Source organism: Roseiconus lacunae, from assembly GCF_008312935.1.
Classification (GTDB): Bacteria; Planctomycetota; Planctomycetia; order Pirellulales; family Pirellulaceae; genus Stieleria; species Stieleria lacunae.
The window spans coordinates 230,685-346,027 of record NZ_VSZO01000053.1 but is presented as its reverse complement, the minus strand read 5'-3'; the positions used below and the strand labels follow the sequence as shown (position 1 = coordinate 346,027).

The window sequence follows — 115,343 nt, the reverse complement described above, 5'->3', positions numbered from 1 at the left end:
AGCTATTTCTAAACGACCACGCCCGGCGAACGCTTGACGAGCTTTGGTGCCAAGCGAAACCGGGCGACCGAGCGTTTTGTGTCTTCGCAGCCGATCAGCTACTGGGGTCGCGAAATCAAAATGTGTTTTACGGTGACCTGCCTGCCAAACTATCGGGACAGGACCTGAATCAACGCGTGCGATCGACCAAAGCAGCGATCGAGTCTGTTCAGACCCTGCGTCCGGAACCGTCGGAAGACCTTCGTGACGGAACGTTGCTCAAGTTCGTCGCCGACCGCGAGATCGCGTTTTTCATGACGGTGCCAGACTCACTGCCACCGGGCATCGTCACCCTCGCATCGCCCGAGTCAGGTCAGACGACCACCAAAGCACTCGCCGATTCGAAACAGCAACGACTATCGATCGGGCTACGCTTTCCGAAGCAGCTCCCTGATGACGCAAGCGCATTTAACGTCGATCTCTTTTTTCGAGGACTCCGTCGTGGCGGACAGATCAAGGTCAACGATCTGGTCGGTGGCCGACGTTTGGTTTATGAGCGAGCCGACTATGGCCCCCCGATCGCGAGGGTGACGAGAACTTTAAAAGAGCCGGAACGGTTGTTGTTGGTCGTTGATTGCTCGGGTTCGATGCGAACCTCGACGGCCGGAAGTGGATTGTCGCGTCTTGATGTCGCCCGTAATGCTTTGATTCAGTTCCTCAATGGCCTCGATCCGCAGGTTGAGGTTGGCCTCATAGTTTTCGGTAGCCGCTTCGGGTTTGTAGAGAAACAAGGGCAGATCTTTCCGGTCATCGACAACGGTGAGCAACAACTTGCCGTCGAAGAACTACGCGACGGACGCCGTACTCCGGTCGGTTTGATCCGCGCTAACGAAGGCGTTCGCTACAATCCGAATTTCGATGTCCGCTTGGTCCGTCAAACGAGCCCAGTTGATACAGACCATTTGGATGCCTTGAAAAACGAAATCAACGATCTTGGTGCGATCGGTGTCACGCCGACCTACCTGGCGATCCAAAAAGCCTATGAAACGCTTGGGACAAAGCCGGGTCACATCATCGTGCTCACCGATGGAAAACCAAAAGTGGTTTCCACGCCTGATTTGGTGGTCAACGACGGAAGCAACCTTGCGATCAACCTCGCCAATAGTCGTCGCGACGATATCCAACTGACGATCGTCAAGTACCTTGACCAAGACACCGAACTGCGTCGTCAATTCCCGCATGCCAAAGTACTTGATGCGGCAGACGGACAATCGTTGCTTCGATACCTGCAGGACATCAGCATCAAACCGGTCGTCACTTGGCAGCGCCGTCGACAGCCGGCAAGCCGCGAAGCAGCATTCGGAGACCTGATCTCGATCGCAACATGGCCTCCCGATGGAGCAGACGCCGTGGCAAACCAACCCGTTTTGCCCGCCGAACGATACTCGATTCGTGCGGTCGTGCCTGATTCGGGGGCTCCAATCGATGAATCGTCGGAGGTTCGTGTCGAAGGCGGCGAACGATTTGAGTTGCAACTGGACGAAACGAGGCTCGTTCACCGGCCGTTCGAATATCAAGGTTCCTTGATTCGAGATCGCTTACAGACGGAAAAGGCGGACGCGGCGCGATTCATTGTTCATTCCGGTCCGATGGGAAAACGATTCAATCGGCAATTGGCTTTGCAGATTGCGATCGAGAGCGCGACGAATAACCGTTCGGACGGAAAGTTTACGCCGCGTCCGTCAGACGTCTGGATCGAGGTCCGCGGGATCGATCGTCAGCGTCGTCAACAAGGACGTCAACAAGTCTCGTTCTTTGGACTTCCTGAATTCAAAGCCGGACAACCGATTCCGATCCTATTGTGCAAGATTGATAATTTCCCACAACAGTTTGACCAGGTCGATGTGAAGGCCTGGATGCGATTCGCTGACAGGCCTCTCGAGGGCGCACCGCTAAGCGTCTCAGAAGCGAAAGCGATAACGATCGAATCGATCCCTGGGGTGAGCTTTCGAACCGAAAAAACGATCAAGGACGACGGAAACTTATCGGTCGTCGTGACCGAGGCTTACCGTGATGAGCGAACTCTGGCGACCGTCCGTGTGCTCCCCTCGCCGCTACCCGAAAAGTCGGCAACGGTGATCTATGACGATTTGCGTGTCGTCGTCCGCGAATTCGAATACTCCGACGTGGCGACCAATGTGAAGCTTTCGGTCACTGACAGTGAAGAAATCAAAACGGGGAGTACGCTGTACGCCGAAGGAAACGTCTCGATCGATATCGATAGCCGATGAATCAGATTGCCGCGACTTGAGATCCCACTGCGATCTACGGCAACGTCGTGGAGGACGAACTTGGCGGGGCAATGATCTCCGTAACAACACTGTCCGACGAAGCCGGAATCCAGCGCAAATCGACCAGCAAGTCTTCACCATCAACTGAGGTGATCAGTGCCGGGGAAGCATCCAACAATTCCGCCGCCCACGTTTCCGACGACTTGTTAACGTGTCGCAAACGGAGTTGACGTGAAGGGAGCGACCATCGCTTCCCGTCCACAAGCACTGCCGGGGCATTGCCGATTTGACAAGTCGCGATCTCTTCACTTGCGGTCAAGCGTGTGGCCATCCGCTCGGACCGACTGCGTAGGTTCTCTTCACCGGTTTCCATCAAGACTTGTAGCGGGCCTGACGGATTGGTCATTGACGCGAGCGTCATCGCTGCGATCGAACGATGGGCAGCCGCGAAGTTCCATAGTACACTTGATTCGATCGATTCAAGGAGCGACGTCTTGCCCGCGATCAATCCCGCCGACGGTCCACCGGTCAGTGTTCCGCCAGCGGTGATCACGACATCAAACCCAGATTTCAATAGTGACTTAACGCTAGGCACGTTGTCAAACTGGGAATCGATCGTCGCGGTCGGCAACACCGCGATTCGGATGGGGGATGAGCCAGGGAACTCGATCGGTTCGAGCGGCTGCTTGCCATCGTCTGCCATGACGATGATGGAGTGATCGTTGCACCGAAAGTCCTCTGGCACGACCGAGTCGACGCCACCGCATTGCTTGACGTCATGTCCATCAAAAAGATCGGGCAGTGGAATTCCCGACGGCAATCGGACCGCGTGTGCGCGATGGATGATGATTTCGCGCGGTGATTGGTCACTTCGGTCAATTAACGAAGCAATCGAACGGACGGCCGCATCGAGGTTGGTCGCAACGAGTAGTCGATGATGGTGAAGATCGAGTTGCCTGGTCAGCGAATCGGCGATTTGCCGATCGGCGTTTTCGTTCAGGCAATCGCCCCGCAACAAATCAGCCCCGAGTTGCAAAACTCGGTCACTGACAGGAACGCCACTACCGTAGCGATGCAGTAACGTTCCCGACGCGTTGTAACAAACGGAGGCAATGTCATGTTCACGCTCCGACCAACGTAGGATCGTCGCGCGGCCCTGATCAAAAGCGTCTCGAGCCGTATCGGACGCTGTTTTCACAATCGCATCGATGCTTTTCGATGCATTGTCGAAGCTCCGGGACGCGTTATCGGGGAGGTCGCGAAGTAATTCAGTCGCCTGTTGGCGAACCTTCTTGATCGTCTCGGGATCGCTGGCCTTGCGGGCAACGTCGGCAACGCCATTTCGAATCGCTTGAGCGGCCCAAGGTGGTAAACGCATCGAGTGTTATTCTGTGTAGAGCTGGTAAATAAGAAAACGACGGCGCCTCGAATCAAGCGAGTGCCTTGTCAAACGTCGGATCGAGCACTATCTGCTTCGCAGATTTAACTTAGGTTTTGTCAACAATTCAAATCAGGATTCGCCGCATGGCGTTAGCCACGGTTTCGGTGCATTAACCGGGACGAACGCCCGTCGGCTGATGAGCCGAAACCGAAAATTTAAGATGGTCGAAGCACGAAACAAGATTTCGAAGTGGGTTCAACCACCTTGTCATGTTAGTCCCGACTGGCAAAGGAGGCAGAAGTATCTGCGAAAGCGGTGAAGCGTTCGGTTGGGTTGTCCCAGCGGTTTGCTCAGAACCGATCTTGCTCCGACTCTGCCCACACGATCGCATGAGCGCCTTCGAAATTGACGTGGATGACCATTGGCGTGCAACAGACGGGGCAATCCTCGACATAGTTTTGCGAGCCGCCTTCGATCGGATCGAGCGGAATCACAATTTCTTCGCCGCAGTTCTCGCAAATATAACTGCCTTCGCCATCAAAGGTCTCTGGGAGGGGCGATTCATCCATGGGGCACCATTGTTGATTCACAGGGAATGAAAATTTGTCCCGCAATACCATGCCGATAAGGCGAAACCACAACGTCAAACCAGTGTTGTACGAAGTAGACGGTTGAACATCCGGGCCGGTTTCGACACTCCGGAATTGTATCATGCCGTCACCTTTTCAGCTCGCTTGTCTTTGGTGAAATTCAGTTGCCGGTAGGAATCAAATTATGAAACGAAGCAGCAAAAAGTTCTGGCGCGTGACGATGTGCGGTATGGCGGGTTTGGCGATCAGCCTGAGTACTGCGTCGGAACCGGCCCGTGGACAGGATGCACAGGACGAATCTCGCTTGGAAAAGACACCTCGTGACGAAAGTCGGCCCCGTCGGCCTCGCGGTCCCCGGGATGGTGATCCCAGAGAAGGTGGGTTAAGAGAGGGTCGGCCTGGGTTTGGTGGCCCCGGTGGACCGATGCGAGGCCAACAGATGCTGCTGCGGTTGCCAATCGTTGCGGCGCTTGATGCCGATCGCGACGGCGAAATCTCCGAATCAGAAATCAGCAATGCGGCCACGGCTCTGAAAACACTCGACCGCAACAAGGACGGGAAAATTGACTTCGCGGAACTGCGTCCGGCGGACATGGGCCCCCCGACCGACGAAAGGATGCGTGGCAGAGGTCCCGAAGGCAGAGGTCCCGAAGGCAGAGGTCCCGAAGGCAGAGGTCCCGAAGGCAGAGGTCCCGAAGGCAGAGGTCCCGAAGGCAGAGGCCCGCGGGATGGCGATGAGGCTCGTGGAAGAGGACCGGGAATGTTCCGCGGTGGAGACTTTGGTCGAGGCGGTGACCCTACCCAAATCGTCGACCGCATGATGCGGCAAGACAAAAACGACGACGGTTTGCTTTCCGAGGATGAATTGCCACAGTGGATGTCACGGATTGTCGAGCGAGCTGACCAGAATGACGACGGCAAATTGTCTCGCGATGAGTTGCTAAAGGCGATGCAAAGTCGTCGGGCAATGGACCGCCGCCGCGGTCCAAGTTCTGGTGAGGACACCCCCGGGGGCGAGCGTCCGCGTCGCCCACCGGCTGAATAAGCCTCACCCACTTTGCGGTGACTCACGCATGAGGGGCCAATCCGCTGTTCTCTAGTTTTCCTGTTCCCTGGTTCTTCGTCGAGATCGACTGGGTTGGGTTCGGCTCTTCAGCCGATCGGGCGGAGAAGCCCCGTGGGCGTATTTTTTTCTGACGGCTTGCCGGATCGGACTAGCTGCTCGATAGTGTTGGACGAATCAAACGTTCCGTTGGCATCGAAGAATCACTTTCCCGATGTCGCGACGAGCATGAATTTTTCCGCCACTCAACACCTGAGCAAAGTCCATGAGCGTTTTAGTCGCCCAGCAAGCCCCTGACTTCAAAGCACAAGCGGTTATGCCCGATGGGCAATTCAAAGAAGTTTCATTGAGCGATTACAAAGGCAAGTACGTCTTGCTTTTCTTCTGGCCATTGGATTTCACTTTCGTATGCCCCACCGAAATCATCGCCTTTTCAGAGCGTGAAGCTGATTTCGCCAAATTGGGCGTTCAAATTCTCGGCGTTTCGATCGACAGTCATTTCACGCACTTGGCATGGACGAACACCAGCCGCAACGAAGGCGGAATTGGCAAGACGGCTTACCCGTTGGTCTCTGACCTCAGCAAGCAAATTTCGCGTGACTACGACGTCTTGCTTGATGGTGGTGTCGCACTTCGTGGCTTGTTCTTGATCGACAAAGAAGGCGTTGTCCGCCACCAAGTCGTCAATGACCTGCCGCTCGGACGCAGCGTCGATGAAGCACTCCGGATGGTGAAGGCTCTGCAATACTTCGAAGAGAACGGCGAAGTCTGCCCGGCGAACTGGCAGGAAGGTTCGCGAACCATCAAGCCAAATGTCGACGACAGCAAAGAATTCTTCGGCGCCGAGTACGCTGGCTAAGCATGCGACCGGACAGGCTTCCTGTCGTGCTTCGTGAAATAATGCACGGCATGAATTGACTTGGGCGAGCCGCTTTAATTTTGGTTTGGTAAAGTCCCGCTCGCGATGCGATTCGATTCCAATCGGATGGCATCGCGATCGTTTTTTTCTGCGGTCGCTGATTGACGTGATCACGATACCGCAACAACGCAGTCGACCGAGACTTCGCGTTGACTTGGTCAGGCAAATCGCCTTTTTAGTGAGATTGTGACGGATGTGGTTAACCGCCCCGAACCGAATCGGCATTGCAAGTTGGCAGATTGAAGACTCGGTCTGGCGATACAACATCTCTGGCGACGCGGTCGGTCCTTCGGTTTTTATCTCCGGATCAACGGTTTCGTTGTGTCACCCCAACGCCCAGGCGCTGCCTGCACTTGACGAACAATTCGTTCGGACGAATGAGCTGCATTGGTCGTTCTCGCAGGCCGAGGGCAACGAATTCGGTTACCGGTTGGTGGTACGCCCCGTCGAGATTCCCGGATGGATTGCGACTGCCAAACGAGTTGCTTTTGAATGGATTGTTTCCGTTCAAACTTCGCTACTCGATTCGCATCCTACGATCGACTTAGTCCTCCCGCCGTCCGGTGGCAAATCAGCCAAAGTGATGGAGTTCTCTGATTTGGGGGCGATGGCATTTTTGACCGAAATAGACGATCTTCGCGTTGCTGTCATCCTGGGGGGAAGAGACGCCCCGTTCACCGAAGTAATCCCCCACGACGCGGGCACGCGTCTACGATTATTCGGGCAATTTCTCGAGAAAGGTGTGATCCGCCGGGCCAGACCCTGGGTCTTGATTGAACGTGCACCGACTAGCGATGGTCAACCGCTTGACGAGCAGACTCTGCGGAACGCAGCTGAGGCACTGACGGCTAGCCCGCTGCCACTGAATTAGTGGCCTACCGCAGTGCCCCCTCCTGTCGCCGAACAGGACAGTACCGCCAGGGAGCCGCTGCGTCTCCTTAGCTAATTGCGGAAAGTGTGTGCTCCCCGAGTGCCACCCACGAGCGTCGGGGCAACAGCGACAGCCAATCGTGATCGCTAGAGCAGAGCTTCTGAGAAGGCGTTTCGGGTCACCGGAGTGAACCAGATCGCCGTTTTGTGTGGTATCCGCTTATGAGGATTTTGCCGTTTTCGCTTTTCGAACAGCATTCTGATCGCGAAACCGGCGCCGAGTCGTCAGGAATCGCTGTTTCCACCTTTGCAGTTTGCGTAAACTAGAGGCATGTCGCAAACAATGCGGGTTTCGCTTTCCTAGTGCTTCGTCACAACAAAAATTTCGGGTGCAATCGATCAGCCGACGGGCGTTCGTGCCGGATGTTGTCGGGGTGGCCATGGCTAACGCCGTTCGGCTTTCCCACGATTCGAAGAAATCGAACAGCCCGCCGCTCATTCACTCATCACCGCTTTGCAAGCGAACGGCTCGAAATCGGGTTCGCAATCGTTCGACTCGCAAAGCATTCGACATCCCGATTGCGAATGGTTCGCCAAGACACCTGTATCGAGAACAACGCCGGTGCAATCCGGCAGCGCTGGGCGATGCTGGTGTGCGCGATGGCTTGTGTTCTCGTCGGCGGTTCGGTGTTCGCTCAACCACCGGGAACCTACCCACCTCCCGAAGTTGTGCTGCCCTCGCCAACGGCGGCAAACGTAGAGCCTGGCAAGATTCCGATTAAAGGGATGATGGTCTTTGATGTCTCCAGGCAATTGGTTTATGTCGGGCCGTTGACTTATGAAAAGTGGTGGCAACTGGAGCAAGAATCAGAGAACCAATCCCGGCGTTTTGTCTTCGAGAGCGTTCAAATCAGCGGGCGAGTTGACGGCAACCGAGCTGAACTTTCGATCGAAGTCCGGGTCGCGGTCGATGCGACCGGAGAAGAGTTGGTTGAAATTCCCATGGCGATGGAAAATTTTCATCGCTTGGCACCGGCAGAGTTTTACCAAGGCCGCGAAAACGGGAACAAACTTGCCTTGGACATCGACGGTCAAACCGGGGCCCAGCAGTTACTTGCCGCGGTCAAATCAGACACGGTCGTCGCCTTTCGCATGCAGATGGCGGCAAGAGTCGAGAACAATGGCCTGAAGTCTCTCCAATTCCGGCTTCCTCCGGCCCCCACTCAAATCAACCTTTTGACTGACGCCAACGAGGTTGTCGGACAGATCCCCGATCGCGATGACGAAGTGATCGAAACGAGCGTTGATGAATCGGGAAAGACGCGTTTCAACGTCGTCAGCAGTGGAGGCAACTTCACCCTGCAATGGGGAAAGCAAGACGGGCCGGTGGTGACGCCACAATTGGAATCCAATAGCGACGTGTCGGTCACCTGGAACACGCCCCAGGAGCCCTTCATCCAGAACATCGAAATGACCATTCGTGACCCTCGAGGTCCGATCTCGAATTTCCAGCTTCGATTGCCCAAGAATGCGACGATGCTTGAAAATCCGCGTTTGATTGGTGGCGGACAGTTTGGCCAACTCGAAACAGCTCAAACCAATCCTGATGATCCGTCGCTCTACTCGGTCATCCTACCTAAAGCGGAACGTCAAAAGAGTATTGCGTTGTCGTTCCGCGTCGAGTTGGAAAGCGAATCTCCGACGGCCGCCGATCCGTTGCGTTTTCAAGTTCCCGTGGTAGTCGGCGCGGTTCGCAGTCGAGGTATGATTCGCTTAATCGCGGGCCCCGAATACCGTCTCCGCTGGCGCGAGCTTGCATCAGTAAGCAAAATTGCCGGTGGCGACGCGGACGATTCCTCCAACGGTGAAAATGTCCATCAATTCCAATTTATCCGCAGCGAATTCAACCTTCCCCTTTGGCTTGATGCGACCCGCCGGGAAATCCGTGTCACCAACTCGACCAACATCGAACTGCGTGACAATTACGCAAACCTTACACTCGACATACGCTCGGCAGGAAACAGCAGTCCGAACCGACTCTTGACCGTGGACATGGCCGGGTGGCAAATCCTATCCGTTGAAAACGCTCGCACCGGCGCTCGCATCGCACGCTATGACAGAGATGAGTTCGTCGAAATTGAAAATGCCTACACAGGCATGGAAGAATCCATCCCCATCCTGATCAAAGCCAGGCGTGTTTTCGAACCAACCGACGACGAAAAAGAACAAGTCCACAAACAAATCGACCTCACGATCCCTCGCATTGTCGACCCTGGCGATGGGCAAGAACCAGTGATCGTCACGGAATCAACACTCGAACTCAGTAGTCGAGGGCGTCGTGCTTTGGTAGTCGACTTGGGACGCTCGGAAAACCTACAGCGACAGCCAACTGACGATTCCGAACAAGACGACTCGATACGCCGATTTGCGATCGTTCCGGCCGATGCCGAGTCGCGTCTTATCGGTGACTTGGTCGAACAACCGCCTCGCCTCGTCTTCGAGTCGTTCGATGCCAAGGTTCAGTTAGAAGTCGACGAGATCGATACGGTCGTTCGTTGGAAGATCCAATCCCAAACGGACTTGGAAGGTCGATTACGTATCGCGGTTCCCAAACTGGTCACCGCCGCCACCGGATTAACTCCCACTGACACGGTAACAGCGGCTTCCGGAACGAAGCCTTCTGATCAACGTTTCGGCCGCTCCGTTCCCTGGACGGTGCTAGTGCAAGGCCGACCGGCAAGCCTCGTACCGGTTGTTGATGGCGCCGCAGGCCTAGGCAACGTCGCTGCCGTTGGGATTACAACAGCGGCAAACGCGTCTCCGGACGCCCCAGCAAACTCAAACACAGCAGACACGCCCGTTTCAAACTCGGCAGTGGGTGAGGTTGACTACTTTGACGTCGTCTCCGACGCGCTCACCGACGGGACCATGGAACTTCGGTTCCAAAGGGCGTGGGCGGTTACGCAGTCACAGCAGGATCAATCGGCCAACGCGACCTTCGCTATGCCGTACCCTCTCGTGCAAGACATCACCCTACGTGGCGATGTCAATGTTGAGTTGATTGGCAACCAGCAACACGTCCTCGAACCTGTCGATGACTTAATAGACGATTCGGTGTTGCGTTATCGCAGTCTGCCAAAATCACCGATCAGACTGAAACTTTCACCACAAGCACGAATCGCGAACGAATTGCTTGTCGGTAAGGTCTTCATCCGAACAATAGTCAACGAAGTCACACAACATGATCAGATCATCGCGGTTGTTGACGGGGCGGGCGAGTTTGTCATTGAACTGGTCGGCCCCTTAGAGCCAGACGCAAAAGTACTGATCGACGGAAAGCCGGCGGCGTTTCGCTTGATCGACCAAACCATCCAACTGCGACTCCCCAAAGAGACGAAGTCACCGCACGTCATCGATGTCCGTTTGTGGCAAGATCGCACGGCGTCAGGCTTGATCGAAAAGGTCTCTCCCTTGGTCACCTTTGGCCCCGGATTGCAAGAGGTGTATTGGCAGCTGACCACACCGCCGAACAGCCATCTGTTGGGGAGTAAAGCTTCGGTGGGTCGGCTGATGCGTTGGACATTTGATCGATGGCTCGTTCGTCAACCATTGTTGGCCGAAACTGCGTTGGTCAATCGAATGGTGCAAGCAGACGCCGAGTTCGTTGAATTGACGCCGATGCCCAACAGTGGAAATCGATATTTGTTTTCGTCGATGGACGACCGGGCCTTTAGCGCATACACGGGAACGCGCACCTTGATCTGGCTGGTGGTGGCGAGTCTGGTCGTCATGTGTACGGCGATGTTGACTTACTTTCCCGTCACCCGCCATCCGGTCACGTTAATGATGGGCATTGTGTTGCTGGTCGGACTGTTGTTTATCGCCCCTGACGCGACGGTGCTTTTGGGGCAGGTTTCGATGTTGGCATTGATCGTCGTTGCGGTCATGTTGGCGATCCGCAGTCTGGTCGTTCCGACGCCTTCACGAGTCCTCAGTAGCAGTCAAATTTCTCGTGCGTCGGCGTCACGCTTCGAACCGTCGACGCGGAACGGCCGACAAGCCGAGTTTCGCTCGCCAAGCAGTATCGCGGTGACCCATTCAATCGGTCCCGAAGACGTCACGTCGGCGCCCGATGAGGTTTCGTCGTGATCGGGCGTACTACACTGACGCTACGTTTTGCTTGTCTGATTAGCGGGCTAACGATAACGTTGTTCGGGCCGCCGCAAACAGTCTTTTCACAAGAAAATACGGGGACTGAGAACACCGCGTCTGAAAACACCGCGCAGGAAGCGTCCGAACAAGTTTCCGAGACTGCTGCCCCGGCGGACAATCAAGACACTGCCGCCGACAACTTCGCATCCGATGATTCCCAAAACGGTCGCCCGCCCACGGCTTCGACGGTCGACGGCGAAGAGGTATCAGGTGGCGATGAACGACAATCCCAACCCATTGCCGAAGGCGAGCTGAGTTCGGCTGATTCGGGCGATGATTCGATTGGTGTCGTTCTGCCGGTCGATCGATTTGACGGGCGGCTACTTCGTCCGATCGGTGTCTATCAATCGCAACTGGTCGGCCTTGTTCCCAAGGATTTCATTCCTGTCGCACTCGACGAACTTCGCACCTTGTTGACGAAGGCAAACGAGCAATCGAGTAGGAACACCGAAGCAAGGTTACTGAATGCGTTTTACGATGTTCGACTAGATGACCAAATGCTGGTCAGCGACCACAGTGTGCTAGCGTTTGAACATGCTGTCGATGAAGGCGTGCGTCACGAGCTAGGACGCGTCAATCTGGCGATCGCACCTCGGCGCACCGTAGTGCGAGTGGGGGCGAACGTCACGGCAGGGTCGCAGTCCCGCTTTGAGGCAGATGCAGATGGTCAATTGATCGCCGTGGTTCCCAAACCGGAACAAAAGGCTAGCGATGGTGACGCCGCCTCCGGCGACGAGGCTGCTCAACCCGCCGATCTCGAACGCGACGATTCCAATGCTGAAGCGAAGGTCGATGTGAATGAGCCGGTTGCGGTTCGTCGTTCAGAGATCCAGTTCAGCTGGACCCTGCGCGGTGAGTCCGTCGGCGCAATGCGCAAGTACGATTTGCGGCTACCTCGTGCGGCACAGACACGACTCGTGATCTCGGTTGACCAAGACGTGATGCTTGAATCGCGTCACGGCGTACTGGTTGAGCGACCGGGACCGCCGCCAGACGCGGACGTCCAAAGTCGAGCCGGTGACATCCGATGGTACGTGTTAGAAGCCGGTGGCTTAAACCGTGTCGAAATCTACGCAAGGAAGCGAGCAACGGAATCGAACAGTAACGCGTTGATCGTTCGCCGCGAAACGAAACAGTACGACGTTGATCTATCGGGACTTAAATGGACTCACCATCTCTCGCTCGAAATGCCGGTTCGTCGAGAACAAATGAGATTGCGATGCCCCGTTGGGAAAGTCGCTGACGTGCAACTGAATTTCCTCGAAGCGAATTATCAAGTGATCCATCGGACGGATGGTCAGGCGGTGATTTCGGTTCAGATTCCGGGAAAATTTCCGGCAGACGAAACACCCCCAGCTCCCGAAGGTTCGGTCATCCCTACTCCGGTCGAATCGGCTTCGGAGTTGATGACGCTAACGGTCACGGGGCATGCCGATTGGGATCTTGGAAATGGGTTGTGCTACTTGCCGTCGGTATTGCCGATGGATCAAAGTGTGTACTGGAGCCCAACAACGACGACCGCACGCATCACGATTAACGGCCCAATCGAAGTTGCCAAATGGGATCTTCCGCCAGGGTGGCAACAATCGGTTCAGCAAGTACCGGACCAGCAGCAAACCATTTTGACAGGCGAAGGCCCCTCGACAAGCAAACCAACACTCACCCAAGAAAATTCAAACGCCGAAGCCTGGTCGACCATCGGTTTGATTCAACGCGACGATCGTGTGGTCAATCATATTTGGACAAGGATGCGTGTCAGCGAAGAACCGGTTCATTCGATCCGCGCGACAACCCGGTTGAGTTTTCGACAATCTGCGTTCGATTTGTCACCGATTATGATCGATGCCAACCAGGACTGGATCATCGATGAGGTGCGTGTCGTTCAAACGAAACGACGAGTGAACGTCGCTCCGAAAGCACGCGTGATTTCCATATGGCCATCGACGACGGAATCCAAACTCGATGAATTCGAAATCGAGATCGTCTCGCGGCGCAACCTTTTGGGGAATCGTGAAATACTTCGTGTACCGCCGTCTTGGATCATTCGGCCTCGCGATAGCTTTGTCCATCATTTGATCGCCGTGCAAGCGCCGGGCCGACGTCGATGGAACGGAGATTCGGTGCTTTTACCGGATCGTGTTGATCTAAAAAGTCTTGACGCTCAGGCCGTTTCTTTCTTGCAGCCGATGTCGGAAACCATCTTGTTGCAATCGGACTCAGGCCAGATCCCCGCGTTGGAGCTGGAACAGGTCGATGTGTCGATCGGCGTCTCGCTTAAACACATTATCCGAGATCAAAACGGCGGCATCGCCGAAACAATCGTGATTCGCTCGGCGACTTCGCAGCCGATTCGCGAGTTGGGTGTCCTCACCGGCGTGCTTCACGAAGAACCGTTTGATTGGTCGCTGCGACGAACCGACCATTCCGCCACCGTCAGCTTGCCTCCGTCTGACATCTCCGAACCTGGTGATGATCCTCTTGGCACCTACGTGATCCGATTGGAAGGTCGAGAGTTCAGTGATTATGAATTGGTGGGACGCCGCGTACTGAAATCGACCAATGATCGCATCTCGATTCAACTGCCGAGCGTGCGTGATGACAGCAGCCAAAACGCGGAACTGTTCCTATCGGAACCTTGGGAGATCGATGCCGTTCCCGAAGGCGTGGCACTCGTCCCAGGAGACGAGACGTTGCCGCAAACGACCCCGGACGAATCGTCTAGCCATCTTTCGCAACGTTTGCGCTACGATCCCGCGATGCGGCCGGAGATTAATCTGCAGAAAGTCCCTACTGAATCAAGAACTTGTTTGGTTTGGAAGCAGAACGTTGAGGTCATCGCCAGCAGTCGCAACGAAGACATCGTGCAAATGTCTGCCGAGATATCGACCCGTAAATTGATTCACATCAGTCACGATGAAGACTTGGAGTTGATCTCGATCCAGCAAAACGGAATTCGACCGAAGATCAGTCAGTCGGTCGACGGGATCTGGTTCACACCGGAAAACGCAACCGATAGGATCTCGCTTTCGATGCGTCGTCGCCACCAATCCTCCGGCTGGCTACGGCCATGTATCGCCCCCCAAGTCAACGTCGAGGGCCATCGATTAGAACAACAACTGATCTATACCACCGATCCGACGACGGTGCTGCTTTACACCAATCGGTCACAGAGAACGAATCGTGGCAACGAAGCGTCCTCGACCACCAAGACGACACCCCAGTTGACCACCGACATGTCGGTAACGCTTTGGCTAATGCCTCGGCACATCGCGTTGGCACTGGGATGGCTGGCATCACTGGTGATGGTTCAGATATCGTGGATGATCGCTAAGTACGTTCCGAAAGGGATCAACGTACTGTTTATCGCCTTAGTCTTGACGGCAAGTTCGGCGGTGATCTTTTGGCAATGGCAACTTCCGATCTTGATTTGGCTCGCCGTACCAATCGCACTCGGTGGATTGATTCATGTTCTGAATGATCGACGATTCGTCCCCCCAGGAAACGATGATCCAACGCTAAGTGATGTCCTCTTACGCGACAAACGTGAATCGAAAGACTCCGTCGACTTTTCGATGACACTCTCGTGGTGGATCTTTTTCGGTGGCTTGGCGTTCGGACTCGCGGCCAATTCGGCTCGCGCTCAATCGAATGTGATGCCACCTAGCGAAGCCGAATCGAAACGTCCGATCGAATTACTGTTGCCGCTAGACTTGGACCATCGCCCCACCGGTGACAAAGTTTATTTATCGCGTTCGGACTACGACCAACTACGCAATCGAGTGAATGCGGATGTCGCGGTCGAGGCAAAATTCCAGTCGGCGAGTTACCGCATCATCTTGGAACCGTCACGTGAAAATGGTCGTGACCTGGATGCCGAGATCCAAGCGGACTATCAAATCACGACGCCGCGGGAATCAGCCAAACTTCGCCTGCCAATCCGTTCAGACGTCATCCGCAGGATCGAACTGATCAATGGCGACGAATCACAGATCGCACGTTTTTCGGTCGATGGCAAGACAGGTGTGATTGTGGATACGCCGCGTTCGAATCGATTCGAATTGCGAGTGACGTTTGTGCCGTCTCTGGTCACTTCTCGCAACGGAGTTTCGGAGGACCTTGCGACGCCAACTCCCCCTTCGACGTCGGCAGATTCAATTGACGAACTCACCGATACGGCGGGCGTGACGCATCAACTTCGCCTGGCGATTCCGATCGTCCACATGGCCAATTTAATCGTCGAAGCGCCACGAGAAGTCTTGGTGGAGTCGCTTGGCACGCCATTCGGACGCACGTTATCACGTCCGGAACTGGGGCGTTATGAAGCCGACCTAGGCCCGGTCGGTGAAATTGCGATCAAATACCAGCGTGACCGCAGGGTCGAAGTGGGACGGATACAGTCACTACGACGCACCTATCGAATTGCCGCCGGCGTTCAATCGACCATCGTTGAATGCGAGATCGACTCGGTGACTCCGATCGAAGCGGGCCAGTCATTGTCACTCACCATCCTCGGGCCGCCGCCCACTAACTTAGATCCGACAGCCTGGAAACTAAGTGAACGGGCGCGTGCGGAAGGTCCCCTGGAAGAAGCGTCATCGGCCAGCAGCGTCGGCGTTTATCAATTCATCAAACAAACCGAAACGCCAGGACCGATCCGTTTGTTTTGGCAGCTTCAGTCGTTGCTAAACGATCCCACTTCAACCGAAGATCGAAAACTGCTGCCGGTCCCAGATGTGGTCGCGACCAATTCTAGCCAGCCGATGCAAACGATGTTCGGGATCGAGTCCGCCCCTGCGGTCCGCCTGACGGAAACAACTTCGTCATCGATTGCTGTAAATTCTGACGACTTCCTTAATCGTTGGGTTGGCTACTCCGGTCCCTTGGCCCGAGCATTCATGGTCGAAAACGATTTCCCTTCGTTTGCCCTTTGGAAGGACAAGGACGCCGACGCATCGCTGTTGATGCAACATCATCTGCATGTCGATTCGTCGACGTTGACACTGACGCTCAACGCGATCGTCATCGATCCGCGTCCGGTCACCAATCGTGTCTTGATCGCGATCCCAAAAGGCTTCGAACTACTTCGCCAGAGCATCAACGGCGAAGCCTCGGCATCATCCCTACGGACGAAATTACCTGACGGACGGACGGGGGTCTCGCTTGGTGATCGGCGCGTCGATGGCCAAATGGAGATCGAACTGGTCTGTCAATCGACCTTGGCACGTAACGGAAAGGTCGTCATTCCAAACTTCGAAGCGGTCGGAGCGATCGGTCCGACAATCAACTACCGAGTGACTCGCACGAATACCGTCAGCGTCGAATTGACCGAGCAAGCCGAATCAAACCCAATTGCAAAACCGGCGGTGGGCCGACAAGAACTGTTAGCGGGGCAAATCCCGGTGATGGCAATCCCAACCTCTGTCATGCCACCGAAGTCGGACAAGGACAAACCTGATCAAGGGCGATTCGGAAGCCTTCGAGTCCGCCGACTTCGGCGTGGCACAGCTGTCGATTGCAATCAGACTTCGCTGATGCGATACGTCGACGGGCAGTGGGTCTGCAACACACTACTGGAACTGACGTCCAACCGTATTCCAGATTACGTTGACGTGGAAATACCCGGCGCGTGGGCCAAATCGGTGATCGTCGAAAATGCTGACGTCTGGGCCATGCGCAGCTCCAACGATCTCGTCGTAAGCGTTGTTCGAATTCACTTTGATCAGGAGCCAAGCGATTCTGAATCTCAGCCGAGCAGCGTTCTGCTTTCGTGCACACTCGACAATCGCGATCAAGGACGCGTGACGGTCCCTGAAATTCGAGTGTTGGGAAATATTGTTGGCCGCCGAACGGTCTTGTTACCCAAGCGTTTGACCACCGAAAAAATCGACTGGCGGCGACGTGGGGCAAGAGAAGCGGAATTGCCCCATGATTGGCCCGAGCGTTTTGACGGGATCATTGACGACCCTGCCTTGTATTCTGCCTACACGATCGTCACGAAGAATTGGTCGATTCGATTAGAACCGCTTTCGCAAACCGCGGTCGATCCGGTTGCTCTAAGTTGCGACGCACGAGTGTTTCTGACCGGCGAACGAGCGACTGTGTTTCAACGTTTCGATGTCCTCCCCGAACAGGGAAACGAAGTCGTGCTTGAACTACCGCCAAACGCCCAGTGCATCGGAGTGTGGGCGGCGGGTCGTGAAATCAGCCAGCCTAAGCAGTCGTCCCACGAATACAGCGACGACCGGTCGAGCGACGAATCAAATAACCACCGCAGACGTTTGTCGGTGCCTTTGGCATACAGTCGGCTCCCACAGTCGATCGAAATCTTTCTTGAAATCGAGTCGCCCGATAAAGTTCTCGATGATTACCTTTGTAAACCGGTCAATATTCCATCCGGGATTCAATGGCTAAGTCTTTTCAGGGCCCCTTCGATAGAGTCCGACCGCTTGCTGACTCTTGACGAAGCCCCACCAGCGTCTTCCCCTGCCGGATACGACGAAATGGCATTGTCGCTGGCACAGAGCGTGGTGTTGGCAATCGAACGTTCTCGCGACCTATTGGCCGAACGCAGTGACGCGGAAATCTCCCGATGGCTATTGCCCTGGGTCGGGCGTTACGACGCGATCGCATCACTTGCCGGTCATCAATTCGAACCTCGCCCGGTCGCATCCGGTGAACGTATCGATGAAGCACCTGTCGACGAATTACCGGGTAGCGAATCGAACACTTCGGATGAACCGATCACGCAGGCTCAGAAAGATCTTGTCGATCCTCGCTGGGAGGTCATGGACGAGCGTTTGCTGTCGTTTGCCGGTCGCTTTTTAACCGCCGAGACAGAACTTCCGAAACCGTTGCTCTCACCACTTCGGTTCTATGACTATGAACTCTTGCAAACGAAACAACTTGACTCACTCAATGACGTGCCTCTGCTAAAGCAACGATTCGCGAAACACGAAGGGTTGCAGCGTACTTTGTTTAATATAATCACGATGGTTACGTTTGCGTTGGCAATCATTTTGCTCTGGCCGTTTCGTGGACGGTACCGACACTGGATCACTCACCCGGCACTTTGGCTGTTGTGCATCGGTCTGCTGTCATTGTTTTTCATCCCAACGCCTGTCGCCTTGGCGGTTATTATTACGGCGATCACAGTTCCCGCGATCAAGGCCCATCAATCGCGACCTCGACGTTCATCAACGGTCAATGGTCGTGATCAATCGCGAGCAACTTAGTCGATCAACGCGATCCCGATTGGTCTCCTGTATGCCGAAGCGTTCGACCAAACAGTCATTCAACAAGTGACTACACTTTGAGCCGGCGCCTCCAAGTTTCTTGCGAATGACGAATCGTGGGGATTGGCCTGTCAGGGGGCACTCGCCGTGGCGACGGCAAGACGCCCTTAGCTGCCACCATTGAACTGGCACTCCCATGGGTCATCAGTTTGCTCTCTGCGGTGTGCGGCGAGAAAGGTGTAACCTTAGGTTGCCGGGTTACCGCAAACGAACGTGCAACAACTTGCAGCAGTCGATGCCCGATCGCTGATCCCCCCTCCTAAGTCGCTTGGTATCGATGGTATAACTGAACAAACCATTCAGTTGTTCCTACGGCAAACTGATCTTCAACGACGGTTGCCACCCTCTTGCCGGCCAGACTCTCGGCATTGCGTCCACCTGATCGCCGATAAATATCGCCCATGCTATCCATGTTAACCCGCCGGCTCGCGAGCACGACGACGTCTCGTCCGTGGGTGACGATGATGGCATGGTTTCTTATCACGGCTCTGTTTGTCGTCTTCGCACCGCGATGGAAAGATATCGCCTATGACGGCGACTTTGAATATCTGCCCGATCGCATGAATACCGTCGCGGCGGCAAAGGTCCTCGACGAAGCCTTTCCTGGGGAGCGGGCGCGAAGTGAGATCGTCCTGGTAATCGGACGTGAAAAAAACGCTGAAGCGTCGACGATGCCGTTAAGTGATTTGGACTTGATGGTCGGCGATGACTTGCTGCGCCGCCTCCACCATCGATTGGCGGAAGTCAGCTGGCAACGAGCGATTCGGTTGGGGTATGAGTCGGGGCCCATCGATGATGCGCCGGAAGCAGCGCAGGAATGGCTTAATCGTGCCAAGGAGGAACTTGATCGATCGATCGCGATTGACTCACGGTTTTATGAAGCGTTTTCACAGTTCGTGCCCGAGACCGAGCCGACGTTAACGCAACCTCGAATGGCGATCAGCTACTTTGACCGTGCTCTCTTGCTGCGGGCACTCGACACCGATCTGGACCAGGCCGATGGTGACCTGGAGGACGCGACACTGTTGATGCAAGAGATCGCCAGCGCCGCGATCCCGATCGAGCAGCGTGACCTTACGGCCTGGGACGGCATGCTGGACCTACTATCTTGGGATGACGCGATCTTGGGAAGTTTGCTCAGCCAACCGGCGGCGAAACTGGCGGTCGTGCGGATGAGCAGTGAGTTGGCCGCGACCGGGAACATAGCGACGCTCGAATCCCTGGACGCACTTCTTTCTCAAGTCCGCGAATACAGCTTGCGTCGTGTCAACGAGTCACAACCGGACGTCCAACCACTTCGGTTGGAATACACCGGCTCGGCCGCGATCGGCGGAGAAACACTGATCGCATCTCGAGACGCGATTCGCTATACCGAATCGATCACGGTGTTGATGATCTTGCTGATTCTGATCATCGTCTATCGTGCCCCATTGTTGGTCGCCGTCCCCATGGTTTCGATCGGAGTCGCGGTGGCAGTATCCACCGGCCTGGTAGCGCTGCTCACCGATTGGTCGATTCGCGATGTTATCGCTTGGTTAGACATGCGGGTCTTCACGACCAGTCGGATCTTTATTGTTGTGATTTTATTCGGTGCGGGAACGGACTACTGCCTGTTTCTGATTTCGCGACTTCGCGAAGAAGCCGCCAAATCGGAATGGAATGAAGCGTGTCGCAAAGCCATGGTCGGTGTGACTGCGGCGTTACTTGGCAGTGCGCTTACGACGGTGTTTGGCCTGGCGACGTTATGGTTTGCAGAATTCGGAAAGTATCATTACACCGGACCGATCATCGCAATTTGTTTACTGGTCGGTTTGATGGTTTGTCTGACCCTGACGCCGGCGATGCTCGTGGCGATCGGACCAAGCGTCTTTTGGCCAGGCATCATCCGTCCCGAAGACCGCCCAACGAAGTCCTTGTTCGCAATGCCGGATTCAAGCTCTTCGGGAGTTCGACGCAGCAACACGTGGGACTGGATCGCCATTACGATCACGAGGCGACCGCTGCTGACGTTTGTCTTGGGAATCGTTGCCTTGCTGTTGCCCGCCATCTACGGATGGGTCAATGAACGCTCGGTGACGTATGACTTCAGCAGTCAGCTAGATCATGATGCCGACAGTCGTCGTGGTTTTCGTCTGATGTCGCAGCATTTCGAAATCGGCAAAATTAATCCCGTCACTGTCTTGATCGTCAGGCCGGAGGGAGTACCACGGGAAAAACTACGCAAAGAAATCGACACGCTTTCCAAACGACTCTATCAACAACCTGGTGTCGTGGGCGTTCGGACAGCCAACGATCCTCTTGGTGATTTTCCACCGGATCGCGAGATGGGATTGTTGAGCAGTGAGAGTTGGCGGCGAAGGGCGTTGCGGCAACACCGGCTCGCGCAAAACTATTTCTTTTCACACAACCCCGATTACCAAGATCGGCTTGCCCGGCTGGACATCATTGTCGACGGCGATCCGTTTTCGATCGAGACGGCGAAACTTGTCTCCGGTATCGGCAAGATGCTTGGCGAAGTCGGCGGCGATTCAGATTCGGTTTGGCAAAACTCTAAGTTTTTCTTCACCGGAACCACGCCTTCGATCATCGACCTACGTAGTGTGACGATCGCTGACAATGTGCGGATCAAGGCGGCGGTGGTGGTTGCCGTATTGATCATTCTGATCGCCGTGATCCGTCGAATCGGCTTATGCCTGTACCTGATCTTTACCGTGCTGTTGAGCTACTACGCCACATTAGGACTCACCGTCCTGTTTTTTCAAGCAACTTACGGTGATGCTTATGTCGGACTAGATTGGAAGCTGCCGTTGTTTCTCTTTGTGATCTTGGTCGCCGTCGGGCAAGACTACAACGTTTACCTCGTGACGCGGATCGTTGAAGAACAAAAGAAACGCCCCTGGCTGTCAGCCTTGCGATACGCCGTTTCGCGGACCGGCGGCATCATCACCGCCTGTGGGATGGTCATGGCAGCAACGTTTTTCAGCATGACCGCTTCCGCGTGGCTTCCCGCGTTGCTCAACTGGTTCGGTATTGAAACCGATGCGACAACAGGTTTGCGGGGTATCATCGAGCTAGGATTTGCACTTGGCTTGGGCGTCTTGATCGACACCTTCTATGTTCGAACCATACTTGTCCCGAGCTTTGTAGCGTTAAGTGGAAAGAGACGACCAAAATCCGCTTGATGATGATTTGTTTAACGCACTTCACCCGATTCCCACGGGCTTGTCAAAAAGTGAAACATGGCCCACCGAAATCGCGTTAGCCACGGTTGCTCTGTATGATCTACTGCTCAGGTCCGTCGACTGATCGGTCACGCCCGAACCTTCAGTGCTGACGGTGTGCAAGGTGCAACGCCGCAAAGAACACGGCAAGCCACGTCGTCCATCCGATCAGATAGGCCAACGAAAAGTTGCTTTTCAACGGGTAAAAAAAGCGAACTCGCATGATGAGTCGAACGATTGCGGCAAACCATATCAATGAGCTTGGCAGGAACACTCCGTGCAGCACCAATAAGCTTGGTTGAGACAGATTGATCCATCTATCACTTTTGGTGAAGAACAATATTGACGCAATGCTTGTCACTAAGATCACCGTTAAAGTGAACGCGGTCGACGTTGTGATCGCGCGTGACCGTTTCCTCAACCTGCGAAAGCTCTGCGTGCCGACCATCCAACACAAAACGCCGGCGGTCAGCCACACCCCGTGAAAAGCTAACGCCTCAACCACGGTTAGTCGTAATCGAGCCTGTAGGACCAAGTGAAAATTCAACACTATCGGCAACCCAGTCGCGAGCCCAAGCCGCAACCAGAGATTATTCCCATGCTTGGATACATTGATCACTAAAGACCAAAACGCGGCATACAACACGATGACCAGTGGAAAGGTGTAACGCAGCGCTGGCGAAATAAGGATCTCATCAATCGAGGCAAGCCAAGGCGAAGATGCCGGTTCCGAAGCGTGGATTAACTCCCGTAAATTCTCTTGATGGATGACGATCGGATAGCAAAACCAGGGAACCGCGAACCCCCCAATGAGCAATGTGAATTTCTCGAAGCTCGAAAGTTGCTCGTCACCATCACGCATTCTGTGTTGCCCCCCTTGGTTTGCAAATCGTAGCGGACCGCTGAAAGACGCCCACTAGGATTGATAGGTCGAATGTTCGACCTTTGCGTTCGCACTTCGTCGATCGAACCAACTCCTTTGTCGGGCGGACACTCGCATTGTTGCGAACAATCAAGGCGATCTCGTGAACTGTCCCAAAGGCGTCACCCGATCGAGACACTCGCCTAGCGAGTTTGTGACGAGGCTGGCGTCAAAACGACCGCAGCACATTGATCGCGACAAGCCATAGGGGACGGCTCGCTGCGGGAATTTAAGTGCCTTGTTGTCGCTGCCAACATTCCGTGAAACGACGCTATCGTTTCGGCACTCCGCCACCCAATGTTTGTGCCAAGACTTGCATGGTTTCTTTTTGACGGTTTTCGACAAACAGGCGAGCTTCCTGTGCCTTGCGTTTCGCCGCTTCGGGATTTTTCGCGAGCGCTAAGACCGTCGACGCAACTCTGGCAACCTGCGATTCGTCATCCAAGTCAAAAAGCCACTCACCCAGGCCGATGTCTTCCCACATGTAGCCTTTGCTGGTTTGTTCGGCCCAGCGACACACGATCGCCGGGACCCCATGACCGATACACATGATCGGGGAGTGCATTTCATTTCCGAACAATCCCGCACTTTGCCGGTACACGCTGATCGCCTCTCCGGTCAGCCAATAATCTGGACGCCATGCTACTCGCTTGCGCACCACCTCTGGCAGACGGTCGAGCAACATTTCTTTACCGACTTGCATTTGCGTTTGATCTTCGGGGCAGAGCAAGATCTTCAAATCGGTTTCGTGAACAACGTCGATGATCGCTTGGCGAAGCGGAGCATGGTCGTGGTCTTTCATCTGCTCGTTTCGAGCATGTTTTTCCGCGTCGAACGCTCGCTTCTTAGACGGAATCGTCCAATACGGTGTGTAACGCAACCTTGGGATGCAACATAAAAACTTCCCGGGTTCAAGCTGATGCTTGGCAAGAAACGCATTGGCTTTGGCGTCATCGCGAAGATCGCAACCGAACGCGGCATCAGGACCGAACTGCAGGACATCGGCCGAACAACCCAGCTGGCGGGCCAATTCTAGCGACTTCGAATCACGAAAGAAAACAAAGCTCGCACCGCTTAGAACCTGCACCGTTTTCTCCATTGCCGCGCGAGACGTTGCTTCCGTTGACGTTGACTTTTTAGGGGGCAGCGTAATTCCATAGATCCCGTAGGGCTTTCCAGTCTCCTTGGACCAACGGACGACATCATTTTGCGCGACGAGCGAAGCCCCCGATCCGTGTAGAAGAAATTCGCAATCGCGAAATGCGTCTTTCAAATCACGGCTATCTCGTACGATCCGTAGCTTTGGGAATCTGGTTTGCAGCAATGCATCGACACCGTTGTCGATTCTGCTTGGCCAAAGATGCACTTCCGCATCAGGCAGATAAGTTTCAAGCAGATGCAACAAACCTGGTGTATGGGCGATATCGCCGATGTTGACAGTCTGCCACGAAGATCGAACCAGTATTTTCTTTGGTGCGGCCGAAGCTCCATCGGCAACTGAGGTGGATGCCAAAAGCGCGGCAAATTGAAGTCCGGCGGCACGTCGTGAAAGCTGAAATTTCGACATCTGTAAATCAGTAAGGCTAAATGGATGATGTTTGACAACGCCAATCATAACACCCCGTGTTCATCAAATCGTCGGCGCGACATTGTCGGCAGTTTCGATGGCAAACGATGGGTGATGTGGGGCCAACATTGAAACGATTTAAGAGTTAGCCGGGATGCTCGCCACGAAGCGTGGGAGATTCCTAGACAAGCTGGCTGCGATCTCTCGCGCGCCCTCCCCTTGGATCATGCTGTGGTGATGGCCCGAAATGGTTTCTAAAATGACGTTCCCGGTCCATTGTCCCCAACCACGATCGGGGCGAGGGTCACTGGCGACGGGGACTTCGGCCGGACGAAGTAAGAGACAAGGCAGATCCAGTCGATTGAGCACGTGGTCCCGGCAAAGGCCGACGTGATGGGCAAAGAGCCGCTGAAGGTCTTCGATGACTTTTCGTACTACCGCCGCCGGCTGTGATTCTTCTAGGACCCCGAGACGTTGTGCGTGCTCGTACAGAAAGGGCAATTGTTCCTCGGGAGTCAATTCGCCGAGTTGCTCCAGCGTCATCTCGAGACCATAGTCTTCGCCGGCGGCAGGTCCATCCGGATCACTTTTGGCGGGAACGGTGCTGTCGAGTAAAACCAAACCGATGACCTCGCGTTCACGTCTTAGCAGTTGTCGAGCGACTTCAAAAGCAAACACCCCGCCGAGAGACCAACCGCCGAGTACGACCGGTCCTTCGGGTTGGTGGCGTTCGATTTGATCTGCGTAGTCCACGGCAAGAAGATCAAGTGTCTTCGGCAAAGGCTCGTCGCCATAGAGCCCCCGTGACCGTATCGCAACCAACGGTTGCTCAGCATCGATGTGTTGGGATAACTCGCGATAACACAGGACGATGCCGCCGGGTGGATGAATCATGTACAACGCGGGGCGATCGTTCCCGGTGTTCAGTGGCACGATGAGAGACTCCGCATCGTAACGGTCATCGATCGGCTGTGATAAATCGATCGATGCCATTCCGAATCGCGATCGGATCGTCTTTGGATAGAGCTGCACGAGTCGACACGCGATCGAACGCACATCGCTTTCTTCGAACAGCAAAGCGCTCGGCACGTTGATTGTCAGTTCGCGACTTAATCGACTGGCGAGCATCGCCGCATCGAGTGAGGTCGCGCCGACCTCGAAAAAGTTATCATCAATGCCAAGTGAATCGATACCTATCTGTTCGCAAAACTGCTCGCAAAGGTATCTTTCCAGGTCACTTCGAGGTGCCAGCAATTCCGTGTTCAATTCCAACGGGCGCAGCACCAAGTCGCGACGTCGCACCTTACCGCTGGTGCCAATCGGCATTCGCTCGATCGCGTTGATTACCTTCGGACGCTTGTAGGCCGGAAGTGTTTGTTTGAGTTCTCGTTGTAACTCGGCGATGCTTTTTCTTTTTTCCAGTTCTACAAATGCGACCAAGCGTCCCGCAGTTGCCGGGTGCTCCGACACGACTACCGCGGCTTTTCGAACTCCTTCACAGAACTCGATTTGACGCTCGATTTCCTCGAGCTCGATCCGATACCCGGCAACCTTTACCTGATGATCTTCGCGACCGAGAAAGACAACCGCGCCATTCGCCAGCTTCCGTCCTCGGTCGCCGGTCAAATAAAACCGCTTCGGTTGACCTTTTTCATCGAGCACAGAATTTGAATGAATAAAAGCCTGCTTAGTTAACTCCGGTCGATTCAGATAACCAGTTGCGAGTCCGGTTCCCGAGATTGCGATTTCGCCGATCGCTCCGGCGGGAAGTGGCGTGTGACAAGCGTCGAAGATCCTAACGTCGACGCCATCGATCGCACGCCCGATCGGAATGGGACCACGTTCATCGATTGATCCATCGATTAGCATTGCCGTTGCTTCAACTGCTGCTTCGGTAGGTCCATAGAAATTCCAAATCAGTCCCGTAAACGACCGACGAATTTTGTTGACTAAGTCATGAGTCAACGTTTCGCCGCCACACCAGATCTGCCGCAGCGAACGGAGTGACGCAAATCGATGATGTGCGACGATCGCCGATTGCAGGCTGGGAACGGCAGGCAGGACTGTGATTTTCTCGCGATGGAGTTGGTCGATCAATTGATCTAAATCAACCGAACCGGACGAGTTTGACCAGACCGGCGTTGCGTTTTGGTGGACGGTCGACAATACAATTCCCATTGCCGCATCGAATTGATGGGACAATAACACCAACACACGGTCGTCGTCGCAGAGTTCTACTGTTTTCTGTCGCCATCGAAGCGTATTTGTGATCGCACGATGGGGAACAACAACGCCTTTCGGATTTCCTGTCGATCCCGATGTGTAGATGACGTAGGCTGGCTGATCTGGCGATGGATCAGGGAGCGATCTTTCGTCACGTTCTCGTGAATGCGGATCGATCACTCGGACGTCATGGACGCCAATCCAATCACAGTTCGCATCGCAAACAACGGCTTCCACACCGGCGTCTCGATTTAGCACGTCGAGTCCTACCGCAGGCTGATCGGTATCGATCGGCACCGGAATGGCGCCGGCTAACATCACTCCCACGATCGCGATCCATGCCTCCTTCGACTTGGGCATGCAGACGGGGATAATCTCGCCCGGCGAGACCTGATTTTGAACCAACGCGTGCGCGAATTCACGAGCTTCGGTAACTAACGGGTGCTGGCTATCTCGAAAGAGGTCGCTAATGGTCGTCGGAAGCGAACAACCGTCAGTCATCTCGGCAGGTCGATCGCAAACCACCTGGTCCACCAAAGGAACATCGAGTACCGGCAATGACGGGTCATATACCAATCGTTCGACCAAGCGTACGAACGATTTCGCGATTGAATCTACCGTAGACGGATCAAACAAATCAGCACAGTAGCAGATCATTCCCTGCAAATTCGATTCGCCGAATTCAAAAACGAATTCCAAATCATAGTGGCACGTCGGATGATCGATCGGGAAAGTACTTTGTCGTAAACCGGCGAAATTCGTGGTGCTCGCCTGAGTTGATGGTTCATCCTTAGCCAGTAAAAATGCGGCCCGTCCCACTTCACTTTTGACTTGTGATTTTTCAAAGGTACAAGAGGCTTGGAACAAGGGGTGGTATCGGTGGTCACGGGCAACTCCGACTGCTTTGACAATCTCCGCAAACGGCATTCGCTCATTCGACAACGCGGCAACCAAGCTTTTCCCGACCTCCTGCGCTAATCGCTCCAGAGATGGATTGGATGACACGTCCGCGACGATCGGAAGCATGTTGACGAAGAAGCCGATTGTCGATTCAAAGTCACGGTTGCTGCGTCCGGAAAACGGCATGCCGATCGCAAACGTCTGTTGGCCAGAAAATCGAGCAAGAACGACTTGGACTAAGCTCAGAACGATCGTATTTTCGGTGACCCCCAGTTGCCTGGCTAGACGCACGATCTGCTGCGTCGTTTGGTAATCGATCGAAATCGGATGAACGCCGGCACGATGTGTGAACTGAGCAGGCCGGTGAAAGTCCGTCGGCAACTGCAGGATCAGACTGATTCCATGCAACTGTTCAGTCCAATACCTGAGCGAGCGTTGAGCGTCCTTGCTATCGAGCCATCGTCGCTGCTGGGCAACAAACGTTTGGTAATTGCAAACCGCGTCAGGAAGTTTTCGATGTCCGGGCGCAGGCGATTTAGAATGCAGATCTGGGTTTTCAGAGTAATCAGAGTAAATCGAGTACAATCGATCGACTTCGCCCATCATCAACACCAACGACCAAAAGTCGACAATGATATGATGCGTGGTCGCTAACACGACCACATCGTCTGCGGCCACTTGAAAGCAGATGATCCTTAACAGTGGCCCCTCGCTCAGATCGAACGGTCGCAGACATTCGTGCCGCATCTGCGCACGTATCTCCGCGTCGCTCGCACCGGGCATCGCGATGACTTTGAATTCTGGCGGCAATGAATCGAGTACCCGCTGCAGCGGTTGCCCGTCGTCGCTCTCAAGAAACACCGTTCGCAAGGCGTCGTGCCGATCGGCCAACGCGTCGATCGCGCGATGGAGCGATTCCAAATCCACGTGCGACCGGAATCGCGAGGGAAAGAACACATTCGACGCGGTCTGATTGGGTTCGCGTTTAGCGGCAAACCACAAACCTTGCTGCCCAACGGACTGGGGGAATCGATCACTTTTCGCGGCTAGCGATTCACGTTCGGCCTGCTCTTTCAACAATCGAGCCAGCAAATTGCGTTTCTCGCTTTCCGATAAGCCGTCCAGTCGATCATCCACTGCCGAGTTTACCTTCTGATTGGTTCAGCATTTTTGCCAGCAGCGCATCGACCGATGCGTCCGTCATGTGTGGCAGTTGCTCCAGCAATTTGGACGCCGGTGTCGGATCGACGTTGTCATCCGCATCCACTTCCATCGGCGGTTGATCATCGTGATCGACGCCGGAGTTGAAAATTTCAACCGCGGTTTGTGATAGATCGTTCAATCCTTCGGAACGCATCAGGTCGGCGATCGGCATTTCAATCTTCAAACGGTTTTCGATCCAGTTACGCATCTCTACCGCCATCAGCGAATCCAGCCCCAGCGATAGCAGGGGGCGATCCCATGGAAGCTCATTGAATTCGATTCCCAACAGCGATGCCGCCTTTTGCCCGACGATCGATGCGATCATCGCATGCTGGGATTGTCGGTCAGCATCGCGGATTTCGTCGACCGTGGCGAGACGATTCGACTGGACAACACCGTCTGCTTTGCCTTGAAGAAGATGCGCAAATCGGGGAGAGACTTCGCCGGTAATTCCCAATCCCCGCCATTTGCTCCAATCCATTCGCAAGACACTTTGATCGGTCAAATCTTCGATCAATGCGTGTTCGAGACATCGCATCGCTTCGTCGGCAGTGAATGTGAGCACGCCCTGACGTTCCAACCGTTGGCTTAGTTCATCGCGGGCCGCCAAATAACCGACTTCGCCGACATGCCCCCAATTGATCGCGACGCCGTGCAATCCGATAAAGCGGCGATGGTGGGCAAGGGAATCTAAGAAGGCATTCGCGGCCGCGTAGTTCGCTTGCCCCGCATGACCAAACACGCTCGAGAGTGACGAAAAGAGCACAAAGTGATCCAAGTCATAGTCGCTGCAGACGTCGTGTAGATTCCAGCCCCCTTGAACCTTCGGACGAAGGACCCGATCGAGTGTTTCGCGATCAAGATCTGCTAACAACCGATCTTCGAGAACCATCGCGGTGTGAAAGACACCCGCGAGCGGCGGGCAGTTCGATTCAATCTGTTCTGCCGCTTCACGTACCGAATTGAAGTCGACCAGATCGACCGGCAAGTGATGAAGTCGACAGCCGAAACGTGTTTCGATCTCTGCAACCTGAGCGAGCACTTCCGGCGAGAGTCGACGACTGCGTCCGCCGAGTGCGATTTGCTTGGCCCCCCGTTCGGCCAGCCATTCAGCCAACCGCAGGCCGAAACCTCCCATGCCACCGACGACCCAATAGGTTCGATCGGCTTTCAATCGCAGCGATGCCTCCGAACCGGCGAACACGCGAGACGGTTCGACGGTGTAATCGACGACGACCTTTCCAATATGCTTCGCTTGTTGCATGAAGCGAAACGATTGGTTGGTTTCGTCCGCATCAAACACTTCAACGGGCAGCGGTTCAAGTTCCTGGCGATCGAACTGATCGACGATCCGTCGCAACATTTCGCCCAAACGTTGAGGCTGGTGACGAATCAATTGATCAAGATCGATCGCTAAGAAAGAGAGGTTGTTCCGTAGCGGCAACATTCCTAACGGGGCGTCGCCATAGATATCACGTTTACCGATTTCAAGAAACCGCCCGCCGATCGACAAGATCGAAAGGCCTTGCCGGATCGCGTCACCGGGCAGTGAATTAAGGATCACGTCGACGCCACGTCCATCGGTGTAGTCGGCAACCTGTCGTGAAAATCGCAGCGAACGCGAATCCATCACCAATTCGGCCCCTGCATTGGCGACAAAGTTTCGCTTTTGATCGGTGCCTGCGGTTGCAAAAATCCTTGCGCCGGCGGCCTTGGCCAACTGAATTGCGGCCAACCCGACTCCGCCGCTAGCGGAATGAATAAGCACCGTTTCCCCAGATCGGACCCGCGCCAAATCGTTCAACGCGTACTCTGCGGTTAGAAAAGCGATCGGGATCGCGGCCGCCTGTTGGTGTGACAAACCCTTTGGCTTTGGAGCGACCAAGTCTTGTTTGACTTGCACGTGCGTCGCGAAAGCCCCCGGGGCGACAGCAATGACTTCGTCACCGACATTGAAATCATTAGCTGACTTTCCGACTCGGACGACCTGTCCACTACATTCGGCCCCCAAAATTGGCGGGCCGTCCGGCAAGCCTGGGTACAGATCAAGCGACTTCATGACATCGCTAAAATTCAATCCGGACGCGAACACTCGGATTTCAATTTCATCGTCGGCCAATTTACACGGCAAGTCACTTTGATAATGCAACTGGTCGATCGCCGCGGACTCGCCCCGCCGCAACCGGCAGCGACTTCGTGACTGACTCTCCGGACGCAACGCTAAATTCTCAGAAGGCTCGAAGCGTCGGACCCAGCGAATCGTATCACGGTACATCACCTCGTCTTCGCGGTCGGCTTGGCGAATCAATTCGTCGAGCAACGATTCACGAGTACCGGATTCGTTTGTCGAAATGTCAATTAGCCGAGTCTCAAGTCGCGAAACTTCACTGGCAATGACGCGACCAATGCCGACCAATGGACCGGCAGCAACAACGATCGAGTCGGTGGTTTGGTCAGCGGGTTGTGCGTTGTTGGTGACGACGAATAGACGTGCCGTCGACTGCTGGATTGATTGCTCGGTCGCCCGTTGCCAGGAAGCTGCCAAATGGGTCGGGGCAACTGTCGTTAAGATGGTCGATTTTTCGAGGACGTTTTGGTCAAGCTCAGCATTCTCTGGAACATCGATTCCCCACAAGTAAACCAAGTCCGTCACGCCGTCACCGACGTCACTCAACAAACGGTCAAAATGACTTCGGTCTTCCGGGTCAATGATGAATGAGTTTTCGCCCAAGCGTTTGAAGGCGTTCCCGTGTTGGACCGTGATGACACGATCTCCGACTGGCAATCGTTCAACAACCTGCGCCGCCAGCCCGGTCAAGTCGGCAAAGACAACCCATTTGCGAGTCTCAGCCATCGCCGAATGATCAGTGCTTTCGGCCGGTTTCCAGCAGTAGCGATACAGTAGCGGCGTGATCGAATCTTGACGCTCGCTCCCCGAGACTCGCACACTTTCGAAGCCGCCGATCGCGGCGACAAGATGACCTTCGGAGTTATAGATCCAAAGGTCGGCAACCATTCGGTACCGATCTTTACGTTTGATCTTTGCTACCGCAGTCAGATTGCGTTCGATTGATCCGAAAACATCGAACGATGCAATGCGATTGGGAAGGTAAAGGCCGCCGGAAGCATCGTCGAATGCCGGGTCGGCGACCACCATGGTATGAAAACAACTATCAAGAAGTGAACTATCGACGGAGAATAGATCGTGGTGATCTCCGATCTCACGTTCTTCGGGAAGCTTAATGGAAGCGGCCGCTTTGTAGTCTTGCCGCGTTGCCGTGACAAGGCCGCGGAAACGGTCTGCATAGTTGAGCCCTAGGTTCTCGCAGTGCCGATAAAGGTGGCTCGCATGAATCGTCGTGGGGTAGGACTGCGCTGCTTTCGGGGATCGATGGGAAGCCTCCTGTCGATCGGTCACTGACACACAAAGGTCGGCGGTCGCGACCGAAGTCCATTCATTTCCACCAACTTCGCTCCGTGCGATCGTGATGACACGCCTCTGTGCGTCATAGTTCGTTTGCAGGCGCGTCGGCTGCTCGGGAGACAAAAGACACGCGCCGAGAAGCCGAAAATTCTCGATCGAAACATTTTCAGACGGGTGAATTTGATCTCCCACGGCCATGCAAAGCCGAAGCAACGACGCAGCCGGCAGGACGCACGAGTGACGTACGCGGTGGTCTGAGAGGATCGCTTGATGATCCAAATCGATCCGATTTTCCCACGTCGGAGTGCTTCCGTCCGTTTGGTTTCCCAAGATTGGGTGCCAAAAGTCTGCCCCCTGCATCGCGACCGATTCCGGAGACTGGGTCCAGAGTCGGCGTGTCACCATTGTTAGCGGTGGCAGCTTCACCAGCGGCAACCGATCTGAAGAAACGGCAAGATCGATGGGGTAACCCGCTTTGAACAAGTTCGCTTTCGCGGTCGCAATTTCTTGTCGGTCGTCCTCTCGTCGGTTCAGTGATGCGACGGTGACACAGGATTTCCCACGAGCCGCAAAGCACTCGTCGATCGAATACGTCAATACCGGGTGTGGACCGAGCTCAATTGCGTAGCGGATGTCTTTTTCCGCCAGTACATCCATCGCGTCGGCAAACCGAACCGACTGGCGAACGTTCTTCCACCAGTATTCGGCGTCCAACTCTTCGCCCCTGATTTGCTGCCCCGTCACGGTGCTGATCATCGGAACCAAGCACGCTTTCGGGGCCAGACTTGAAAGAGATTCCAGCAGCTCGTCGCGAACCGGATCTACGAGAGGACTATGGAAGGCGTAATCGACCTTCAACTGCCGGCAAAAGAGGTTCTCTGATTCCAGTTGTGTGGCGAGTTTTTCGATTGCTTCTTTGCAACCTGACAAGGTCAACGAAGTCGGACCGTTGATCGCTGCGATCGAGATCTTGTTCTCCAAGCCGACGAGATAGCCGCTCGCTTCTTCAAGACTCAGTCCTACGGCAATCATCGCACCGCGGCTGGTGGCAAGGTCCATCGTCCGACCGCGATGGACGGCAACTGCCGCGGCTTCGTCAAATGTCAACGCCCCGGACAGATACGCCGCAGCGATCTCACCAACGCTATGTCCGACGACGATCGATGGTTGGATTCCGGATTCTTTCCAGACCGCAGCCAAGGCGATTTGCAAGGCGTATAGACTGGGCTGAGCGATCGAGGTTTCCTGCATGCGAGAGTCAGCCTCGTCACGCAGTAGCTCCTCCCGGAGTGACCAATCGATGTGCTTTCCGAATGCCTTATCGCAACGGTCGATGACATCAGCAAACACCGGGCAATGCATCAAAAGCTGACGCCCCATCGCCCACCACTGCGGTCCTTGCCCGCTACAGACGAACGCGATCGGCGGTGTTTCTGTGGTCCCGTCGACCGACCTCATTTCCGACACGAAGGTTTCAGGATCATTCGCAATCGCCCGTAACTGCGCCGCTAATGCCGCGCGGTCATGTCCGATCGCAACGCTGCGAAACGGATGGTGCGTTCTGCGTCTGCTCGCGGTAGCAACGACCGCATCCAACGGGCAATTCGAAGCCGCCAACTGATCAGCCCATGCGTTTGCGGTTTGTAAGAGAGCGGATTGATTGTGCGCAGTGACGGGCAAGCAAAACAACTGATTGTCGGCGGAAGACGCAGGACTCGTCGTCGATTCGGAAGCACTCGCCGTTGCGACCGGGGATTCTCCGATCACCAAGTGGGCATTGGCACCGCCGTACCCAAACCCATTGATGCCGGCCGCTCGAAGCCGATCGGATTGCCACCGCGTGGTTTCCTTAGTGACCGATATGCCAAGACCGTCAAAGTCAATCGCCGGATTGGGCGTTTCGAAGTTCAAATGCGCCGGGATAGTTTGGTACTTCATCGCCAGCGCGACCTTGATCACGCTAGCGATCCCGGCACCGGCTTCTAAGTGCCCGATGTTGGTTTTCACACTTCCAACGGTACAAGGTGTTCCGCTGATCGCCCCGTAGCAACTGCCGATCGCACGAGCTTCGATGGGATCTCCGACCGATGTTCCGGTTCCGTGCGCTTCGACGTAGCTCACATCACTGGGAGAGACCGATGCTCTTCGAAGTGTTTGCCGAATCAATTCTGCTTGGGCATTGCCGTTGGGAACGGTCAACCCTTCGGTGCGTCCATCTTGGTTGGTTGCCGAGCCCCGGATGACCGCATAGATCGAATCACCATCAGCGATTGCGTCGTCGAGACGTTTGAGCAACACCATGCCAGCGCCTTCGCTGCGGACATACCCATTGGCGGACGCATCGAACGTTTTGCAACGACCATCGGGTGAAAGCACGCCAAGTTGGCTAAAAGCGACATAAAAATCGGGTAGCAACAGGGCATTGACGCCACCTGCGAACGCCATTTCGTTGGCAGGGTCTTGCAAACTTTCGCAAGCCAAGTGCACCGCGATCAACGACGACGAACAGGCCGTGTCAATCGCCAAGCTTTCGCCACGCAAATCAAAACAATACGAGATCCGGTTGGCGGCGATGCTGCTACTGCCGCCGGTGTTGCTGTATGGACCGATGACCGCGCGGTCGCGAGCGCTTAATGCGGCGATCGAATAATCAATACTGCTAATACCGACGTGAACTGAGACACTGCGGCCGGCAAGATGATCTAACGAAATGCCCGCGTCTTCACTTGCTCGGTACGCGGTCTCCAACAACATCCGCTGCTGTGGATCCATCGCCGTCGCTTCACGGGGCGAAATGCGAAATAAATCGGGATCAAATCGATCGATGTCACGAACGTATCCCCCCCACTGGCTCTGCGTTTTCCCAGGTCGCGCCCGGCCACCACAGTAAAACTTTTCCAGCGACCAGCGATCGGCAGGGGTCATCCTAATCGCATCGCGTCCGCTTTGTAGAAGGTCCCAATACGCATCCGGGCTGTCGCACCCACCCGGAAAACGGCAGCCCAGACCAATGATCGCAATCGGTTGATATTCGTCGCCCACGTCGCTCGGTCACCTTTGAAAAAACTTGCTCGTACGACGTCCGTTCCGCAACATCCAATCCACCGGGCATTTTCGCCATTCGGCGTCGTTTACCCAACCGCGTTTATCCTTGCAGATTATGGTGGTATCGTGTGCACCACGGCGCATCGATCAAGCAATCTTTCACTGACCGTGCGAAAAGTCTCAGTCGGCTGCCCCAAGCGCCCGGGTTGGCGGGACCGATGCCGCCCTTAATGCCGGGAAAATCGCGCCTGCCAATCCAATTAGGATTGCCAGTAAAGCCCCTTCGATGACGGTCAAAGTGTCAATCGAGGGCACAAGAACGCCACTCGCGGCGGGATGACGACTTAGCCCCACGCAGGTCAGGTAAGCGAGCAGACTTCCGATCACAGTCGCGAGCAACGACAAACAAAGCGACTCGGCCAAGATCATTCGCACGACTCTTCTTTTTGGCCACCCCACCGCTCTTAAAACACCAATTTCACGGGTACGTTCTAAGACGCTGGTCATCATGGTGTTGAGCGTACCGATCGCGCCAATCACAAGTGCAATCACCGATGTCATCCACGCCATCGCGGAAGCCAACTTCATGCGGGTGTCCGAGCCGACAAACTCTTCGGTCGGCAAAGCATGCAACCGTCCGTCGATCGATTCGATCGAAGCAACGATCTCGTCGGCTTGATCGGAATCAAGCGACGCTTCCAAAACGACGTTGATGTAGGTAACTTGACCGGCCCGATCGGTCAACTGCTGCAGTTGATCCAGGGGCATGATCATTGATCCGTTCTCCCAAACACTTCGGCTTTCAAATACGCCGGCGACCACAAACGGTTCTTCGAAGATCAACGTCTCGTCTCCGGCACGCAATCCGACTCGCTGGGCAAGATTCGATCCGAGCGAAAGTTGCTTGGCGTTCGCAGGAACCTCTTCGACGGTTTCAATCCACTGATAGTCATCACGCAACCAACTTTCGCGGGCAATCCCCATGGTGGGAATGCCAAAGACCTGCCGTTCTTCGAGTGACATCGTTTCGAGCAAAACACCGGCCGTCCGACTGACTCCGCCAACCGAAGCGATCGCTTGGACCGATTCTTCGCCGACACTGCTACTAAGTCGATCCGCGGTGCCTTGGCGTGAAACAACGACATCGACGGCGTGCGATCGATAAATGTCGGCAAACGAATGTGTGAACCCCTTGGCGATCCCACGGAGCGCGACGACCGAGGCAACCGCGACCGACAATGCGATTAATGTCAACGCCGTCCGGCTAAGGCGACGTGAGAGATTGCGTAAGACGAGCGTATGAAATCGCATGTTTTTATAAGTTTAACTTCGGATTGATCTTGCCAAAGCGACCACGGAGGCGTGACAAGTCAAGCAGCCTCCGGTGTAACCATCTTCAAACAACGAAAGTCCGTTTTTCGGCGATGGCCTGAAATGGATCACGATTTGTCAATTTATTCAACGGTGGACTAACATCGTTGCCTTTTGCTCCGCAACAGCACCGAAGCTTCACTGCATTGAAAATCGTCAGATCCATTAGCCGACGGACGTGAGTCCCGGTGAATGCGATTCAATCGTGGCAAACGCCTTGCAGCAATTACCAATCAAAAGATGAAACACTGCACTAGCTTAGCGTTTACGATTCTCGCGTTTGCCGGAATGCTGACGGGCTGTCGTGTTCGAAGCGTTCCCTTCAAGCATGAAGGGACGATGCGAATGTCAGGCAAAATGAACGGTGACATGTCTCTGTCCGGAAACATGGGCGTCAATGGAAAACTTCAAACTGAAATCCTGACCGGCGGCGACAAACGCGATAGCCCGCTAAAGCCTGTAGTTGTCGATGGCGATGCAAAAAAGCACGACCAACGGATTGCGATCATCGATGTCGACGGAATTTTAGTCGATCGGAATGCGACGGCATTGCTTAGCGCCAGCGAGAACCCAGTCGCTTTGTTTCGAGAAAAATGTGCCGCGGTGACCGATGACGAAAGAGTCAAGGCAGTCGTGCTGCGAATCAACTCACCCGGCGGCGGGGCCACCGCGACAGACATCATGGCCCGAGAAATCGAGCGACTGCGTGAGACACGCAAGATTCCTATCGTCGCCTGCGTGATGGACGTTGGCACCGGCGGGGCGTATTACTTGGCAAGCCAGTGTGACCACATCATTGCTCACCCGACAAGCCTGGTCGGAGGTGTCGGGATTATCCTTAATGTCTATAACCTGGAAGACACGATGGGGCAGTTCAACATCTTGTCGACACCGATCAAAAGCGGCGAAAAGATCGACGCTGGCACCCCCGAACGCCCGATCGCTTCCGGAGAACTGGACATGCTGCAACAGATTGCAGACTCATTCCATCAGCGATTCATCGGTCAAATCATCCGCCGCCGACCCGACCTGCAAACCAATCGCGATCTTTGGACCGACGGCGAAGTTTTCGCGGGTAGCAATGCCGCTGAAGTCCATCTTGTCGACCAAATCGGCTATATCGACGAAGCGATCGCCGAGGCAAAACGACGTGCTGACCGGAAAGACGACTGGGCCGTGCAGATGTATCGCCGAACGGACAACCATGCGTACACGGTGCTCGACCGCGTCCCCGATGGTGTCGCCATGCCGTCGCTATTTCCGATTCACATCCCGGGCATGGACCGTAGTTCGATGCCAACGTTCCTGTTCATGTGGCAGTCCGATCCTGCGATGGCTTCATCGCTGTGACGCCCGAATGGGCCTATCACAGAGCCTACTGGACGGTCCAATTAGCCCTGGCGTTGAATTGCCACCACCTGCTGTGGGACTGTTAACATCTCACAAATCGGCGGGGATTCCGTCGAATCGATCTGGCAAGCTGTCGGAGAAAGTCGGCCTTTTTCGATCTAAATTTCGTTATTTGTGTTCGCACCAACCGACTTCGTGTCCATTGAAATCCCGTGATGTTGTAGAGTTCCATCAAATTGGCAATTCTCGGTCGTGGCTTTTTTTGGGGCACGTGAGCTCACCTTGCTGCCGATTTCGGTGCGGCGCGTATGCAGCCGATTTCTCCAGGTCACCCATTCTCTTGTACAAGCTTCCACGATCGTGATTCCAAACCCTACCGTTGATGAGATTTGCCGCAAAGTCGAAGCCTCCGTTCTACGCGTGGCATCGATCACCGACCTGAGATGCACCCAAGAAGATCGCAAGGTCACGTTGCACGGAAAGGCTCCCTCGCGAGAAGAGTCTGTCTTGGCCGTCGTGGCCGCACGCTTGGTTCCCGGTGTCGAAACGGTGGCCAGTGACCTGAAAATTTCTCGCTGATTCAATCTCGTTGCTTTGCCACCGCAATGCCGCTTCAGATCCGAACCGACGAAAGCATCGCAGCTGAGACACGTGACACGTTAAATCATTGGCTACGTGACTTTAACCGAACCGCAAACCCAGTTTGGTGGGCCGCTTCCGATGAAGCTCTCCAGCCTCGCCCGTTGTTTACCACCGCCCACGACGAGAACGATCGTTTGCTGGGCGGCTTGATCGGTAACTCGGTAATGAAGTGGCTGCGAATCGACATCATGGCGGTGTCCGAATCGGCACGCCGTCAGGGTGTTGGCCGTCGGCTTCTACAAGCGGCCGAGGACGAAGCAGTACGACGCGGCTGCGTCTATGCGTTCGTGGACACAATGAGCTATCAAGCGCCGGAATTCTATCAACGCTGTGCCTACCAAATCTCCGGCAGCATCCCCGACTGGGACTCGCACGACCACACCAAATTTTTCCTCACCAAAAGTTTGGTTGTCGTCTGATCGTCGGGGCGTCTCTCACGATCGCGACCCCGCGCTCGCCGAAAGCTCCGAATAGGAATGCAGGCGGCGCCCAATCATTGAGTTAAACGCGAATCGTTTGCTTGCCGCCGCACCCGAACCTATCGCAATTCGATTTTCCGGATGTCGCAAACGGCTTTGTTGGCAAGCTTCTTGCAGCCAACTTCCAAGCGGTACTTCCCTTTTTCCAGTTTCAGCGAACCGATTTCTCGCGGGACGAAATTTTGAAAGTGCCCCGTGTCTTTGACTACCAATGGAAGCGTTTGCTTGGAATGATCTGAAAGCGAGGTCACGACGAACTCGACTTCACTCCCGCCTTGACCTTTCCCGCAACCTTGATGAACGACCACGGAAAACTCGCGGGCGTCATTGATTTCGAATTGCCACGTCGCGGTATCGCTGGCAACCGTCCAGTAGCCAATGGTATTTTTATGCGGTTGTGGTTCGAAACGTAGTTTTTCGCCTTGAGTTTCCGCGTGGTGAGCCGGCAATGTTACCTTTCCGTTCTCGGACGGTTTGACAACGAAGGGCGCATCACAGCGACGGATTTTTTCGAGCAACTTGACTTCGATAGAAAGTGGCAGCGTCGCGTTCTTGGGAACAAAGACACGCCAGTGATCGATTTCCGGAATGAACCGAAGTTCATCGGCAATGCCCTTTGCGGTCACCGATTCGAGGCGATTGTTCAGCCGCGGCAGCGAGACATAGCCAGCGTTGGGCAATTCATTCACCGTCATCGTGACCGTCGAGCCTTTGGCTTGGAGATTTCCCCACGCTGTTTGCTGCGACCATTCACCCACGCATTGGGACCATACCGGTACCGCGAAAAAGAAAGAACTGACTAGGACGACGAGGTTCAACAAAGCATTCATGTTTGAATTTGGTAAATAGAATCAAGGCGTAGTGATTGTCAAATGGATCACGCAACCGCTGATGTGGTGGTGATCGATTGCGTGTCGAAATTCCCGATAAGCCACGGAGCGCTAGCTCGCGGTTTCAAGCACAGCTCCTTTTGAAATCACTTTAGTTACGGGTTGGGCGAACGTCTTCGAGAACCTTTTCGAGCTGTCGCATGCTTCGCGATAATAGGACTCGAATTGCGACGTCAGTCTTTCCGAGTCGTTCGGCAATTTGTTTTGTTGGCAAACCATCGGCGTATCGCAATTGGATCGCCTGCTGTTGCTCTTCGCTGAGCGAAGCGACCGCCTCTTGCATCCGCATCATCCGAACGTCCCGACTGAAGACGGCACTGGGACTGGTCATGCTTGCCGAAAGCATTTGCTCGAGTGATGCCGGCGAATCTCCGGATGAACCACCGCCGGACGGTGCGTTAAGTGATTGCTGGCGATTGGCATCGCGCCGCTGTGCGTCAAAATGAAAGCGATGGGCATCGACCACACGACGCCGCGCGATTTGCTGAAGCCAATCCATCGGTGAGTATTGATCGAGCGGCGCCGTTGCTAAACTGGTGACGGCCGCGGTAGCAATGTCTTGGACCAAATCGTCGATCTCGGTAACGGCCAGCAGGTGCTCACCGGTAATCGAGCGAACAAAACCGCAAAGCTGGGCGTGGTTTTGTTGGAGAAAAGTCGCCAAAGCGGTTTCATCTTTGGATTTGATCCGATCGATAAGGTCTTGATCGCTCGCTGAATCATCTGTCATTGTAAAATTTCCGTTGACATCGTCATGCGGCCCCAATCGTTTGGAATTCGAGCATCTGGATTTCACTCGTCGCGTGCCCCATCCCTCCGCACAAGGTAACGCGTTGCGTGCGAGTTACGCAAGGAAACAGGAATGCATTGATGCCTGACGCAAACGACGACGCGTCACCGCGGCCCTCGCAAACCCGCGTGAGAGCCGCGTCCAACCCGTCGCCGCAAACACGGCGATCGAAGGGCGATGCGCCCATTGCACAATCGATTTCGGACTCTCAGTTGGCCGAGACAGCTCTTTGTGCTCGCGCCGACAGCGAGAATAGGCAGAACGAAGATGCCCAAAAACAGCCCACCGACGACGGCCACTTGGTAAACGATCGGGCGCAGCAGCCGGGAACGAACGACGACTGCGACCGACTCGATGCTCTCTTGGAAACCTGCCTCGAAGCCTACCTTGACGCCACTCCAGACGACTCGCCTGACTTTTTGCGTCAGTTCCTGCCTGAATCGAACGTGGAAACGAAGCGGTTTCTGCTCAACGAACTGATCAAACTTGACATGGCCAGTCGCGCCGAAACCGACGGCCGGCCACCACGGATCGAGTCACTGCTGGAACATTTCCCCGACGTGATGCCGCTCGACCGCGTGCCGCTCGATTTGGTGATGGAAGAAATTCAGCTGCGGCGTGACGTCGGCGAAACTCCTCAGGCGGAGGACTATCAGGGCCGATTTCCCCAGCACCATGAAATCATCGGCGAAATGCTCGGCGGTCAACTAAGTTCCAAGCCCGAAGCGACAATGGCGGTGCTGCATAAGAAGAAGCAGCCGGAGTTTGAAATCGGTCAGCGAATCGATGACTTCGTGATCCTGCAAACGCTTGGCAGCGGGGCGTTTGCACATGTCTATCTGGCGCGACAAGATTCGATGAGTCGACTGGTCGCGTTGAAGGTCTCGCAAGGAACTGGCGACGAACCACAAGCGCTGGCCCAATTTGATCATCCGAACATCGTCCGAGTCTACGACCAACGCTTGCTCGACGATCCCCCATCGCATTTGCTGTATATGCAGTTCCATCCCGGTGGAACACTTGCCGACGTCGTCGCGATCGTCAAACACACCGGGCGATTCAATCGTCGCGGCGAAATCATTCTGCAAGCGGTCGATCGTGCCTTATTGCGAACCGCTCAGGCGGTGCCAGAACAATCGACATTGCGAATCAAGTTGAGCGGTTTGTCGTGGCCGATGGCGGTCGCCTGGATCGGAATCCACCTCAGTCGAGCGTTACAGAACGCACACGACCGCGGGGTGATGCACCGCGATGTCAAACCTGCCAATGTCTTGTTGTCGGCCGAAGGCATTCCAAAGCTCGCCGATTTTAATGTGAGCTTTGCCGGGAGTGCCGGACGCGCCGGAGCGGCCAGCAGCTTCGGAGGGTCGATCGGCTACATGGCGCCCGAACACCTTCGGGCAATTTCGGCGACGGCGGTGACGGTTCCCGAAGAAGTCGGTCCGCAAGCCGACCTTTATTCGCTGGCGATACTTCTCTGGGAACTCTGGCAAGGACGGCGACCGTTTGAGTGCCGTGGCACACCGGAGTCGTGGATCGATGCGGTGGAGCAGCAACTGCATGCTCGACGACACATCAATTCACCCAACGACCCCGAAAACGATGTTGTCAGCAGACTACTCGCACAGATTCTACATGACGCATTACAGTACGAGCCAAAGGATCGAATCGGATCGGGCGCGGAGTTCGAAGCCCGGTTGAAGTTGGCGCTCAACCCCGAAGCGGCACGAATCTTCGATCCTGATCCGAACAGTCCTCTGGCATGGCTAGGTCGGCGGTCGCCATGGCTGATCACCTCGGCGATCATCTTGATTCCCAATGCTTTAGCCGGCGTGTATGGCTATTTCTACAACTTCAAAGACACCCTCGGCAATTTGTTCCAAGAAGTCGAAGGCCTGCGATCAACCTTTGAAACGCTTTCGTTTTGCATTAACTCGGTCGCGTTTCCGTTGGCGGCATTCTTGGTAGTCTTTTACACCAAGCAAGTCTCACGCGGACTCGATCGGGTTCGCCGTGGAGATCAGGCGACCGAAGCGGATATCGATGCGACATTTCAACTCGGCCAGCGTGCCGCAGTGATTGGCGGATTTCTGTGGTGTTTGGCGGCAGTGCTGTATCCGTTAATCCTGCGTTTGATGTTTCCAGAAATCTCGCGTCGTGAATTCAGCCACTTCTTTTTGTCGCATGTTATCTGCGGCGGTGTTGCCGCGATCTATCCGTTCTTTGGCATCACCACTTACGCGGTATCGCTACTTTATCCAAAGCTCGTTCGGAAAACGCTGCGCGACCCGGGCTTCGATGATCGACTCACCAAAACGGTAGCACGCTGCGAAGCGCATCTCTACCTCGCGTGCCTAGTTCCGCTCCTTGGCGTCACGCTGTTGGTCGTCAGTCAAGCTGACGCGCGGGACGTCATGTTGGTCTCGCTGATCGCAACCGGCTTGGGGCTGATCGCCGCGTTTAAAGCGTACAAGTACGTGTTGCGAAAATTGCAAACGATGAGCTTGGTGATGTCGAACCGAGATGACGCGACCAGTTTGGTTTAGAATTATTGAACCAACCACTCAAACGACAGACGCACCCGATCACCTACTTGAGAATTGGCGAACGCCGAAGCAGGAATCACTAGAGCGGCATTTTGATAACATCACCGCACTGATCCGGCACGAACACGGTTTCGCAATCGCAGTTACCGATCGAAAACCCGAATCAATTCGACGATGAAATGAATGGTCGAATTCGGTGGTACGGCATTGCGTTGGCCTAATTCTCCGTAGCCTAACTCCGGCGGAATTTCCAGTTCGATCATGCCACCCTCCCCGACCAACTGTATCCCTTCGCTCCATCCTTTCACAACGTTGTAAAGATTCAGCGTCGCCGGTTTTCCCTTCGCATAAGTGCTGTCGAAGACGGTTCCGTCATCGAGTGTCCCGATGTAGTGAACCTTGACGTGGCTGCCCGCATCTGGCTTTTTCTTATCGCTCTTTCGCAAAATCCGGTACTTCAATCCAGATTCTGTCGTCGTGAACTCGGTCGGTGCGTCGGGGTCATAATTGGAAGGGCCGTAGCCTGCCGAGCACCCGACTACCAGACACATCCCTAAGAGCATGGACACACGAACAAGCGAAGACGATAACGAGTGGTCGGCCATGTCAAATCTGTCGGACAGTCGGTACGAATTAGTTTCAATCCCTACGATCCTAGCACGCGATTGTTCGCCCATGCAGGGGTGTTTTTTCACTCGTTCGATCGCCCCAAAACCATTCCGAAAACGGCAGGCCGAACGTGCCTGCGCCGGGTCTGCGTCGCCAAAACCGACTCCAAAGCCCTCGATCCTGGCACACTCGTTGGCATGCTTCGATTTCCGGATCACGCTTCCGCGGCAACCCTGCGCTAGAACAACGTTCGAATGCCGAGTCGCTTGTGTTTCCGGATAGATAATTCAGCCGCAGCGCGGACGAATTGTCGCCGGGGCGCCGCTGGCCGAATCTTGCTTCATGCCCGTTTGGCAACCGCTTATTCGACAGTCTGATCCGATGTCGTTTGTTGCCCGAATTGATTGATCGCCGATTGAAGGTCCGACTGACGAATCGCCGGAACCTGCCCCGACGACGGAGCAGGAAGCGTTGTCGCCTCTGGCGATCCCATTTGATTCGGTCCTTCTTGGGCAGGCGTTGTCTGGGCAGGTGCTGCCTGAGACGACGCCGCCGGGGCAGGTTGAATTGTCGGCGATGCCTGCGAAGCGGCGCCGGCGGATGTGTTCACGCCAATACTCGTCGAGGCAACTTCGGCGACCGTGACAGCCGGGATTTCCGTCAGTTCGAATAGACGCAAGTTATTCGCCTCGTTCGATTCGAGAAACTGATCGTAGCTATCGAGAACGACCAGCAACCGATTCAACGGCAGGGCTGCACCGTTGTATTGCCCCATCGCGAGAGCTTCGACGGGCAACGTGACCGTCACTTGAGCCGTCTGCCCGGCGCCAAGACAAGCGATCGTCTCGGTCCGATTTGGACTGCAAGGATTGATCCGGCCGAATAACCCCACCGCAGTCAGTCGCAGGGAATGAACGTCGCGTGTGCTGCAGTTCTTGACCATCACCTCAAACGCAGGCCCACAACCGGGCTGCGGCGTGCCGTGCTGAGCAACCGAGACAAGATGTAGATCCCCCAGTTCGGACACCGGCATTTGGAATGGTCCTAACGGGTGATGCATCCTTATCTCTGATTGAGTTTGTCGGTCATTGTTGACTCCGTAACGCATCAATAGCGAAATCACATGATCGCAGCGGTCAGGTCCGGTCAGTAAACGATGGAGCGTGACGTCGTCCGCGATCGTAGTGGATGGCGTTATCAATGCTGCCGCCGATAGAATTAGCACGGCAAGGGACGCGCTTAGTTGTGTTCGTTTCATTGGTCGTCTCATCGATTCTAGAAAGTGGTGGCGAATGAAAATGGTCGTATGGTCCCCTGTAATCGCAGGGTCCAACGAGCAATAAAAAACCTCGCCATGGCAATCGATCGAAGCGATTGGGCGAGGTTGCGATGAAGCTGGAACAGTTGTCAGCGAAGCGTTTTCCGATTTATTGATTCGGCGTCGTCATCAACGTCGACGATCAAACCGGTCTCATTCGCTGCGAGCGAATCTCGGTCGATCACCAAGCTCCGCAGAACCAATTGGTGTATACCGGAACGTGGTAGGTCACGGGGTAGTGATAGGTGTAGGTGACCGGACGGTAGCAGCGGTAGCTGTAGTGGGGGCGGTAGTAGCTGTATCCGTAGCTGTAGTGCCGATGCCCGTATCCGTTGTACCCATACCCCACCCGTCGGAAGCAGGCCGCGATCGCATCCTCGTCGGTGTCGTCATTGCCGAGCAACGCGTCAACATCGGCCTGGCCGAGCTGATCCTCTGACGCCATTTCGGACGACGCTTCAACGACCGCGACCCCGGCTCCGTCGAGTTTTGCCAGCGAATTGAGTAAGTCATCGTTAGCGCTGACGGTGCCGAAAATCATTGCGATCGGGGCAACAGAGAGAAGGATTCGTTTCAACATGGTTCGGTTCCTTAAGATTCATTCGACAGATACTGGTTCGTTACTAAAACGGCGAGTCTGTCGAGCGTCTCGCCGTTTTGATGTCCTTTGCACAGGTAGCCAAGCGGGCGAGCGGCGTGGTTGTTTCAAACTTTCCCAAGAAAACTTTCCCAAGACAAAGACGGCCATGGCATGGAACCAACCTGCACTGCTTTTCGCCATGGCTGGTGAACGTATTGCCAACCCATTGAGCGGCATCGACTACCGCGGAATCGTCTTTAACTCAGGCCATATCGAACGCGTTAAAATACCCTCCTACCTGTCGGTTTGATGGACTCGATTCCGACTGATTGCGTAAACGACGCGATTGGGACGATTGAACAAGTGGGACGATTGAACAAGGCGAAATCATGAACATCGAAGGCTGGGACGAGTTTTCTGACGAAGAGCAAGAGTTGCTGTTGGACCTTGGTCAGCTCGCGCTCGATTTGATCGGAATCGTCGAGCCGACTCCCTTTGCCGATTCCACCAACGCAATCATTTCGATCACCCGCGGTGATTGGTGGGGATCGTTGCTTAGCGGAGTCGGTGTCGTGCCGTACATCGGTGATTTAGCGAAGTTTGGAAAGCTTCCCAAATACACGCGAAGTTTCGACAAGGCGATGTCGATCGCGCGACGGAACCCGAGCTTTGCCGTTCCAGTCCGCGCGCTCGCTAGCCGAATCCTGGTCGCGATCCGAAAGTTGCCGATCGAACGCTTGCCCATTTCAGCTCGACGAGTACTGGAAGACCTCCATCGGAAGCTCTCCGATTTTCTCGGCGGCGGCCTCCGTATCTCTCGACTCGATCAACTTACCGACGAAACGCTTCGCCTTGTTTTCGGATCGACAAAGCACGTGGGGCTACTACCGCGAAAGAATATTCGAACGATTGTCGAGTTCTTTGACAAATACAACGTCGGCGGTCGCCAGCCGACACAATGGGCCGAGCTGATCAAAGGCATCGACTTGCACGCCGTCGAGCCGGTCAAGGTCGTGAAGATTCCTAAAGGCGAGATGTTCGCCCAGTACGTTGACCTGACCAAGGATGCCAATCGCCAGATCGGTCAGTGGATGGTCCGCGCTCGTGGGGCCGTTTCCCATCGCAACATCGGACTGTCCGAAGCCGGCCGGGAACGCAAGCTCTTTCAGCTCAAACGAGGCGCCGAAATGCTGCATTCCAAAGCGGCAGCTGCAGCCGATCACTGGACCAAGAGTGGCCCCAAACCACATTCCGCTGTTTCGCGAAGCGAAAAAAGCGGACTTCTCGAGATGAAACGTGCGGAACAGGTTGCCGGCGGAGGCGAGCAATTCTTTTTACCGCGAGCCTGGGAATTGTTAGCGCCGGTCACAGAGGCATCGGCCAAGTGATCGATCATTCTGCCGCAGATCAGTCGCCGAGTTCGGCCACCCGATATTCAGAAAAAGACAAATCACGAGTGCGGTGTTTCAAAACGATTGCGGATTTCGATAAGTCAGTCGACGGGTACCAACGTTTGTCCAATCAACAGAACCGTGGCGAACGCCATACGGCTGATCGTCACTTGCGTTTTCCGCCGAGTCTTCCGGTTTGAAGCTCCAGAATCTTCAGCGGTTGACTAACGTCCTTCGTCGGCGGCTGGATTACAAGTGATACCGCCGCCTCCTCAGAGAGCGATGTCGCGTCGATCGTGCCGGCCTGAATCTGCTCTTCAATTCGAGCCATCCAACGCAGCCGATCGACGGATTTGGGATCACGAGCGACAACGAAAGCGACGTTCTCGGCAGACGTTTTGAATTGGGAAACCGAGTTCCGTTTCGAATCCTCGGTTCGATCTCGGGCGAAAATTTCGACACCATCTTTTGATCGGCGAACACCGATTTGTATGCCCTCGATCACAACCGCAACGCTGCCACCTGCGTCTTGTTCCTTCGGTAACGAAGTACGGATCAGGAACGCATTTCCAACGGCTAACTTTATTGTATCGGCGAATTCAACTCGTCTGTCAGTTCCGCTAACGTCGAACTCTATTCCATGATCGGTCGCCCGAAAAACGATTCCTTCGGCATCAACTTCGAATCGTTTTTCGATGGCCTTTGGAAAACTGTCGATGGTGACAAACTCGGTCGGCCACAGCTTTACCGGGACGTTCTTTTTAGCTTTACCAATCAACAGACCGGCCATCGGTTGAAATCCTGCGTCGCTTGATTTCATACCCTCGGCGACTTGCGATGACTGTGATTCGATGTCATCCAAAATGTTGCCGAACTTAGATCCGAGCGAAGTTCCGAGCCCACTCCCCGTTTCACGTCGGGCCACGATCGGGCTCTTACTCTTGCGTGGTAAGGTGTCCGCGGATGTGGTTTGCACGGGGGCCAGTCGCTTTCGCGGCTCCGTGGCAGATCCATCGTTCTGACCGGCCGCTGAAGACCTCGACGCCACCTCGGCGGCTTGCATGGACTGCGTGGCTTGCGAGCTTACTTCGGCGGCACGTCGTCCCCCCGGATCTCGGTTAACCCAATAAACGATCCCAACGATCGCGAGCAACACCGACGCGCTGGCTGCATGCAGCGGCCATTGGCTTGGCTTACGCCGCCGATAGGGCGTTGACGATGTCGTCGTTGCCGCATCATTCGCTTCGACACTCGTCGGATCAGAGTCGCTCTGGTCTGAAACAGTTTTGCCTTGACCAGACGCGGCGTTTAATTCCGAGCTTAGTGACGGTGAGCGGAGTTCTCGATCGTATGCTAGCCGAAGCTCATCCGATAGTAAGGTTCGCTTTGCGACGGAGACTTGGCTAAGTAACTGCTGAACCGTCTTTCGCTCCGGCCCCGATGCCAGTTGATGTAAGTAAGCTCCTCGCGATTTGGCCGCCCGTTCGATCACATCGGTATCGGATTCGTAATCTTCTACGCCGAGAATGGCATAGTGATTCGGCGGAAGTCGGTCGGCAGGAATCTCAAGCCATTCCTGATAGTACTGATGCAAGTCCGAAGAACTGGACATGGGTAAGAACGGATAGCGTAGTGGCAAGCAATCGTAAGACGAGATGCGAGATCATCGCGAAGCTTCTATTTATAGCACCTCGAATTGCGCCAAGGGCGGCGGTGGGCGCGAATTGCCGGCAAACACCACCCTACTGAAGTGGTCGTGCAGCTTTTAGGGGGCTGACAGCTATTCCATATGCTGAACCCCAAAGACACGTGTTTACCTGCTTACCTTTGCTGATTGCCTGATTCGAGTACCGCCATGCGCTGTGCATGCCTGGAACGTTCGAACAGCATCTGTCGTTGCTCTTCGGTATGAGCCTTTGCGACGGACGTTTGCTCGAACGTCAGCAGCAATGAGTAGGCACTAGAAGCCTGATAGTAGCAACGCGAGGCAAGCTCGGCCGTCGAAGCCCGTTCGCCAAGCGAAGCCCATTGCCGACCCAGCCATCGCAAATCTTTCGGAGTCAGCTCTCGGTGACGATGACGCAAAGATTCGATCGCGGAAGCAAACCGCTGAAGCGCCGGACGGTCAAGTCGTTTTGTTGAGCCGAGTTGCTGAGCGATCTTCTGTACCGGCATCAAAAACGGCGATAGCTCTGCTTGAAGCAGCTCTGCTTGTTCGTGATTGGTCGGGGCGACTGTGCTTTCCGCCAACTCAATTGAGTCACCGGCGATTGTTTCCATGCTTGGTTGAGGTGATCCTAATTCGATTTTGGCGATCGCCGTCTCGATCGGCTCCGCCTCCGGTGAGGAAAACTCTGCCGGCAATGATTGATCATCTGGAGTCGCGTTCGAATCGTCCGTTATCGATGCTGTTGAATTCGCTGTCGGTTTGTTGAGCCCGACCACAGGACGAGCCGGCATTTGCATGGCGAGCTGATCGCGAACGCTCTGCAATGACCACTGATGCTCGGTACCGTCGAACACAAACCAAAACAGCAACATCGCAACCGGGATGACCGCCAATGTCGAGGCAAGGTACCTTAGCAAGACTCCTTTGGTTTCGACGTCGCCGTCGATCCGCCGCGATGCGTTAAGTCGCCCCTTCGGTTGATCGGACATAACCTCACGACGACGTACCGTTTCCGCTCGATCAACCTTCGCCGCTAAGGGCTTCTTCGCCGTACCGGCCTCGCTTGCCGAACCTGATCCGGTCCGGTCGAGCGCCAATGGTGGATAGGGAACCAAGTCAAACGTGAATGCCGAATCGATCGCGTCCAAATTGTCTTTGATCTGAAACACGAACCCACATTCACATTCTGCCGATTCACCAATTGCGTCGCGCGGCACAGGGTACTCGTTTTGGCAACCCGGACAGGACACCAGAAACTGATCGTCAGATGCATCAGCCGTGGGCGTCTGCGACTTGGCAACGGGCGGCTTTCGGTGTTCGGAATCAGCCGTGATTGGCTCAACTGGCTCCGTTGGCTCCGTCGGCTCGATCGCTGGACATGTTGCCTCGGGGACTTCTGCCAGGATCGGTGGACTAACCGGAAGGTCGATGGCGTAAAGCAGTGGCGACGCGATGATCGGTAACTCAATGGCTTCAGAGTCTCGCGTGGATTCCTCGTACACCTCGATCGAATACAGTTCCGGGGCGGCAACGATCGGAAGCGCGAACGAAACATCCTCAACGGTCAACTCAACAACGCTGGGCAAATCGATCGCAAAGACTTCGGGACTAGCAACGATCGGTAGCCTGACGTCCGACGGTGACGGAGCTTCTCTCTCGATGACTTCGATCGAGCACAGTTCCGGGGCGGCAACGATCGGAAGCGCGAACGATACCTGCTCAACAGTCAACTCAACGACGCTGGGCAAATCGATCGCGAAGACTTCGGGACTAGCAACGATCGGTAACCTGCCGTCCCACGGTGACGGAGCTTCTCTCTCGATGACTTCGATCGAGTACAGTACCGGGGCGGCAACGATCGGTAGCGAGAACGATACCTGTTCAACGGTCAACTCAACGACGCTGGACAAATCGATCGCGAAGACTTCGGGAATAGCAACGATCGGTAACCTGACGTCCCACGGTGACGGAGCTTCTCTCTCGATGACTTCGATCGAGTACAGTTCCGGGGCGGCAACGATCGGAAGCGCGAACGAATTCGCCTCAACGGTCAACTCAACGACGCTGGGCAAATCGATCGCGAAGACTTCGGGACTAGCAACGATCGGTAGCCTGACGTCCGACGGTGACGGAGCTTCTCTCTCGATGACTTCGATCGAGCACAGCTCCGGGGCGGCAACGATCGGAAGCGCGACGCCGACTGCAACTGCCTGGACGACGATCGCTACGCCGTTACGGGAATCCGAAAGATCACAACCCGGCGTTGTCTCCGACAAAACGTCTAATTCAGCCGCCGCAACCGGCAGTGTTGGCTCCGGCAGTGTTGGCTCCGGCAGTGTTGGCTCCGGCAGTGTTGGCTCCGGCAGTGTTGGCTCCGGCAGTGTTGGCCCAGTTGTGCTGGATGCGATTGGTGCGGCAGGCAAAGCAGCGGGCACAGAAACCGCTGGCGGTTGCCAACACTGTAGCCGGTTCGTTGGGATGGTGATGATTGATCCGCACCGACACGGCAGTTCTTCACCTGCACCGGCACAATTGACCACGTACTCAGTCCCACACTCGCCACAGTACGCATCGATTTCATCATTGAGCCACTCGACCACCGCGAGCGCAGCACCACACTCGCAACGAATCGGCGTCAAATTAGCCTGGTCTCCGCGCGCAGCATCAACCGTCGCTTGTTCAAGCTCCAGCGTTTTCCTGCAATCAGGGCATTGGCCGACGTAAGTGCTCAAACCATTAGGGGCGGGAATTGAGGGTGCGGAAATCACCGCCGAGTCTAGCAATCCGCGAGCTCTCACCCCAAGACAGTTTTCGCGTTCTACGGGCTTTCTCGCGCGTGGAACCGTGTTTCACGCGACTACTAAGAACGCGTCCCATTCAACTCAACAAACTGGGTGGTTTGGCGAGTTTCGGGGTTACAGTTTACCGAGGTACCCGATGCTTTCTCGAATACTATCAAGCGGATGTGGCGAGTGGTCCTGTTCGACATGGCAATGCGCAACCCCCGCTTTCTCGGCAGCCGCTAGAATCGGTTGCATGTCGATCACACCGTTCCCGAGTTCTTTGAACGCATCCTTGGAGATCCCGTCGTAGGCAGGGGTCTCGACCGACGCATCGAGATCTTTGAGATGCAATTGAGTAACGCGGCCGGAGAGATCCCCGATCAGTTTGGCCGGATCGACCCCTGCGACCGCGACCCAAAACACGTCGATTTCGAATTTCATTTGATCCGAGAAACGTTCTTTGAAGACATCGTAGCCAGTCTTTCCACCTTCGAACGGTTTGAATTCGAATGCGTGATTGTGGTAGGCGAGTTGAACGCCCGCGCCCGCGGCTTTCTCGGCAGCCTCGTTGCACCGATCGGCGACCATCTTGTACTTGTCGAGCGAATCACGCATGTCCCCCGAAAGGTAAGGAACGACGAGGTGCGTTAGGCCATGCTTGTTAGCCTTTTCTAACAACGCATCAAACGGTTGAACGCCATTTCGCTCCGGATGCAAAATGCTGTCGGTGTTACAGTGCGAGGAATTCACGGTCATTCCATTCGCTTTCGCCTCGCGAATCATCGCATCGGCCCCTGGGAAACCGTACGGTTCGACTTGCTTGTATCCCGCATCAGCGACCGCCTTCAACGTTCCCGCGACGTCCTTCCCGATCTCATTTCGAAGTGTGTAAAGCTGGATCCCGATTTCATTGCGATAACGGTTGTCGGCATCGAGGGCGAGCAACCAATTCGGCTTTGCAATCAGAGTGGAAAGGGCCGCGCCGGCGGCTAGAAATTGACGACGTTTCATAAGATCAGTATAGGAAGGAAGGTTAAGATTCTATTCGAAAACCAGCGGGTGCCACTTAGTTGGCTAACAGCGTTACATCTTAATTCTATGATCAGCCGATTGGCGTTAGCCACGGTTGACAGCCGTGCGAGGACACTCCAATCGATCGGGAGCAATATTGTAGTCAATGTCAATCGAATGCTACGGCGCAGCGACCAAATTCAGTTCAGCGACCGCCTCGGTCACACGTTTTTGTAGTTCGATTCGAAAGGGACGGATGTCCGATCCACGCGTTTGCGTCAACATGATCCCGATCGTATCGGAGGGGACATCAAACCAGACATTTGTCCCGCTTGACCCGGTATGACTGAAGAGCGTCGGCTTACCCGATTCATCCCGCTGACGAACAAACAAGCCGCCTTTGGCCGCGAAACCGACTTCGTGTTCGGTCAGCAAACGCCGGCAAATGGCATCCGATAGATACTCTTCACCATCATGCATCCCGTCGTTTCGAATCATGAGCAGCCACGTCAACAAATCCGATGCGGTAGAGATAATCGTGCCTCCCGACGAACTGTATCGGTTCTTGTCAGGGACCAAACGTTCGCGAGAAACGAGCAACGTGCCGCTCTTCGAACCGATGTAGTAACGGGTTGGCATCGGCGCCTTGAGCTTTTCCACTGCGACGACGTCACGATAGAACGTTTGAGTCATCCCCAACGGTTCGCAGAGGTGTGTCAGCAGCATTTCGTTTCGCGGTTGATCGGTCACAATTTCACCGACGCGCGCGGCGACCTCCGTTCCGATTCCGCTGTACGAGAGCTTTGTTCCCGGTTGTCGCTTAAAGGGGAATTCGGTGGCAATTCGCCGAACGACAAACTCCAACGGTTGGTTGGTTGCCCAAGGCTGGTACCAAACTCGCCCGCCGGGAGCTTCGTCGTTTCGAAGGCCGGATGTGTGGGTCAATAACTCGGTCAGTGTCGGCGCCCGCTTGATCGGCTCGCCGGTCTCAAGTTGACAGTCCTTAAACTCTTCGATGTAGCGATCGATCGGGGCATCCAATTCAACGATCTTCTGGTCGGCCAATCGGTGAAGCAGCGTCCCCAAGATTGGCTTACTGACCGAAGCGACGACGGCAGGGGTATCGACCAGATACGGACGCTTTGTCTCGATGTCGGCATATCCGAATCCGGTCTGATAGACGATCTCTCCCTGGTGAAACACCATCAGCGATCCGCCCGCGACGACGCCATCGTCGACCGACTGATCCAAGTAGGCAGACACTGATTCAAACGCGGGCGGCGTTTCGGCAACACAAAGACTGGCAAGACATAGATTGACTGCCCCGATGATCGCAAACAACGGAACGAATCCGGGAAACCATCCCAACAGGCTAGCCGCGGTAAGTAAGAACTTGGCAGGAAGCGATTTTCTGAACATCTTTCACAGGGGCTTGGGGGACACCGCAACCGAAGAACACGCCGGACACGGATGGAAACATCACTCGATCGGCGGTCAGTGTATCACCACAAAACAAAACGCAGAGTCACCGGAGATGGATGGCTCTCTCCGACGACTCTGCGTTGTTGTACTTTCACGGCACCGGCCGCATTTCAATGCAGACGTGCGATATGAACGTTACACCTGCATCGTAGTCCCCATCGTGATGCCGGGGGCGGGCAATTGACTTTCACCTTGCAGGTACTGATCAATCGCACGTGCCGCACCACGACCTTCGTTGATCGCCCAAACGACCAAGCTTTGTCCGCGGCGACAGTCACCGGCCGCAAAGACTTTGTCGATGTTCGTTGCGAATTTACCATGCTCGGCTTTGAAGTTACTTCTGGGATCGGTGTCCAGTCCGAGTGATTCGGCAACGTATTGTTCCGGTCCCAAGAAACCCATCGACAACAGAATCAATTGGGCGGGCCATTCTTTTTCGCTGCCGGCGACCTCGTTCATTTTCCACTGTCCCGCATCGTCCTTCGTCCACTGAACTTCAACGGTCTTGATCGCCGCAAGGTTGCCTTCGGCGTCTTTCACGAATTCTTTACTCAGGATCTGATATTCCCGCGGATCACGACCGAACTTTGCCTCGGCCTCTTCGTGTCCGTAGTCAACACGGAAAATCCGTGGCCATTCCGGCCAGGGGTTATCGGAAGCTCGTTCGGCGGGTGGCTTCGGCAACAATTCGAAATTCACAACGCTACGACAGCCATGTCGCAAACTGGTCGCGATACAGTCAGTCCCGGTGTCGCCACCGCCGATGACGATCACGTCCTTGCCTTCGGCGCTAATGAAGCCTTCACCGACGTCGTCACCGTGAACGGATTGTTTGGTGTTCGCGGTGAGAAACTCCATCGCCAAATGGATTCCCTTGGCGTCACGATTTCCGATCGGCAAATCGCGAGCCTTGGTGGCACCGCAGGCGAGCAGGACCGCGTCGTACTCGTTGACCAACTCTTTCGGATCGACGTCTTTTCCGACGTTCACGCCGGTTTTGAAGGTCACGCCTTCGGCCGTCATCTTATCGACGCGTCGCTGAACGGCTTCCTTAGAAAGCTTCATGTTCGGAATGCCGTACTGTAACAATCCGCCAACGCGATCAGCTCGTTCGAGAACGGTCACGGTATGACCGGCCTTGTTCAGCTGATCCGCTGCGGCCATGCCGGACGGTCCGCTACCGACGATGACAACCTTTTTATCGGTCCGGGACTTCGGTGGTTCGGGGACGATCCAGCCTTCTTCCCATGCTCGGTCGACGATCGCATTTTCGATGTTTTTGATCGTGACCGGCGGATTGGTAATGCCCAAAACACACGAACCTTCGCAAGGTGCGGGGCAGGTTCGCCCGGTGAACTCGGGAAAGTTATTGGTCTTGTGCAAACGCTCGATCGCCTCTTTCCAGCGATTGTTGTAGACCAAATCATTCCACTCGGGAATCAAGTTGTCGATTGGGCAACCGGTCGCCGACTGGCAAAACGGCACTCCGCAATCCATGCACCGTGCGCCTTGCTCACGCAAATGATCAACTTTGTGCTCGGTGTAGATTTCGTCGTAGTCGTTTAATCGAACAACTGGCAGACGCCATGGTACTTTCTTCCGATCGAACTCTTTGAATCCAGTTGGCTTTCCCATTTCTTTCTCTTTCTATTCCGGTGGTCGTTGGTTTGTGAAGCTGGCGAGTTGGACAAGCGTTGGGGATTAACTTGTCACCGCCGCTCGCGATTTCTGTTCTTCGAGGACACGCTTGTAATCGGTCGGCATTACCTTGACGCATTGCGACAAGAACGTGTCCCATTGGCGAAGTGCCTCTTCAGCCACCTCGCTGCCGGTATAGTCGCGGAAGCGGGTGATCAACTCTTTGACCTCCGTTTCCTCTTCACCGCCTTCGATCTTTTCGAGCTCAACGAGTGCCAGGTTACACTTCAAATTAAAGTCACCGGCACGGTCCCAAACGTATGCGATCCCGCCGGACATCCCGGCCGCAAAGTTGCGACCGGTTTCGCCCAAGATGACCACACGACCTCCGGTCATGTACTCACAGCCATGATCGCCGACGCCTTCGACGACTGTTCGTGCGCCGCTATTTCGCACACAGAACCGTTCGGCCGCCACACCGCGGAAGAACGCCTCTCCGCCGGTCGCGCCGTACAAACAGACGTTCCCAATCAGGATGTTGTCTTGAGATGAAAACGTACTTGATTTGGGCGGGTAAACGATGATTCGCCCACCGCTAAGTCCTTTGCCGACGTAATCGTTGGCGTCGCCTTCGAGTTCGATGGTGACCCCGTGAGCCAAGAATGCTCCCAAGCTTTGGCCCGCCGACCCGTTAAGTCGGAGGCGAATCGTATCGTCGGGTAACCCAGCTTGGCCGTACTTCTTGGCAACCTCGTTACTAAGAATCGTGCCGACGGTTCGATTGATGTTCACAATCGGTGACTCGATCACGACCGATTTACCGTCATTGATCGCCGGTTGAGCTTGGTCAAGGATCACGGTCAGGTCCAGTGACTTGTCGAGACCGTGATCTTGCTCCATCGAACAGATGACGCCGACTTCCGGGTGCGGCTTTGTAGCCACACGCAAGATTGCCGTCAGATCCAAACCGTCTGACTTCCAATGTTTAATCGCTTCGTCGGTGTGCAACATGTCGCTCCGGCCGACCATCTCGTCGATTGTCCGGAAACCGAGTTCCGCCATGATACGGCGTGCTTCTTCGGCGACCATGAACAAGTAGTTGACGACGTACTCGGGCTTACCGTTGAACTTCGCACGTAGCTCAGGATCCTGAGTCGCAATTCCGACCGGGCACGTGTTGAGGTGACACTTCCGCATCATGATGCAGCCAAGTGTGATCAATGGCGCGGTCGAGAAACCGAACTCTTCGGCTCCCAACAAGGCCGCGATCACCACATCACGTCCGGTCTTCAATCCGCCATCGGTCTGCAGCACCACTCGGCTACGCAAATCGTTGAGCACCAACACTTGATGGGTTTCGGCAATGCCCAACTCCCAAGGCAAGCCGGCGTGCTTGATACTCGTCAACGGCGACGCACCGGTACCGCCGGTGTCACCGGAAATCAAGATATGATCCGAGAATGCCTTGGCGACACCGCTGGCGATCACGCCCACACCGACCTCGGAAACCAACTTCACGCTAATCCGTGCATTACGGTTGGCGTTCTTAAGGTCATGGATCAGCTGGGACAAATCCTCGATCGAGTAAATGTCGTGGTGCGGTGGCGGGCTAATCAAGCCGACCCCAGGCGTGCTGTAACGAATCCGGGCAATGTTCTCGTCGACCTTCTTGCCGGGAAGCTCACCACCTTCGCCGGGCTTGGCCCCCTGAGAAACCTTGATTTGGATTTCGTCGGCGTTGGTCAGATACTCGATCGTGACACCGAATCGTCCCGAAGCGACCTGCTTGATCGCCGATCGTTTGCTGTCGCCGTTCTCCAGCGTCTTGAACCGCACCGGGTCTTCACCGCCTTCGCCGGTGTTACTTTTTCCACCCAAACGGTTCATCGCAATCGCCAACGACTCGTGCGATTCGGCGCTGATGCTACCGAAGCTCATCGCCCCGGTACAGAATCGCTTCACAATCTCCGACGCCGGCTGAACCTCTTCGATCGGAATCGACTTGTCGGACTTTTTAAAGCCCAACAATCCGCGGAGCGTGCATCGGTTGCGATTGTCCGAGTTGATCTTGTCGGCGAACTTCCAGTAGGCATCTTCGTTGTTGGTCCGCGCGGCGACTTGCAAATTCGAAATCGACTCGGGACTCCAAGCGTGCTTCTCACCTTCGGCACGCCAATGGTACTCGCCAAGGTTTGGCAACGCTTTTGACGAATCGGTTTCGTTCTTGGGATAACCGAGTTCATGTCGACGCAAAGCTTCTTCTGCCAGGATGTCGAATGAAACACCCTGGATCCGGCTGGCGGTCCCCGCAAAGCACTTGTCGATCACTTCGTCGCGAAGCCCCAACGCTTCGAAGATCTGTGCCCCTTTATAACTTTGCAGCGTGCTGATGCCCATTTTTGCCATCACCTTCAACATGCCTTTCGCGACGCCCTTTCGATACGCGGCCACGATTTTTTCATCGTCCAGCGTCGTATCCATCAGGCCATCGCGCCGAGCTTGCCAAAGTGATTCGAAGGCCAAGTACGGATTGATCGCATCGGCACCGTAACCGATCAGCAAGCAGTGATGGTGCACTTCGCGAGCTTCGCCCGATTCGATGACCAAACCGATTCGGGTCCGCTTCGCCGCGCGAACCAAGTGGTGGTGAACCGCTCCGGTCGCCAAAAGTGCACTGACGGGAACGCGGTCCGCCGAAGTCTTGCGGTCGGACAGGATCACCAATTGGATCCCCGCATCCGCCGCCGCTTCGGCTTCTTCACAGATTCGATCAAGTGTCTTCACCAGCCCCGCTTTGCCTTCGCTACGATCGAACGTGATGTCGATGACGCGACTGTTCCACCCCTCGTAGTTGATATGCGAGAGCGCGGCGAGTTCTTCGTTGGTCAAAATCGGGTGTTCGACCAACAGGCGATGGCAGTGCTCCGGGGTCGCGGTTAACAGGTTTTGCTCCGGCCCGATGTAACACTCCAATGACATAATGACTTCTTCACGGATCGAGTCGATCGCGGGATTTGTCACCTGGGCGAACAATTGCTTGAAGTAGTCATAGATCATCCGCGGTTTATCACTCAAGCAAGCGATCGCACTGTCGTTCCCCATCGAACCGACGGGGTCGCGCAAATCGCGAACCAGAGGACGCAGCATGAAATTCATCGTTTCGGTCGTGTAACCGAACGCTTGCATGCGAGCCAGCAACGTGTCGCTGTCAAAACCGTGCGGTTCGCCTTCGGGGTGCAGGTCGGCCAACCGGATACGTTCTTTTCGCAACCAATCACCGTAAGGCATCGCCTTGGCAAAAGACGACTTGAGTTCCTCATCGGGAATCATGCGTCCCTGTTCGAAATCGATCAAGAACATCTTGCCCGGCTGCAATCGGCCTTTGGATTTCACGTTGGCGGGATCAACGTGCAACACGCCGACTTCGCTGGCCATGATCACGCGGTCATCATGGGTGATGTAATACCGGCTGGGGCGCAGACCGTTCCGGTCCAGCGTCGCGCCGATGCACTTCCCATCGGTAAAGGCAATCGAAGCGGGCCCGTCCCACGGCTCCATCATGCACGAAAAATACTCGTAGAAGGCCCGCTTGTCCTCGTCCATCGTGTCATGCTTCTGCCAAGCTTCGGGGACCATCATCATGATCGCTTCCTGAAGCGTGCGGCCGGTCATTAGCATGAATTCCAAGACGCTGTCGAACGTTCCCGAATCACTGCAGTGAGGCTCGACAACGGGAAACAGGTCTTTCAATTCATCGCCGAACAGTTCACTCGCCGCGCTGCCTTCGCGGGCTCGCATCCAGTTACTATTACCACGAAGCGTGTTGATTTCGCCGTTGTGGCTCATGAAACGCAGCGGCTGAGCACGGTCCCAACTGGGGAACGTGTTCGTCGAAAACCGGCTGTGAACCATCGCCAAGTGCGTTTTAAAATCCGGATCACGTAGGTCGGGGTAATACGGCAACAATTGCGCCGGCGTCAGCATCCCTTTGTAGATGATCAGCTTTGTACTCAGCGAGCAGATGTAGAACATCAACGCTTGCTTGAGTTCTTCGCTGCCACGAAGTTGGTGACTCGCTTGCTTGCGAATCATATAAAGCTCACGCTCGAACGCGTCGCCCTCGATGCCTTCGGCCGCACCGACAAATAATTGCTCGATGACCGGCTCGGCCGCACGTGCGGTCGGGCCAACGTCGGCCAAATCGGTCGCCTGGGGAACGTCCCGCCAACCGAAGAGAACCTGCCCACGCTGCTTGATCAGTTTCTCAATCGTCGACTTGCAAAACGCACGTTCTTTTTCGTCCTGTGGCAAGAACACCAAACCGGCGGCGAACTTTCCTTCGCCGGGCAGGTCAACGCCCAAGTCTTCTTTGGCGACTCGTTTAAGAAATTCGTGCGGCAAACCACACATCATCCCACAGCCGTCTCCGGTATTGGGCTCGCAACCGCAAGCCCCCCGGTGATCCATCGCGCAGAGGATTTGATCTGCGTCGAGAACGTTTTGATGACTCGGGACACCTTTGATATGCGCAATGAAGCCGACCCCACACGCGTCTTTTTCGTGTTCCGGGTTATACAGCCCCTGCGCTTCGGGAAGATGAAATCGTGGTTGTCGTGTTTGTTCAGCTTCTGTGGAAGACATAAAGAAGAACTTCGGGGACGGAGGAATGGGGAGAAGCTTATTTCTGCTTAAGCCACGATCGACGTTTGACCGTCGATCGAAGGCCCGGAGGATGGTTTGCGGTGGGAGCCGCTGCTGCGTTTCTCTCGATCAGGTTCAAGAGGACGCCCCAGCAACATCGAACCAAATTCATAACCCGCGCGGCTGGGGCGATCAGACCTGCGAAAAATGATCCCCAGCGGACGCGTCATACTGAGTGCGCGGCAAGCGACGACGCGTAACGCGCCGTTGGCCGTCTCACGCCTCACAACGGCTTCCGGTAAAAAGCCAGCGCTTTCGTTGACTTGTATTGCCCGAACGATCGAATCGGCGTTGTCAAATTCGTCCTGAAAATCAACCCGCACGCCTGCACGACGCAACACCAAGTCGATCATCTGACGAAGCTCCAACGAGGACTCAAAACCGACCATTTCCAAGCCGACGAGGTCCTTCGGTTCGACTTCGGTCCGACTGGCCAGCGGATGCCCGGGGGCACAAACCAATCGAATAGGTTCCTTTTGCCACGCGACCGAAACAATCTCTTTGCTCGTTCGCGGAAAACTGACCAGACCAAGCTCTGCTTGACCGGTCATCACTTCCTTGATGACCCCTTCGTTGCTGCCGAAGTGGGTGCGGACTTCAACGTCCGGATATAACCGTGCGAATTCTTCCTTCGCATCCGGCATGTAGCTCAAACCGATCGAATAGATCGCCGCGATCTGTAATTGACCGGTCAAATTTCGGCCGATCGACCCCACCTCTTCGGCGAGGCGTTGGTAACGGCCGAGGATGTCAACCAAGCCCGATTGAAAACGGTCCCCGGCCTTCGTCAACGTCAGTGGACGGGTCGACCGGTCGATTAATTGCACCCCCAACTGCTGCTCCAATTGATGCACTGCTTGGCTCACAGCGCTTTGGCTGATGCCGTGGGTCTGGGCAGCTTTGGAAAAGCTGCGACGACGAGCGATCTCGCAAAAAATTTCGAGCGTGCGAAGCTGCAAAATGAACCACCATTAGAAAAACTTATACTCAATTTGCCGGATATTAAGCCCGGCGAATCGGGAATGTAGTACAACTGACGGCTTCGTCAAGTCTTCGGGGTCTCGGTGAGCTCTCGCTTCGTTCAACGGAGCCAATCTCCCCACTAGCGATCCCTTAATGAGCCGGCCCGGGATTTCAAGACGTCGATCTTAGCCCGCGCCGTTTCCGGGGTGATCTGCGGGATCGGGCCACACGCCGGTTCGGTCGCACCAAAAACCCGTCAACGCCGATCGCATTGCCGATCCGTTTGACGGTCGCACCGCTTACGTCGGCCCTGAGGATTGCTTTTGGTGCGGGTTGGATCAGCGGTAGGGGCTACGCCGCATCTGGAACTGTCGATCAACGCCCCGGGGCCGGTTTGCCGAAACAAATTCCTGGTGCGTCGACAGGGCTGGGATGCCCTGGCGATGCCTTTTCCCTCCCCACGAAGAAATCCCCTCCCCCAAGAAAACCAGGAGCCTGAGCCATGTGGCGCGCGTTCTTTATTGCCTTGGGCATCATGGCCATCATTATTGGATTCGAGTCGCTGATCATCGAGAGCGCCGACTTCTATTCCAATCGAGGGTCGAGCCCAAAGGGCCTGCTGGATCCGTCATCGATCCCCGGCCAGACAACGACAACGTGGAAACCTAAAGAGTGGTTCCCGTGGTTGGTCCTCAGCGTCGGCTCGCTGATCGTGATTTACTCGTTCACCTTGCCGAAGCGGTTCCAAACAGCGGGCTAGTCGTTTCGCCTAGCCCGGAAGTTAGGGTTCTGCTTTTCAGTCGACGGGCGTTAACCGAGGTTCACTGCATGCAGACCGTGGCTAACGCCAATCGGCTGATGGGAGAATCGAACTGCAGCCGCACGACCGTGTCAAACGTCATGCGGCGACTGTGAAAAGAAAAACGAACACCGCGTTAGCGTCGGTTCATGATGAACATGCCCCGGTCACTTCGGCTGTGATAAACGGCACGAAACTGACCGCCACCAATATCGGCAGTCATTCGATAGTTGCCCATCAATGGAAGTCGGGTATCGGATCGATAGCGGGTCGAGGTGCCGGGCACGCGTTCCAGTTTAGCTGGATAAACAAAGGGAACCACCACCGCGAACCTTCCGGCGAACCACGCGCGGTAGGTGTCTTCATCAACTTGACGAATGCGTGCCCGAAGCGCTCCTCGATGTCCGGTGCTCTGACTATTCCAACTGCCGACCCACCGCCCTGCGGGCTCTGCGGCGACCGCGCCGACAGGGCTAACGCACAAGACCAGGATCACCAAGATCAGAACGGGAGATCGAAACGCACGTTGATTCATCGTTGGTTTCATCGAAGTTGTTGACGATAGAAAGGCTGTTTTGTCTCTATCATAGCCCGCAGAAAATAGGGTTCATCACAAAGCTAGCCATCCATCGCCGGCTACAACCCCGCGGGCCCCTCATCAACCATCGGCAGGTCGTCGAGGGCCTGCAACCCGAACAGGGTCAAGAATCGTTCGGTCGGATAGTAGTGCGGGACCTTCTTGCCGCCGTCTTCGGGAGTCAGCCGTTTCATTTCCAACAATCGTCGGCGGACCAGTTGGTTGAGCAACGAACCGCTTTCCTTGCCACGCTGGTCCTGGACCTTTTGACTGGTAATGCCGGGCTGATAGGCCACGAGCGCGAGGACTTCGATGGCCGCTTGGCTTAAACGGGTTTCGCGGACTTTTCCCAAGAACGATTGCCGAACCGACTCGACAGCCGGGGCGATTGACATGCGGTAGGCGCCTTCGCTTTCGATGATTCGAAATGCCTGCCGGTATTCTTTGTAGGACGCGTTGAGCGAATCGATCATCTCGATCACTTCGTCTTCGGTGACGTCGCGCATCAGGGACGCCAACCGCTGAGCGGTGAAGGCATTGTTTTCCGGATGCCCGACAAACAACGCCGCTTCGATGATGCCTTCGGGATGGACGGCGTCGTCTTCTGGGACGTCTTGATCGACGACCGAATCGTCTCCACTACCCTCGTCAACCGGCTCGGGCTGGGGAGGTTCGGCGAAGGCTTCGGGGTCGTGCTTCGCGGCAGCCCTGGCGTAGGCGGCACCGAGATCGTCGAGCGAAAACCCTTCGCCCGAAGCATCGAAGTCATGATCGTCTTCGTCCCAACCGGAATCATCCATGTGTTCGTGCTGCCGCGTGGTGGTGCCGTAAAACCGAGTGTTAACCGCGGGCAAGTTAACCGCAAAGCGAGTGTTTTGCGACGCGATGCGCGGGGTTATTTTCGTTGACTGACCCATTCGACGAATCTGCCGATTTGCTCGTGGGCGAGCAGGTCTTCGATGGTGTTGTACGAACGCCCCAGCTCTTTTTCCCGCGGGACGAACCGATGGATGCAGCGATGGCAGTCATGACAGACGGAGATCGTTTTTTGCATCTGCTGGCGAGTGTAGCGTTTTTTAAACCACTTGTTGCGGTGGCATGTCCGAGGGATCAGGTGATGCTCAGTTGTGCCTCGCTTGGTGAGGCGTCCGCAAAGCTCGCATCGTCCTTGGCGGCTTGCTGACGGTTCGGGTTCGGTGTGCAACATCGTTCAGTCTGCAGCATGGGGCGGTCGCGAAGACTCGGAAACCTTTGCGGGCGAGAAACGACATGCCACGGCAGTGCGAGTGACAAGTTCGTTCTGGTGGTACACGGCGAGGCGATCACAGCGTTATTATAGGAACCTGCCCAATTTCGAGTCTTGTTCCGCCGACCTCGGCCGGATGGATCCGAACTACCCGTGAAGCCCTGTCGTCGGCGCAGTAGCACGGCAGAACTCCGATTGGGTCTTGCCACGTTTCCATCACGCCAGACATTGCCGCCCACGAGTTAGACGCACACGATGCCTACCACCGTTCGCTTGAAATTGATGATGTTCCTCCAGTTTTTTGTCTGGGGCATCTTTTTTGTTTCGCTAGGCACATACCTAGGAGTCGTTTTCGCCGCCGAGGAGAGTTTGAACTCCATCATCGGTGACATTTACTCGACCCAACCTTGGGCGGCGCTCGCTGCACCGCTGATCGTCGGCTACGTCGCAGACCGGCTATTCAACAAAGAGATCGTCAATGCGGTGCTGCATTTGATCGGGGGCGTTTTACTGTGGTATTGCAGCACGATCGATTCGGCGCCCGACCAATTTTACTGGGTCATGCTGGCCTTCTTTATCTGTTACATGCCGACACTGGCACTGGTCAACGCGATCACGTTTCAAAACGTGGAATCGGTCGAGTCTGACTTTCCCAAAATCAGGCTCTGGGGGACGATCGGCTGGATCGTCGCCGGCCTCGTGGTTTCAGAATCATTCTTTGGGATCTTTCCGTTGCCCGTCCTTCCTGGTGTTGAAGACGCTGCGAAGACGGCGGTGCCACTTCAAATCGGCGCGGTCGTCAGCGTGATCTACGGCTTCTACAGCTTTTCGCTTCCCAAATCGCCGCCACAAGGCCGCGAGCAACCCGTAAATATCCAAAAGGTGCTGGGGCTCGATGCCGTCCAGTTGTTCGCCAACCCCAGCTACCTGGTGTTCGCGATTTGCTCGTTTCTGATTTGCATCCCTTTGGCGTTTTATTACGCCCGAACAAACGAGTTCGTCACATACATGGCGTTCGGCGATAAGACGACGGCGATCATGGCTCTCGGCCAACTGAGCGAGATTTTCTTTATGGCACTCGTGCCATTCTTCCTAAAGCGACTGGGCGTCAAGATGATGCTGCTCGTTGGGATGTTGGCCTGGGCGCTTCGTTATGCGTTGTTTGGCTTGATGCCGTCTAGCGGAGCGATGCTGGTGTTAGGAATTGCGTTGCACGGCATCTGCTACGACTTTTTCTTTGTCACCGGTCAACTCTACACCGACCGTCTTGCCCCGCGTGATATGCGGACGAGCGCCCAAGCGCTGATCGGGCTGCTCACTTACGGTGCGGGCATGCTGGTCGGCAACCTCGTTCTGGGTCGTTGGGGCGATCACATCGAACTGGACCCGACGTCGCAAGAAGGTTGGCTCGCCGGGGCGAAGGAATTTTGGTTGCTGCCGGCAGGGCTTGCCGCAGCCGTCGCGATCCTGTTCTTCGTATCGTTTTGGGACAAATCGAACGCGGCGACCGCCGCTGTGGCTGACTCGGAAGAACTGCCACCGGCGGACGAAGACATCAACGCGGTTCCCGACCCTGCGTGACGATCGCCCCTGCGTGACGATCGCGATCGCAATCCTGACTCGAATCGCCGGTGGCGGAAGGACCGCCGGCGGATGGCCGGCGCACCGCTCGAGACCAACCCCCTTGGGAGTGGACTGAGGGAAAACTGGGGCACGAACCTGAAAAACTGAGGCTTGGTGTCCTACGCAAAGCGGTGGTTCATCTGATATCCTTCCCGAAATTTGGATTCGATCGTACTGAACACCGGAAAATCGACGTGCCACGACGCGACGACATTAAAAAAATTCTGCTTATCGGAAGCGGCCCTATCGTTATCGGCCAAGCTTGTGAATTCGATTACTCGGGGACGCAGGCCTGCAAGGCCCTCCGCGAAGAAGGTTACGAGGTGGTGCTGGTCAACAGTAACCCGGCCACCATCATGACCGACCCGGCGACCGCCGATTCAACCTATGTCGAGCCGCTGACGTGGCAGATGGTTGAAAAGGTGATCGAAAAGGAAAAGCCCGACGCCTTGCTCCCGACTCTCGGTGGCCAAACCGGCCTGAACGTCGCGATGGATCTCGATGCCAACGGCGTCTTGGAAAAACACGGCGTCGAAATGATCGCCGCCAATGCCAAGGTGATCGCAAAAGCCGAGGAACGTGACAAGTTTAAAGTCGCGATGGAAAAGATCGGCTTGGACGTTTGCAAAGGCTTCACCGTTCACACCATCGAAGAAGCCCGCAAGGCTCTCGACGAAGTCGGCTTGCCTGCCATCGTTCGCCCCAGTTTTACGATGGGCGGCAGCGGCAGCGCGATCGCGTACAACAAGGACGAATTTGACTCACTCGTCAAAGGCGGACTCGACCAGTCTCCGGTCACCGAAGTCTTGATCGAAGAATCGATCATCGGCTGGAAAGAATACGAAATGGAAGTGATGCGGGACGCCGACGACAACGTCGTAATCATCTGCAGCATCGAAAACTTTGACCCGATGGGCGTCCACACCGGTGATTCGCTGACCGTCGCGCCCGCCCAGACCCTGACTGACAAAGAATACCAACGCATGCGAGACGCATCGTTGGCCGTGATCCGTGAAATCGGTGTTGAAACCGGCGGCAGTAACATCCAGTTCGCGATCAATCCGGAAACCGGTCGGATGATCGTGATCGAGATGAACCCACGTGTCAGCCGTTCGAGTGCGTTGGCCAGTAAAGCGACCGGGTTCCCGATCGCCAAGATCGCCGCCAAGCTGGCCGTTGGCTATCGCCTGTGGGAACTGCCCAACGACATCACGCAAAAAACAAAAGCCTGCTTCGAACCGACGATCGACTACGTCGTCACCAAGATCCCTCGCTTCGCGTTCGAAAAGTTCCCCGAAGCCGACGCAACCTTGATGACGCAAATGAAAAGTGTCGGCGAGACGATGGCGATCGGCCGAACGTTCCGGGAATCGCTTCAAAAAGCACTCCGAGGCCTAGAGGTCGGCGCCTTCGGTCTTGGTAGCGACGGCAAAGACCTTTGGGGCGGTGATGAACAGCCCGATCGCGACGCCATCGTCGCCAAACTTGGAACACCGAACGCCGAGCGTATCTTCTATCTGCGTTACGCCCTGAAAAGCGGCATGACGATTGAGGAAATTCACTCGATCACGCACATCGATGTTTGGTTCCTCGATCACCTCGCCCAAATCATCGAACTGGAAAACGAACTTCGCGAACTCGGTTCACTCGACCAAATCGATTACGACCGCATGTGGCGAGCAAAACGCGACGGCTTTTCCGATCGCCAAATCGGAACGATGCTGGGCGCGACGGAGTTGAAGGTCCGCGAAAAACGCCTCGAACTGGGCATCCGCCCGGTCTTTAAGAGTGTCGATACGTGTGCGGCCGAGTTCGAAGCGTACACGCCGTACTACTACAGCACTTACGAACAAGAAGACGAACTGCCGGCCAAGGCCGATCAAAAACGTGTCGTCATCTTGGGCGGCGGTCCCAACCGAATCGGCCAGGGAATCGAATTTGATTACTGCTGTTGTCATGCCAGCTTCGCGCTCCGCGAGATCGGTTATGAATCGATCATGGTCAATAGCAACCCGGAAACGGTTAGCACTGACTATGACACATCGGACATTTTGTTCTTCGAACCGCTGACGATCGAAGACGTTCTCAATATCTGCGACGCCACACAGCCCGACGGCGTGATCGTCCAGTTCGGCGGCCAAACCCCGCTGAACCTCGCACGCGGACTTCAAGAAGCCGGCGTTCCGATCATCGGAACCAGCGTCGACACGATCGAAGCGGCCGAGGATCGTGAACGTTTCCTAGCGTTGATCGATGAGTTGGGTCTGCGTCAACCGCCTAGCGGCATCGCACGGAACATGGACGAAGCCCGCCGTGAAGTGGAACGCATTGGATACCCGGCGTTGGTCCGTCCTAGTTTCGTTTTGGGTGGCCGGGCGATGGAGATTTGTTACGACAAATCTCAGTTTGAGCGTTATGTCGCCGAGGCCTTCATTGTTGCCGACGGGCAACCGGTCCTGATCGATCACTTCCTCGAAGAAGCGACCGAAGTCGACGTCGACGCGGTCAGTGACGGAAAGGATGTCGTCGTGATGGGAATCATGGAACACATCGAAGAGGCTGGCGTACATAGTGGTGACTCCGCATGCGCGATCCCACCGTTTTCGATCCCCGAAGACGTCATCAATGAACTGCGCCAAGCGGCCGACAAACTGGCTCGCGCACTGAATGTCGTCGGCTTGATGAACATCCAATTTGCGATCAAGACGGAAGACGGAAAACCGGTCGTTTATGTCCTGGAAGTCAACCCACGGGCAAGCCGTACCGTACCGTTCGTCGCCAAGGCAACCGGCTGTCCGGTCGCAAGTGTCGCGACCAAGGTCATGACCGGCATGACACTCAAAGAAATCGGCGTGACCAGCGAACCAATTCCGAAACACGTTTCGATCAAAGAAAGCGTGTTCCCGTTCCGTAAGTTCGCCGGCGTCGACATCGTGCTCGGTCCGGAAATGAAAAGCACGGGTGAAGTCATGGGCATCAGTGACAAATTCCCGCTGGCGTTTGCCAAGAGTCAGATTGCTGCCGGGGTAACGCTGCCGACCGAGGGCAAAATCTTTGTCAGCCTGAGCGGACGACACAAAGCATCCGCTGGTTCACTTGCCCGCGATCTGATCGGGCTTGGTTTCGAAGTACTCGCGACCTCTGGAACGGCTGCAAAGCTAGAAGAAGAAGGCGTCGCGGTCACCCGGGTCAAGAAACTTGCCGAAGGCCACCCGAACCTGATCGACTACCTCAAAAACGAGGACGTCGCATTGATCATGAATACGCCGAGCGGCAAAGGGGCCCGAACGGACGAAGGAAAAATTCGCGCCGCCGCGGTTCAGCACGGTGTCCCTTGTATCACGACGGTCGCCGCCGCCGAAGCCGCCGTTCGGGCGATGCAAGCCCTCCGTGAAGACGCGTTAAGCGTTCAATCGCTTCAGCATCGATACCAGGAGTAGCCCAGCGGCATGCCAGAGACCCCACCAAAACCCCGGACGGCGTCCGGCCAGGAATACGATCCGTCTACGTTTCGGCTGCTCGTCGTTGACAACGAGGCGGCGCACGCGCGTGCGATGACGGAAAGCTTGGAAAAGGTGGGCTACAAGTGCACCGTCGCCACCAGCGGCCCCGAGGCCGCGACGCTGATCGAGCGCGACACCTTCGATGTCATCATCACCGACATGGTGATGAATGACGTCGACGGAATGAAGCTCCTCAAGCTAGCCGGCGAACGGTTACCCGACGCCGAAGTTGTGATGGTAACCGGTCACGCGACGGTTCCGATTGCCGTCGAAGCGATGCAACAAGGTGCGTTCAACTTTCTAGAGAAACCGATCACACCCAATCGATTGCGCGCGATCGTCGAAAAAGCGGTCGGCGCGGTCGCCCTGCGACGTCAGAACAATGAACTGATGTCGCGACTGGATGAACGCTTCGGTTTCGAAGGCATCATCTACGCCAGCAAGAAGATGCAAGAGGTCATCGACCGGTTGCGGCGGATCGCGGCGACCGATGCGACGGTCTTGATCACCGGCGAGAACGGGACGGGAAAAGAAGTCGTCGCACAAGCGATTCACCAGAACAGCCCACGACGGAACAAACCTATCGTCGCGATTAACACCGGCGCGATCGCCGAAAATTTGGTCGAGAGCGAACTGTTCGGTCACGTCAAAGGTTCCTTCACCGGAGCCGACGCGGATCGAGTCGGCGCGTTCGAATATGCCAACGGCGGAACGCTGTTTTTGGACGAAGTCGGCGACATGCCGATGGGCACTCAAATCAAACTGTTGCGTGTCCTCGAAGAAAGCAAGATCACACGTGTCGGCGACAACAAAACGATCAACGTCAACGTACGATTGGTGTCCGCTACAAACCGACCGCTCGAAGACATGATCGATGCCGGGACGTTTCGCAGCGACCTGTACTTTCGTTTAAAGGTCGTCACCGTAACGTTGCCTCCACTTCGCGAGCGGCGTGAGGACGTGATTCCGTTGATGGATCACTTCCGCAAAATGTTCCTTCGCCGGCACAACAAGGCGGCCGCACACTTTACACCTGCGGTCACCAAGCGCTTTTTTGCTTATGACTGGCCCGGCAATGTTCGCCAGTTACGCAACTTTGTCGAAACGATGGTGGTGCTAGACACCGACGAGAAACTTGACCTCGATGATCTACCACCAGAATTGATGGACGAGTCTGAGTTGACGATCCCCGAGGAAGTCGCTGACATCCCAGCGATCACCGGTGGGGGGGACTCCGATCTGATCGGTCAGCCACTGAGCGTGATCGAAAAATGGGCGATCGAAAAGACGCTGCAGTTGACCAACGACAATCGTGAGGAGGCGGCCAAGATCTTGAAAATTGGCGCGCGAACACTTTATCGGCGATTAGATCAATACAAGAAGGAAGGCGATTCACCGGACGAGGAATAGATCGATTGCCGCGCGCTCGATCACGTTTTCGATTCCCACGCAATCGCCGCACTCGCTGCGGGAAGATCAAGTCACGACAGCGGCTAGACTGGGAATGTTTTGGGCATTTGAACGAATTGCTTGCGGTCAGGCCCTCGCCGAAACTTCATGATCGCGGTATCCTTCTCCGGTGACAATTCACTCAAGCTGGCTTGATAGACAATATGAGCGTCACAGCAAAACTTGCACTTGAAGACGGAACGATTTTCACCGGTCAAGGCTTCGGTGCGGAAGGCGAAATTAGCGGCGAGGTGGTTTTCAACACCTCAATGACCGGTTACCAGGAAATTCTGACGGACCCCAGTTACCGTGGGCAGATCGTCACAATGACCTACCCTGAAATCGGCAACTACGGCGTCAACTCAATTGACGTCGAACACGAAAAGCCCTCCCTCGCTGGCTTCATCGTCCGAGAAGAGAGCCGAGTTTTCAGCAATTACCGAGCCGAAGGCGACCTCGCGGGTTACCTCAAGAGCAACAACATCGTCGCTTTGGCTGGTATCGATACGCGAGCACTCGTGCGCCGCATTCGAGTCCACGGGGCAATGCGAGGCATTCTTTCGACGACGGACTTGAACGACGACTCACTGATCGAAAAAGCCCGCCAGTCGGAAGGTCTCGTCGGCCGCGATTTGGTTCGCGAGGTGATGCCCAAGTCGGTGATCAAATGGGACACCGAACTTGACGAATGGACCGCAACCGAAGTCAGTCGCCTGCGCGGTGACTCGGCTCAAGATGCCAAAGGAGCCCATATCGTCTGCATGGACTTCGGGATGAAATGGAATATCCCAAGGCACTTCGCCTCCCGAGGCAATCAGGTCACCGTCGTTCCCGGCGACACCAGCGCCGAAGAAATCTTAGAGTTGCAACCCGACGGCGTGTTCCTTTCCAACGGCCCTGGCGATCCCGAGCCACTTACGTACGCCCACGAGACGATCAAGAAGCTTGTCGGTCAGAAACCTGTGTTCGGAATCTGCCTGGGACACCAGCTTCTGTCGCTCGCCTTGGGTGCGAAAACGTTCAAACTGAAGTTTGGCCACCGGGGAGCCAATCAACCGGTACTCGACCTTGAAACCGGTAAAGTTGAGATCACGACGCAAAACCATGGCTTCGCCGTCGAAGAAGACTCACTGCCCGATTGCTTGGAAGTCACCCATCGCAACTTGAACGACGACACCGTTGCCGGTGTCCGACACAAAGATGCCGTCGCCTTCGGAGTCCAGCATCACCCCGAAGCATCGTCGGGACCTCACGATAGCCACTATCTTTTTGAGCGGTTCCAAACCGTGCTGTCACAGTCTAGCTAACGCGCTGCATAGCCACGGTTCCCGATCAGCCGCATGGCGTTCGCCACGGTTTCGGTGCAATAACCGGAGCTAACGCTCGTCGGCTGATGACGCGAATCCGTGCTTTCAAAGCGTCGCCGCAACCACCCGCCCCCAGCCTTCACGCTCCCCGCGGGGAGAGTCGGGCCTCCGGCCCGGTGAGGGGCTCTTTCCCGAGCCGGACGCTCGAATGTTCCGTTCCAACTCCATTCAAGGATCGGCCGCATGGCATTAGCCACGGCCCTCGATCAGCCGCATGGCGTTAGCCACGGTTCCCGTCAACAAAGGTCACCAACGCCTCCACAATCCTACGCCCGCATCGGCGGAAGTTACAATAACGGCCCCACCCGTTACTACCTCCCCCGAGATCTCTGATGATTGTGCGTTGCTGTTTTTCTCTGCTATTCGTTGCTCATTTACTCGGTAGCTTAGCCTCTGCCGCAGACCGCCCCAATGTTCTGCTGATCTGCGTCGATGACCTTAAACCGACGCTCGGCTGCTATGGCGATTCGATCGCTCAGACGCCGCATATCGACGCCTTGTCAAAGCGTGGCATACAGTTCAATGCGGCGTACTGCAACCAAGCTGTTTGCGCGCCTTCACGAAACGCGTTGATGACCGGACTCCGCCCCCAAACGCTCGGCATCTATGACCTAGGCACCAACTTCCGTAAAGGTGCCCCTGATGCGATCACGATGGGGCAGCATTTTCAAGCAGCCGGGTACCGGGCCGAAGGGATGGGAAAGATCTACCATCGTGGACATGGAAACGGTGACGATGCGGCGACCTGGTCCGTCGCACACTGGAACCCCAAGGGCCCTGGATATCAATTGAAGTCGTCACGGGCGAATCCCAAGACATCAAAGGGCAAGACTCGCTACGCGGCGACAGAACGTGCCGAAGTGGACGACGACGCCTACCCCGATGGACAAACCGCCGGAGAGGCAATCAAACGATTAAACGCCGCCGCAGGGCGCACGGACACGCCGTTCTTCATAGCGGTCGGATTCGTGAAACCCCACCTGCCTTTCGTCGCTCCGGAGAAATACTGGAAGCTATATGACGCGGCGGAATTGCCAATGCCAACGGTCACGTCAGCTCCCAAGGGTGCGCCAAGTTATGCGAAAACGAATTTTGGCGAGCTGCGCAATTACAGCGATATTCCATCAAAAGGCTCGCTTAAGCCCGCCACCGAGCGAGAGCTGATCCACGGATACTATGCGGCGACCAGTTACATGGACGCACAAGTGGGTCGCGTGCTGAATGAACTCGATCGACTCGATCTACGTGACAACACGATCGTCGTGCTATGGGGCGATCATGGTTGGCACCTCGGTGATCACGGAATGTGGTGCAAGCACACCAACTATGAACAAGCCGCTCGAATCCCGTTGATCATCTCCGTCCCAAAAGATTTGGGGGGCAAGCCACGTCACAGTCACGCGTTGATTGAAACCGTCGACCTCTACCCAACCTTGTCTGCGTTGGCAGGATTGCCGGCTCCGGAAGCGGTCGACGGAATCGACCAATCCGCCGTCATTAACGGTGAACAAGACTCGCTCCGCGACCACGTCATTCACGTGTACCCACGATCCAACCGTATTGGTCGCGCGATCCGCACCGACCGTTACCGTTTGGTCGCTTGGGAATCGACAAAGAAACGGAATCCCGAACCGACCGATTACGAACTCTATGATTACGAAGCCGACCCACTCGAGACGAGGAATCTCGCCGGTGACTCCGACGATGTTGTTCGCGAACTGCGGTCGTTCTTAACGCAGCATCCGGCTCCGAAACCTTCGATCGCTTCGAAGAATTAACAACCGATCCGAAATCCAAGGCGCAGTCTTTCAGCCGACGTTGCAGGCCTCGCTGTTCTTCCAAGGCCTGCGTCTTCGGCCCAGTCGGCGTACACGCTACCAGGCTTTCGACCAGCTCGCGATCACCGAATAATCGGTCTCGAGCTGGATCCCATCTAGGTCTTGCGCGACGGTGGGGACAAATTCAAAGTTGAAGTAGTGCCCCGCTTTCATGAACTGCGTCCCGATCCCGATGTTGTACCAGTATCCGCCGCGGAAATCTTCGACGTTCGTCGCGATCACCATGTTTGCGGTCGCAGGGTCTTCGCCGTCAAAAGCGGTTCGCCACAAGTGTTCTCCGCGTAGCGAAACGGCCCAGTTGTCCGTCAAGAGCACGCTCGTCCAACTGTTGAAACGAAACTCATCGCCGACGCTATAGCCGCGGTAGTTTCGGCCGATCGGCAGATCGGTTTGGAATTGGTATCCCAACGACCACCACTCACCAAAACGCTTGTAGGTCAAACCGGGCTTGAAGTTGAACGTGCCGCTCCCTAGGCGCATCGGATAGGGCAGGGCCTGCGAAGCCGCGCCGCCGGTCGGAATCGTTGACTCGCGATAGATGTCGCCCGTCGGAACGCTGCACCCGAGATTCGCGATCCAGTCTTGGCATTCGTCACTGTACATTCGCAGCAAAGCACCGAACGAGGTGTCGCCAAAGCCACTGTTGTGGGTCGTGAACGATGATCCGCGACCGGCTGGATTCATGTCACCGCGAATATGATCCATCGTCAAGCTGGGTAACATCAGCATTGAATACAACGTGACGTCTTCGTTGTAACCGTACATGACGTGTAACATGTGCATTTCCATTGTCATGTTCGTCGGCGCGGCACCGGCGTTGGTCATGACACCATCGACGTTGATCCCGGCAGGCATTCCTGGCGGCCCGATTGCCTCTGCATCTGAAACCTTGTCCTTGCCGATCAGGTTATCTTCCATCGACATCAACATGAACTTGTATTCCACCATCCACTCGCCGGGCTCGTGAAGGTGATCTCCCATGATCCCGGCAGGACCATGCTTATCGGCCAAGGATTTCCTTCCCTCGGCGGCCACACCCACCGATGCAGACGCAACAGCCAACGCGAAGGTTAGTTTTCGAAGTAACATCAAGTCGCCTATGTCAAACGGAACTTCAATCGACATAGGGTTTCATCGGATCACGATCGATGAAACTCAGACGTAGCCGCTCCCATGACATCCGACTTCGCGGTTGATGGCGTCCAAAACGCTACAACGAGAACAAATTAACGGCTTCGATCCGATACCAAGTGCTCTATCTAGATCAAATCTTGGGGTTCGGCTCATCAGCTGGAGATGGCAGATAGTCCCGGCTATTGCACCGAAACCGTGGCGAACGTCATGCGGCTAATCCGAAACTCGAGTTGGAACGAAACCCTTGCGGGTGAATCGATTACGAACTTGAATTTCAATGGAACCGCCGACGGCCGTTCTCTTAGCCTTCGATCGCGCCGGTGGCGACGCACTTCACACTGCGACCGCCTTTCAAGTCAGTATTGATCCGAATCTCCTGCCCGACCTGATCGGCGTCATCGCCCGCTTTGAAACGCATCGTGACGAAGTGCAACTTTTTCTCGCCTGGTGGGGTATCAAACTCGAATCGCTGATCCGCACAAACGACTTCGGTTATTGAAAAGGGCTCTTCCCCGCGGATGACCAAGCGTTTTTCCACGACAGCACCCGGCTTGCTGGTTCCCAGATTGACCGCCGCCGGAGAGACACTCAACGACGGCCGGATTCGCCCGTTGACTGACATCTCGGTCGTTGGGAACCGCGTGTCGTTGCTAATCAACGTCAACTGCTCGCGAACGTCTCCCTCCGGCATTGTTTCCAATACCTTCACCCGCATTCGGTAGCGGACCGTCCCGGGTGATTTTTGCGGGGCCCCCAGCTTGACCTGCAAGTGCTCACAGTGACTGCGAACATCGGTGATTTGCCAGTTGCTGTTGCCGGTATGAGTCACCGTGATGTCTTGCTCGGATTCCTCGCCCGACTTTAACTCACCGAAAGCAACTTCCGGCGGATCAAAGGTGATATCGGTGCGAATGTAGCCTTCGACCTTCAAACGGACTTCGGCGTAGTACGGGCGATCGATGACGACTGTGATTGTTGCCGACTTTTGCCCGATGAAGCTACTCGTGTTGAACTTTGCGATCACCGCGCCAGTTTCACGCGACTTCAACAGATCCTTGGAAACCGTGGGCGTCGTGCAACCACAACTTGATCGGACGCCCGCGATATGGACGTCGTCCTGGTACAAGTTGGTGAATTCGAAGTAATACTCGCAATTAGCCCCGCGTCCGACGGCACGGAAATCGTGCTCGGTCGTCTTGAACATCTTCTCAGCCCAATTCGTTTGCTGGGCCTGTGCAGAAGTAGACGAAAGCGAAACGCAAAGCCCGACGAATAACAGCAGCAACCGCCACAGATGGGTCACTCGGTCAGCGGGCAGTAAAGAAGGACGCCAAAGGTGGGACGGGGCAAGCCGTTGAAGCATCAATTCGCACCAATCGTTTCGAGTTGGGTGCAACCCAAACGGATTGCCCGCAAACTTTAACAGGATTCACTGGTTTGATGTAGGCATCTCTGGGCCTACCGTATCGATTGTTTCGGCTATTTGATCGAATGTTTCCAACAATTCTTTCAGTCGTTCCATTGGTAGACCGACGACGTTGCTCTCGCTGCCTTTGCCGACAATGCGTATCCAGTCGTTCCCGTCTTGGTAACCAAAGGCCCCCGCCTTGCCCTCCCACAACATCGACGACAGATATTCCTCAATCATTTTGTCGGTGAGGGTTTCCATCACCAATTCAGTCCGAACCACATCGACACAACATCTCTGATCGTTTGTGCGCCAAAGGCAAACACCGGTATAGACGTCGTGTCGTCGTCCACTAAGTGTTCGAAGCATCTCTTCGGCATGCAGTTCATCACTCGGTTTACCAAGGATCATCCCCGCGACAGAGGCAACAGTATCGGCCGCCAGGACCATTGCCGAACGATGACGAGTCGCAACGTCCTTAGCCTTTCGAAACGCGTATCGAGCCACCAGTTCGGGCGCCGTCTCACGACTGCACATCCCACATTCGGCATCGGCGCCGGCAGGATCAATGGTGAATTGATAGCTAGCAGCCTTCAACAGCTGAGCCCGGCGCGGCGACCCGCTGGCCAACACCAACGGCAAACCACCCGGGATAGTTGCCGAAGGTAACCTTTGCATCAGTGGAAGGTGGTCAGAGATTGCCATCTATTTGTCGGATTCGGGGGGATCGTTCGAAGCACCACCCGGCGGAGTAGGCGGTGCCGCATCGTCATCGGACTGCTGAGGTGGATTCATGTTGGGGTTCTGGCGGCGCTGTTCCAATTGCCGCACGGCACCCTTGAGCGAATCGATAAGACGCGGGACCTGACCCGCCGCCACAAATACACGCGAACTCACCGCCGATTGCGGAAAGAAACTGGTCAAAAAATCGAGGCCAAATCCCAACTGATCGTGCCCGATCATCACTCCGTTGGCGTAGGTGCCACTGAGTACTTCGTCGGGAAGCTTCAAGTCGTCATAGATCTCTTGAGGAGTTGGGCGTCGTGCCTCTGGATCGGTTGGCTGGGGCTGCGGGGTAAACGGATCACCAAATCGATTTCGGTAAATTTCCAAGTTCGTTTGCAGAGCCTCGATCAACTGTGGCATCACTTGATGCGGAATAACGACCCGTGAAGCGACGATGTGTGGCCGACCGATCGTCCGAAGAAAATCCACAATGAATTCACTCGGCCCGGTCATCACGATTGCCCCAGTACTGTACGCCCCCGCCGCAACGTGGTCGGGAACACGGGCTCGCAGCGGCGGATTCTGTGAATTCCCTGATCCTTGCTGCCCGTCTTCGGGGGGCTGTTCGTCAGACATTCGTTTGGTTGACCGGGCTTAAAACGCGGAAAAGATCGAGAAACAGTGACCGGCACAGTCTAAGCGGGTGTGGACACCACGGAAAGGTGACCTAACAACACGACATGATGCTATTGAGAATTATTTTCATTAGGGATATTTTAGAGTGCACGTGCCTTGTCATCGCCCCATTCAATTCAAACACCTGCCCGCCCGATGCACGACGAACACCGAACGTCGCCCAGCCCCCCACCCGAAATCGAGCTACCGAAGATCGTCCGCTTCGAAGAACTCGCCCGCTGCGGGGAAGAGGTTTGGATTGAATTCTCGGGACAGATTTACCGACTGCGAAAGACACGCCAGGGCAAGCTGATCCTCACCAAATAGCCTTCTCGAACAGAACGCCAATTCTGCCCCCAAGGCCCCCGCCTCCGGGCAACAAAGTTCCTGCGCGGAGCGGCGTTGAGTTTGGCAAACGGCCGCGTCCGCGCCGCGCGGTTCACGGAAAACAGTCGGACGTGGATCATGCTATGCCCGTCACGGCTTGCGACCCTCAGAATTTAGATCGAGGTACGGTCGCGGCGAAATCACAGCGTCTGGTCAGCCACACCTTGAGGTTTGGTTGGCTCAATCACCCGCCGGACTCATAGATCCGGCTTGCCCGTTTCAGAAACGCGCCGCCGGCGGAAGGTGATTTTTGCCGACGCCGCCGGACGCCTTGATCCACCCCAAGCCTCTCCCTCGATGGCAGACCACACGCCAGCCATTTGTTTCACAACGAATCGATTCTCCACGAAGGTATCGCCATGCGTCGGCCTCGTCGACTTCGAGTGAATCAATGAATTGCAAATCGCGACGTCTCGCCAAATGATGCGAAGGTTTCCATGTCCGTCCGGTTCGATAAGCAAGCTCAGGGCCGGAGATTGATATTGCCTCCACCCAACTTGGCGCGTCGGCGGGCCACGCCCATAGGTTGACCTCGCCTTCTTCGATTCGTAATTCTTTGGCTTCAATCATTGTCGCAACGGCTTCGGGGAGTTCGATGTCCGTGCCCTGTTTTTGTTTTCTCCGTTTTCCCTTTGACTTACGTTCTCGAAAACTTCCCACACTCGGAACATCGACATCGGATCGCACCGAAGCCGCAAAACTTCCCGCGCATCGGTCGCGGTGTGGCCACAACCGATAGCAGCATGCGTTCTCTGGGGAGTTTTCGTGACTTCGTCGGCGCGGTGCGCTTTGATAAGGAGATAGCCGATCAACTGGATCTGGGATTGCAGGAAACTCATCGATCAACCAATCGATCTGAGCTTCGTTTTCTCTCTCGGCAAAGGTACAGGTGCTAAATACAAGTTGTCCGCCTGGGCGAAGCAGCATGAACGCCGATTGGAGAATCCGCCTCGCCCGCGCGGCGCTGTGTTCAACCTGGGCTATCGTGATCGAAGACAACGTCTGCTTGCCCTTGCTCAGCAATGCCTGACCACTACAAGGTGCATCGACCACGACCAAATCAAAGATGCCTCCCAGTTGATGAGCCAATCGTTCCGGATCCATCGAACTGATCGCATAGCGATTGCTACCGGTGCGAGCCAAATTGAATGCCAGCGGAGCGACCCGAGACTTAATCGGCTCGTTGGCCAATAGGAATCCGTCGCCGATGCTCTCAAGGAGCGCCGTTGCTTTGCCACCGGGCGCCGCACACAAATCGCAAATCAATCGCCTCGGTGCTTCGACTTCGATTGGCCGATCGGCTTCGCATGCGGCCAAGGCCAACATCGAACCGGAGTCTTGCAGGTAGTAATCACCGACCGCAAAGTCCAACGTTTGTCCGAGCCTGATGCTAGGGTCCATGCACTGATACCCCAACCGATACCACACGATCGGCTGCAGCGGCAGATTGATGTCGGATTGTGAAAGCCCCCAATGCACTCGAACGGAACTGGAATGCTTTTCAAATAGGCTCTCCGCAAAACGCTCGATGTCTCCGGCGGAATCACGTTGATCACCGAGGACCGGAATTAACTGCGATGCGATTTCTGCTTTTGAAACGTCCACCCGATCTCCTTTGCCCCCTGGGCTGCGGGCGGCCTCGATTATCGTCGGCTGAGCCAATTGATGACCGTGACCATTAGCGACAGCATTCCGGCGAGCAATAGCGGCGAGGTAAAGGTGAACATGATGAACGCCCGATGTGCCAAGCGTCCGACGTCTTCTCCACCATCACGAGCTTCACCGTACAACAAAACGCTTAACTCTTCGCGGATCATCGGAACGCGAGCCGCATAGAACAACGCAGCCGAAATAAACGCGAACACCACCATCAATAACAACATCAATGACAAGCTAACTTGAAATCTTGGTCGCCTGCCCCCGACTTCAGTATTTGAACGACGTTCGCCGTGAACCGAGGCTGCTTGATGCGAATTCGGTGTCAAATTCATGGCGAATAAGCTTGTTCGGGTAAATCCGGAAGCGGAGCTTGAGGCACACGGTCGGGCTGCCAAAAGTCCTCGACTTCTTGTCCGCCCGTATCGCGACGGAGCAACAAGTAGATGCCTCCCAGCAAACCAAACTGCAGCGTCAAACACCAAGCGACCGCAACCGACGCGGTCGCAGCAATCGCAGAAATCTGAAATTCCCTAGCATGCGTCATCGCACCGGGCACATGCATCCAGGCGAAATTTGCTGCCGCTAACGCCGCCGATGAAAACCATTGCGTGAGTGCAACGAGCAACATCGCCAGCACAACATAACCGACTAATTGCAAGGGCCGCCGAAACAACGCTTCGAATCCACGACTTAGGGAATCGATCGGGTCTGGGTCTTTTTCACAGATCATAGCCGCCCAACCGATCGGGATTGCAACCATCGAACCGGCAATCAAGACTCCCACAGGTACCGCCGCGAGCCCGACCAGCCATCCCACAGTCACACCGACGATACGGTGCGGGAAGAGAACAACCGGCAACTGCAGTGCATACAATCCAAGCAAGGCAAAAAAGATGGTCGCGATGATCAATAGCGGCACCGCATACGAATACAGCAAACGCTTCCAAGTTAAACGCAGTGTCTCACCGGCCGGAGGCAATCCGCGGGCGGCCGTCAACGACGCGCCAGCCCGAGCGACCACCTGAATCACCGGCGTCCAAATCCCTAAACAGACAATCACACCGACAAGTGACGAAAGCGAAAATGAGGTCTGACTCATCATCGACAACGGCGCTGACACCGTCCGAGGAACTATCTCGGGACGAATCAGCCCCATCGGAGCGTACAGCGCCGATAGTTCTACACCTAGCATGTTTCCAAGCAACATCGAGACCCAAACGGCCATGACGACCATGCCGATGTAAACAGGCGAGGCAAGTAAACGAAGGACCCGAAACAATCGCGTACAAGGGGCAACATCAACCCAACTGCGCATCCGATCGAACATCCCGGTTTCAAACTCGTATCCGGCATGAATTTCGTCAGTTTTCTCTCGCGACGCTTCACTCACCTCCGCTTCCCCGTCTCAATCCCGCTTGCGTTTCTATCACTGAACTGACTAATGATGCTTCGTTTCTATAAAAAATCTGGACGTGATCGATTGGGCGACAGGCGTTAGCCCCGGTTGTTGCTCGGAAGCCGTGGCTAATTCCATTCGGCTCATCAAAAAAGGAACCGAAACATAGCGTTAGCGTCTTCACGATTGGCGGCAAAGCCGTGCGTTTTGCCTGACCGAGTTGGCCCCTCTCGGAATCGCAACCGTGGTCAGTATCGCTTAGCAGGGGAAGGAAATGCAAGCAGGGCCACCGAGGCGAAACGTTGCGATTGCCTTCTCCCGATGAATTTGCACTTCCAGACGGCGACAACGCCAGAACCATGCTGCTGTACAGATCAAGCTGCATCGGAAGGCACCTCGACGGGCTTGGCATCTACTGACGTCGAGCCGTTCGCGAATGTGCTAGTTGCTTTTGGTCGGCCGAAAGGCATTGACCCAGGACAGAAACGACGACACTTGCCGAGTTTGAACCCACACACGTCCCTGTCCAGAGAACTGACAAACCAGGCCTTCACCGCCAAAGAAGAACGACTTGATCTTTCCGCCCTTGCGAAGTCCCGGCAGAACCGTCACCCGATAGTCCAGCGATTCCTCGAACGCGACGATGTACCCCGTGTCAACGATGAAGTCGTCGGTAACGTCGACTTCCAAAATCGCACCGTAAGAATTGAAGAACAAGTCGCCGGCTCCGGTCGCTTTCAGCAGCACCAACCCTTCGCCGCCGAAGAACCCTTTCGCACCTTGCCACTTCCCGGTCACCTCCACTCCGGGCCCATTCAACATATACGCCCCGCGCTGCAACATGATCGGTCGGCCTTCCAACCGATAGTACGCGACGTCGCCTGCCATCCCGCCGGCGAAGAGTACTTCGCCGGGACCGGACTGGGCGGTAAAGGTGTTGATTATCAAGCTCTCGCCACCGAGCATTCGCCCAAACGTTTTCCCAAGTCCGCCTTTGAAGCCGGCTTCCAAGTGAATCGACGGCGACATCGAAACCATCGCCGACGGCTCTGCGAACACCTTTTTCCCCGTGTCGATCTCGACCTTCAAAAGCGAAAAGTCGGGTCGCTGAGTAATCTCGAATTTAAGATCTGACGACTCACCCGTCAGCGTACCATCGCCCACATTCCGCACCGCCGAGGTGGGCACCGATCCGGCCGGAAACTGACCACCGGAAGGAAGTGGTGAACCGGCAAAGAATGGATCCGACCCCGTCTGACCGTCGGGCACCTGCCCGACTTCAGACGCTCCGAAGGGGTCTGATCCCGCATCCATCCCTGGGGCCTGCGTTGGAGCATCGAACACTCCACCGGAGGGCGACGTGGCGGATAGACGCGACGGATCATTGGTTCCAAAGGCTGGATTTGGCGTCGGGTCTTCCGGCGGTGCCGCCTCGATCGATGACTGCGAAGCGGTCGGCAGCTCGGGGATCATCATGATCTGCCCGCATTCTTTGCATTTCCCTTTCTTGCCAGCCATCTCGTCAGCAACCTTGTAGTGCTTATTACAGGAAGGGCAAGCGAACTGAATCATGATGTCACGGGGTGATGGAGTGCGTGAAAAGTACCGACGCGGGCAAAGTTGCGAAACAAACGAGGCGGGAACGTCTGATCAACGTGCTTTCAGTTTTGGCCCAAGCAGTTTGCCAAAGCTGGGTGGGTTGTGCGATTGAAAATACAGTCGCCCCTGGCCGCTGAACTTACACACCAGACCTTCGCCGCCGAGGAAGCTACCGACCAAGCTCTTGCCGGCCTTTCCGATCTTGAACTGCAACGTGTCTTCAAAGGCGACGATGTGACCGGTATCGACGACATACTCGCCATTGACCTCGACGCAGTGAATCGCGCCGAAGCTGTTGAGCAGCAAATCACCGGTCCCGCTGCACTTGACCCAAAACATACTCTCGCCGCTGAAAAGCGCTTTTCCCAAACCTTGCCACGTGGCATCGATTTCGATCCCGGTCGACGATGCAAGCCAACTGGACCCTTGTACGACCAGCGTCCCACCGGTCATCTGGTAATACATAATGTCACCGAGCATCGCCGGGCCGATAATCAACGATTGCTCGGGCTGGGTTGCCGTAAAGTGATTGAGAAAGAAACTCTCGCCGGCAAACATTCGCTTAAGACCTTTGGCCAAGCCACCGCCGCCGCCCTTTTTTCGGCTCGTCGTTTCGACATTAAAGCCGCCGTTCATCGCGATCATCGCGCCGACTTCACAGGTAATCGATTCGCCGGCCGCGAGGGTTAGCCTGGCGACCGTCATCGCGGGTCGTGACAAAAGTTCGTATTGCATGTAGCTGATCCAACACCCAGAGAAGAATTGCGAATGATGTCGACGCGTCGGCCTACCAAAGATGCGCGTTCGTCCAAGCCGCCAACCCGTCAAACGAGCGTGACTGCATGTAAATTTTGCCCGGTCCGTTGACCCGGGTGATCAACCCTTCGCCGCTGAAAAAACTCGAAAAGATGCCGCCGGCCATCCCGACGCGAACACCGATGGTCGGCTCGTAAGCGACTAAATGCCCTGTATCGACGATGTACTCCTCATCGATTTCTCGCTCAAAGATCCCGCCATACGCACCGAACCAAACCTTGCCATGGCCACTGACCTTCAAGCGGAATAGACCTTCACGGGCGATGAACATCCGGACTCCCGCCCAACCGAGCCCCAGTTTGACGCTCGGTTCACAAGCGATGAACGCCCCCGGCTGAAGAAACATGGTGTTGCCGTTGAGCTCCAGGCACTGCATGTCACCGGGAAACGATTGCGTCAACACTAACTCGCCGCCGGATGACGTCGTAAACGTGTTGACGAACATCGATTCGCCACCGAAGATCCGTTTGAGTACGCCTTGGGCGGGCCCACCACTCCACTGTGTCGACATTTCAACCGACCCGTCCATACTTGCCATCGCATCCGCTTCGGCAATGATTTGCTCACCAGGTTCCAACCGGACATACAAGTTGGCAAAGGATGGTTTGTCGCGAATCTCGGTGTGCATCAACCGTCTCCCTGAGGATTTGGACGCTTGGTCGCGCGTGCTTGAACTTGTTCCCAATCGACATCGATGGGGGTGTACTCTTTATTCGGCAATGTCTCAACAATCGCATTGACACTTTCAATTCGGTCGGCATGCTGCGGGTGCGTGCTGATCCACGCGAGTGCATCGGGAATGTCACCGTGCTCTTCTTCTAAGATCTCGAAGAACCGAGCCATGCCGCTCGGGTCGATGCCCGCGGCATGTAACATCCGAACCCCTTCGGCATCGGCGGCATCTTCCTGGCCCCGAGAATAACTGTTCACGGCGGCGTAATGAAACAACTCCGCGCCGGCCGCCATCAACCCCGAGACATCACCGATCACAAGCGTCGCGGCGGCCCAAAACCCAAGGGACTGACTGATCCGTTCGAGTCCGTGGCGCAACGTCGCGTGTGACATTTCATGGGCCAATACCGCCGCAACCTGTTCCGGGTCTTCGGCTTGCTTGATCAAGCCGGTGTAAACCACAATCACCCCACCCGGAAGACAAAACGCATTCATCATCGGGGAATCGATGACGTGAACTTCGAATTCCATCGCCTCGACGGCCGCATGAGGCTCCAGTCGCTCGACCATTGTCTCGATCGCCGAAACCACCACGGGATCGTTGATCTCCGGTCCGCCGGTATCCATTGACGCATACGCCGCATCGCCGATCTGACGATCCACACTGACGGGCAAGGCATGGATGGCTGCCGAGGCGCCGAATCGGATGCCAAAGTAACCACCGACGAGCAACACCAGGATTCCTACCAGACATGCCGTCCCAAACAGCATCCCGCGCCGCGATTGGCGTTTCATCTGCTGCTTCGACGCACCGAGTTGGTTGTCGAGCACGCCGCAAGCCGCCGTCGATAACGATTTCGAGAACTTCTTATGATCGCAAAAAATCGTGACCGTTCGGTCTGGGTTACGGCAGAACACCATCCGGTTGTTAAAGCCCCCCATTTCGATCTGGCAATCACGATACGGAATTGCGAAACGCTCGCCCGTCGGCGTAATCGCTTCGATTGCCGCCGTCGCCAATGTGATTTCCGCTCCGGCGCGTCCCGAAGGAAGTTGCTCGTTGAACACGCCACCAGAATATTGCTCGTCAATCATGTCTCAACCAATACTGCTCGCGATCGGTCATTCGAGTATACCAATGTCCAAAACCAGCGTGTTCGGCGAGCGTATGGATTTGCTAGAAAGACAAATTCGCAAAAAGCGAAAAAGGGGTCAGGACTCAATAGAAGCACCCGTCGGGCCGTTTCGCCAATTGACTCCTGACCCCTTTTACCGGTTTACTTGCGGTGAACGTTGTTTAGCGGCAGCGTCTAACGTTCTGATCGACCATCTTCACAGCCATCATGAAATTTCACACAGATTTTCGTCCCGAACAAATCGCCGATACAGTTTTTCGTGCCGACGGCGCCGTCATCCTTGGTGACGTCACCATCGGACGCGAGAGTTCGGTTTGGTTTCACAGCGTCATCAGAGGCGATGTCGAAGTGATCGAGGTTGGGTGTCAGACCAATCTTCAAGATCACTGCGTCCTTCATGCCGACCCAGGATTCCCCTGCAAGATTGGCGATCGAGTCACGGTGGGTCACGGCGCGATCATTCATGGCGCAACCGTCGAAGATGAAGTCCTGATCGGCATGCGTGCCGTCGTCCTCAACGGAGCGACCATCGGCAAAGGCTCGCTTGTCGCCGCCGGTGCCCTCGTGACCGAAGGAATGAACGTGCCCCCCGGATCGATCGTTGCCGGAACTCCGGCCAAAATTCGGGGCGAAGTCTCCACACGGCATCAACAAATGATCCAACATGGGGCGGACCACTACGTCGATGCCGGAAAAGCCTATCGTGAAAACCAAACACGCTAATCACGGGGCGACACAGCCGAATTTCGAAATTCAACCTCTGGAAGTTGAAAACAGGTTTTCGGGAATCGTTTCCGGCCAATCTCCGGAGAGTACGACGTTGCGAATTCGAACTTGTTTGTCCTTCGAGTCACGGAAGAAACCGAAAATCTGACTTCCATCGCGAGTCTCCGGCACACCTGCAAAGACGACTTCACCGTTGACCGAGAGGGTCAATCGGTTTCCATCACGTTTCATCGTGACTTCGTTCCAATCGCCATCGTTCAGCTTGATCGGTTTCGCCGGAACTCCGGGAACCGGTACTTCATAACCTTGGGGAATATGCCAGGACGTGTTTCCGGAGTTCATCAGATGAAGTTTACATCCGTCTTCCCGAAGCATGTACGCAACGCGGCCGATCGTCGGATGGACTTCAATCTTTTCCTTTTCGTAGAAGAACTCGTACCGTAATGTCTCCCCATCGCAAAGCGGGCGCTGGTACTGCAAACAATCTTGCTCCTGATGGCCGTGGCGTGTCAGTTCGCCGCTAATGATCTCCCCATCGTTGACAGTCCACGAGAGTGAACTCAGATCGTCAGGCCTCGGTCGTTTGCGAACGCTCCTCGGCTCCGCCGCTTCTTTATCGCGCTGTTTCATGTTAATGCCCGACGTCGGCAAAGGCATATTGAAGTACGTCGCCGTCCATCCACGCATGTCCTCGTCAGAGATCAAACTGACTTGCCGAGGAATTTTCGCTTCGCCGGTGATCTTAATTCCGCTAATCGTTAGCTTCTTGTCACCGCTAGTTGAGAAGCCGACGAAGGGCATGCTGTTGCGGCGGGCTTCTTGATAGGTCAATTGGTCATTGGCGTAGTGCGATGTGTGATCATCGTCGCGAACCATCCGATTGACATTCAGCCCATTTTTGTTGAGGGCCTTGGTGTAGTGCCGTACCCAGTCGTTACTACCATCGGAGTTGGCATAGACGGCTGAAGAACTTCCGTTGGACATCAACTCCAGGCCATCGCATACCAATGACGACTCGCGATAGCCACCGTCCTGACTGGTCATTCGAATTTCATAGTTGCCTTCGAGTGGATACTTAAACCAAAGGTAATCGTGCCCGTATCCGGCCACGTGCGAGATTTGCCCACGGCCATCGGTCACCCAAATCGACGTCGGTTTGCCATCGTGCCGTGCATGGGCGTTCGCGATTGTTGCGGGGGCCCAATGTTCCATCTCGTCGGCTGTCTTCCAAGACGAAGACTCCGCCCAACCTTGTTTCCACTGATAGCGAGAGATCCAGGGTTTCAGAAAACCGCGTCCCGCAGAATGCGTGTGATCTAACAACATCTCGGTGACACGTTTAGCAGCCGGTGTGTGGGTTGGATGGTGTGCGATCATCGACGCCAATTGCATCTCCGCCAATGGAATTCGTGATTTGGGTCGATTGTTCCCCGGTTGTCTCTGCTTTAAACGGGTTTCAATTTTGGCGATTAAGGCATTATCGATTTCCATCTCGAACGCCACCAATGCGATCGCGAGCGCGACGTCGGCCCCGACTCGTTCCTTCGATTGAGCTTCGGCTAGACGATCGAGCAGGTCTTGCCGCATGCCGGTCTCTTGTGCCAGTCGAGTCAGGAAGTGATAGTTCGTTGCGATCGGCAAAGCCTGGTCAACAACCGGCGGAAACGGCGGGTAGTGCCCTCCGACATCCGGCGGAATCCAGTCGGGTAGGGGCTGTCGACGCGCCAACGTTTGAATGTTTTGCAACGCCCCGTCGCCGGAAAACGTCCAGTCGGCCAACATCCGATAGGCCACCGCATGATCCTGCATGCCTTGCAGACTTTCTAAGGCCCAGCAGCCGACCCAATCGAGCGATGTATCGAGGCCTTGGTTGAACGCTTCGGCACGCATTCCCAAGTACAACAACGCCTGGTCCGTTCGTCCGGTCGGAAGCAATAGCTTTGCGACTTCTTCGAGTTGGTCTTTGCGGCGGGTTAACTGATAGGTGCCACCGCTGTAGCGGTCGTTGTCGTGGCTTGTCAATTCCAAATAATCATTGATCGCTTGGGACACCGACTGTTGTTCGAGATTTTTGTCCAAGCAAACCTTTGCTACCTGAAGGGCAAAGTGATCAAACGGTTCGATGTCCTGATAACGCTGCGTCGGTCGATTGGCATTGAGCAATGCCAGCGAAAGTTGGACCGCTGTTTTGCGGGTATGATCATTGTTCAGGGCGTGCGTCAGCGTTTGCAATGCGACCTCCTTTGATACGGTCGAAATGTCGCTCGCTACGATCTTTTCTAACCGCGCATTCGCTTCGGGCCCTCTCTCACCACGCAGCAGCACCAGCGTCGCGAGCAAATGTGTGATGGCATCGTCGGCTGTCAATTCGCCGAGTAAATCGTCTGTCTTGTTGCTCCAGTGAACCCGCATCGCCAAACGATCGAAAGCACTATCGACCACCACACGGTTTTGATCTTTTACCTCTGCATCGATACAAAGTGGTCGTGGTGGCTTGCCCGCAGGCAACACCAGTCGCACCCACGGATCGTAGACTCTTGTCGTCCACAATTTGTGTTTACGCCACGCCAATTCCAACTCCATGATCCGTTTGGCTAAACGGACTTCCTCGGCATCAAGCCGCTGATTGACATTCGATGACGGCGATGACGTGCTTTGTCGAGCGACTCCGAAGAGATCTCCTAGAGACTTGACGCCGTTCTTAACGGCATCGATGGCCGCCGATTTTTCCGGTGCATCGATCGCCGCATCGAAGGCGGCTTCGGACAAGTCCAGCATGTCGTTGTTGACCGCTGCGAGCGAAAGGTCAAGCATCATGAACTGACTTAACTCAGGTCCGACGACACGTGTCCAACTCGCTTCGGCCGCCTTTTTATCGTCCCGTCGCAAAAACGCTTTCCCGAGTTCCGCCAGGACAATGCAGTCACGATTCGCGTCACCACTGAGGACCGAATCGAAGGCGGACATCAACAACGCTTGGTCGGTTTCCTCGGCGGACTCCAGTAGAAGGGACGCTATGATGACAACAAGCTCACGTCGATCGTCGCGATCAATCTTGGTTGATTCTTCACCTTCGGTTTCGCTTTGACCGGAATTTGGCGTTGCCGTCCATCGCTTCAGCAGCGTTCGCAGCGTCTCGGGATTGCCGCGTAGTCCATCGAACATTGCCTTTGCCGCCGCGACGCTGTCATCGGTGGGACGCTCGTTGGCAAGCTCGGAAAGTTCGTCCTCAAACGCTTGTAGGTCATCCGTATTACCTTCGTCGTCGATCGCTTGTCGGACAATGTCCAGCCAAACGGACGAAAGCCCCATTTCCGTGAAAGGACGGCTACCGGTAGAAACAATGAAATCTACGGCAAAGTCGTCCTCATCAGATGGATTGATTAGCGAGCGAGCTGCCTGTAGCCCACCTTGTTCCATCACGTTATCAAGCAATTTTTTCTCTGCCGTTTCGAATTGCTCTCTACGCCCATTCGCATAGCGGCCTGCTTTGACGAAAAGGGTCCGGTCGAAATTCCTGGCGTAACGCAATCCGTCAGCCGGATAGCCGAGTTTGCCAAAAAACTCCATCATCGACATCGCATTGCGAATCGATCGGTACGCTTCGTACTCGGTATCAGAGTAGCCTCCCGACTCATTCTTCTCGAAACGTTTTATTCCTACCATTGCCATTTTACGTGCCTCTTCTTTGCGACCGTGATCGCTCAAAAAGTTGCAATAGCGGGCTTCAAGCGTGTAGCGGAACTCGCTCCCCCTGCGGTTCGAAGGCAACGTTAATGCCTTCTGGTAATAGCTATCCGCTACGTCGCTCATTTCATCGAACGTATCGATGTAGCTACCGACCAGCCAAATCATGTCATAGGTCGGTGCCGGAGACGCGTTTTCTTCGACTGCGGGAGCGAGTAATTCGATCGCTTCGTCGTATTGCTTGCTCGCCACACAAGTCAGCCCCAGCCAAATTTTTCCCCCCGCCCAATCATCGTTCTCTTGCAACTGGTCGCGGATCGATTGCTCAACAATTTTCAGCATCTCAGGTTTATCGGCGATGTGCCGGACCAAATAGGTCGTCGCGTTGTTGTGCCGACCATCCGAACCGGTCGAATAACCGTCGAACAAGGTGCCATACCCCGCATCGTCCTTCGCATTGTTGACCATCGCGTTGGCCATTTTTTGGACAAGCTTTTCGCTCTCCAGTAAACGCGACGAATAGCCCGAGACACGACTGAGGGCATTATTCCAATTACTGCCTGATGCGGATTCATCTAGGATCGCTTCAAACAATTGCTTCGCCTTGGGCAGCGTCGCCTCATCTTGCGCCAGATCTCGACAAATTTCGGCGGCACGATAACTCGTAAATTTCCCGATCCCTACCTCCATCATCAGATCGGCCAACTCGCCCATCCGATGCTTGTTTTCAAAGGGACGTTTGATATCGTAAAAATCGTTGTTGAAACTTGACTGATCACGACGAAGCAATTTTAGATAGGCATCGCAAGCTTCCGACATTTTTCCGGCTTGAACCAGTTGTTTCGCCGTCGCCGCCAAGGCTTGAACGTTGTTGACTTTGTCGACGTCCGTATCGGCTAGCAGATTGATGGCCTTCGCCTTCTGCCCTGCCGCGTCGTACATTTCCGACAACTCCATTCGAATCCGCGAGCTGTTCGGCGAATTCTCAAAACGCTGTTCCGTGCGTTCGATCAAGTCCATCAGTCGTCCGGTATTGGCGAGCATTTGCAGCGCGCTCGTGCGCCGAGACTGCTCGACCGTGCGGAAATTCGATCGCTGACGCGTCGGCGTGCTTCGCCGCAGCAATTCCATCGCGACCTCGGCCGCTTGATCGTTTTGTTTCTGGCTAAAGAAAAACGTCATGATGGACTGCAACTGCTCAGTGTTGCTGCCCCCACGATTTCGCATTCGTCGGACCAAATCCGCTGCGAGGTCTTTCATTCCCAAGCCGCCCATCAGCTTCGCCAACTCAATTTGTGCCGATGCGTTCAGGCGGACTCCAAACAAGCGTCTGGCGGCAACTTTCGCACGATCGGCGTCTCCGATTGCCGCTCCCAACCGGGCGGCGGCGAATTCGCGGACCGCCATCGTTTGCCGGTCATACACGGAAATCGAATCGATCGCTTTTAGCGCCCCCCGTTTATTGCCATCGCGCAGCAACAAGTCTGCTGTCATCAGTCGCAATTCAGGTTCGAGCATCGGAACGTGCTCGGTCGCGCGTTCCACCGCTTTGTCGAGCACCTCGGCAGCCGCGGCACTTTTTTCTTGCCACTGCCACACACTGGCAAGGGCGATCCGCTTCCAGATCTCGTCGCTGGGGTCTTCCGCCTGTTCGACTTGCTGTTCCAAAAACTCGATCCATGCCGGAACGGATTTCTGTTCGCTGAGCTGCTCCCAGATCTGGTAAAGCTGCTGGGCGAGCGCATCGCTTGGGCCGAGTCCCTGCGGCGGGAACTCAATCGTAATCCGGCGGTACGATGATCCCACCATACGATAGCTGCTACGTGGGCCGCCGACCTGAGTTAGCGTGATCGTGCGCTGACGCAGCGGCTCATCTGCAGTTTCTTCGATGACCTGATTGACGAGTTCGAATAACCGCGTGCGATAGCTCTCGTCCTTCATCCCCTCGCTCAGTCCATCAGTCACACGCGTTGGGTTGGTAAACAGTCCAATCAGCGCGACCGCCCGCTGGATCGAAACGGCTGGATTGGATCGATCTCGCTCTTCGAGTGCCTTGCTGATCACATTCCAAAGCTGATCGTCGGTGCCGTATATCCCCATTTGTTGAAGGACGATGTTGATGTTCTTGGAATCGACTGATTCGGCAACTTCACTGACAAACTGCTCGGCATAGCGTTTCGATTCTTCGTTGCGGCCGGAGATATTTAGTTCGGCAACATAAAACTCCAGCCAATTCATATTGGGCATCAGAACAAAATCTTGCTCCGATGTCGAATCACTTTCCGCTTTCTCCTTCAGCCATTGCAATCGTTCTTCCGGCATCGGTTCGACATTAAAGTTATCGCGTTTGTAGTTGCGAGAACGTGTCGACAGGAATGAACCGAGCAGGTAGTTCCCGGTTTCAGGATCAAGTTTTGAGAGCCGCCAAATCAGATCCCAAGTCGCGGGATCTTGGTATGAGACGCCAGTTTCCTGTTTCACCGATGACACCAATGACTCGGTGACGTATGCATCCCAGACATCTTGCTCGGTCGCATCATCCGCCAGTGCTTTTTCTTTGATTGGCTTCACGATCGCGTCCAAGTCCCCCTCAACCGACGCATGCTTGATCTGGCAGTACCGCCCCATCATCTTGGCGTTTCCGAGATCCATCGGCGTCGGCAATTGCATCTGACTTGATGAGCCGTATCGCTCGTCGACCAACCGATAAAACGAATACATGCTACTAATGCGTGCGTATTGAATCGGTGGGTTGGGATAGGTTTGCCCCTGGTAGGTTTGCATTTTCTGATAAGGCTTTCCGCCTTCGGGAAGTGTGTCGTCCGGCAAGTCGAGACCGACCAGACGATCGGCCGTTTCTGCTGCCGCTTCCCAGTCAGCTTCCGTCGCTTGCAGGACCATCAACTGCAACAACACCTCCCAGTTCTCCGAATCGTTTTCGAGAGTCTTCTTGGCAAGCTTGATCGCGAGGTCGATCTCGCCGGTCCGCAAAAGGCGATTCAAGTTGCGTGATAACTGTTTCGGATCCGACGAACTCTCGCTCATCTTCATCCAAATCGCTTCCGCCTCGGTCAACGCACCGGTATCCAGCAACAGTGTCGCCAGCATCGCTTCGTTTTTGCGATCTGGTGATAGTCGAGTCAAATGCCGCTGTAATCGCAGGGCTTCTTCGAACTCGCCGGCTTGTTGTGCCAAGTCCACCAAGCGTTCGAGCAACATCGTGTCGCTACCGTTCTCCTGCAGCATCGATTCAAGGATTTGCCGCGCCAGCCCGATGTCGCCTACTTGGGTATAGGCGGTCGCGACTAAATCGTTCATCGTCCGCCGATCACCCGATTCTCGTCCACGAATCTCCAATCGTGAGATCAACTGATCCAAGCGGTTGGAACGCAGATACAAATCGGCCAATTTCTCGACGACTTGGCGGCGATCTTCCACTTCGTCGCTTCCGTCAAGCATTTGCCAATACAGCTCAATCGCCTGATCGGTCTTGAAATCTTCGGCCAACTGATCGGCCAGCATCCGTTGAGCTTCGATACTGCGCGGATTCATTCGAACGCAGCGACGAAGCGAATCCAAGCGTGTATCAATTTTTCCGAGGCGACCGCATAAATCGGCATAGAACCGAAATGAATCAACCGACCCGCCGGACGAAGCGAGCAACTCATCGCCGACTTCCATCGACCGATCCCGCTCGCCGATTTGCATGAAGAGCGTCGCCAGTTTTTGTAGGTGTCCGCTTCGAAAACGGCTATCCGAATCGGCCAGTTGGCGTCGTTTCTCGATCGCATCCTTTAGTCGACCGGAGTCCTCGTACATCTGCGCCGCGATCACCAAGGATTCGACGGAGTCCGGTGTCAGAGAAATTGAAGTTTCGATCGCGTCGGTGGCCTCAAACGGCTGCTGTGCCGCATTGTGAAGCACTGCCAGCCGTCGCCACGTCGTCGAGTCCTTTGGGTCTGCCTCGACAACTTTTCGAAGCTCCGTGATCCGCTCCTCCAGCTTCCCCGCGGCCTGGTAGGTTTTGACTTCTTCGGCAAAGACCCGCTCGGCATCTTCCAACGTTTCAGACAGTTTCGCAGCGAGTTCGACTTGTTTAATCGCGTCGTCGTATTGTTCCCCCGTCCGCAGCCATTGGGCGTAACGCAATCGCTGATCGATCGTCGGATCCATCTGACACGCTTCGGCCATGATCTTTAAGGCATCGACTTCACGATCAAACTGATTGAAGATTTCGGCCAGCCGGACGAGATTCTCGCGTGTCCGAAGGTCACCTGCGGCGAGCGAGTTCCAGACCTCCACCGCTTCGTCTTTGCGATCAAGCTTATGCAGGTACTCCCCTAAGTACTCCTTGTACTGTGGATCTTGTGGTGCCAAGTCGATCGCAGCTTGATAGCGTTCCAACGCGAGTTCGGTCAATTCAGCCCCACGCAACAGGTCGGCGACTTGCGACTGTACAACGGCGTCATCGGAGCGAGATTCGGCAAGCCGCATCCACACTTTTGCAGCCGATTGTGCGCGATCCTTCTTATCCGTGTCTTTGTCCTCCAGGATGATTTGGCCCCATCGGACAAGGTGATCCGGGTTATCGGGGTCAAGTTCGGATAGCGACTCAAACTGTTTCGCCGCATCGGAGTAACGCTCGGCAGCGACATACGCATCGATCAACGCGAGTCTTGGTTCGGCCTCGCTTGGCGCCCGTTGGATCGCTTTTTCAAACCACTCGATCGCTTCAGGTATTCGCCCTTGCACCGATAACGTGCGTGCCAGTCGAACAATGGCGTCAATATCATCTGGATGATCGGAGATCCACTGGTCATAATATTCGGCCAGCCCGGCGTAATCACCATTGGCCAAGAAAGCAGACTCAATTTGACGTCGTGCTTCACCGTGTAGATAGCTTCCCGGACGCAGTTTAGAGATCAACGATTCGATCTGCTTAATCGCCTGCTCCTTTTGTCCGGCGCGAATTCGAAGCTCAGCAGAACGCATTGCAAAGACGATCTTGTCGTTATCCGATCGAGCTTGCTCGGCAAGATTATCGTATCGTTCAAGTGCCCCGGCGAAATCACCTTCTTCGACCAAGATCCTTGCGATCCGTTCTCGGACGCGCTGGTCACCGGGAAAGGCTTGCTCAAGATCTTTCCAGACCTGCAACGCTTCGGTTTCGCGGCCGGCTCGTTGGTGCAACCGCCCCAGTGTTCCGGCGATCTTCAGGTACTCTTGTTTCGGTGGATTCTTGGCGAGTGCCGATACAAACGCCTCGGCCGCTTTCTCTTCCTGTCCGACCAATAGATATGCTTCGCCGAGATAGTTTGCCGCGAACGCATTGTCTGGTAGTAACGCCGATGCCTTGCGAAGTGCGGCGACCGCCGCGGCGTCCTCGCTACGTTGAAGCTGCAGTAATCCTATGACCATGTGATAGCGTCCCGCCGCATCACCGTCGGATTGTTCGGATGCTTCAGATTCCAAACGTTCGATCACTTCACCGATATCACCACGACCGATGTGGTAACTGAAGATTCGATCCAAAGCGGTGCCTCGTGTCGGCCTACGCAACAGCACCGTCAGAAAACGCTCCGCCGTAATTCGTTCTCGTCGCTGTTCATCAGATTCTGCGTCGGTTTCATCGCCCTGACCGATTGCCATCGCCCCGGCATCGGTCTGCTGTGCGAACGCTGCAGTCGGAAACAGCATCGAAACACCCAGCATCGTTGTGATCAACAAAGCGCCGGTCCGCCGATCGCTTCGCCGAATCGAAAAGGATCGAACTAATCGGCATTCGAGGCCTTCCAGAGACATAGATCAAAACTCCGTTGCAAAGTAGCTAAAGGGCAACGCGTCTTTTGCGAAAATCAAGTGCCGGTAAAACACGAGGTCTGCGCCAAGACAATCTTTGTAGAACAGCAAGGCTTCTAAAATAGCACACCCAGCCCACCGACAGCGACCATTCTAGACAAAAGCGCTAAAATGTTATCGAACGCTCGCCGGCTCCCAAAACCCCGTATGCCCTAGGAAGGCTGACAATAAGATTTCGCAACCGCTCTTAGTGACTTGAGCTCATCTATGTCCGCAGTCAGCTCCACAGGGACAGCTAGCTGAATAGACCAGCACGAAACGCCGTCGGCCGACAGCGAACGTTCGAAGACTAGCCAGCAACCAAGGCAACAGCCGACGCCCCCGCCAAAACCGTGTCGCCACATTCGACGAGGCCCGTTCTGCCCGGCCACTCGTTTCTCGCTTCACCCATCACATCGCCTACGCTCGGCTGCCATATGGCCGGTGGACAAGGGTAGACAAATGCATCCAACGGTCCTCACCGGCGAAACCAAAAGCGGATCAGACGCCACACCTGACCTTGCAATCCGCACGAAAAGAGTCCTGACCCCTTTTTGACGGTGCCAGTTTGGGGGGCGGTCACGGTGCGTTGCACTTGATATCTTTGGTCGGACCACCCGCCTCAATCCGCAGCTCACCGAGGACGCCCACATGCAGAAGATTCGTTCATCCTGGTGGACTGGCACGCCACGTGCCCCGTACCTGCTCCTCCATTTCTACTTCGCGTTGTGCCTGATTCCCTTTCTCGCCGCCCCTCGCGCGTCGGCGAATGATGTCGCCAAACCAAACGAGACCCTCGGCGATGGCACGAGCGAGAAACTTGGCGACACCCAGGAAATCCTCGCAGGACATTCATTTCACGGAGAAGCGTTCAATGAAGGGCCAAGACAGAAAGCGTATCTGATGGGTGGCACCGGTGAGGTGACCTTCCCCGTCTCCACCGAAATCGAACTCGCCCAAAAGTTCTTTGACCAAGGGGTAGGACAATTACACGGCTTTTGGTACTTCGAGGCTGAACGGTCATTCCGCCAAGTCGCCTTGCTCGACCCCGATTGCGCGATGGCATACTGGGGCATGGCGATGGCAAACATCGAAAATGAAAAACGTGCGTTAGGTTTCATCAAAGAAGCCGTTGAACGAAAGAAGACCGCCAGCAAACGCGATCAACTTTGGATCGATGGACTTGCTGACTATCTGAAATCGAAAAAGAAGGATGAAAAAGTTGCAAAACAAGACTACATCCGCAGCCTCGAAAAAATTATCCACGACTTCCCTGATGACATCGAAGCTAAAGCCTTCCTAGCGGTACGGCTATGGCAGTTTAAAAAGGATCTGCCAATCACTAGCCACCAAGCGGTCGACGCGATCCTGGATCAGGTGTTTGCCGCCAGGCCGATGCACCCGGCGCATCATTACCGAATTCACCTGTGGGATAACGAAAAACCAGAACGGGCGATGACGTCTGCCGCGCTCGGAGGCCAGTCGGGACCTAGCATCGCGCACCTGTGGCATATGCCCGGCCATATCTATTCGCGTGTCAAGAGATACCCGGATGCCGTCTGGCAACAAGAGGCCTCTTCACGAGCTGATCATAACCACATGATGCGAGATGGTGTGCTGCCGGATCAAATTCATAACTACGCGCACAACCAGGAATGGATGACGCGCAACTTGATCAACATCGGACGATCCGGCGATGCCTTGGCGATCGCGACAAACCTAGTCGAACACCCGCGACATCCGAAGTACAACACCGTGGAAAAGCGAGGAAGTAGCGCCGCACACGGACGCGCCCGATTGTTCCAAGTGCTTCAACGTTTCGAAATGTGGGACAAGTTGATCGAACTCAGTGAGACCATGTACCTGGAACCAACTGACGTCACATCGGAACAAGACAAACGCATTCGTGCGTTGGGAGTCGCCCACTTCGAGAAAGGCGACTCGAGTCTGTTGCTCGCTCAACTCGTCGAGCTACAGGCTCGCTTGGCACACACACAACGTGAGCGAAAAGTGGCTCAAGACAAGGCCGAAAAAGAAGCGAAAGAGGCGAAGAAAGCGGCGGCCGAAATCGACAAGGCCAAGGCCGACGCAGTCAAGCCGATCGACCGGAGGATCAAATCACTCAACGAATCGATCGCAGAGTTGAACGCCTACGCTGGATTGATGGTTGGTTCGAACGAGTCCGCGAAGACACTGCTCGATCAAGTCACCGGAATCGAAAAAGATCGTTTGGCCCGACTCTACATGCGAGCAGGGGACCACAAGAAGGCGGAGCGACTCGCGAGTGAAGCGGTTGAGTCCGCCAAGAATGAAGTGATCCCGCTGGCCAACCAAGTCGATGTGCTTTTTCGTATCGGCAAAAAGAAAGAAGCTAGCGAAGCATTTACCAAATTACGCAAGATCTCAGGCCACATCGACGACCTATCGCTTGCCCCGTTCGAGCGACTTTCCGATGTCGCCGCCGCGATCGAACTTCCCGATGATTGGCGGATCACCCCCGAACCAAACCAGGATGTAGGCGAGCGGCCGGCATTAGCCACCATCGGTCCTTTGCGGTACACGCCCTCACCGGCAATCAACTGGAGCTTGCCGAATGAGAATGGAGATTCACTCGCCTTCGAACAGTTTGAAGGGAAACCCGTCGTGGTCATCTTCTACCTCGGCTTTGGATGCCTTCACTGCGCCGAGCAGTTGACGGCCTTTGCGCCAAAGACAAAGGAGTTTGCCGACGCCGGGATCTCGTTGGTGGCCGTCAGCACGGACACTATCAAGGAATTGAAAAGCTCGATTGACAATTTCCAAGTCGAGGGTGAGTTTCCCTTCCCGCTGGTCTCCGATTCCGAGCTGGGAACGTTCAAAGCCTACCGCGCTTTCGACGACTTCGAGAACCAACCGCTGCACGGCACCTTTCTAATCGACCGCGACGGCTTCGTCCGTTGGCAAGACATTAGTTACGAACCTTTTAACGACCCCGACTTTCTACTCAAGGAAGCAAAACGGTTGCTTCGTTTACCGGTCCGGCCCAAAAACTGATCTTGGCGGGCAACTACGGAAAAAACTCGCAGGATGAATGTGTGCAGCCGCCGATCTCTTTCGAAGGCGGCCAATCGACCGAGTGATTCAAGCAGTTGGGGCAACGGCTACCGTTTTGGTGTCGCAACCATCAGGTCGTCAATGACATCTGCAAGTCTGTCAGGGCGGCCTTTGATTTCGACGTATCGATGTTGCTTCTTGAAGTCCTTTTTAAATTCGGTATGGCCATCGGAATCGACGACCACTCTTCCGCCGTCAACGACGTTCCAAAATTTCGGTTCGACTCCGCGAACGGCCAAGAGTACGGCAGCTTGATCGTGCGCCGGTTTCCCACGGTCGATCGCTTTCCCGCCCAAGTATGGTCGGAGCTCAAACGCGCGGCGTATCGGATGGTACTCGTCAACGGTCTTCAGTTTCGCCCCGCAGTGCAGCGCCGATCCGATTTCGAAGCCCTGCCAAAGAATGGGTGATGGCCAACGGTTGGCGACGGCGACTGCGGCGGGAGGGTCAAGCAAGATATTGGTCTCCGGCTTTGCGGAACGAGGAAACGCGCCGCCCATGATCACCGTCAACTTGACCTTCGTGGCAATCAACTCAGCACCAGACAGTGGGCTATGCCGATCGCCACTGGAATTGAGCAGATCTTCTAGATTGCTAAGCGCCCCGACACTACAAATCACGACACTGCGGTCCTTCTGTGCCGCTAGCGTTTGGCGATACACCTCCAAGGCGTCGGGCGCGTCGCTGTCACCGGGGCTGTCTTGAGGAAACTCGTTGCGAAGCACGGGGGTGTATGGGCTGGGGCGGTTCCATTTCGTTTTCGCTCCGTCTTTATCCGTGCCGATCGGCACGTCAGGGCGACCATAGAAGGTATTGATTGCGTCACATGCGGCAGCCGAATCGCCCGCGGCGTCTCGCCGATTGGTTACCACTGCCAAAATTGTCGCTTCGCCTTTGTCGGCCAACGCGTTCAGTACCGCGAGCGCACCAGCATCGTCACAGTCACCTGCCATATCGGTATCGAAGATAATGGAGACAGGGGGTCCCGCCCCGGACGAATCCTGTGCGAGCAGGACTGAGCAAACGAGGCTAACGAGGACAGTCAACACCGTAGGAAGTTTCTTTTCGATCATAACTCGACAGGTTCGGATTCGTAGTGGACCCGGGACACGGCCAAACCTCGTACGATGGTTGCAACCAATCATCACCGGACATGCATCTTGTTTTATGCCGGACATCTCTGGTTATGCCACCCGGCTAATTCGAAATTGTGCATCATTAGTGGTTCAAGGAACATCGCAGCTCAGGCCGCCAGAGCTTTCGACTAGGCAAGAGAAAACGCAAACGCCCGCCAAACGCGAGAGACCAACTTCAATGCCAATGCAATTCAGCCTGAGGAAGTTGCTGATCACTACCGCATTGGCCGCTACTTGCTTCGCACTCATCGTTGCTTGGCACCATAGCATCATGGGACGCGTGCGATATGCCCGTAGATTGGAATCCCACATCGAATCACTGCGTGGCCGAAGACCTAGCCAGCTGACCATTTCACAATGGGATTGCATGGTCGACTGGACGCGAAATCTGCACGGAAACAGTCTCATCGCGTTCCAAACAAGCACTCCGCAGCTTGCTAAGTTTGAGGCCCGTGTTGCGGCGAGACTTGCCGGAAATGTAGACGCCAACACGATCGAATGGCTGTGGGATGAGTACGCCGGTGTTTGCCCGGGAGGACAAAATTATCAGCGTTTTCGGTTAATGGTTAATGACTCTTTAGCCGCGCTCAATTCTCCCTCCCGCCTGGATCCGCCCGATTTGCCTACCGATTGATTTTTTCCGGTGAGAGAGATACTCACGACCTAAAGCGCGGCAGGCATTCGCCCGAAGTACACGCCGTGACCGTCGCTAAAGCCGTGGGTGAATGCCGTCGGGTGTCAAGCCGACTGTGCGATCAGTTGAGTATGCACGTGAAGTTCTTTCAGTAACGCGGTATCGCTAAGCACCTTCGCTCGGTCTCTCATCGGAATCATATCCGGGTCAGTTTCGGCTGCCTGTCGCGTTTCGTTCCGCTCGGCAAGACTCAACGGACGATCCGCATCACTCGCCTTGAGTACGCGGCAATGAATCGTGAAGAAGCCGGGATCGTCAAGTACCTTGCGAAACAGTCGCCCTGCTTGTCCGGCAGTCGCGGCTTGATTCGCTGCATGAGCGATCGCGAAGTCGGCGGTCAGTTGTGGAGGCGTTATTTCTTCGGGAATTGACAATAGCTGCCAACGCAAAAGCGATGAGCCGGCTGCCTGACTACCGAGAGCCATGATCAAAGGAATTGCGAACAGCAAACCAGCGAGGATGGGCGTAAACCAAATCAGCATTGCGGGATTCGCATAGTAAAGCAGGCCCGTTAGCAGGATGCCTGTGATCGTGTATCCGGCTCCCTGTCGCGCCGCTTCGGCAAGGGTCACCCCATGCTCGTCTCGCTGTTGGGCATTCCACTGAATCTTCCTTCCTCGCAGCGTCGCGATTACAAATCGCGTGTGCAGGATTGCCATGATTGGTGACAACAAAATCGACATCAAGACTTCGACCAAGATACTTCCGGTAAGGTTTTGCCGTTCGGCGAGGTCGGTTGCACGTCGTTGCCTGGTAATCATCCATCCGTACGCTTTCGGAATAAGCAGCATCAACATCGCGGTCGCAAATAATCCCAATTGACCGAGTTGTTGAAAAGCGGAAACATTGTCCGCCGAACCATCCGCGATCCAACCGGCGATGCACGCTAGCGTGAATGCAATCCAGAGAGGCGAACTAACATAGGACATCACTCCGCTGGCAAAGTGCAACCGGCTTGGCAATCGAAACCCATCTGAAATGATGAGCCGCGAATGCTGCAGATTGCCCTGGCACCAACGGAGATCGCGTTGTGCATAATCCGCTAGCGTTGTCGGACACTCTTCGTAACTTCCGCCCAAGTCGTCGGCGAGACGAACCTTCCAATCTGCCGCGACCATCAAGGCAGCTTCGACAAAGTCGTGACTAAGGATTGCGCCACCCAGCGGTGCCTCGCCGGGCAAAGTTGGTAAGTCGCAGTGGTCACGAAAGGCATCAATTCTAAGGATCGCATTGTGCCCCCAGTAGTTGCCTTGGTCACCGGCCCAGCGATCAAACCCACGGACAAAAACGCTACCATAAGCATGCGCCGAGAACTGTTGCAATCTTGCAAACAGGGATCGTCGGCCGATCGGTGTCGGCGGTACCTGCAAAATCCCCAGCTTTGGATCGGCGGCCATTCGGCGCACCATTTCGATCATCGTCGCACCCGCCATCAAGCTATCGGCGTCTAAGATGATCATGAGTTTGTGGTTACCCGACCAGCGGCAGCAAAAATCGGCGATATTGCCGGCCTTGCGTCCAACATTTTCTGCACGATGGCGATAGTAAATTTTTGCTTGGCTTCCCAATCGCTGCATGACCTCGGACCAAACGTACTGTTCGGTCAACCATTTCTCATGATCAGTTGAGTCACTTAAGACATAGAACTCAAACGACTCATTCGCGTTAAGCCGCGTTAAATCGCGATGCATTGCTTCGATTCGCGCAAAGACATCTTCAGGCGATTCGTTGTAGACGGGAACCAGAACCGCGCACGTAGGCAATTCACCCGCGCCCTGCTCATCGAGCGGTGCCGATGGACGGTCAACCCCATTTCGCAAATGAAAAAAACCGATCGTTGCGACGGCAAATGAGAAACCGATCCATCCGAACAATATGCCGAACAGTGCCGCACTGAGCCACTCGAAGACATTGACGCCTCCCGGCTGAACGGTCGATAGATACGCCCAAAGACCGGTAGCGGTGATCAAGGCCGTGGCGATTGCCACGACCTTGCGCGTTGTATTTGTATTCATTGCGGTGAGCTTTCCTGGCTATTCCGATACCGTCGTCGATTCGTTCGTCGGTCGCCAGGGCGACAACAACGTTTGGAAAGTCATGCCGATCTGATGAATGCTGCGGTTCACCATCGTTCCCCACCATTGCGGGCGTAATGGTGGAATCAGTTCAGGTGTCGCGTTGTGACGCATCGTTCGATCGATCCGCTTTGGGATTACGGTGACCGTATGTCGTTCGCCGTAAGTCCGCGTTCGTTGGTACTGACCTTCGTTTTCACGAAGCATGTCAGGATCCTTCATGACTTTGTTGAAACAAAGCACACAGCATTGCATTGCGGCATCGCTTCCCACCAAGTCGCCGTTGGTCAAATCTATTCCCACCGAACGATGGTCGGAACTTGACGCTTCATGGTGGTGCGGAAGATTCGTTTCTTGTTGCGAACGCGGCGAAGCGGTCGACCGAGTCCGAATCGAGTGTTGAGCGACACGGTCATGCAGACGCTGTACTTCGTCGATCGCGGCGGACATCGCATCAACCGTCAAAGACGACTGGTCAACCGCCGCACCAGTATCCCGAGTCGCTTCCAATCGCTTCGCAACCATAGCAAGAATCCGGTGCGACTGATCGCGAAGAACGTCTGGATGCTTGATCCCGCAAAGCCGGAGGTATCCGGCAACGGCCATCAGCGCACTATCGGTTTCCGACGGAATCTCCGCCACACCGACGCTGTGTTCTGGCGTATCAATTGGTTTCGGTAACGGCGTATCGTTGGGCTTCGTCATCTCGATCGAAGCGGATTGTTGTGGGGCAGTGTCCATGACCCCTCCTCGTGAAATACTTTGTTGAAAAGATAAGCAGATAGGACCAATGAACCCATCCGAAAACTGTGAGCCGAGCACCCGAGTGCCGATCGACCAGCCGTGGCGGCATAGCCGGTTATTTCAGCGACAAGCGAATCTTCGGAAACCGTCGTCGGATCGAATCACCATCGAATCGAATTGTTGGACGCAACCGTTTTCGGATAGGTTCTGACGGCAACGCTACGCGAGTTGCGTGCCAGTTTCTTCAAAAACAAAATCGCCATCTAACTGGGCCACGCAGGACGAAAACTTTCAGGCTATTCCGCCGCCCTAATGAACATGTGATCCCAAGCGTTGTTAAGGGAATTGCACCCGGCGATAACGCTGTGTCTAAGTTCGCTATGGGAGCGATGACACCAAAAGAATCTTTTCGAAAGATTTCTAGCAACGTCCGGTTAGGAAGAATTGGAGGTCCGATTGCTTGCCAAACCTTGTCAAAAGATTTTTCACTGCATCAATGATTCGCTGGCAACGCTTTGACGCATCTGAAATGAATCAATCCAATCATAACCCTTTGGTCGCCAACCGAACGAATGCGTGTGACCGATCCTTGGAAGCAAATCGGCCACTGTCGATCGAAGCCTCCGAATTCTTGAACGACTTGATCGATCGCTGCCTAAGGTACTTTCAAGACGCTTCGCATTCGGATACTGGCTTGGTCGCCGACCGTGGAAAACACGACGGCAGTTGCATGTCAGAGGTGTCCAGCATTGCGGCTTGCGGCTTTGGATTGTCAGCGTACGCGATCGCGGCGGAGACTGGTCGCATGTCAGCCAACGACGCTGCCGGTCAGGTCAAGAAAATGCTTTGGTCGCTCACACGCCAAGCTGATCATTTTCAAGGCATCGCTTACCACTTCATTGCCGCAAACAGTGGCACTCGGTTAAATCAGTGTGAAGCGTCCACGATTGATACCGCGCTGTTGGTCGCCGGCGCGCTGCACGCGTCAGTGGTGTTTGAATCTGACAAAATGATTCACGAGTTGACAACGGTTCTCTACGAACGTGCCAATTGGAATGCATTCGTCGATACCGACCGCTGCTTGCATATGGGATGGACGCCCGAATCAGGATTCACGCCTGCGAAGTGGGATCAGTTCAGCGAGCACCCGATCCTATTGCTACTCGCAATCGCATCCCCGACACACCCGATCCCTAAAGCGTGCTGGCTTGCGTGGCAACGCAAACCGGTTTTGCGATACGATCAGACGCCGTTGCTTAGCTACCCGCCATTGTTTGTTCACCAATACCCTTGGGCATACTTTGACGTACGTGGCGCCATCGATCCGACGGGATGGGACTTTTGGCGCAATAGCCAACTCGCCCACTGTTCGCACGTCCGTTATTTACAGGCCCTTGCCAAGTCTAAACCTGAGACGTTTTCTCACTATGGCAATGATTTGTGGGGCCTAACCAGCAGCGACAGTCCGACGGGATACCGTGACTGGGGAGGACCGTTCGATGACGGTTGGACCACCGACGGTCCGGCGAATGTTGACCGAGTCGTTGCCCATCGAGGCATCGATGGAACGATCGTCCCCAGTGCCGCGGGTGGTGCGTTAGCCATCGTCCCCGATTTGGCATTGAATACGCTGATAGCGCAACGGTCGATCGGTGCAGAAGAAATCTACGGTCGCTATGGGTTCGTCAATGCGTTTCACCCGAAGACCGGATGGAGAAGTTCAGATGTCATCGGCATAGATACTGGAATCACAATGCTTATGGCGCACAACTTGCTTTGCGGTGGCGTCTGGAACGCATTCATGGCTCACCCCGCCGCCGCCAACGCATTAAAACTGGCCGGTTTCCGAGCACAGGATTGCGAACGATGACATTTGCACTGCGAGCGGCCAACGGCAGCTTGAGGCAAACACTTCACCCCTTTTCATCTGATCTTGTTGTATGGTTGCTTTTGAAGTTCGTGCGTATTTAATCGCGTTGCCGACAACGCTCGCTTTCGCTTTCAGTGCTGCGTCGTATTCGATCGCTCACGAGTCGACGGAGGCGAAGGTCGACGCCACTCCCAAACGGGTCGAACCAGTCGAGCAAGAGGCCGCGTTCGCAACGGTTCGCAACTTCGACGATCTTTGCAAACTTGCCGAGTCGCAAGCGAAACAGCCGTATGAAACGCAACAGGACTTGCCCAAGGTACTCGCGGACTTGGATTACGATCAATACATCAAGATCAAGTATCGTCATGAGCAAGCAACCTGGGCCAACCAAGGGTTACCCTTTTGGATTGAGACATTTCATCGCGGGTTTGTACAACGTGACCGGGTCTACCTCTACACGCTTAGTCCGCCACCATCGTCCGTCGAGTTAACTGAAAAAGAACAGACGCGTTCCGACGAGTCAGGCATATCGCTCGTCAGTCCAGTTGCAAGAACACAACCGGAGACGGCGCGGTCCCGATCATCAAAGGAATCGCCTGAACTCGTCAGTCAACGGCTGAAGTTTTCGACCGACGATTTCGAATACCCGGAGTCGATCGATCCACAAACCATCGGGAACATCGGTCACGCGGGCGTGCGGTTGGTGGGGCGGTTTCCAGGTCAGCACGATTCTCAAGAGATCCTTTCGTTTCTCGGCTCAAGCTATTTCCGAGCCCGAAGTGCCAACACCATTTACGGCAGTTCGGCACGCGGGGTCGCAATCGACGTGGCACTTCCGAAGGACGAAGAGTTTCCAGACTTTCGTGCTTTCTGGATCCAAATGCCCGCGACCGGCGATGAGTCGATTACCGTGCTCGGCTTCCTAGACGGGCCGTCAGTCTGCGGCGCCTATCGGTTCACGCTTCATCCCGGCGTCCACCAAACGGACATCGATATCGACTGCCAACTAAGTTTCCGAAGTGTCCCGGAAAAAGTAGCGTTGGCCCCGCTGACATCCATGTGGATTTGGGGAGATGGATTGGAAGGGCCTCCGCTGGATGCGCGTCCGTCCGTTCACGATTCTGATGGGCTTCTGATTTGGCAGGGTGGCCGAGACTGGCGGTGGCGACCGTATGCACGTCAAAGCTACCCTTCGGTCACTTCGTTGCCGATCGATGAATTGCACGGATTTGGAACACTGCAACGAAACCGAGCGTTCTATCACTACGACGATCACAACGCCCGATATGACATGCGACCAAGCGTCTGGGTGACGCCATCGAAGCCATGGAAGAATGGACGAATCGAGTTATTGGAACTCCCCGGCGCTCACGAAGGCGTCGACAACATTGGGGCGTACTGGATCTCGAACGAGCCGGTTTCGACCGATCGACCGCTCGAACTTCGTTACACGGTCAGTTTCTTTGCCGGCGACGTCGCCAAACAAAAGGACATAGGACGAGCGACGAATCTTAGCGTGAAACGGTCGGAAGGCTTGGCAGAAATCGAGGTCCGATTTGCCGGGCATGATCTCCAACTGTTAGAGGAGCAGGACCACTTGACGGTCGTGTCGTCGAGCATCCGCGGAAAAATCACATCGGAATCGCTTCGTCGAACCGAGACCGGCGACTGGGTTCTACGATCGATTGTGGCACCGGAAGAGTCGGGACCTGTCGAACTATCTTGGAAGTTGACACACGACGGGAAAGCAGTCAGCGAAGAAGTCGCGTACTTGCTTCCTGATCAGCAACCGACCTTTGTCTACCCCTCGGTTTACACCAGGCAGGAGCGAGCCATCGTTCGCAACGCCGATCACTGATTCGCTTGCTGGTTGTTGCATTTTATCGACATGCAAGGTGTCATCTGGTTCGCTCGGGTGTCTCCGTATCGCGGCGCCTTCCCGATTGAACAAGAGACGGGGATGAATTTGAAAATTCGGTGAGGATTCTGTTTGCTCGAAGAAGGTTTCGCAAGCAAGTTTCCGTTGGGCAACCTGCTGCTTTAGCACACGATCAGCCAGTCTGCGAATCGATGGCTGCGATCCCTCATAAAATAGTCAGCGACAATCACTGCCCCTCATTCTGGAGTCTTCCCCCCTATGCTACGTCTATCCGGTTCGGCACCCAATTTGGATGTTGAGAACGCGGTCCGTGACATCCTTGACGAAGACGCAATGTATGACAACGAGAACCGCAACACGTACCGCGAGTCTTTGGTGCGGCCTGTGACATTGATGATTCGTGGAGAGAGCGATTCGATCCCTGCGTTCTCGCGCAAAATATCGTGCTCAGGAATTGGACTGGTCACCGCCGTGCCTGTCCCCGAGGGCGCGACGGCAGTGTTGACGGTCGAAAGTCTGAAGGGTGAGAGCTTAAAATTGCTCGCTCAATGCCGTTGGTGCCGGCCCTTCGGTCGACGTTGGCAGATTTCCGGATGGCAGTTCATCAATCTGCATCGCTAGAACCGCGTCCACATCTGGATCGACGATCGGCCGAATGACGCGAGTCGCAGCGATGTCGTGGAAACCGAGGCGACCACCCGTCGGTTGATCAATCACGCCCGTAATCTTGGTCGGAAGAGGGACTGTTTTCTGCTTTTTGATCAGGGGACCGGATCGGCCGCGCCGCGTTAGACAGGTTGTATTGCAGTCGCGTGCTTGCTTAGTCCGTTTAGCTCGGTCAACTGATGGATGTCTGATGCGATTCCATTGGGAGTGCATCGCGATCGAGTGGCTGTGAATGCGAGCCCGACCGGCATGCATTCGGCCGTTTTAGGGCGAAGACCGCGATTTCCGACGATACCGAAAGCCGTCTCGTTCTCGATCGCGATCGCGGTTACCATTTGCGGCATGGAAAAGACAAATATTGCAATCGTTGGATTAGGAACCGTCGGAAGCGGTGTCGCACGCTTATTGCTCGATCACGGAGATCGAACGGCACGGCATGCTGGCAGGACGATGTGGCTGCGCAAAGCTGTCGTACGCGACATCGAGAAAGCTAAGCAGCGAATGACGCTGCCCGACGGTGTGCTGACCGATTCGCTCGACGACGTCATCAATGACGAAGAAATCACCGTCGTCGCCCAACTGATCGGTGGTCTTGAACCCGCTCGGACCATCATGCTGAAATTGATGGAATCCGGTAAGGATATTGTCACCGCGAACAAGGCACTGCTTGCCGAGCATGGGCCCGAGCTTTTCGATCGGGCCCGCCAGCTTGGCCGCAGCATCGCATTTGAGGCATCGGTGGCGGGCGGAATTCCAATTATCGCCAACATCAGTCAATGCTTGTCTGCGAATCAGTTGCAATCGCTCGAAGGCATTCTGAATGGGACCAGCAATTTCATCGTCAGCCAGATGGACGAAAAAGGCAGCGACTATGCCGACGTCGTTGCCGAGGCTCAGCGTTTGGGTTACGCAGAAGCCGACCCCACAATGGACGTTGACGGTACCGACGCGGCACAAAAGTTAGCCATCTTGGCTCACCTCGCTTTCGGGGCAACGATCAACTGGAACGATATCCCGCGGATCGGGATCGATGGGCTCGACCCTGCCGACCTGCGCTATGCCCGAGAGTTGGGTTATCGGATTAAGCTGCTCGCCGTCGCAAACTTGACCGAAGCCGGCCTGGAACTATCGGTCGCGCCGACGCTGCTGAAAATCGGAACGCCATTGGCCGAAGTACGGAATGCGTTTAACGCAATTCGTGCCGTCGGCGATGCCGTCGGCCCCGTCTTCTACCACGGTCTCGGTGCCGGACAAATGCCAACGGCTTCTGCGGTTGTCGCAGATTTAATTGACACTGCCGTGGGCCGAACCAAGCTGACGTTCCAAACGCTAGAGTACTTCTGCGGCGAAAACCCTCCGCGCGCGATTCAGCGGGACGCGGCGAGTTTGAAAGGGAGATTCTATTTGCGTTTGCTCGTCGCCAATCACCCCGGCACGCTCGGCGCAATCGCCAACGTACTTTCGGATCATTCGATCTCGATCGCTTCGGTGATCCAACACGAAACCGACACCAGCGAAAGTACCGACCGAATGGTTCCTTTGGTGATCATGACACACGAGGCAACCGAGGGAGCGGCGAGCGAAGCGACCAACAAACTCGAAGGCCTTTCGGTTGTCAGCGGGTCCGTCGTTCGCCTGAGAGTCAAAGATTAGTGCTTTGCAAGAGTTGCACACACGAGTGTGACCAATCAGCCGACCGTTGGGGAAGCGTGGTCGCTAGCGCTTTGTCAACTTTCGGAACCGGGATTAGCCGAATAGCGTTCGCAACGGCTTCCGTGCAATCACCGATGTTGACGTCCGTCGGCTATTGAGCTGGCCCAAACGTTTGATTTAGACGCGGCATTCGTCCAAAACATGTAAACGAGCACTGCCTCAGTATTCGTCAGGATGCTCGTCTAATCCAGACGGCCAGGCTTTGGTCTCTGTTTGGCCCGCACTTCAATCGTTTCAAGCGTCTCCGGTCTCCGCCGCCTCGCGAACAAGCTTGAGATCCGTACCAACTGAGAACGATTCAACGTGGCCGGGAAAATAGAACGGCGAACGTGCCCTTTTTAGATCGGTTATCGATGATCGGCGGTGGAAGGATTGGATAAACTAGACTGCTCAACCACGCGCACGATCAACAAGGAATCCCTACCGAATGAATCACGAATCAGCACTGAATCGTCGCCAGACACTCGGAATCGTTGGCGGTGCCGCCGTGTCTGGCTTGCATTCAACTGTCTTTGCCAACGAGACTTCCGCGGCGAAACCACGAATCAAGATCGGCCAGATTGGCACCAGCCATGCCCATGCGATCGGCAAGTTACAAGCCATTGAGAAGTTTCCTGAGACATTCGAATTGGTGGGTGTCGTCGAGCCGAACCGGGATCGACGGGAGCAATTAAAAAATCACGAAGCGTTTAAGAACGTTCGCTGGATGAGCGAGAAAGAGCTGCTCGCCACGGACGGTCTGCAAGCCGTCGCGGTGGAAACCGAAGTCGCACAACTGGTGCCGACCGCGATGCGATGTCTGCAGGCGGGAATGCATCTTCACTTGGACAAGCCCGCAGGTGAATCGCTGTCAGCTTGTCGAGAAATGCATCGTTTGGCCGAAAAGCAATCGCGTACGATTCAGATGGGCTACATGCTGCGATACAACCCGGCATTCCAATTCGCCAAACGCGTCGCTTCAGAAGGTTGGCTTGGCAAAATCACCGAAATTAACGGAATGATGGGAAAGCTGATCAACGACGCGGGCCGAAAAGACTTAGCCCGTTATGAAGGCGGAGGCATGTTTGAACTGGCGTGCCATCTGATCGATCAAGTCGTTTGGTTACTTGGAAAACCAACGCACGTCGAGTCTTTCGTCCGGCGTACCTACCCAGAAAAAGATTCGTTCGCCGACAACCAGTTGGCAGTCTTGGAATACGACGATGCGCTGGTGACCATTCGTTGTAACCATATCGATCCCATGGGCGGACCTCGTCGATCGTTCTCGATTACAGGGACGGAAGGCACCTTCGCGATTGAGCCGCTTGAGCCACACCCCAAAGCACAATTGGGTTTGGCTCGACCTCGCGAGAATTTTCGGAAAGGGTTTCAAGAAGTCAGTTTTGATCGACCGTCTGGTCGCTACGACGCCGAATTCTTGGACCTCGCAAAAGTCATACGCGGCGAAAAAAAACTTGCCTGGGACGGCGATCATGACGTCGCAACGCACGAAGCGGTCCTTCGCGCTAGTGGCGTGCTATAGCGGCCCGAGCGGCAACAATGGCGAACTGTAAACCATCTTAAACAACTCAGAAATCACGAGACCCGCTGATGTGCGATCAAGATCATTTCGAAAACGACCTAAAACGTTACTCGCGACGCGACATGGGATCGATGGCCGCGGCCGCCGGCGTCGGCGCTGCGATGTTTCTACCGGCTGTGGCGAACGCCGCCGAAGTCGACGACCAAGACGTGACAATCGATACACCCGATGGCAGTTGTGACGCCTATTTCGTGGCGCCCACCTCGGGGGATCACGCAGCGGTTTTGATCTGGCCAGATATCTTTGGACTACGCCCCGCGTTTCGTCAGATGGGCAAGCGTCTTGCCGAGAATGGCTATAGCGTCTTGGTCGTCAATCCGTTCTACCGGATACAGAAAGCGCCGACGGCAGACAAGGGAGCCAACACTCCGATCCCCGAAATCCGACCGCTTGCGAGATCGTTAACGCCCGAAACTCAATCGACTGATGCAAACGCATTCATCACTTGGTTGGACAAGCAACCACAAGTGGACACGTCAAAGAAAGTTGGCACGACTGGGTACTGCATGGGAGGCCCAATCGTAATGAGAACCGCGGCCGCTGTGCCAGGTCGCGTCGGAGCGGCGTGCACGTTCCACGGTGGTGGCCTGGTAACCAATCAAGACGACAGCCCCCACTTGTTGATTCCCAAAATGGAAGCACAGTTCTTGATCGCGATCGCTGAAAACGATGACGAGCGTGACCCGGAATCAAAGACTGTCCTCAAGGAAGCATTCGCGGACGCCAACTTGAAAGCTGAAATCGAAGTGTATCCTGCGGGACACGGCTGGTGCCCGCCCGACACCCGGGTCCACAATCCAGAACAAGCCGAGAAAGCTTGGTCTCGGATGTTGGCACTTTTTGAGAAAACGCTGGCTTAGGTTAGAACATTGTCGTTCAGAAGAACGGCGAAACAGCGAAATGCAGGGCAACCTTAGCGATTGCGATACGGTTGCCCGGAAACCAAAGACGGATAATGCACGAGTGACTGATTGCAATTCTCACGACGGCGACGACTCGGCACATTCCTCGGCATTGACAATCTGGATCGATGCTGACGCATGCCCGGTCGCGATCAAGGAGCTGGTGTACCGGACGGCACAGCGGCGGGAATTAAAAGTCGTCGTGGTTGCGAATCAGTCGATCCCGATTCCAAAGTCCGAGTGGATTCGCCGCATGACCGTCCGCGACGGCGCCGATATGGCCGACCATGCGATTGTCGCATCATTGACCACTGGCGACATCGTGATCGCGGATGATGTTCCCCTTGCCGCTCGGGCGATCGAGAAAGGCGGATTGGTTATCACCAGCCGCGGCGACCTTTATGACGAACGCAATATCCACAATCGTCTCGCCACGCGCGATCTCCTCGAACAGCTCAGGCTTTCAGGCGTGGAAACGTCCGGCCCAAAGCCGTTCAGTAAAAAGGATTCCCAAGCGTTCGCCAATCAGCTCGATCGAATCCTGACGAAGGCACTCAAACAAAGGAGCTCGGCGGGGGAGTAGTGCCTCTTCTAGATTCATTCTTTGGCCATTCAGCCGACGGACATCAAGTTCAGTTGCGGTTCTGAAAACGTGGCTAACGCCAATCGGCTAATCCTCTTTGAGAGGTGGACGAAGCACGAGGCCAAGGGGGGCTCGTTCGAATTCAAGCTTTTGAGGAAGTGGATTTGCGATTCGTCGGCAGCTCATTATCGCGGAATACTTTTGGTGCGAAGCTGCGAAAGTTTAACGCCTGGGCGAATTATTCCCGATGTAAGGATTAGGGGATTCCGTAGTGGCGCCCGACCGTACAACCGATCCGTCAATCCGAACGACTCCGATGGGCTTTACCTATCCTTCCGCAATACGCTCGCAGAATAGGTTAGACGCAAGAAACTGCGTTCACTCTTTTGCGGCGATCGCCGTCATTTTTCTTGCTAGTACAAGCAGCATTGACGCGGCCGAACGAAATCATCAACGGCCCCGGTCGATTGCTTCGCCCAACACCGTGTCTTCCTCGGTCGTTCCAGTTGCCTACTCGGAACCGATCTTCGACGGCGCCTGCGATGCCATTCCGACAGGTCAAACCCAATGGAAACGCCAACGCTTAGCGACCGGGCCTAGCGGATCGTTTTGGGCAAAGGCGGAGTACCTGTACTGGGATCGAACCGGTGCCGAATTTCCGGCGCTCGTGACGACAAGCGACAGCGGAACGGCCCGCGTAAACGCAGGTACACTCGGCGATTTTTCGTCGGTCATCTTTGGAGGATCGGATGAATTGGACGGCCAGGAATCGGGAGGCCGATACTCGATCGGATTCTGGTGGGATGATTCTCAGGACCTTGGCGTCGAATTCACTTATATAAACCTTGGTGACCAAGACCTGAGTTTCACGGCGCGAAGCAGCGAGCATGCGATTTTGGCACGACCGTTTTTCAATACCGATGCGGGACTCGAAGACGCTCGGCTACTCGCGTTTCCAAACGAAGTTTCGGGGAACATCGAAATCAATGCCGATTCGAGTTTTCAGCTCTTCGACCTTGCGATACGCCGAAACGTGTCAAGCCGTCGTGGAACGCCGGTCTACCTACTCATGGGCTATCGTGGAGGTGATTTTGACGAATCTATTCGGATCGCTGACACCTCAACCTCCCTCGCAGGAGCGACGCAAGGTGTCTCGCTATCTTCTACAGATGCCTTTCAGGTTGAAAATGAGTTTCACGGTTTTCGAGTGGGGCTGGCCAATGAAATGTCGCTACGCGGGTTGCCGCTGAACGCCATCCCGCTGTTTCGAGGACTGGTGCTTGCGGTTGATGGATCGGTATCGGTTGGACAAACCAATCGTCAGATTACGATTTCCGGACAGTCCGTCACCAACAACGGGCTCGGTCAATCGACCACATCCAACGGCGGTTTGCTGACTCAACCGACCAACATCGGCCAATACGACAGCGATTCATTTGGGACGCTACATGATGTTTCACTGAAACTGACGAAGCGAATCGGACGGAACCTTTCGGCGAACCTCGGCTACTCACTTTACGGCTGGAGCAACGTCGGAAGAGCTGCTGAGCAAATCGACCGTCGGGTGAATCCAACGCAGGTGGGCGGTGGCACACTGAGCGGGCTGCAACGCCCGGCGTTCAACGAAGCGACGAACGATTTTGTCGCACATGGGATTACATTCGGTGCCAGCATGACTTGGTAGGACGACGCGATCGAGTCGAAGGAAGCGTCGCCAGTGGCAATTTTATGGGTGTCGTGACCGAAGAAATTCCAGGCAGCAGCCGATATGGATCGAAATGGCCTTGGCGTCCGCAGATTCGTTCTGTTAGTTCAAGGGTCAACGGGTGTGATCGAATCATCAGGCCCATCATCTGCCAATCGCAATGGTTTGGCAGACTGCTTGTCACGCAATCATCGCGACAGGATTGAAATGCGAACGCGATCCGTTTTGAACTATCGAATAACTACCAATTTCGTCCGAACGGCGATCCTCGTGGGCTGTTTTTGTCCCGTCTTGGGTGGGTGCCATGATGGCCCGATGTATGCCCTGAAAACCGTGAATCCGTACTTCACAATGCGGGCCTGGAAAAAAGACACGGAATTGGGAGTGACCGATCACGAGCGATTGAAGCAATTGCGTTCGCTGTCAGATCAAGTCGCCGAGATGCCCGAATCAGACCAGCAGTTTTGGGCTGGCCATCTAGAGCGAATCATCGACAACGACCCGAGTGCCGAAATGCGGTTTCACGCCGTCCAAGCAGCCGGCAGCCTGAAGTCATCCGAAGAGTCACTTCGCTTGATCCAAAAAGGACTGAGCGACGAAAGCATCAAGGTTCAGACCGCTTGCTGCCGCTCACTCGGGAATCGAAACGAACCCGAGGCAGTGCAGATCTTGGCCCAAACCCTTGGCAGCACGACCGAGCTAGATGTCAAACATTCAGCAATCGCCGCATTGAAAAATCACCAAGGTGACATGCCGGTCGACGCACTTCGAGTCATCTTGGAAGACCAAGATCCTGCAACGGTTTATCTGGCGATGGACAGCCTGCGAGACGTCATGGGAAAAGACCATGGCAGCGACCCCAAAGCGTGGATCGCGGCAATCGATGCCACCCGTGGACCGATGACTCCTGGCGATGATACTGGCGACATTCGCTTTGCCGAGAGAGAATCTCGCGAGCTTAAGTAGACGCACTGGCACAGGGTTCGGTGCGGATCGTTGTGTCGTTACTTCGCGAACCGGCCCGCTTCTTTTTGCACTCGCATCACTGCCGGCGACGATCGCGGCAAAAGAAACCATTAGCGACAACCGGATTGCCAATCGAAATCGGCAACGCTAATGATTGGT

General features: G+C 55.2%; 71 protein-coding genes (1 of these 71 only partly in view). 33 read left to right on the top strand and 38 right to left on the bottom strand.

Features of this window, described 5'->3' with window-relative positions; all coding sequences use genetic code 11:
- Positions 1–2,270, top strand: partial view of a vWA domain-containing protein gene (locus FYC48_RS24355; RefSeq protein ID WP_149499390.1) — the end only. It extends 2,749 nt beyond the left edge of the window; the window shows 2,270 of its 5,019 coding nt (coding positions 2,750–5,019); its start codon lies off the left edge, out of view; the stop codon is at positions 2,268–2,270.
- 34 nt (positions 2,271–2,304) lie between these two features.
- Here the strand turns inward: FYC48_RS24355 and FYC48_RS24350 are convergent, their stop codons facing one another.
- Positions 2,305–3,648, bottom strand: coding sequence for a hypothetical protein (locus tag FYC48_RS24350; protein WP_149499389.1), 1,344 nt, complete (start codon positions 3,646–3,648; stop codon positions 2,305–2,307).
- 353 nt (positions 3,649–4,001) lie between these two features.
- On the bottom strand, positions 4,002–4,220 hold the full coding sequence (locus tag FYC48_RS28530; RefSeq protein ID WP_230774310.1) for a CPXCG motif-containing cysteine-rich protein: 219 nt from the start codon (positions 4,218–4,220) through the stop codon (positions 4,002–4,004).
- A gap of 205 nt (positions 4,221–4,425) precedes the next feature.
- On the opposite strand from FYC48_RS28530, the gene FYC48_RS24340 reads away from it, so the two are divergent.
- The 6 genes from FYC48_RS24340 (at position 4,426) to FYC48_RS24315 (ending at position 21,779) form a co-directional block, all read left to right on the top strand.
- On the top strand, positions 4,426–5,286 hold the full coding sequence (locus tag FYC48_RS24340) for an EF-hand domain-containing protein (RefSeq protein ID WP_149499387.1): 861 nt from the start codon (positions 4,426–4,428) through the stop codon (positions 5,284–5,286).
- Positions 5,287–5,569: 283 nt separating this feature from the next.
- Positions 5,570–6,163, top strand: coding sequence for a peroxiredoxin (locus FYC48_RS24335; RefSeq protein WP_149499386.1), 594 nt, complete (start codon positions 5,570–5,572; stop codon positions 6,161–6,163).
- A 253-nt stretch (positions 6,164–6,416) separates the two neighbouring features.
- Positions 6,417–7,094: a hypothetical protein gene (locus FYC48_RS24330; protein ID WP_149499385.1), complete on the top strand. Its 678-nt coding sequence runs from the start codon at positions 6,417–6,419 to the stop codon at positions 7,092–7,094.
- A 584-nt stretch (positions 7,095–7,678) separates the two neighbouring features.
- The gene (locus tag FYC48_RS24325; protein ID WP_149499384.1) at positions 7,679–11,242 is read left to right on the top strand and encodes a hypothetical protein; all 3,564 of its coding nucleotides are present in this window, start codon (positions 7,679–7,681) and stop codon (positions 11,240–11,242) included.
- Positions 11,239–18,537 (top strand): hypothetical protein, encoded by a 7,299-nt coding sequence (locus FYC48_RS24320; RefSeq protein WP_149499383.1) that lies wholly within the window; start codon positions 11,239–11,241, stop codon positions 18,535–18,537. Before FYC48_RS24325 ends, FYC48_RS24320 begins: the two co-directional genes overlap by 4 nt.
- A gap of 461 nt (positions 18,538–18,998) precedes the next feature.
- The gene (locus FYC48_RS24315; RefSeq protein ID WP_149499382.1) at positions 18,999–21,779 is read left to right on the top strand and encodes an MMPL family transporter; all 2,781 of its coding nucleotides are present in this window, start codon (positions 18,999–19,001) and stop codon (positions 21,777–21,779) included.
- A 142-nt stretch (positions 21,780–21,921) separates the two neighbouring features.
- On the opposite strand, the gene FYC48_RS24310 is transcribed toward FYC48_RS24315, so the two are convergent.
- The 5 genes from FYC48_RS24310 to FYC48_RS24290 form a co-directional block, all read right to left on the bottom strand.
- Complete coding sequence (locus FYC48_RS24310; protein ID WP_149499381.1) at positions 21,922–22,680, bottom strand: hypothetical protein; 759 nt, start codon at positions 22,678–22,680, stop codon at positions 21,922–21,924.
- A 331-nt stretch (positions 22,681–23,011) separates the two neighbouring features.
- A complete protein-coding gene (locus FYC48_RS24305; RefSeq protein ID WP_149499380.1) occupies positions 23,012–24,307 on the bottom strand; it encodes a polysaccharide pyruvyl transferase family protein in 1,296 nt (431 codons plus the stop codon).
- A 138-nt stretch (positions 24,308–24,445) separates the two neighbouring features.
- Positions 24,446–28,567, bottom strand: a complete 4,122-nt coding sequence (locus FYC48_RS24300; protein WP_149499379.1) for a non-ribosomal peptide synthetase — start codon at positions 28,565–28,567, stop codon at positions 24,446–24,448.
- Positions 28,560–35,099, bottom strand: a complete 6,540-nt coding sequence (locus FYC48_RS24295) for a type I polyketide synthase (RefSeq protein WP_149499378.1) — start codon at positions 35,097–35,099, stop codon at positions 28,560–28,562. The genes FYC48_RS24300 and FYC48_RS24295 overlap by 8 nt, the downstream gene beginning before the upstream one ends.
- Before the next feature lie 183 nt (positions 35,100–35,282).
- Positions 35,283–36,413 (bottom strand): ABC transporter permease, encoded by a 1,131-nt coding sequence (locus FYC48_RS24290; RefSeq protein WP_149499377.1) that lies wholly within the window; start codon positions 36,411–36,413, stop codon positions 35,283–35,285.
- A 300-nt stretch (positions 36,414–36,713) separates the two neighbouring features.
- Between FYC48_RS24290 and FYC48_RS24285 the strand changes: the two genes are divergently transcribed.
- From FYC48_RS24285 to FYC48_RS24275, 3 genes are all read left to right on the top strand, one after another.
- The gene (locus tag FYC48_RS24285) at positions 36,714–37,823 is read left to right on the top strand and encodes a S49 family peptidase (protein ID WP_160149747.1); all 1,110 of its coding nucleotides are present in this window, start codon (positions 36,714–36,716) and stop codon (positions 37,821–37,823) included.
- Positions 37,824–38,183: 360 nt separating this feature from the next.
- Positions 38,184–38,402 carry a BON domain-containing protein gene (locus FYC48_RS24280; RefSeq protein WP_160149746.1) on the top strand — a complete coding sequence of 73 codons (219 nt, stop codon included), beginning with the start codon at positions 38,184–38,186 and terminating at the stop codon, positions 38,400–38,402.
- A 26-nt stretch (positions 38,403–38,428) separates the two neighbouring features.
- Positions 38,429–38,884 carry a GNAT family N-acetyltransferase gene (locus FYC48_RS24275; protein WP_149499374.1) on the top strand — a complete coding sequence of 152 codons (456 nt, stop codon included), beginning with the start codon at positions 38,429–38,431 and terminating at the stop codon, positions 38,882–38,884.
- 119 nt (positions 38,885–39,003) lie between these two features.
- Here FYC48_RS24275 and FYC48_RS24270 read toward each other — a convergent pair whose 3' ends face one another.
- On the bottom strand, positions 39,004–39,774 hold the full coding sequence (locus FYC48_RS24270; RefSeq protein ID WP_149499373.1) for a hypothetical protein: 771 nt from the start codon (positions 39,772–39,774) through the stop codon (positions 39,004–39,006).
- A 151-nt stretch (positions 39,775–39,925) separates the two neighbouring features.
- Positions 39,926–40,564, bottom strand: coding sequence for an RNA polymerase sigma factor (locus FYC48_RS24265; protein WP_149499372.1), 639 nt, complete (start codon positions 40,562–40,564; stop codon positions 39,926–39,928).
- A 140-nt stretch (positions 40,565–40,704) separates the two neighbouring features.
- Between FYC48_RS24265 and FYC48_RS24260 the strand changes: the two genes are divergently transcribed.
- Positions 40,705–43,170 (top strand): serine/threonine-protein kinase, encoded by a 2,466-nt coding sequence (locus FYC48_RS24260; RefSeq protein WP_149499371.1) that lies wholly within the window; start codon positions 40,705–40,707, stop codon positions 43,168–43,170.
- 143 nt (positions 43,171–43,313) lie between these two features.
- Here the strand turns inward: FYC48_RS24260 and FYC48_RS24255 are convergent, their stop codons facing one another.
- The 3 genes from FYC48_RS24255 to FYC48_RS24245 form a co-directional block, all read right to left on the bottom strand.
- Positions 43,314–43,775, bottom strand: coding sequence for an FKBP-type peptidyl-prolyl cis-trans isomerase (locus tag FYC48_RS24255; RefSeq protein ID WP_149499370.1), 462 nt, complete (start codon positions 43,773–43,775; stop codon positions 43,314–43,316).
- A 365-nt stretch (positions 43,776–44,140) separates the two neighbouring features.
- On the bottom strand, positions 44,141–45,037 hold the full coding sequence (locus tag FYC48_RS24250; protein ID WP_149499369.1) for a hypothetical protein: 897 nt from the start codon (positions 45,035–45,037) through the stop codon (positions 44,141–44,143).
- Between the two features lie 241 nt (positions 45,038–45,278).
- Positions 45,279–45,677 (bottom strand): hypothetical protein, encoded by a 399-nt coding sequence (locus tag FYC48_RS24245; protein ID WP_149499368.1) that lies wholly within the window; start codon positions 45,675–45,677, stop codon positions 45,279–45,281.
- A gap of 166 nt (positions 45,678–45,843) precedes the next feature.
- Here FYC48_RS24245 and FYC48_RS27990 point away from each other — a divergent pair, with 166 nt between their 5' ends.
- Complete coding sequence (locus FYC48_RS27990) at positions 45,844–45,987, top strand: hypothetical protein (RefSeq protein ID WP_160149745.1); 144 nt, start codon at positions 45,844–45,846, stop codon at positions 45,985–45,987.
- Positions 45,988–46,066: 79 nt separating this feature from the next.
- Positions 46,067–47,065 (top strand): hypothetical protein, encoded by a 999-nt coding sequence (locus FYC48_RS24240; protein WP_149499367.1) that lies wholly within the window; start codon positions 46,067–46,069, stop codon positions 47,063–47,065.
- A gap of 169 nt (positions 47,066–47,234) precedes the next feature.
- On the opposite strand, the gene FYC48_RS24235 is transcribed toward FYC48_RS24240, so the two are convergent.
- The 7 genes from FYC48_RS24235 to FYC48_RS24205 form a co-directional block, all read right to left on the bottom strand.
- Positions 47,235–48,680 (bottom strand): hypothetical protein, encoded by a 1,446-nt coding sequence (locus FYC48_RS24235; RefSeq protein WP_149499366.1) that lies wholly within the window; start codon positions 48,678–48,680, stop codon positions 47,235–47,237.
- 209 nt (positions 48,681–48,889) lie between these two features.
- Complete coding sequence (locus FYC48_RS24230; RefSeq protein WP_149499365.1) at positions 48,890–51,505, bottom strand: hypothetical protein; 2,616 nt, start codon at positions 51,503–51,505, stop codon at positions 48,890–48,892.
- Between the two features lie 147 nt (positions 51,506–51,652).
- Positions 51,653–52,531, bottom strand: a complete 879-nt coding sequence (locus FYC48_RS24225; RefSeq protein ID WP_149499364.1) for a sugar phosphate isomerase/epimerase family protein — start codon at positions 52,529–52,531, stop codon at positions 51,653–51,655.
- A 180-nt stretch (positions 52,532–52,711) separates the two neighbouring features.
- Positions 52,712–53,950 (bottom strand): serine hydrolase domain-containing protein, encoded by a 1,239-nt coding sequence (locus tag FYC48_RS24220; RefSeq protein ID WP_149499363.1) that lies wholly within the window; start codon positions 53,948–53,950, stop codon positions 52,712–52,714.
- Positions 53,951–54,148: 198 nt separating this feature from the next.
- A complete protein-coding gene (locus tag FYC48_RS24215) occupies positions 54,149–55,648 on the bottom strand; it encodes a glutamate synthase subunit beta (RefSeq protein WP_149499362.1) in 1,500 nt (499 codons plus the stop codon).
- A 66-nt stretch (positions 55,649–55,714) separates the two neighbouring features.
- Complete coding sequence (gene gltB / locus FYC48_RS24210; RefSeq protein WP_149499361.1) at positions 55,715–60,292, bottom strand: glutamate synthase large subunit; 4,578 nt, start codon at positions 60,290–60,292, stop codon at positions 55,715–55,717.
- A gap of 47 nt (positions 60,293–60,339) precedes the next feature.
- Positions 60,340–61,278 (bottom strand): LysR family transcriptional regulator, encoded by a 939-nt coding sequence (locus tag FYC48_RS24205; protein ID WP_235034422.1) that lies wholly within the window; start codon positions 61,276–61,278, stop codon positions 60,340–60,342.
- On the opposite strand from FYC48_RS24205, the gene FYC48_RS28525 reads away from it, so the two are divergent.
- Both FYC48_RS28525 and FYC48_RS24200 read left to right on the top strand, forming a co-directional pair.
- Positions 61,210–61,380, top strand: a complete 171-nt coding sequence (locus tag FYC48_RS28525; protein ID WP_230774590.1) for a hypothetical protein — start codon at positions 61,210–61,212, stop codon at positions 61,378–61,380. The genes FYC48_RS24205 and FYC48_RS28525 overlap by 69 nt on opposite strands.
- Before the next feature lie 437 nt (positions 61,381–61,817).
- Positions 61,818–62,075 carry a hypothetical protein gene (locus FYC48_RS24200; protein ID WP_149499359.1) on the top strand — a complete coding sequence of 86 codons (258 nt, stop codon included), beginning with the start codon at positions 61,818–61,820 and terminating at the stop codon, positions 62,073–62,075.
- 175 nt (positions 62,076–62,250) lie between these two features.
- Here the strand turns inward: FYC48_RS24200 and FYC48_RS24195 are convergent, their stop codons facing one another.
- The 3 genes from FYC48_RS24195 to FYC48_RS24185 all read right to left on the bottom strand — a co-directional run bounded on the left by FYC48_RS24195 (position 62,251) and on the right by FYC48_RS24185 (position 63,898).
- Positions 62,251–62,649 carry a hypothetical protein gene (locus FYC48_RS24195; RefSeq protein ID WP_149499358.1) on the bottom strand — a complete coding sequence of 133 codons (399 nt, stop codon included), beginning with the start codon at positions 62,647–62,649 and terminating at the stop codon, positions 62,251–62,253.
- Positions 62,650–62,750: 101 nt separating this feature from the next.
- Complete coding sequence (locus tag FYC48_RS24190; RefSeq protein WP_149499357.1) at positions 62,751–63,608, bottom strand: SMC-Scp complex subunit ScpB; 858 nt, start codon at positions 63,606–63,608, stop codon at positions 62,751–62,753.
- Positions 63,587–63,898, bottom strand: coding sequence for a hypothetical protein (locus tag FYC48_RS24185; RefSeq protein WP_235034403.1), 312 nt, complete (start codon positions 63,896–63,898; stop codon positions 63,587–63,589). The genes FYC48_RS24190 and FYC48_RS24185 overlap by 22 nt, the downstream gene beginning before the upstream one ends.
- A 294-nt stretch (positions 63,899–64,192) precedes the next feature.
- Between FYC48_RS24185 and FYC48_RS24180 the strand changes: the two genes are divergently transcribed.
- The 5 genes from FYC48_RS24180 (at position 64,193) to FYC48_RS24160 (ending at position 73,657) form a co-directional block, all read left to right on the top strand.
- A complete protein-coding gene (locus FYC48_RS24180) occupies positions 64,193–65,518 on the top strand; it encodes an MFS transporter (protein ID WP_149499356.1) in 1,326 nt (441 codons plus the stop codon).
- A 236-nt stretch (positions 65,519–65,754) separates the two neighbouring features.
- Positions 65,755–69,000 (top strand): carbamoyl-phosphate synthase large subunit, encoded by a 3,246-nt coding sequence (carB, locus tag FYC48_RS24175; protein ID WP_149499355.1) that lies wholly within the window; start codon positions 65,755–65,757, stop codon positions 68,998–69,000.
- 9 nt (positions 69,001–69,009) lie between these two features.
- Positions 69,010–70,473, top strand: coding sequence for a sigma-54-dependent transcriptional regulator (locus FYC48_RS24170; protein ID WP_149499354.1), 1,464 nt, complete (start codon positions 69,010–69,012; stop codon positions 70,471–70,473).
- Positions 70,474–70,676: 203 nt separating this feature from the next.
- On the top strand, positions 70,677–71,819 hold the full coding sequence (carA, locus tag FYC48_RS24165; RefSeq protein ID WP_149499353.1) for a glutamine-hydrolyzing carbamoyl-phosphate synthase small subunit: 1,143 nt from the start codon (positions 70,677–70,679) through the stop codon (positions 71,817–71,819).
- Between the two features lie 392 nt (positions 71,820–72,211).
- Entirely contained in the window at positions 72,212–73,657 is a 1,446-nt protein-coding gene (locus tag FYC48_RS24160) for a sulfatase (protein ID WP_149499352.1), read from the top strand.
- 96 nt (positions 73,658–73,753) lie between these two features.
- On the opposite strand, the gene FYC48_RS24155 is transcribed toward FYC48_RS24160, so the two are convergent.
- The 4 genes from FYC48_RS24155 to FYC48_RS24140 form a co-directional block, all read right to left on the bottom strand.
- Positions 73,754–74,842 carry a transporter gene (locus FYC48_RS24155; RefSeq protein WP_235034402.1) on the bottom strand — a complete coding sequence of 363 codons (1,089 nt, stop codon included), beginning with the start codon at positions 74,840–74,842 and terminating at the stop codon, positions 73,754–73,756.
- Between the two features lie 310 nt (positions 74,843–75,152).
- Positions 75,153–76,214 (bottom strand): DUF1573 domain-containing protein, encoded by a 1,062-nt coding sequence (locus tag FYC48_RS24150; RefSeq protein ID WP_235034401.1) that lies wholly within the window; start codon positions 76,212–76,214, stop codon positions 75,153–75,155.
- Between the two features lie 66 nt (positions 76,215–76,280).
- A complete protein-coding gene (locus FYC48_RS24145; protein WP_149499576.1) occupies positions 76,281–76,937 on the bottom strand; it encodes a Maf family protein in 657 nt (218 codons plus the stop codon).
- Positions 76,938–76,964: 27 nt separating this feature from the next.
- Entirely contained in the window at positions 76,965–77,621 is a 657-nt protein-coding gene (locus FYC48_RS24140; protein WP_149499351.1) for a DUF3467 domain-containing protein, read from the bottom strand.
- Positions 77,622–77,816: 195 nt separating this feature from the next.
- Between FYC48_RS24140 and hemP the strand changes: the two genes are divergently transcribed.
- Complete coding sequence (gene hemP, locus FYC48_RS24135) at positions 77,817–77,987, top strand: hemin uptake protein HemP (protein ID WP_149499350.1); 171 nt, start codon at positions 77,817–77,819, stop codon at positions 77,985–77,987.
- Positions 77,988–78,266: 279 nt separating this feature from the next.
- Here the strand turns inward: hemP and FYC48_RS24130 are convergent, their stop codons facing one another.
- From FYC48_RS24130 to FYC48_RS24100, 7 genes are all read right to left on the bottom strand, one after another.
- The gene (locus FYC48_RS24130; protein ID WP_149499349.1) at positions 78,267–79,652 is read right to left on the bottom strand and encodes a methyltransferase RsmF C-terminal domain-like protein; all 1,386 of its coding nucleotides are present in this window, start codon (positions 79,650–79,652) and stop codon (positions 78,267–78,269) included.
- Positions 79,653–79,690: 38 nt separating this feature from the next.
- Complete coding sequence (locus tag FYC48_RS24125) at positions 79,691–79,930, bottom strand: hypothetical protein (RefSeq protein ID WP_160149744.1); 240 nt, start codon at positions 79,928–79,930, stop codon at positions 79,691–79,693.
- 104 nt (positions 79,931–80,034) lie between these two features.
- A complete protein-coding gene (locus tag FYC48_RS24120) occupies positions 80,035–81,096 on the bottom strand; it encodes a hypothetical protein (protein WP_149499347.1) in 1,062 nt (353 codons plus the stop codon).
- Positions 81,097–81,543: 447 nt separating this feature from the next.
- Positions 81,544–82,674 carry a TIGR00266 family protein gene (locus tag FYC48_RS24115; protein WP_149499346.1) on the bottom strand — a complete coding sequence of 377 codons (1,131 nt, stop codon included), beginning with the start codon at positions 82,672–82,674 and terminating at the stop codon, positions 81,544–81,546.
- Positions 82,675–82,752: 78 nt separating this feature from the next.
- Positions 82,753–83,436: a TIGR00266 family protein gene (locus FYC48_RS24110; protein ID WP_149499345.1), complete on the bottom strand. Its 684-nt coding sequence runs from the start codon at positions 83,434–83,436 to the stop codon at positions 82,753–82,755.
- 52 nt (positions 83,437–83,488) lie between these two features.
- Complete coding sequence (locus FYC48_RS24105) at positions 83,489–84,145, bottom strand: TIGR00266 family protein (protein ID WP_149499344.1); 657 nt, start codon at positions 84,143–84,145, stop codon at positions 83,489–83,491.
- Positions 84,145–85,284: a M48 family metallopeptidase gene (locus FYC48_RS24100; protein ID WP_235034400.1), complete on the bottom strand. Its 1,140-nt coding sequence runs from the start codon at positions 85,282–85,284 to the stop codon at positions 84,145–84,147. Before FYC48_RS24100 ends, FYC48_RS24105 begins: the two co-directional genes overlap by 1 nt.
- A 248-nt stretch (positions 85,285–85,532) precedes the next feature.
- Here FYC48_RS24100 and FYC48_RS24095 point away from each other — a divergent pair, with 248 nt between their 5' ends.
- Entirely contained in the window at positions 85,533–86,048 is a 516-nt protein-coding gene (locus tag FYC48_RS24095; RefSeq protein ID WP_149499343.1) for a gamma carbonic anhydrase family protein, read from the top strand.
- A gap of 30 nt (positions 86,049–86,078) precedes the next feature.
- Here FYC48_RS24095 and FYC48_RS24090 read toward each other — a convergent pair whose 3' ends face one another.
- Positions 86,079–95,540, bottom strand: coding sequence for a tetratricopeptide repeat protein (locus tag FYC48_RS24090; protein WP_149499342.1), 9,462 nt, complete (start codon positions 95,538–95,540; stop codon positions 86,079–86,081).
- 687 nt (positions 95,541–96,227) lie between these two features.
- Between FYC48_RS24090 and FYC48_RS24085 the strand changes: the two genes are divergently transcribed.
- Positions 96,228–98,609, top strand: coding sequence for a peroxiredoxin family protein (locus FYC48_RS24085; RefSeq protein ID WP_149499341.1), 2,382 nt, complete (start codon positions 96,228–96,230; stop codon positions 98,607–98,609).
- Positions 98,610–98,716: 107 nt separating this feature from the next.
- Here the strand turns inward: FYC48_RS24085 and FYC48_RS24080 are convergent, their stop codons facing one another.
- Positions 98,717–99,742, bottom strand: a complete 1,026-nt coding sequence (locus tag FYC48_RS24080; RefSeq protein ID WP_149499340.1) for a nucleoside hydrolase — start codon at positions 99,740–99,742, stop codon at positions 98,717–98,719.
- 247 nt (positions 99,743–99,989) lie between these two features.
- On the opposite strand from FYC48_RS24080, the gene FYC48_RS24075 reads away from it, so the two are divergent.
- Positions 99,990–100,439, top strand: coding sequence for a hypothetical protein (locus FYC48_RS24075; RefSeq protein WP_149499339.1), 450 nt, complete (start codon positions 99,990–99,992; stop codon positions 100,437–100,439).
- Positions 100,440–100,543: 104 nt separating this feature from the next.
- Here the strand turns inward: FYC48_RS24075 and mdoH are convergent, their stop codons facing one another.
- A complete protein-coding gene (gene mdoH / locus FYC48_RS24070; protein ID WP_149499338.1) occupies positions 100,544–102,514 on the bottom strand; it encodes a glucans biosynthesis glucosyltransferase MdoH in 1,971 nt (656 codons plus the stop codon).
- An 18-nt stretch (positions 102,515–102,532) separates the two neighbouring features.
- Positions 102,533–103,315: a hypothetical protein gene (locus FYC48_RS24065; protein WP_149499337.1), complete on the bottom strand. Its 783-nt coding sequence runs from the start codon at positions 103,313–103,315 to the stop codon at positions 102,533–102,535.
- 499 nt (positions 103,316–103,814) lie between these two features.
- Here FYC48_RS24065 and FYC48_RS24060 point away from each other — a divergent pair, with 499 nt between their 5' ends.
- From FYC48_RS24060 to FYC48_RS24050, 3 genes are all read left to right on the top strand, one after another.
- The gene (locus FYC48_RS24060) at positions 103,815–105,188 is read left to right on the top strand and encodes a glucoamylase family protein (protein WP_235034399.1); all 1,374 of its coding nucleotides are present in this window, start codon (positions 103,815–103,817) and stop codon (positions 105,186–105,188) included.
- 70 nt (positions 105,189–105,258) lie between these two features.
- The gene (locus FYC48_RS24055) at positions 105,259–107,046 is read left to right on the top strand and encodes a glucan biosynthesis protein (RefSeq protein WP_149499335.1); all 1,788 of its coding nucleotides are present in this window, start codon (positions 105,259–105,261) and stop codon (positions 107,044–107,046) included.
- A gap of 279 nt (positions 107,047–107,325) precedes the next feature.
- Positions 107,326–107,688 carry a PilZ domain-containing protein gene (locus tag FYC48_RS24050; RefSeq protein WP_149499334.1) on the top strand — a complete coding sequence of 121 codons (363 nt, stop codon included), beginning with the start codon at positions 107,326–107,328 and terminating at the stop codon, positions 107,686–107,688.
- 167 nt (positions 107,689–107,855) lie between these two features.
- Here FYC48_RS24050 and FYC48_RS27985 read toward each other — a convergent pair whose 3' ends face one another.
- A complete protein-coding gene (locus FYC48_RS27985) occupies positions 107,856–108,077 on the bottom strand; it encodes a hypothetical protein (protein WP_160149743.1) in 222 nt (73 codons plus the stop codon).
- Here FYC48_RS27985 and FYC48_RS24045 point away from each other — a divergent pair.
- The 6 genes from FYC48_RS24045 (at position 108,076) to FYC48_RS24020 (ending at position 115,184) form a co-directional block, all read left to right on the top strand.
- A complete protein-coding gene (locus FYC48_RS24045) occupies positions 108,076–109,386 on the top strand; it encodes a homoserine dehydrogenase (protein ID WP_149499333.1) in 1,311 nt (436 codons plus the stop codon). The genes FYC48_RS27985 and FYC48_RS24045 overlap by 2 nt on opposite strands.
- 487 nt (positions 109,387–109,873) lie before the next feature.
- The gene (locus FYC48_RS24040; protein ID WP_149499332.1) at positions 109,874–110,968 is read left to right on the top strand and encodes a Gfo/Idh/MocA family protein; all 1,095 of its coding nucleotides are present in this window, start codon (positions 109,874–109,876) and stop codon (positions 110,966–110,968) included.
- A gap of 68 nt (positions 110,969–111,036) precedes the next feature.
- Positions 111,037–111,888 carry a dienelactone hydrolase family protein gene (locus tag FYC48_RS24035; RefSeq protein ID WP_149499331.1) on the top strand — a complete coding sequence of 284 codons (852 nt, stop codon included), beginning with the start codon at positions 111,037–111,039 and terminating at the stop codon, positions 111,886–111,888.
- A gap of 103 nt (positions 111,889–111,991) precedes the next feature.
- Entirely contained in the window at positions 111,992–112,513 is a 522-nt protein-coding gene (locus FYC48_RS24030; protein ID WP_200836692.1) for a YaiI/YqxD family protein, read from the top strand.
- 484 nt (positions 112,514–112,997) lie between these two features.
- Positions 112,998–114,197, top strand: a complete 1,200-nt coding sequence (locus tag FYC48_RS24025; RefSeq protein WP_160149742.1) for a BBP7 family outer membrane beta-barrel protein — start codon at positions 112,998–113,000, stop codon at positions 114,195–114,197.
- A 336-nt stretch (positions 114,198–114,533) separates the two neighbouring features.
- Positions 114,534–115,184: a HEAT repeat domain-containing protein gene (locus FYC48_RS24020; protein ID WP_160149741.1), complete on the top strand. Its 651-nt coding sequence runs from the start codon at positions 114,534–114,536 to the stop codon at positions 115,182–115,184.
- Positions 115,185–115,343: the final 159 nt, after the last annotated feature.

Excerpts from the sequence above, each read along its gene's own strand:
- FYC48_RS24240 (WP_149499367.1), top strand. The coding sequence starts at position 46,067 with ATGAACATCGAAGGCTGGGACGAGTTTTCTGACGAAGAGCAAGAGTTG.
- FYC48_RS24340 (WP_149499387.1), top strand. The coding sequence starts at position 4,426 with ATGAAACGAAGCAGCAAAAAGTTCTGGCGCGTGACGATGTGCGGTATG.
- FYC48_RS24110 (WP_149499345.1), bottom strand. The coding sequence starts at position 83,436 with ATGCAATACGAACTTTTGTCACGACCCGCGATGACGGTCGCCAGGCTA.
- gltB (WP_149499361.1), bottom strand. The coding sequence starts at position 60,292 with ATGTCTTCCACAGAAGCTGAACAAACACGACAACCACGATTTCATCTT.
- FYC48_RS24200 (WP_149499359.1), top strand. The coding sequence starts at position 61,818 with ATGTGGCGCGCGTTCTTTATTGCCTTGGGCATCATGGCCATCATTATT.
- FYC48_RS24100 (WP_235034400.1), bottom strand. The coding sequence starts at position 85,284 with ATGATTGACGAGCAATATTCTGGTGGCGTGTTCAACGAGCAACTTCCT.
- FYC48_RS24245 (WP_149499368.1), bottom strand. The coding sequence starts at position 45,677 with ATGTTGAAACGAATCCTTCTCTCTGTTGCCCCGATCGCAATGATTTTC.
- mdoH (WP_149499338.1), bottom strand. The coding sequence starts at position 102,514 with ATGAATACAAATACAACGCGCAAGGTCGTGGCAATCGCCACGGCCTTG.
- FYC48_RS24350 (WP_149499389.1), bottom strand. The coding sequence starts at position 3,648 with ATGCGTTTACCACCTTGGGCCGCTCAAGCGATTCGAAATGGCGTTGCC.
- FYC48_RS24250 (WP_149499369.1), bottom strand. The coding sequence starts at position 45,037 with ATGAAACGAACACAACTAAGCGCGTCCCTTGCCGTGCTAATTCTATCG.
- FYC48_RS24115 (WP_149499346.1), bottom strand. The coding sequence starts at position 82,674 with ATGATTCAGTTCGCTTGCCCTTCCTGTAATAAGCACTACAAGGTTGCT.
- FYC48_RS24145 (WP_149499576.1), bottom strand. The coding sequence starts at position 76,937 with ATGCAAAGGTTACCTTCGGCAACTATCCCGGGTGGTTTGCCGTTGGTG.
- FYC48_RS24125 (WP_160149744.1), bottom strand. The coding sequence starts at position 79,930 with ATGTTGTTATTGATGGTGGTGTTCGCGTTTATTTCGGCTGCGTTGTTC.
- FYC48_RS28530 (WP_230774310.1), bottom strand. The coding sequence starts at position 4,220 with ATGGATGAATCGCCCCTCCCAGAGACCTTTGATGGCGAAGGCAGTTAT.
- FYC48_RS24215 (WP_149499362.1), bottom strand. The coding sequence starts at position 55,648 with ATGGGAAAGCCAACTGGATTCAAAGAGTTCGATCGGAAGAAAGTACCA.
- FYC48_RS24105 (WP_149499344.1), bottom strand. The coding sequence starts at position 84,145 with ATGCACACCGAGATTCGCGACAAACCATCCTTTGCCAACTTGTATGTC.
- FYC48_RS24160 (WP_149499352.1), top strand. The coding sequence starts at position 72,212 with ATGATTGTGCGTTGCTGTTTTTCTCTGCTATTCGTTGCTCATTTACTC.
- FYC48_RS24305 (WP_149499380.1), bottom strand. The coding sequence starts at position 24,307 with ATGTCGAAATTTCAGCTTTCACGACGTGCCGCCGGACTTCAATTTGCC.
- FYC48_RS24335 (WP_149499386.1), top strand. The coding sequence starts at position 5,570 with ATGAGCGTTTTAGTCGCCCAGCAAGCCCCTGACTTCAAAGCACAAGCG.
- FYC48_RS27990 (WP_160149745.1), top strand. The coding sequence starts at position 45,844 with ATGGCATGGAACCAACCTGCACTGCTTTTCGCCATGGCTGGTGAACGT.
- FYC48_RS24150 (WP_235034401.1), bottom strand. The coding sequence starts at position 76,214 with ATGCTTCAACGGCTTGCCCCGTCCCACCTTTGGCGTCCTTCTTTACTG.
- FYC48_RS24180 (WP_149499356.1), top strand. The coding sequence starts at position 64,193 with ATGCCTACCACCGTTCGCTTGAAATTGATGATGTTCCTCCAGTTTTTT.
- FYC48_RS24045 (WP_149499333.1), top strand. The coding sequence starts at position 108,076 with ATGGAAAAGACAAATATTGCAATCGTTGGATTAGGAACCGTCGGAAGC.
- FYC48_RS24315 (WP_149499382.1), top strand. The coding sequence starts at position 18,999 with ATGCTATCCATGTTAACCCGCCGGCTCGCGAGCACGACGACGTCTCGT.
- FYC48_RS24155 (WP_235034402.1), bottom strand. The coding sequence starts at position 74,842 with ATGTCGATTGAAGTTCCGTTTGACATAGGCGACTTGATGTTACTTCGA.
- FYC48_RS24255 (WP_149499370.1), bottom strand. The coding sequence starts at position 43,775 with ATGGCCGACCACTCGTTATCGTCTTCGCTTGTTCGTGTGTCCATGCTC.
- FYC48_RS24020 (WP_160149741.1), top strand. The coding sequence starts at position 114,534 with ATGTATGCCCTGAAAACCGTGAATCCGTACTTCACAATGCGGGCCTGG.
- FYC48_RS24140 (WP_149499351.1), bottom strand. The coding sequence starts at position 77,621 with ATGTCTGACGAACAGCCCCCCGAAGACGGGCAGCAAGGATCAGGGAAT.
- FYC48_RS24265 (WP_149499372.1), bottom strand. The coding sequence starts at position 40,564 with ATGACAGATGATTCAGCGAGCGATCAAGACCTTATCGATCGGATCAAA.
- carA (WP_149499353.1), top strand. The coding sequence starts at position 70,677 with ATGAGCGTCACAGCAAAACTTGCACTTGAAGACGGAACGATTTTCACC.
- FYC48_RS24190 (WP_149499357.1), bottom strand. The coding sequence starts at position 63,608 with ATGGGTCAGTCAACGAAAATAACCCCGCGCATCGCGTCGCAAAACACT.
- FYC48_RS24185 (WP_235034403.1), bottom strand. The coding sequence starts at position 63,898 with ATGTTGCACACCGAACCCGAACCGTCAGCAAGCCGCCAAGGACGATGC.
- FYC48_RS24325 (WP_149499384.1), top strand. The coding sequence starts at position 7,679 with ATGGTTCGCCAAGACACCTGTATCGAGAACAACGCCGGTGCAATCCGG.
- FYC48_RS24035 (WP_149499331.1), top strand. The coding sequence starts at position 111,037 with ATGTGCGATCAAGATCATTTCGAAAACGACCTAAAACGTTACTCGCGA.
- FYC48_RS24330 (WP_149499385.1), top strand. The coding sequence starts at position 6,417 with ATGTGGTTAACCGCCCCGAACCGAATCGGCATTGCAAGTTGGCAGATT.
- FYC48_RS24270 (WP_149499373.1), bottom strand. The coding sequence starts at position 39,774 with ATGAATGCTTTGTTGAACCTCGTCGTCCTAGTCAGTTCTTTCTTTTTC.
- FYC48_RS24090 (WP_149499342.1), bottom strand. The coding sequence starts at position 95,540 with ATGTCTCTGGAAGGCCTCGAATGCCGATTAGTTCGATCCTTTTCGATT.
- FYC48_RS24170 (WP_149499354.1), top strand. The coding sequence starts at position 69,010 with ATGCCAGAGACCCCACCAAAACCCCGGACGGCGTCCGGCCAGGAATAC.
- FYC48_RS24290 (WP_149499377.1), bottom strand. The coding sequence starts at position 36,413 with ATGCGATTTCATACGCTCGTCTTACGCAATCTCTCACGTCGCCTTAGC.
- FYC48_RS24220 (WP_149499363.1), bottom strand. The coding sequence starts at position 53,950 with ATGTTCAGAAAATCGCTTCCTGCCAAGTTCTTACTTACCGCGGCTAGC.
- FYC48_RS24065 (WP_149499337.1), bottom strand. The coding sequence starts at position 103,315 with ATGGACACTGCCCCACAACAATCCGCTTCGATCGAGATGACGAAGCCC.
- FYC48_RS24055 (WP_149499335.1), top strand. The coding sequence starts at position 105,259 with ATGGTTGCTTTTGAAGTTCGTGCGTATTTAATCGCGTTGCCGACAACG.
- FYC48_RS24235 (WP_149499366.1), bottom strand. The coding sequence starts at position 48,680 with ATGTCCAGTTCTTCGGACTTGCATCAGTACTATCAGGAATGGCTTGAG.
- FYC48_RS24085 (WP_149499341.1), top strand. The coding sequence starts at position 96,228 with ATGCAGAAGATTCGTTCATCCTGGTGGACTGGCACGCCACGTGCCCCG.
- FYC48_RS24060 (WP_235034399.1), top strand. The coding sequence starts at position 103,815 with ATGATTCGCTGGCAACGCTTTGACGCATCTGAAATGAATCAATCCAAT.
- FYC48_RS24080 (WP_149499340.1), bottom strand. The coding sequence starts at position 99,742 with ATGATCGAAAAGAAACTTCCTACGGTGTTGACTGTCCTCGTTAGCCTC.
- FYC48_RS24195 (WP_149499358.1), bottom strand. The coding sequence starts at position 62,649 with ATGAATCAACGTGCGTTTCGATCTCCCGTTCTGATCTTGGTGATCCTG.
- FYC48_RS24285 (WP_160149747.1), top strand. The coding sequence starts at position 36,714 with ATGAAACACTGCACTAGCTTAGCGTTTACGATTCTCGCGTTTGCCGGA.
- FYC48_RS24050 (WP_149499334.1), top strand. The coding sequence starts at position 107,326 with ATGCTACGTCTATCCGGTTCGGCACCCAATTTGGATGTTGAGAACGCG.
- FYC48_RS24275 (WP_149499374.1), top strand. The coding sequence starts at position 38,429 with ATGCCGCTTCAGATCCGAACCGACGAAAGCATCGCAGCTGAGACACGT.
- FYC48_RS24310 (WP_149499381.1), bottom strand. The coding sequence starts at position 22,680 with ATGCGTGATGGTGACGAGCAACTTTCGAGCTTCGAGAAATTCACATTG.
- FYC48_RS24075 (WP_149499339.1), top strand. The coding sequence starts at position 99,990 with ATGCAATTCAGCCTGAGGAAGTTGCTGATCACTACCGCATTGGCCGCT.
- FYC48_RS27985 (WP_160149743.1), bottom strand. The coding sequence starts at position 108,077 with ATGCCGCAAATGGTAACCGCGATCGCGATCGAGAACGAGACGGCTTTC.
- hemP (WP_149499350.1), top strand. The coding sequence starts at position 77,817 with ATGCACGACGAACACCGAACGTCGCCCAGCCCCCCACCCGAAATCGAG.
- FYC48_RS24095 (WP_149499343.1), top strand. The coding sequence starts at position 85,533 with ATGAAATTTCACACAGATTTTCGTCCCGAACAAATCGCCGATACAGTT.
- FYC48_RS24040 (WP_149499332.1), top strand. The coding sequence starts at position 109,874 with ATGAATCACGAATCAGCACTGAATCGTCGCCAGACACTCGGAATCGTT.
- FYC48_RS24225 (WP_149499364.1), bottom strand. The coding sequence starts at position 52,531 with ATGAAACGTCGTCAATTTCTAGCCGCCGGCGCGGCCCTTTCCACTCTG.
- FYC48_RS24260 (WP_149499371.1), top strand. The coding sequence starts at position 40,705 with ATGCCTGACGCAAACGACGACGCGTCACCGCGGCCCTCGCAAACCCGC.